Origin of the sequence: Calditerrivibrio sp. (assembly GCA_026415135.1) — a bacterium.
Taxonomy (GTDB): Bacteria; Chrysiogenota; Deferribacteres; order Deferribacterales; family Calditerrivibrionaceae; genus Calditerrivibrio.
In genome coordinates this window covers 1-103,038 of record JAOAHS010000001.1, presented here as the reverse complement: position 1 = coordinate 103,038, position 103,038 = coordinate 1, and the positions used below count along the sequence as shown (strand labels likewise).

Below are 103,038 nucleotides of genomic sequence, written 5' to 3'. Positions count from 1 at the left end.
GAAATTCATCTATCAGATAATGATAGATAGTCTCCCCCAATCTACAATAAGCCATTGTTACCCCATTTTCACTTTTTAATAATTCAGAAACCTTTTTGGCTATCTCAGATCCATCAACGATATTCTGCTCCCTCATAACCTTATTTTTAAATTCATTTATCACCTTAATAATTTGATAAGCTAACTCAGCCTCTTTAACTGCAGTAAGTATTTTATAATCCTCGAGGAGCTTCAAAATATTTGACAACATGTTGATGAAATCGTTTTTGTCTTTCTCACTCAGACTCTTGCCATTTTTAACTACATTTTCAAATCTTTTTTCTTCTAAAAAAGATCTTATTTTTTCTAATTTTTCATCATCTATTTTTATATTTATATTCTTAAATTTTTTACTATTATTCATATTGAACAAATGAGACCTACTATCTATAAAATTTTTAAGCTCCGAAGCATACTCTACCACTTTTTCTGATATCCATTGTAATAGATCTATTTCTTTTTCGGATATGTTCCACTTTGTAAAAAAAAGTTTTTCAATATCTTCAGCCGTCAAAATATCAGAAGGTACTTCTATCTGGCTATAATACTTGAGGTTTTTTTTCAGGATCTTCTCAGCATCCATTCCATTTTCACCCGCCTCCAGTAAAAATGTAAGGAAATCCATCAGTAATTCGCTATTTTGAGGCTCCAATAAAACCCTTTTAAACATCTCTTCGAATACACTATCACTATCAAATGTTATCTCATAATCTGGATATACCCCAAGATCCACCGAAAATGCCTTAAATATTCTATTCATAAATGAATCTATAGTGGTAACATTTAACTCATCATAGTTTTTAAAAAGATCGATCAAAAGCTCCTGCATTTCGACTTTATTTAAAAAACTTATGTTCTCCTCCTCTTCCAAAACAGATTTTTTCATAAAATCTATAATACGTTCTTTCATCTCAGAAGCAGCTTTATTTGTAAAAGTTAGAGCCATTATGGAGCTTATCCCCTTAGGCAGAGAGATACCTTCAAAAGATCCATTTTTTTTATAAATGTAATAAAAGGATAAAAGTAAAACAAATCTGCTTGCCAGTTCATGTGTCTTTCCAGAACCAGCAGATGCTTTCAGGACAAGATTTTTTTTAAAATCTTCCAAATCTTTCACACCACCACCTCCCAACCTCCTAAGTTGTTTAAAGCCTCTTTTTGAGGGTTAAATGATTCTAACTCAACTTTGGTTATCTTACTCCAACTGACTCTAACATTTGGGATCATTACTTCTTTCAAATCATCAGAGATATCCGCCTCTGTTTTAATTACGCAATCTATCAATCCATTGCCAATATCTCTTATATAGATCAAGGTATCACCTAACTTACTAAAATGAGTCCTGATCATTATGGAAACTGTTTTACCTTTTTTTATAATTATATCAAAATCATCAACATCCTCGTCATCACTTTTAATGGGTAGATAGGCGTCCAAACCAGACAAAAAAGTAATTAATTGTAACTTACTGATCTGTGCTGTGGACTCTGTATCCCCCTTCTGATGCCATTGATATTTTATATCATCCTGTATCTGTTCCCCCGTGTGTAGTTTATTCTCAAAAAAAATACCGCTATTTCTAATAAGATCTTTCACCTTTTCAGGGGTAATATTCTTTACATCCATACTTATACCACTTTTATATAAAATATCCCTTGTTTCTTTTTTATCAAATGAAAGAACCTCTCCTTTTACCTGTTTAATTTGTTCATCTGGGATAGCTTCTTTTTGCATCTTTAGCTCTAAAATCGGCTCTGTTTTTACAACCTCAGCTATAAATCTGCCAATCTGGGGAAGATTTTGAAAGTATGCAGTAAAGCTCCTACCCTTGATGTTTACGAGGAATAAGCCATTTTTTATCTCTTTTATTACATTAACCGGAATCTTTTCCCCTTCCTTAAGTTCAATACTATTTGGATCTAAGCTAAATTTTATTAGATCCCCAAGCCTTACACCATTTATCATCGTCCATGTTTTAATACAAGATTAACTTCTGTTACTGATATACCTAATCTTTTCGCAATTTCCATAGGCGTAACACCATTCTTTGATAAATAAACAACCTTCTCCCTCAAACTCATCCCTGAAAGATCAGCATCAGCTATCGTAGTAGTCCTTATAACTGCAGTATCTTCTACTTTATCCAAATCCGCTATTTGATTATAACCCCCTGAAACATTGATATGCTCAAGCCTCCTAAGTTTAGCATCTATTAAATCAACTAAATCCTCTAAAACAGCCTCTTTTTCTTTAATAGAACTTTCAAGCTTCTCTGAAACCTTTTCAGATTCAACTATTAAATCTTTCAGGTTTTCTGTAATAAGCTTTACATCATCATAGGAAACGTTTATAACTTTTTTGCTCAACTCTTTAATCTTTAACAAAAGATAGGCTATAATTAACAATAAAAGCAGATTTAAAACAAACAATATAATTATAAAAGGTGCAAGATTCATAAATTCTTGGCTTCCTTTAGCATCTCTCTATCCTTGTCAAAAACATACCTAACAATGTTCTCCCTTATCTCATTATCTATCTCCTCAAAAACTGTCCCACAAATAATACCTTTTTTCGTTTCATGTCTACTAACGATCCTTGAAATACTAGCAAATTTAATTTTACTAGATCCATCATCTATAATACCATCAATAAAAAGTAGCTCACCCACCTGAAAGGACTTATCAGGGGAAAAGAAACTAAACCCCCCACCGCTGATATCTATAGTCTTCACTTTTTGGAAATCTGCATAAATATCTTTTTGCTCTTTCAAAATTTCAAGTATCTCGTCAATCTTATTATCCAATTCAAAAAGATACCATAACACATACTGCATCTGAGGTATCTCTTTGCTAATAACACTCTTTATTTTATAAGAAAGGGAGTTTTTTATGCCATCATTTATTACCTTGACTTTCTCATAATATTCCGCTGTATTATCTGTAATCTTTTTCAGTCTGAAATAACCCCTATAGTCTATTCGGTAATGGGATCTATCAGATTTTGCAGGTAGCTCTTTGATAATTGTAAACTCCATAGTAGTTCCATTGTATTTCAAAGGCTTTACTTCATAAACCTTATTTTGTCCCGCTTCAAATAGATTTATCTGGGTCAATATCGCTTCATTAAATGGTAGATTCGTGGGTAGTTTCAGATTAACTTTCAGGGGATCTTTGGATATCATGTTTCCATAAGTTCTTATTACGTTGTCATCAAAAATAATTTTTACCTTTACAGTAGGCATACGCTACCCCTTAATATCTATTATTTTACCCTCTTCCTCTTCAGGGATATCTATCTTTTCCTTAACATCTTTTTTTAAACCTTTCTTTTTTCTCTTTTCCTCTTCTTGCTGTCTCCTTTTCTCTTCTATTATAATCATTTCAGTTTTTTTTGCCTCTTCAACTGTCTCCATCTTTTTATCAGCATCTTTTTGAAATTCAGCACTTACCACAACTACTTTGTTATCTATGGAGCGGTCCTGCACATCCTGAACCTTTTCCACATAGCTTATCTTCCCTATCACATTTTGTAGATCTACAGGACCTACCCCATATAAACCTCTCTATTTCACATATACTATTCCCGTACCAAAGTTCACCATTTTAAACCTTTCATCAATTTTACTTAGCGTCTCCGAATGGCCTAAGTAAAGATGCCCACCTACGTTTAATGTCTTATAAAATATATCGACCACTTTTTTCTTTGCATCAACATCAAAATAGATCAATACGTTTCTACAAAAAATAAAATCAACAGCACCAATCTTGCTTGCTGCCAAACTCTCCAAAAGATTTGCCTGAAAAAACTTAACCTTACCCTTTATCTCCGGTTTTATAACAAAATCAAGACCAGTTTTTAAAAAATACTTATCAATTATTGAAGGGGGTACACCCCTAAAGGATACAGATCTATATACCCCTTTTTCAGCTATACCTATTACCTCGGTGTTGATGTCGGTAGCAAAGATCTCAATATTGTACTTCCCATACATCCCCTCTTCATTTAGAAGCATGGCAATTGAATATGGTTCTTCTCCAGAGGAACAAGCAGCAGACCAGATTTTAAAGCTCCTCTTACCCTTCATAGTCATCTCAGGTATGGCTTTCTTTATCATATGATCCATCTGAGCCCTTTCCCTGAGAAAATAGGTCTCATTAATAGTCACAAGGTTCATCAAGACCTTCATCTCTTCCCGACGTTTTACATCATATTTTAAGAAATAGATATAATCTTTGAAAGTGGTGAAGTTTAACTCATTTAGTCTTTTCGTCAACCTGTTTTCCAACAGGTACTTCTTATTTATAGTGAATGTGATACCTGCGTTTTTGTATATGATATCCGCAAGTTCTGCAAACTCTTCATCCTTCATCTTGATAGTAGCTGAAGTAATCATAACTCACCCACAATAGCATGTATTTTTTCTTTAATGTATCTATTTCCCTCCATCTTTCCATATTCTTTGAGCTTTTCCAGATACCCATCAGGCTTTGCTTCTTCAATGATCTCTACAGCTTTAAACCTTACAACCCAACTACTGTCCCTAAGAGCGTTATAAGAAGCTTCAATAGCAATATCTTTATTCACAAGAGCAAGGGAGTTTAAAGCCTCTTTTCTTATATCTTCGTTTTCATCATCTAATAATTGGAAAAGAAAATCTGAAGAATCAAACCCCATTTTACCGAGTGCCTCTATAATTGCAATTCTAACCTGCGTATCAACTTTTGGATAAATTTTGATCAACTCATCACTGCACTTTTTATCTTTACAAAGCTCACCAACTGCTTTAACAGCAAAATAAGCCACCCAAACATCTTTATCAGAAACCAAAGACATAATTCTATCTATTTTGTCTGTCGCTTTTATCCTAATAAGCGATGATGCTGCAGCCTCCCTTATCTTTATAGAATTTTCCGAAAGCATGTTTAAAAGTATATCTGCAACATCTGGCTTGTTGAAATATGATATAGTTTTTGCAAGCTGAGCACGTAACAGATCATCCTTTTCCTTTTTAAGATGCTCGATAAGAAACTTATAAGCAAACTCATCGTTTATAAGACCCAAAGCTTGAATAGCTATTTTTCTAAGTCTTTCGTCATTACTGTTCAGATATTCTTTAATAGCAATGGAATCGTCCTCATCAGCTAATAATGCTATTGTCGCAGCAGCTGCTTCAGCCACATCAATATGTTCATCACCCAAAAAATCGTAAATCTTTTCCTTACAATCCTCCTCACCAAACCAACCCAACACCAATATAGCAGCTCTTACAACATTTGGATAAGGGCTATTTAAACACTCCTTAATCTTATCTAAAAATTCATAGCTATGAGTCTTCCCTATAATCATCACAGCAGACTCAATCAGGATTGGATCATCAGAGTTTAATAACTCTCTTACAAAATCAAGATAAACATCATTAAAATTATTTGCAACAAACTCAATAATCGAATCGTTCATCTCAGGATCTAATAAAAGGTAAGAAAGCTCATGAGGTGTGTAACTTCTAAAATCTTTCTCAAGTGTAAAGTGATCAAGAAGATTCGATATTTCAAGGACCTGTAAAACACCTTCTTGAATGTTAGTAAGGATCAGTTTAACATTTTTAGACAATGTATACTTCTTCACAGATATAAGCTCAGCTATCAATTTACTCTGTAAAAACGGAACATCTTTAAAATCAATTCGCAGTTCTTTAAGCTCTTGATATTTACTCACCTCTTCCTTTACACCCCTAAAATCGGTAACATCTGGATTGTTTGGTAATTTTACAATAAGCAAGCCCTTTTCTCTATCAAAGCTGGTATTCATAAAACTACCCTTTTAATGCCTGTGATTCATCACTATATATTTTAAAGACTTTATCAAGACCAGTGAAGGCAAACATCTCCTTTATATCATCTGTCATGTCACAAAGTCTAAGATTTTTGTTCTCCTTTTTACTCCTCTTAAGTAAATCTATAATCTCCCTCAAACCAGAACTGTTCATATACATAACACCCTTAAAAGACAACACAACTGTACTACTCTTCTTAAAAATCTCCAGAACCTTGTTTTTCATATCAAGTCCTGTCTGAGCGTTCACCTCACCTTTGAGGTACACAATTGTAGCATTACCTGTTTCTTTCACATCAAACATTTAAGCCCCCTTTTTCTTTATAACAAGTATTGTTATATCATCATTAAACTTTCTCCCTTTACAAAACTCTTTTACATCTAACATAATATTATCAATAATCTCCTGACAGGTCAACTCATTAAACATAATTATTTTAGAAATCAACCGATCATACCCATAAAGGTTATCTTCTGGATCCATAGCCTCAACCAAGCCATCTGTATACATAAATGCTATGTCACCATCCTTCAAAGTAAAACTACCTTGCTCGTACTCCACATCATCAAACACACCTAAAAACATACCATTTGCTGTCACTTTTTTTACCATCATATCCTGCTTATCAAACAATAATAACGGATTATGACCAGCACTGGCAAAATTACACTCACCATTTTCAGAATTCATCACAACATATAACATGGTAACAAAATCATTTGTATAAATGTTGCTACATAGTATCTCATTTACCATCGAGATAGCTTCGCTGGCACTGATGACATCATAGGTATAAGACCTCATAATAGCTCTGGTTATAGCCATTATTACGGCTGCAGGTGTTCCATGTCCTGAAACATCAGCAACAGTAAACCCCCAATACCCATTGCTCATCTGGATACAATCGTAGTAGTCTCCTCCAGCATGCTCTGCGGGAATATAAAGAGCTCCAAACTCAAAACCACCGATGTCCGGTAAAGAGGAGGGCAAAAGACTAGCTTGAATCTCACCTACTTGTCTTAACTCATCCTCAATAATCTTCTGGGCTTGTTTTAACTTTTCATTCATTTTCAGAAGATCATTGTTTAAGAGAGACATTTGACGCTGTTTTTCTTCCAGCTCCTTCTGTTGTTTCTTGATTTCATCTATCAAAAAAATCTCTTTTGTAACATCCCTTATGCTTTCCACCATAAAATTTTCAAATCTATTGAAACTTACGGACAAACTCTTATCTTCAATCTTCCTTGAACTCTTTACAATAGACTTATTCATGTAAGGGCAATCCCCACACTGGGCTTCAAAACCGTAAATGTTATAACACTTTTTATCTTTCAGATCCGTATCTTTTACATTAAAGATTTCCTTAACCTGATAATTTAAAAAAACTACATCCAACTCCTCATTTACAACCATTATCCCTTCATTTATACTATTTAACACTTTTTCCATGAAATACTGTTTTTTCTCTATCTCTTTTTTTTGCAACGTTAGCATAACATTCTTAGCTTTTAGTTCCTTTGTTTGATGGGTCATCGTATCGACCAATTTTTTATTCTCAGTTATATCCGTGATAATCTCAGCGAATGAACCATTTTCTAATTTTTCAAACTTAGCAGAATAAAGCCTCCTAAAACCTCGGTGTGTTATCGCATCATGAATTATATTAAGGGGGATCTTGCCATTTTTTATATTATTTATCTGACAACCGCTGCAAGGCTCCGAATAACCAAACAAAACACTAAAACATTTCTTATTGATAAGCTTATCAACAGGTTTACCAGTAAGTGTTTTAGATGCAGAATTTATATATTTTATTTTATAGTTTTCATCCACTTCCATTATGATTATGTCTATGGCATTCATCAATAAATTGCAGTCCAATATACACTCCAAACAAATTTAGTTTAAAAAAAGAACTATTAAAAATGCAATTATTGCAATTATTATAACAATAGTTGACTTTTTTTTCAATTGTAAAGTCAACTTTTCAAGCATTTTAAACTGTTCTTCTTTAATCTTTGATATAGTTTCTTCATATTTATACAGATTGTTTTTTCTTCTCTCATACTCTTCTAAATAACTATTCATATCCTCTTCAAGCTCGTATTCAACTACCGCACCCAAATAAAGAACAAGATTTTGTATCATATAAAAGAAATCCTCTTTCATCCAACCAAAAGGTTCTTCAAATTCTAACGATGCAATGTTTAACAGATCAGTCAAAAGAGCAAACTGATAAGCCTTTATTTTCTTTCTTACCTCTGCATCTATATTGTTTATATCTTCGATACTTTTTATAATCTCAAAAATAGGATCGAACTGTTTTATAAGTTTATCCCTAAATTCGGGTATTAACTTAGTAGGGACAACGGTCTTAAGATCCTTAGGCTTGTTATCTTTGAGAAAATTTTTTATCAAGACAAAACCTGAAGGTGTTTTTGGCTTTTTTCTCTTTATCTTAGGCTTTACGACTAACTCCGTCTTCTTTTTAATCGCTAATAGCGTTTCTATTATATTATCAGGCGTAAATATAAAATGCCCTTTATCATCTAAAACATCTTTGCTGGAATCTTCGATCCCTCCATTAGTAAAAAAGAATAGCTTGACCATGTTTAAATCGTTCATCGTTCTGAGTACTTCGTAGGAAACATCTCTGGTTACATCGTTACCAGGCTTTACCATCTCCACCCAGACCAACGTATAATCATCCATGTTCTTTACATGCTTCCAAACCTCTATCCTTCTGTAATCCTGAACATCTCGGATCGCTCTGTGAAAACTAAAATTTAGATCAACCATAATATGGGCGATATAATCATAAAAACGAGATATATCCATTTCAACAAAATCTTTAATACTCAGTTCTTCCAAATCTTCAAAAAGATCCTTTTTCATTTATCTTTCGCCTTTACTATTTTTACACTCAACTTTTCCTGTGGGATATTTAATTGCTCTGCAACAAAAACCCTGATGTTGTTAAGATTTTCATCTTTTAGGTTATTAGATGATACTAACTCCGGACCCACATTTATGTTTATCTGATTACAGGTTGTTTTAGATACTTTGGGATCTTTTTTCACGTTTGATAACTGTTTTTTTTTATTACTCTTTATTAACACACTCTTAGTTGTTTGTTTTTTTGATGTCTTTAAATCTGTCTGATCAGAATTTGATAGATTATCCGATTTATTCGTCGTTTTATCAGACTTTGTTAGCTTTATAGCTAAATTTTTATCATTTTCTTCAAGTTTTTTTACTTCCAAAACCTTCCACCCATTTAAGGTGACCTCATCCTTAGCATCCTCCAAAGAAGAACTAAAGACTACAAAAGTTGTTTTAATCCCAGAATCAACCTTTTGGGCAAGCACGGAATACCTATTGCGATCATAGGCAAAGATCTTATCTCCACCAAATAAAAGGATTAATAAACCTATCGTCAGGAGCTTTTTTAGGTAGCAATATCTTAGCATTATCCTCTTCCATTTTAAAATCTTTTAATGCTTTCTTAAAATCATTATCGGCATAAACTCTCACTATCTTTAGCTCCAGGATAAGATCTTTTCCCCCGTTCAGAAACAAAAAGGTGTCCGGAGATAATTTTGATGCTGTCTGAAATCTTTTTTCAGATGTTGTCACCTCATAAACATAAATATAACCAAATGAATTAATGGCAAAAAAAAGTATAGCCCAAAGAGTTAGAAAACATCTACTTCTTAGCACCAACAAGCTCATCAATCTTATTGAGCATCTCCTGTAGATTAATAGGTTTAGGCATAAACGCATTTATTCCAGAAATTTTAGCTTTTTGACCCGCAGCAGATTCACCTCTACCTGACACAGCAATTATAGGTTTTTCAAATCCTCTTTCCCTTAAAATCCTTGCAAGCTCAAATCCATCTATATCTGGCATCATAACATCCGTTATTACAAGATCAATATTGAGATCCTGAGCAGCAGTTATAGCATCATGGGGATTGGTAACCTCAATACAATTGATCCACCCAGAAGAGCTTAATAACCTTTTCATAATCTTTCTGTCAGTCGTAGAGTCATCAACAATCAAGGCATTAATAGCATTAGAATTAGTAGAAACAGCCTTTAACCCCTTAGCCCTTTTATTTTTCTTTGGCATCTTGGAGGCAATCTCCATAATACCAGAGACATCCAGTATCAACCTAACTTTACCATCACCCATTATAGTTGCACCAGCAATACCCACATTACCGCTAAGATACTCACCGAGCGACTTAATAACGATCTCCTCCTGCCCAACAAGCCTATCAACCACCAAACCGATCCTTTTTTCAGCAAGGGCAACCACAACCACATAGAGATCCTGAGAGAAAGACCCCTCAAGAGCAAACACATCATCAAGCCTCACCAAAGACAAAACAGAATCTCTAAGCTTTAAAACTTCACGACCTTCAAAATTGTGAATCTCTTTTTCATTTATTCTGACAGTCTCGATTACAGAAACAAGCGGTATTGCAAAAACCTCTCCTGAAACCTCTACAAGCAATGCCTGAATGATTGCAAGTGTCAGAGGTAATTTTAACTTAAAGGTAGAACCCTTCCCCACCTCAGAATCTATCATTATGATACCGTTCAACTTTTCTATATTGGTTTTTACTACATCCATGCCAACACCACGACCAGAAACACCAGTAACTTTTTCTGCTGTAGAAAAACCAGGTTTAAAAATAAGCCCAAAGGCCTCCTCCTTACTCATCCCTTTTGCTTCTTCCGCGGTGATTATTTTCTTTTCAATAGCTTTTTTCTTAAGCTTCTCTGGATCCATCCCTTTACCATCATCAGAGATCTCAATTACTATATGATTCCCCTCGTGATAAGCAGCTAAATGAACTTTCCCTTTAGCAGGCTTACCTTTTTTTATCCTTTCTTCTGGGCTTTCCACACCATGGTCCACCGCATTTCTTATCATATGCACCAAGGGATCACCAATCTCCTCCACCACAGATTTATCAAGCTCTGTATCTTCACCTGTAATTATTAGATCCACATCCTTTTTCAAATCCCTTGCAAGATCTCTGATCATACGGGGAAATTTATTAAATACTTTGCCAATCGGTACCATTCGAGTTTTCATAACTGCAAGCTGAAGTTCTGTGGTAATCAAGCCTATCTGGGATGTCGTCTCCAGTAGCTGCTCAACCAAATAATCACCCTCAAACTTCCTCTCCAACTCAGAGGATATCTGAGCAATCCTGTTTCTGCTAAGTACAAGCTCCCCCACTAAATTCATCAGAGAATCCAACCTTGACACATCAACTCTTATGGTCTGCTCTATCGCTTTTGTGGCTTTTTTTAGATTAGCCCCCTCACCATCATCTTTCCCCTCAACCGGAGGTTGCTTCTTCTCGGCATTTCCAGAAGCAGATGTAACATTTATTCTCCCTTCATTGGCTAGTTTTAATTTCTTTACTATACCATCTATATCTACAGAATCCCTGCCATTTCTAATATCATCCAATATTCTTTTAACCACATCAACAAACTCAAGTAAAATATCCATTATTTCAGGAACAACGATCATCTCCCCTTTTCTAAGCTTATTCAATATCTCTTCCGCATGATGAGTGACTGTACTCATTTTGTCAAAACCTAAGAAAGATGATGACCCCTTTATTGTATGCGCAGCTCTAAATATTTTGTTTAAAAGCTCAAGGTCACTTTTTCTATGCTCCAACTCCACCAGATCCTGATCCAACTGTTCAAGGATTTCGGATGACTCCAATATGAAATCTTGAATCAAATCATCCATTTCACCATGAGCCATAATAGCCTCCTATAGACCAAATTCTTTTAATAGCTGATTAACCAAATCCTGATCGCTTAATATACTATCCTTTTCTCCCAATCTATTAAGGGTATCAACATCTATCTTGTTATGTTTGAGACCAAATTTTATTATGAGATCACTTAACTTCTTCTCCAGGTCCCTCACTACCTTGATAATTTTGTCTATTTTCTGTTTATTGATATCCTGAAATTCGAGAGCAGAGATCATATCAAAGGAGATATCCTGCCCCTCCACAGCTTTGTCCAAAAGCCTATCAACAATACCTAATGCTTTTGAAAAATCCTCTTTCTTTATAGATTCCTTTAATAGCGATATATTATCCTTAATCTCACTTATATTAAAGTTTACGCTATCTGTCAAATTCAATATCTTTTCTGAGGCATTTTTGGTGTCTTTAACGATATCCCTTAAAACCCTCTCAAAAGCTGGAAGGTCTTCGTAACTGTCTTCGACAACATCCCTAGCTGTTGTTATCTTTTTTATGGATTCATTAAAAAATTGAACAACCTCAAAAAGCTCATGGTTTGGATCTATTGAAATGGCTGTGAGATCGTATTCACCACTATTTATCTTCTTTGCAATCTCTATCAATTCTGATAGATCTTTGACTTCATACATTTTAAAGCCCTAAAAGTTTAAATACTTTCTCCTGCAGTGTTTCAGGGGTAAAAGGCTTTACAATATAGTTATTAACACCACTTCTAAGCGCCGTAAGTATATCCTCCTTGGCAGCTTCTGTAGTAACCATTAAAATAGGAAGCTCTTTATATTCCGGCTTAGCCCTGATGGCTTTTACAAAAGTCAAACCATCCATTTCAGGCATATTCCAGTCTGTAATTACAAGATCTATCTTGTTCTTAGCAAGAACATCAAGCCCTTCAATCCCATTACCAGCTTCCAGAATATTGTTAAAACCCAATTTTTGCAGGGTATTTTTAATGATCCTACGCATTGTGGATGAATCATCTACAGTAATAATCACATGTTCATAAGCCATTCAATGCCTCCTGGTTTCATACATACTCACATTATAATTTATATAGCTATATTATGTCAATACTTACTTTACCAAAAATATAGACCAAAATCTAATCCCTAAGTCTCTTTATCCTCTCTTCTCTGCTTATGATCTCCTTGATTCTAACACCAAAATAACCATCCACAATAACCACTTCACCTTTTGCTATTGGCTTATTATTAACCATAACAACAACAGGCTCCTCCGCATACTCATCAAGTTCCACAATGTTTCCTGGACTAAGACTAACTATATCTTTTAAAAACATCCTTGTTGAACCTATTCTAATACTGACAGGTACCTCCACATCCATCAAAAGATCTATATTTCTACCACCTTGCTGCTTCTTTTCCTTCGGCAAAGGGTTTACCGCAGTAAGTTCCTGTGGGAAATCGAAATCATCCTCCTCTTCCTCAACCAAAAGATTTTTAAGCTTATTTGAGAAAAACACCTTAAACTTTATATTACTTCCATCAAAAACCCCAGATATATCAAAAATTATAAGATTACCAATATAACTGGATGTATCCATTAAAGGCTCAACAGAAATGACTGTAAAAGCAACCTTCTTTTTAAATTTATCATTAAAGGGGATATTTATAGCTGAAATAGATTGATTAAGTAGCTCCTTTATGGCATCTTTTAGCTCTTCGTTTAACTCACTTACCCCCTCACCTGAACCCATCATCATCAAGTCCGCAAGACCTGTAATAGCTTTTGTTTCAAACAACATACCCCCTATTATATCAAACAAACTCTCCTTAAGGTTTACTAGTGTTTGCCCCATATACTCAAGAGCTATATCGTTTAACTCACCTTCGTTTACTGCATCCACACTAAACTGGAAACTTTTACCAAGTAAAGAATTAAAACTGTTAGTTAGAACCTCTTTAAATAACTCAATAAACTCTTCTATCTCACTGCTGTGTTTCAATGGCTTCAACACTTTCTCTCTCCTCACATATTTTCTTTATCAAAGCACCTTTTTTTACTCCTACAATACCCATCTCCGTCTCAAACTTAGCAAGGTTATTCACTCTCAAAATCACATCTTTGTCAACTTTATGATCGAAAACTATCGTATCGGAAATATTAAGATCCAGCACTTCTCCCACAGTAAGACTGATCGGTTCAATTTCAAGTCTTACAGGTACAACAGCATCCATAAGAATATCGAGAATCCTATTTACAAAATCACTACTTTTTGCTTTTTTAGCTCCTACAAGCCAATCCTGAGAACTTATCTTTCCTAAAACCGGTTCTAAGACCACAGCAGGTAAGCATAGGTTTATCATACCGGAGACATCAGAAAATTTAACTTCGAATACCACCAAAATAACTACTTCATTCTGGGCTACAATCTGTACAACCTGAGGGCTATTTTCAGTTATTTCCTTTCTAAATTTTATATTGGGTAAAACCTGCTTCCAGGTATCTTCTAACTCTTTTAGAATCAAATATATAATACTTTCCATTATGTGTTGTTCAAGAGCGGTTAACTCTCTGACCTTATACATAGGTAAACCTGGACCACCCAACAGCTTATCGACTATAGGGAATACAAGGGAAGGGTTTATCTCCAACACAGCACTACCATCCAAAGGAATAAGACTAATTATGTTAAAATTTGTAGGATCAGGCAGTGACATTAAAAACTCACCGTAGGTCATCTGATCCACGCTAACGAGATTGACATCTGTGATCGTCCTTAGAAAATTTGATAGTGATGAACTGAAATTCCTTGCAAATTTATCGTGTAAGTTCCTTATGGATCTTATCTGCTCTTTTGATACTCTGTCAGGTCTCCTAAAATCATAAACAGAAATCTTCTTAGGAACAAAATCCACCTCTGGTGCAAACGCCTCATCTTTAAGACCAGTATCTGCAACCGTGGATAACAGAGCATCAATCTCTTCCTGGCTTAAAATATCAGCCATAGATACCTCTTTTATTTATTAAAATACAATCACTTACAGTATTTAACAATATAATCTGCTATATCCTCCAAAGGGACCACTTCATCTGCTATACCAGCTTCTACAACAGCTCTTGGCATACCATACACAACACAGCTATCCTTATCCTGAGCTATGATAGCACCCCCTTTTTCTTTTAACTTTTTAAGTCCTATCAAACCATCGCTTCCCATACCGGTCATAATAACCCCCAAAGCATCCCTTCCAAAGTTCTCAGCTATAGATGCAGTCATCACATCAACACTTGGAATATGCAATACATTCGACGGTTCAGAAGTAGTCTCAATATAGTAATTCGACCCAACTTTTTTAATCTTTAGATGAAATCCCCCTTTTGCAATATAAACAATATTAGGATCAAGCTTCTCTTTCCCTTCAACCTCTATAACCTCAAGTTGACTCATAGAATTTAACCTATTCGCCAGTGACTTGGTAAAATTTGGTGGCATATGTTGAACAACAAGAACTGGTCTATTAAGATCCTTTGTAAGTTTTGGGATAACCTTCTGTAGAGATTGGGGCCCACCGGTAGATGTGCCAATTGCTACAACTTTTTTACCCCCATTTATGAGACCAGGTTTCTTCTGAATTGGAGGGACCTGTGTAGGAGGAGTAACCATAGGTCTAGATATTGGCGCTCTTGCAATAATCTTCCTGCCAGCAAAAGTTTTAATCTTTTCAATCAACTGGTCCTCGATCTTCATGATACCTAAACTTGCAAAAGATTTATCCTTTGGTATAAAATCGACAGCCCCAATCTCTAAAGCTTTCAAAGTAGCTTCCGCACCTTCAGTGGTAAGGGAACTTACCATAATAACAGGAACACTGGAAATCTCCATGATTTTTCTTAGTGCAGTTAATCCATCCATCTGGGGCATTTCAACATCCAATGTAACAATATCAGGCTTAAGTTTTTGAACCATATCAATTGCTTCTAAACCATTCCTTGCAAAACCTATAACCTCTATATTTGGATCCTTCTTGATCATATTTTCTATTGCTTTCCTCATGAAAGCAGAATCATCAACAACTAAAACTTTTATACTCATACAACCCCCTTGATTTTCTTCTTAATCTTTTTTAACGCTTCAGAATGTATCTGGGATACTCTTGATTCTGAGATTTCAAGCACTGACCCAATCTCTTTCATTGTAAGATCCTCATAATAATAAAGGGTAATAACAAGTCTCTCCTTTTGGGGCAAACTCTCTATAACTTCACCCAGTTTGCTAATCAATTGTTCTCTACTCACAACATCTTCAGGACCATCGATAACGGATCTTATTGTATCCATTAAAGACAGATCACCATCTTCATCAATGGTTGAATCAAGACTTGCCATCTGCCCTGATTCCATAAGATTTAAAAAATTATAAACATCATCAAAGGATAAACCGGTAAAATTAACTAGTTCATCAGAAGTCGGTTTTCTACCGAGCTTTGTTGTTAATTCGTTTAGCTTCTCCTCAAATTGCTTCAACTTGGTCCTTACATTTCTGGGCAAAAAGTCCATTTGCCTTAGAGCATCAAGGATAGCCCCCTTAATTCTCCTTTCTGCATATGTATTAAAATCTGTATTTCTGCCTTTATCAAATTTTTGTAGTGCCTCAACCAGCCCCATACAGGCTGCAGAATAAAGATCATCATTATCCACATTTGACGGCAATCTACTACTGATCTTTACCACCCATGACTTTATCTTGGGTAAAAACTCTTTAATTATCTCTTCCTGTTCTACCTTATCCAGGCTACCATGATAGGTGGACAAGCTCATTCACCACTCACCTTTTTACTCAAAACAAATATAACCTCTACCTTTGAAAGTATACTTTTTGTAACCCAATATATCCCTAAAAACATAACAAAGTCTCTAAATATAAGCCCCACACTAATAATATCTAAAAGAAACTTAAAAGTAAAGGAAATTAAAAATATAATAGATGCAATTAGAAGAGCCAAATACTGATGAATGCCCTTCATAAGCTCCTCCTGAAGATATTTATAATATCAACATCACCGTTTCTTTCTACATTCATGTTGGTTATTTTTTTAGCTATAACCAAAAGATCCTTTATGTAAGTTGAGGCAGGATTGAGAGCTGCTATAGGTTTCTGCTCCTTTACAGATGATATAAGTTCCTGACAATCCCTTAAAACACCTAAAAGTTCAAGTTCTATATTTAAAAATTTTTTTAATACCTGTTTAAGGTTTTCGTAAATATTTTGTCCATCCTCTTTTGTTTTAGATCTATTCACAACGAGATAAGGTCTTTTTATATTAAACTCTCTATTAACCACCTTTATAAAAGCATAAGCATCGGTCACAGCTGTGGGCTCTGGCTGAGTAATTACTACAAGAATATCTGAAATTGAGGCAAATTTTATCACATTTTCACCTATTCCTGCACCCGTATCAAAAATGATATAGTCATACCTACTATCAAACTTAACAAATAGATCTGCAAGTCTATCGTAGTCACTCTCTTTAAGCTTTGTCAGGCTTACGAAGCCACTGGAAGCAGGTACCACATCAAATCCGTACCCCGATTCAACCACCAACTCATCTGCATCTATATCCCCTCCCAAAAAATCCTTTATGTTACTTTTAACATTAAGATTAAGAATTATATCAACATTTGCAAGACCTAAGTCAGCATCTAACAAAAGAACTTTTTTCCCCATTTGGGCTAAAAGGTAGGAGATATTAACCGCAAAATTGGTCTTTCCTACTCCCCCTTTACCACTTGAAATAGATATATATATCGACTTCCTTCTTAGTCCCCAAGCTATTTTTCTTAAATTTTGTGCCTGATCCATAAATTAATCTCTCCATTGAACAGGTATTTCGTTTAAAACAGACTTAGCAATCTTTTTGCCATCTGGTATCTCCATGTCATCGGGAACATTTTGCCCTGTAGAGAGCAGCATAATAGGAACCTTTTTGATCAATGGAACATTAATAAGTGGCCCGAAAAAACGGGTTTCATCTAACTTTGTGAATATTATATAGTTTGGCATAAGCTTGGCATATCTATCATAAATATCATACATCTCAACATGATTACTACTCATCGACATTACGAGCGCTACTGTTATATACGGACTCACCTCTAAAAACTTTTTCAATTCGAGAATCTGCTCACTATCAAACTGACTCCTACCCATGGAGTCGAGCAAAATGTAATCGTAATGTCTGATATCATTAACAATCTCCTCAAGGTCTGTGGGGCTAGATGCTACGAAGAGGGGAACATCGATAATCTCTGAATAAGTTTTCAACTGTTCCACAGCGCCAATTCTAAAGGTATCTATCGATATGAGGCAAACTTTTTTTTGTAGTTTCAGAGCAAGATTAGCAGCTATCTTTGCAATCGTAGTAGTTTTCCCCACCCCTGTAGGACCAACTAACGCTAACACTTTTTGCTTTATACTGGAAAAATAGTCTTTTTCAACTGGAATCAGTTCAGATAAAAGCTGGGTTATAATATTTTTAATCTGCATTTTTCCATAAGTAGCTGGAACCCTGTTTTCTACACGCTTTAAAAACTTGTAAACTATCATATCATCCACACCGTTTTTCACCAAAATCTGATAGATCTCCTTAAGGTGAGGTTCTATATCCGTAGCTACATTTTCAGATATTACAGATTTCATCTCCATAATCTGTTTTTTGATATCCAACACATCGTTAACCAAAGCTTCAAACTTATTGAGACCCAGACTATTGATTATCTCAGCTATCTTATCTGTATTATCAACAGATTTTTCCCTCTCCATCTCTGTAAATTTTGGAGGTAATTTGTACTCCTTTTTGGTATCGTAGTCTATGGCTGCTGTTACTTCAATCATAGGCTTGGAAAATATACCATACCCACTGGGCTTATTAATCTTTCTGGTAGATAATATAACAGCGTCTGGCCCTAATTCTTTCTTTATCAACGCCAAAGCATCCTTCATATCATAGACTTCGTACTTTTTTATCTTCATAATTCAATCTCCAATGAACCTAAGGATTCAATCCTGACACCATCTGCTATCTCATTATGGGAAATAACATTTATGTTTTTAACAAATTTTTCCACAAATCTTCTAAAAGCAAGCCTAATCGGAGGTGAAATCACAAGATTGGCAGGTATCCCTTTTGCAACAATCTCATCCACTTTTGATATAACAGCAGAGAGAATCTTCTGGGCAATGGATGGATCCATAACAATCTCTCTTCCATCCTCAGTCATCTGTATATTCTTAGCTAAGAACTGCTCTATACTCGAATTTAAGGTAAAAAGATACAACACACCATCAGCTGCCAAAATAGATTCTGTTATCTGTCTTCTTAAAACATATCTTACTCTTTCTGTCAGTAAGTCCACATCTTTATTTTGAACGCCATAGGTCGCTAACGTTTCTAATATAGTGGGTAAATTTCTTATAGAAACTTTTTCCTTGAGCAGATTAAGAATAACCCTATGCACAGAACCCAAATCAAGAATATTAGGAATAAGATCATCCACCAATTTCGGAGACTTTTCCTTAACCTTATCAAGTAATTCCTGCAACTCCTGTCTACCAACTATCTCATGGGCATACGATTTTATAATCTCAGTTAGATGGGTAACTATAACCGTTGTGGGATCGACCACCGTAAACCCTTCCAAAACTGCCCTTTCCTTTTCATCTTCATCAATCCATTTTGCATCTATACCAAAAGCCGGCTCCTTAGTAGGTATGCCTGTCAACTGATCCAGATTACCTCCTGACGACATAGCAAGATACTTACCCACCATTACAGAACCACTGACTACCTTTACACCCTTTATAAGAATAACATACCCATTTGAATCCAATTGAAGGTTATCTCTGATCCTAATAGGTGGAACTATAAAACCCATCTCAAGGGCCATCTGTCTTCTAACAGATTTTATTCTGTTTAGAAGGGTCCCCCCCTGTGCGGGATCTACTAAAGATATAAGATTAAACCCTATCTCAAGCTCCATCACATCCATCTCCAAGAGACTTTTAACATCCTCCTCGTCAGATGTGGTAGCAGCTTCCTCTTTCTTTTCCTCAGCCTTTTTGGTAACAACTTCCCCCCTACCGATTGAATAGCTAATGGCAATAAGAATGCCTCCAATAATAAAAAATGACAATTTTGGTAAACCTGGTATAAGCCCTAAGAAAATCAAAATATAACCTGATAATCTTAATACCTTATAGCTTCTAAACATCTGTTCAACGAGATTAAGATTTAGCTCTTTGTCTTCACCTGACCTGGTAACGATTATACCAGCTGCAGTAGAAACAATCAAAGCAGGTATCTGACTAACCAAACCATCTCCTACCGTAAGAATGGTAAACCTCTTTGCAGCCTCCGCCACCGGCATATCAAACTTTACTACCCCTATAATTAAACCAGCTATAATGTTTATAAAAGTAATGAGTAACCCTGCAACAGCATCACCCCTCACAAACTTACTGGCACCATCCATTGCTCCGTAAAAATCCGCCTTTTTCTGTAAATCAGCTCTTAATTTTCTGGCTGTTTTGTCATCAATGATACCAGCATTTAGATCTGCATCAATACTCATCTGCTTACCGGGCATTGCATCAAGGGTGAACCTTGCAGCCACCTCTGCAACTCTACCAGAACCCTTTGTAATAACAACAAAATTGATAATCACCAGGATAATAAAAATTATCATCCCCACTACAAAATCCCCACCAACAACAAATTGGCCAAAAGCCATTATAACACTACCCGCAGCATCTTCTCCCTCAGCCCCAAAGAGCAATATTCTTCTTGTGGTAGCTATGTTTAACGCAAGTCTAAACAGTGTTACTATCAGCAGAATCGATGGAAAAGTAGAAAAGTCGAGCGTATCCTCAACATAGATTGAAACAAAAAGGATAATAACAGAGATACTAATACTTATAGTGAGTAATATATCAAGAATAAAAGGATGCACCGGCAGTATCATCACAAGTAAGATACCTATGACTGCAAGCGGTACAAATATATCCATGCGCTTACTTATCTGTTCTAAGATCCCTTCGTTTGCCATCTACCCCTTACTTTTGAGTTTATTTACAATAACTATACAATATTTTGATGAATTTATCTATAAAAATTTAATGGGTAAGGACAAAACAGTTTAAATTCTTTTTAATCTTAACGAGTTTAATACAACAATAATTGAGCTCACACTCATAAATACAGCAGAGATTATAGGATGAATATAACCCGTGGCTGCCAACGGGATCATAATTATATTGTAGATAAACGCCCAAAAAAGGTTCTCTTTGATTACTTTTAATGTCTTTTTCGATATGGATATAAACTTATCAACACTAAACAGACTATTATTCAATATCACCGCATCTGAAGTCTCTATTGCCAGTTCAGACCCACTACCCATAGCAATCCCCACAGACGCTTTTTTAATAGATATAGAATCGTTTAGACCATCCCCTACAAACATAGTCTTTACACCACTTAACTCCAAAGCTTCAATCCTCTCCCCTTTTTGAAAGGGTGAAAGTTGTGCTTTTATAGTAGCATAACCTAATATAGGCTCTAAGACTTTTTTCGCTGATCTCTCATTATCTCCAGTGAGTACTTCTATGCTGAATCCATGATTTTTCCATTTCATAAAAAGGGTCGGAACTTCTTTTTTAAGATGATCCCTAAGAAAAATCATCCCCTTGAATGTCCCATCGATATATACACAGACCTGAATATCATTTTTACATTCTTCAGGTATAGCTAAAGTCAGTGATTTTAGATTAAAGTATGAAACAATTTTTTCATTCCCCACCACAACTTCAATGTCAGGAGTTATCTTGGCGTAAATCCCTATACCAGGTACCTCTTTATACTCTTTTAGCTCATATAACTCATCAAAACAGATATCCAATATGGCCTTTGCTACGGGATGTCTTGAGTTTTTCTCAACAGAAGCAACTATCCGAATGAGTTCTTTTTCTGGGATATCTATAGGATATATCATGGAAACTTTTAATACCCCTTCTGTCAGAGTTCCTGTTTTATCAAAGAATATATTTTTTACCTCTTTCATATTCTCGAGAATATCACCATTTTTTATAACAATCCCCTCTTTTAATGAAACACTTGTAGCAATCATAAGGGCTAAGGGTGTAGCAATCCCCAAGGCACATGGACATGATATCACTAAAACAGATACAGCTTTTATCAGACCATCAGTTATATCACCATTAGAAAAGAACCAGTATAGAAAAGTAGCTAAAGATATAGCTATTACAGAGGGGACAAAAATGGATATGACCTTATCTACATAGCGTTTAGTCTTAAATTCTGTATTTTGTGCTGAATCAAGGGCATCAACAATCTTAGACAAAACAGAATTCTTATAATCCCCCAAAACAGAAACAACAATTACACCAGATATAACTTTTGTTCCGGAGAAAACAATTGTACCCTTTTTCTTTTCAAAGGGCATACTCTCACCGGTTAAAGCAGACTCATCCACTTCAGCAGAACCCATCACAACTTCACCGTCAAGTGGTATAATCTCCTGTTCATAAACCACAATAAGATCACCAGCCTTTATATTTTCCACACGCTCCACTATAGGTTCTACATTATTGAGATCAGTGGGTATTTGATTCAGCTTTTTTACCTGTCTTGGTTGTAAAGATCTTAATATCAAAAGCTCTTTTGAACCTTTAAGCTTAATCGAAGATTCTATAAATCTGCCTAAAAGTATCAATGTGATAATCATAGCAACCGAGTCAAAATATATTTCTCTTTCTGTAAAAAGTGCAAAAATACTATAAAAGTAAGCCGATAAAGTCCCCAAGGAAACAAGTATATCCATACTCAAAACCCTATTTTTAAGGGATTTAATGGAATTTATTATAAAAGGTTTCCCGGAATAAAAGATCACCGGAGTAGCCAACAAAAAGCTTAAAAAAGAAAATAAAAACTTCAAACTCTTATCAATACCCTGAAAATATCCAGCATAAAGGGCTATACTGTAAAGCATCAACTGCATCGCAAAAAATGATGCTACAGCAAACCTAACAAAATATTCTTTTTTTTCCCGCTCCAAAAGATCTGAGGTGGAGGACAAAATAGTTGGTACAGGACAATAGCCCAAATTAGTAACTGTATCCAGTATCCTCTGTAATGCTATCTTTTCACTTTCATATTCAACAGTCATTTTATGGGTAGCATAATTCACCCTGACATACTTTATACCATCTAACTTTTTTAAGCTATTTTCTATCAACCATATACAAGCAGCACATCTAATATCAGATATAAAAAAACTAATTAAATACATCCCTTTTTCAATAAGCCTTAAATCATCTTTAAACAGCTCCTCTCTAACCTGTACCTTCTTTATACTTCCGGGACTATAACCCTTCCTTATAGAGTAAAACCTTTCCAGACCACCTGTCTTTACAAAATGATAAACAGAATGGCACCCTGTACAACAAAAATACCTCTCAACACCATCTTCATCTTTTTCCAAGATGGCAGTATTTCTTTTTATTTTTAAAAGACAATGACTGCATTCAATCAAAAGATCATTCTTCGTCGTCATCGTGGAGTATTCTATATTTTATCCCTTCAGTATCATCAAACTGCTTTCTTTTCAACGCCCAAAAAAAGAAATAAAGTGCCAATCCACCTAACAAAAGGCTGATTGGCACAAGAATGTACAGAGATGACATATTAAAACTTCATTGCCAAAAAGAGCGGAATAAACATCATTGTTATTATCGAAAGTATCATAATAATAGTACCTAACCTCATAGCACACCTCACATATTTTTTAAGTAAATAGGCTTTTCAAGCCTCACAGATTCGTTATCAATGAATAGTTGAGCAACTATAACATAATTACCCTCGCTAACTTTATCCAATCTGATATTAAAATTGTTATTACTAAGCTCAACTTTCTGAACAATCTCTACCTTTTTTGATGGCGAATCCACTTGTAAAGATTTAATACTAAAACCACTTTTGCCCCTAATCTCACCGGTTATATTCCATATACCATTATTATAACTGATTTTTTCCACAGATAAATCCAATTTTATATCTGAGATCAGTTTCTTATGTTTGTCATAGTTGATCGCAGCTTCATAGGTATTTTTCTCAACCTTACCATCAAAATAGATTGCACCAAAATAGAAAGTGCTATATAAAAGTAACAGCCCCACAATTATAAGAGCTACCATCAATCTCATTTCACCACTCCGTTCCTTTTTGCAAAAGGTTTTCTAAATGTTATTTTTTTTTCAATTTTACTACCTTTTTCATCTATTATAAAAACAGTTAGATTTATCAATTGATTTTTTTCTGCTATCTCTCTGGGGAATTTTATAAAAACATTTTCCACAATCTTCTCTTTAGATCCAACCACAAAAACTTTATCTGGTTCAATTTTAACAGGTAGCTGGGAAGCCAACTCTATCCTGAATGATTTTTCCTTTGCACCCAAATTCTCCAACATTAACTGAAAACCGTTTACAGCCTCATCAGCTGTGTATCTTGGATAAAATTTTGGATTGGTCATAAACTCAACGGAATAGCTTTTGATATTCAAAGCTGAGACGACTGTCACAATTAGAAAAACCAACGTCACAGCACCACTTATTAAAACTGTAGGTCTTGATAGATTTGGATTGTTATTAGGTCCAAAAAGGTATGCAAAAAGGGATCTGCCACCCCATTTCTCCATAACCTTTTGACAAGCATCTATACACTTTGCACAATTTATACAGGCTGAATTCAACCCCTTTCTTATGTCAATACCAGTTGAACAAACTTTTACACATGCCAAACAGTTGATACATTTATCCTTAGTTTCCGGTATCATATATACAGCTAACGTATGATCATCGTAGAGCACAGATTGTATCATGGAGTAGGGACATATAGTTGCACAAAACCTGTATCTAACTAAATATAGATCTAAAAAAACTAAGATAGTAAGCACAACAATGAAACCAAGGGTAACAGGATGAATATACCCTTTGAAGATCAAACTATTAAAAAATTTATATGGATCAACAAAATAAAAGACCATATCTAATGCAACCACAAAACTTATAAACCAAAGCCAGACGAGATTAATCCCCTTTTTCGCCAATTGCCCTTTTTTAAGTTTATCGACGAAAGCTGTTACCTCCATGCTCACCGACTGGGGGCACAACCATCCACACCAAATCCTTCCATAAACCAAAGTCATTGTTACAAAGAGAAATGTAACAAAAAGTGTTGCAAGCAACACAAAAAAGAAATTTTTTATTGGTATAGGATAACCAAACAGATAAAGTATAAGTTCACCAATATCAAACCTTAAGAGACTATTCCCATTGATCTTAACAAAAGGTATAATCAAACTCAAAGAAATGAGGATTATCCTTACAACTTTTCTTTTTTGTTGGTAGTTACTACTCATCCTCATCCTTTAACATATCATACTTTGCCTTTTCCACTTTTTCTTTTCTATGAGGTAGATAGTAGTAGATTATAGCACCTAACATCAAAAATACTAAAAAAAATCCAAAAATAATAAGCATTATATGATCCCATGCCATATCATCACCTTCTTAGACTAAAGGGTAGGCATCTATTGCCTACCCTTAATTAGAGTTATTTTTTCATTGTTTCCTGAAATACCTTTTCTTGGCTCCAACCCGTAAAAGCCGGAGTATAAGCATAAATATAATAGATACAAAAAATTGTTAAGATTATACTAAATATCAACCAACCAGCAGGTATCTCGTTTTTTGTATCCTCTTTCTCAAATTTTGAGAAATCATCAAACTCCTCTTTGTACTCAGCCATATTTTACCCCCTATTGCTTTTTCAAAGACTTAGCATATTCAACCATTGCCCAGATCTTCTCCCTACTAAACTGATTAGCATATCCGGGCATTGCACCTTCGACTCCGTTCGCAATTACCAGAAAGAGCTCTTTATCTGTTCTTGTTGAATCAGCGAATGCAGTACCTATATTCCCTTCTGCATTCTTCCCGTGACAACCCACACACTCGATCTTGTAAAGCCTTTGCCCTTCAGCCACTGCTTCTGCTTTACCAGCTAATGGGCTCTTTTCCTCTACTGTTTTTTCGTCTACAATGATAACCTGTTTTTTAGCTATAGAAGTACCAAGCTGCTGAAGATAAGCCACTATGGCATCCATTTCATTCTTTGTTTTTAAAGCTTCGATCTCCTCAGGTTTGTACTGAATACCCAAAACCTTTAAACCAGCTACAGTCTTATCTATATCGATCTTTTTTTTCGATAAGAAATCGTATTTTGGCATATTAGATTTTTCATAAAAAGCTTGCGGGTTAGCCATATGTTGATAATGCCAATCATCTGGGTATTTACCACCTATCCTTGCAAGATCTGGACCTGTTCTCTTAGACCCCCAAAGGTGTGGTCTATCATAGAAAAACTCACCAGCCTTGGAATAATCACCATACCTAAGTACATCCGCTTTCAATGGTCTAACTGTCTGGGTATGACAGTTCATGCAACCTTCTCTCATATACACATCTCTACCAGCAAGTTGTAGAGGGGTAAAAGGCTGTAGACTTTCCAATTTGGGGTGCATTTCATCCCTCATCATTGGATAAAACATGGTAACAAAAGTACCTATAAGTACTGTTATCGCCGCAACCACTGTAAACAATAGGGCATTGCTATATAATTTACTCTTGTTATGGGACATAAGTAGCCTCCTTAAGCATTAGCCGCAGCGAGTTTAGCTGCAAGCTCTTTCTTCCCCTTTTGAATAGTCATAAATACATTATACAGGAAGAAAAGCATTCCAATTACGAATATCACACCTGCGATTGTTCTCATTTGCCAGTAAGGATAATTTGCTACAACTGTCTCAATAAATGTATACTTAAGTGAACCATCAGGGTTTGTCATTTTCCACATAGCCCCCTGCTGAATACCAGTAATCCACATAGTAATGGAGAACATAAGCTGGCCAATCAGCACTATCCAGAAATGTATGTTGGCTATCTTTTCACTGTAAATCTCTGTTTTATAGATATGTGGAATGATATAATAAATAGAAGCACATACAACCATTGTCACCCAACCCATAGTACCCATATGAACGTGACCTGGTACCCAGTCGGTATAGTGAATTAAAGAACTTATCACTCTAATACTCTGAGATGGGCCTTGAATAGTCTGTAAGCCATAAAAAGTTATACCTGCAATAAAGAATTTAGTCAGATACTTGTTCTTCATCACAGACCAGTCACTTTCCACTGTAAAGTACCCATTAACCACAGAACCCCATGATGGAACTATTAAGAAAAGGGTGAACGCTATACCTAAGGTCTGTATCCAATCAGGAAGTGGCGTGTAAACAAGGTGGTGTGCTCCTGTCCAGAGGTAAGCAAAAATAAGTGACCAGAAAGAAATTATAGAAAGTCTATGGCTGTATATGGGTAGCCCAGTGGATTTAGGCAAGAAATAATAAAACATTGCAAGAATTGGGGTAGTAAACAAAAATCCAACCGCATTATGGCCATACCACCATTCCACATTTGCACTATTAACACCAGCAAAAAGGTGATAAGATTTGAAAAGTGTAGCTGGGATTGAAAGATTGTTTACTATATAAAGAATAGCTACTGTAACAATGGTAGCAATGATAAACCAGAGGGATATATACATCTCCTCTTCTTTTCTTTTGAAAATAGTCCCCATCACATTGATGGCAAAAATAACCCACAGAATCACTACGGCAATATCGATAGGCCATTCGAATTCAGCGTATTCAAGATTCTGGGAATACCCCATAAAAAGTGTCCATGTCGCAAGTGCTATACCGATATTGAACAGCCATAGGTGAAAACGTGCAAGCTTTGGGAAGATAAGCGGTCTTTTAGTTAGCCTAATTACTAAATAGTAAAAAATACCAAATTCAGCGCCTATACCGAGACCATAAGCCAAAACGTTAGTGTGGATCGTCCTCAATCTTCCAAACGTAAAATACTCTCCGAAGTTAAAATCAGCATTCCACATCTGGACTGAGATAAGAAGACCAATTACAAGCCCCACTACGCCCCAAAATAGGCTGGAAATTATAAAACCCTTTACCGTTTGGTAATCGTATTGGTACTCATTCATAAAAACCTCCTATTTTTTGTAGTGCTTTATCATCAAAGATGAAATCCTTAATCTTCCTGCTTTTTAATCGATCTATAAGATCATACTGAAGTTCTGCGAAAAAATGGGTAATATTACAAATTGGATTTAACTTGCATGATTCAGGTACATTAACACAAGCATTTATCTCAGAATCATAACCCATACACTTTAAAACAGAATAAATGCTCAAATCCTCAACTCCTTTACTCAACAAAACCCCACCATTTTTGCCAGTCTTAGTTTCTATTATACCACATTTTGACAATTTGTGCAAAATTTTAATAGTATTTGAAAAAGAAATATAAAGCCTCTCAGAGATCTCCTCAGTTTTTACCAAACAGTTCTTACCTAATAAATACGCAATTATTCTAATCGCGTAATCAACTTCTTTTTTTATTAAAACCATTGTTTACCTCTAAAGTAAGCAATAATATTGTTTACAAAATTTGTCAACATTTTTTTAAATGACTATTGAAAAAAAATACATTTGTAAGTATAAAAAAATATGGATATCTTTTTTGGTTTAAATGGAATAATACAAGCACTTTTTGCTGGAATCTTTACCTGGCTTTTGACAGCTGCTGGTGCATCAATGGTTTTTCTTTTTAAATCGATCAACAAAAAGATATTAAATAGTATGTTAGGCTTTGCTGCAGGCGTGATGATTGCAGCAAGCTTTTGGTCATTACTTTCACCAGCCATAGAACTCGCAGAAAAACACTCCGACAAACCATGGATACCTGCAGTTATGGGCTTTTTGGCTGGAGGTGCTTTTTTACTTGCTATAGATAACTTTATACCCCATCTGCATCAAGGGCTAAAAATAGAAAAGGCTGAAGGGATAAAGACATCCCTGCAGAGAAGTATTCTACTTGTTTTGGCTATAACAATACACAACATCCCTGAAGGATTAGCAGTAGGTGTAGCATTTGGTTCTGTTCATTCTCAAGCCAATTTCACCTCTATAGGTGGCGCCATTGCCTTAGCAGTCGGTATTGGGATACAAAACTTCCCTGAAGGTGCTGCTGTGTCCATACCCCTGATGAGAGAAGGCTTTAGCAAAAGAAAAGCTTTTTTTTATGGCCAGATCTCAGGAATAGTTGAACCGATTGCAGCTGTAATTGGTGCCTACGCTGTCAGTATTGCCGAACCCTTACTACCCTATGCGCTATCCTTTGCAGCTGGAGCCATGATCTATGTGGTTGTTGAAGAACTCATACCTGAAGCCCAACACGGAGACAGCGATACCGATTTATCCACCATTGGTGCCATGCTGGGGTTTGCTGTCATGATGTTCTTAGATGTTGCCTTTGGCTGATACTAAACAATGATCAAGCAGTTTCTCAAAAATCTTAACCCCTTTGAACTTATCATTCTTATTTCAATACTTATATTTATAATCATCAGTTCTCTGATGTATGTCGATAAAAAGAGCAACGAAAAATTCAGGTCATTTGTATATAAAACCCAAGAAAAAACGATCTTAAAACTTCTGAACAAACTTGAAGAGGAACTGGCCCAAAAAGATCTCTTCTTAAATAAGATTTCATCATCTAAATCCTTTGAAACTAAAAACGATTTGATAATTATAAGCAACGGTGGTCTCATTTTTACAAATATAACAGAACCACTAAATATTGACATAATAAACTACCAACTTAAAAATAAGGTATTTGTCACCCAAATAAACAATAAAAACTACTTAGCAATCCATATAAAGAAGGAAGATACCCATTATATCTCTTTGGTTAACTTAGATGAGATCCTATCAAACCTTCTTTTTGGTGAAAATATACTTATCTTAAACAAAGATGGTACAATATCATACTCCTCTGAGTACATCAATTTTTATCCCGAAATAATTAACAAAAAAGAAAAACAGTTTTCCATATTAAGTGGCGGTTCCGAATATTCGGTTACAGGTGCAAGCTTTTACAATAGCCTTGATATCTATATTTATGCTCCATTTAAATATTACTATTCTGGTCTAATGGATAAAGAGCTTAAGATTGGCTTTTCTGCACTGATATTTGGCACTATAATCCTAATACTACTATTTACGATAAAAATAACCGTAAACAGATTTATCTATGAAAAAGAGAAATATCAAAAACTTTTCCAATTGGAACATGAAAAATTCCAGAGAATTGTAGAGTCAATAGATGAAGGAGTTATCCTCATAGATAAAAATTACCAACTGTTATGGGCTAACAGCTATATTGTAAAAAAACTACCTGACATCCAAACAGGATATTGCTATGAAAAGATTACAGGAAGGCAACAGAAATGCCCCTTTTGTATGTTCGAACAGGTTTTTGAGTCTAAAAAAAGCTTCAGTGTATCCACCGTAGATTTTTTAAAAGGTAACAAAGGGCAATACGAAGTAATATGGGCACCCCTCTTTGATGAAAAAGGGGATGTCACAGCCTGTGTAGAACTTGTTAGAGACATAAGCAAAATAAAAGATTTAGAGGCCCAATTAATCCAGGCCGAAAAATTATCTGCTCTTGGTTTATTAGCTGGTGGCGTTGCCCATGAGATAAATAACCCCCTCGTGGGAATACTTAACATATCCCAGCTTCTTTCCAAACGGTTCGAAGAAGGATCTAAGGAAAAAGAGCTTATAAATATCATTATAGAAGCCGGCAAAGAAACCAAAAACATAGTCCAAAACCTTTTAGATTATGCAAGACAGGGGGTAGAAAAACATGAAGAGTTTGATCTCAGAGAGTCTGTAAACTTTGCAATTAAAATCTTTGGCAGCATTATAAAAAAGAAAAAAATAACTATAAATAACAATCTAAAATATCCTATATTAGTAAAGGCTAGCAAAGGGAAAATGCATCAGGTATTTCTAAACCTCATTTCAAACTCATTAGACGCCTTGAAGGAAAACGGCATTATTGAGCTTTCCTATGAAGAATCAGCCCAATATAGATCTGTTAAGATAAAAGATACAGGTTCTGGAATAAAAAAAGAACATCTAAACAAGATCTTTGATCCTTTTTTTACAACTAAGGAAGTCGGAAAGGGTACAGGATTGGGCTTATCGGTAACAAATGCCATTATAAGGGATATGGGATGGGATATTAAAGTGTCATCAGAATATGGAAAAGGCACAGAGTTTGAAATAATTATAAAAAATTAACAGCCTTGACAGTAATCTAACACTTATATAAACTAAACTAAGAGGTGAGCACATTGGATAAGATATTTATAATAGATGACGAAATATACACATTAGAGTTCTTCGGTGAATTTTTGGCTGGTGAATACGAAGTTTTCAAATTCAGATCCCCCTTAGAAGCTTTAAACAAAATAGACAAGATCTACCCAGATCTTGTGATATGTGACAATCTGATGCCTGAGCTTTCAGGTTTTGAGGTATTAAACATTATAAATAGAGACTTTTCAGACATAACATTCATTATGATGACCGCTTATGGCAGCATAGAGACAGCTGTAGATGCAGTCAAAAAAGGTGCCTTTGATTTCATAACAAAACCTTTTGATAATATAGATGAACTGATGATCAAAATCAAAAAAGGTATAGAAAATTCAAAATTAAAAACAGACCTAAAAATACTCCAGAAAAATATAAATGACCTCTACGGTATCTCAAACATCATTGCCAAAAGTAAAAAAATGGAGGATCTTCTTGGCATCATTAAAAAGATATCCACCGTAAACAGTAACATACTACTCATAGGGGAATCAGGAACTGGAAAAGAACTTATAGCAAGGGCAATACACAATTTAAGCCATAGAAATAAAAACCGTTTTTTAGCTGTAAACTGTGCAGCAATCCCAGAGACTCTTGAAGAAAGCCTTTTCTTTGGTTACGAAAAAGGTGCCTTTACCGGCGCAGACATAACCAAAAAAGGGTATTTTGAAGAAGCAAACCATGGCACAATCTTCTTGGATGAAATCGGTGAAGCCTCTTTGAGCCTCCAAACAAAGCTACTCAGGGTTATTCAGGAGAGAAATATAAAGAGATTAGGGTCATCAGATCTAATCGATATAGATATACGTATAATATCCGCCACTAATAGAGACCTTGCAAAAGAAGTTGAAGAAAAGAGATTTAGAAGTGATCTTTATTATAGAATTAATGTCATCACAATAAAAATCCCTCCTTTAAGGGAAAGAACAGAGGACATACCCTATCTTGCCGAATACTTTGTAAAAAAGTATTGCAATGCTTTTGGGAAAAAAGAGATGAGAATATCCCCTACATTTATGAAACTGCTTTTTTCACATAACTGGCCTGGCAATGTGCGAGAACTTGAAAACATGATAGAGAAAGCTGTCGCCTTATCAGATGGGGATATACTAAAGGAAGATATAATAAAAGATCATATAGTAGGTAATCCAGAGATAAACAATACACTACTAGACTACAAAACAGCAAAATTAAACTTTGAAAAAGAGTACCTCCAAAAACTCCTTACACTGACTAATAACAACATCCAGCAGGCAAGTAAAATAGCAAAAATAGACCCTGCAACTTTTCATCGAAAACTATCAAGAATAAAAAATGTTTAAGATTATATTGATATTATTGATATTTTATCAATCAATCTTTGCTGAAACAGTGATAAGATTTAGCCATGTTGTAAGCCCAGATAGTCCAAAAGGCATGGCTGTGGAATACTTTAAAAAAGATCTTGAGAAAACATCACAAGGGAAAATAAAAGTTTTAATCTACGCCAACGGAATCCTTTTTGATGATATACCGATTATAAGAGCCCTTGAAAAAAATATTGTTCAAATGGCAGCCCCAAGCTTTTCAAAATTTAGTGATAAGATAAGAGATTTTCAAGTTTTTGACATCCCATTTCTTTTTACAGATGAAGATCATTTCAGATCTTTTTGTAGATCAAGAATTACAGATATATTAGAAAAACAGGCTGAAAATCATGGAATAATAATACTTGATTTTTGGGAAAACGGGTTCAAGCAGATCACCTGCAGGGATAAACTCATCAAAACGCCCCAGGATTTAAAGGGTCTAAGGGTAAGAACGATGGGTAGCCAAATCCTCAACTCACAGTTTTCTTTAGCAGGAGCCCTGCCATTCACCTATCCTTTTAGTAGTCTAAAACATCTCCTTGCAGAAAAAATCATCGATTGTCAGGAAAATACCTTTAATAATATCTATTCCCAAAAACTTCATGAATATCAAAAATATATAACACTATCCAACCATGGTTATCTGGGGTATGCTGTTGTGATCTCAAAAAAATTTTGGAACAATTTGACGCAAAATGAGCGAACACTTATTCAGGACTCTTTGAAAAAGGCTACAGAATTCGAAAAAAGCATCACTCAGAATCTAAATTACATTGACTACTTTAGACTAAAATCAAACAACAAAGTTGTCATATACGAACTCTCCCCATCAGAAAAAAAGATTTGGGAAGATTTTTATCGTAAACATAAACAGATATTTTATAATCATTTAAGTGCAGAGATTCAAAAGGAGTTAGAAAATATGGGGCTATAATAGCTTTATTTTTTTTTACAATAACTATGTTTGGCATCAATCGATTATCAGGATATTTCACATCCTATGATATTAAATTTGTTGATTATATCTATCTTGTTGTTATATCTTTTGTCATCGTGTATTCCTACTTCATCGATAAAAGCTACAGGCTAAACGTTAATCTTATTAAAGTAGATCTAACCAAACTTGAAACCGTCATTATGGTCGTACTTTTTTTTCTAACATTGGCATATATCAAGCTTTTTTATAGTATACTCTTTTTAATATTAATAATAATACTAAGGTTCGATAAAAAATGACATTTTACTTTATATTTATTGTAGGGCTTATCATACTTTCATTATTTAGATTGAGCCTAAATACTATTCTATTATCGATCTCTATTACCTACATAGCAGTACTTCAATTCAACTACGACGAAGGTATATTTCTTTTATCAGAAAAATTACAGGAGGTTCTACTTTTACCAGAGGTTACAGCAATACCATTTTTTATAATAAGCTCAGATATCATAATCAATTCTGGACTTTTAAATCGATTTAAGAGCAGTATCTTTAGTTTATTGGGGAATAATCTCATTTCGTTTCTTGCTTTCTCCTTACCTACGATTACAGTATCCTCCACAAGTATGGTATTTTTTAGCGGTTTTGAAAAGAGTTTTTCACCTAAGGAATTTAAAACTGAAAAAGATTACATTAAGGCGATTTTTTTGCTTTCATCAGCAAACTATATCTTGCCAGTTTCAATACCAATAATCATTATAGCATCACTTTTGAAAATATCTTTGAAAACTACAATCATCTATTCCCTTTTAGTTGCTGTACCTTTCATTATCATTTCATACTATCTTTTTGTTAAAAACAAACTAAATGTTACAAAAGGGCAAGTAGATATCTTTTCTATAGTTTCCATTTACAGCAATGCGTTGTTAATATATTTTCTAATATTTATAAAATCATACCCTATAGATATAGTAGCCATCATATCCTTCTTATATTCCCTTTTTATTGCCTTTTTATATAATAAAAATAGATTTTTAAGTAACCTCATCGACTCTTTGCTTCAATCAATGCCAAGAACGGGAATAATAACTGGTATTGTCTACTTTATCTTTTTGGTTACCTTCTTCCATATCTATAATTTTGCAAATCAGGATGTGATAAACTATCTCACCTTATCCTTTTCAGAAGTATATTATATGATTATTATTTTATATATTGTGGCCTTTTTCATGAAAGAGTTAATAGACCCCTTAGGGATCATCCTCATATTGTATCCCATATATAACTCCATATTGAGTAGCTACAATATAAACAAATACAGTTTCGTTGTATCTTTTACCCTCTTTGTTTCAATGGGCATTTTCAACAATATTTCGGAATTAGCAGGACAAAAAATCACAGAAAAAATGAATATAAACTTTTGGCAACTCTACGAAACCATCATGCCCATTTATCTTATAATTTGTATACTAACCTTTTTAGTTTATTTCATTTAAAAAGCGGGGATAACCCCCGCTCAAGAGAACTACCCACCGTATATAAGTTTTGGTAAAAATAAAGATATCGAAGGAACATAAGTAACAATGATGAGACCTACAAGTAAAGCAAACATCCATGGTATTGTAGCCTTGATAACACTTTCGATACTCTGTCCTGTAATACTTGAGGCTACAAAGAGGTTCAGACCTACTGGCGGAGTAAGCATACCCACTTCCATATTAACCGTCATAATTACACCAAGATGAATAGGATCTATACCAAGGGTCATGGCTACGGGGAAAAGAAGAGGTGCCAATATCATAATAATACTGGAAGGCTCCATAAAATTTCCAGCAATAAGCAACAACACATTTACAAATACCAAAAACACATATTTATTAAAGTTCATATCAATTATCCATTGGGCGAGGTTTTGTGGGATTTGCAGATAAGTTAGGACGAAAGCAAACAGCATTGCATTTGCTATAATAAACATCACCATAGCAGATGTGGTAGCAGAGGCTCTTATGATATTTGGAACATCTTTCCATTTAATATCCTTATAAACAAACATCGATATAAAAAACGCATAGACCGCAGATGCTGCTGCTGCTTCGGTAGGTGTAAATATACCACCATAAATACCGCCAATAACAATCACAATAACCAATAAGCCCCAAAATGCATCCATAAAACTTCCAAAAATCTCCTTTAAAGATGCCATCTTTTCCCGCTTAAAACCTGATCTTACTGCAGCTATATACGTTACGAGCATCAAACCACCACCAAGAAGCAACCCTGGTATTACTCCAGCCATAAAAAGTTTACCTATAGATTGGTCAACAGTCACGCCATAGACAATCATGACTATGGACGGTGGAATGAGTATACCCAAAGATCCAGCACAGGTTATAGAGCCTATGGAGAATTTATCATTATACCCTGCCTCCTTTATAGCACCCATCATTATTGATCCAATAGCCGCAACAGTAGCAGGGGATGAACCGCTAACAGCAGCAAAAATAATACAAGCAAAAATCGCAGACATGGGAAGCCCACCTGGCAGATGTCCAACCATAGCCCTTGCAAACCTTATAATCCTCCTTGCAGCACCACCCTGGGAAAGAAAGTTACCTGCTAAAATAAAAAGTGGTATTGCCATCAAAGCAAATTTGTCTATTGAGGTAAACATCTTCTGAGGTATCACAAGGGTAGGCATCTGGGTAAAAAAAAGTATAACCAATGTACTTGAAATACCTAAAGAAATTGCTATAGGTACTCCAATAAAAAGCAATAGAAATAAAAGTCCAAACAGAACTATCGTAGCCATATCAATGCTCCTTCATTACCAAATCATAAGAGAATTCTTCTGCTGGCATTTTTATTATTTTGATTATCTTAAGAAGTATTTGATAACAAGAAATAGCCATAGTTATTGGGACACAAAGATAAATTATCCAGAATTGAATATGTAAATCCACAGAAACTTGCTCTAATTCATAGTTAAATTTTACAAAATCATAACCCCATTTTATCAAAATCAAGAGAAATATAAAAACGATAAATAGACTAAGAGTCAAAAGATTCTTAGCAGTTTTAGGTTTTAATCTTTGTATAAGTGCAGTAACCCCCAAATGCATCCCGATCTTAAATCCATAGGCTGTTCCAAACAAGACTGACCATATGAAGAGATATGATGTCAATTCACCTGCCCATGTAAGAGACATATTAAAGCCATACCTTAAAACCACATTGATAAAGGCAACAACGGTGGCAACACCCATCATCACAGACATTATAAATATATTAATCCTATCAAGCCAACTGTCTAAAAACTCAAAAAACTTAAGCATCTTTGGCTCCTTCATAAAAAGATGGGCCCCATTTAAAATAGGGCCTTTAAGAAAATTATTTAGTATTTAAAGCCGCATCTATATATTCCTTACCTATCACATCATAAAACTGAGGATATATGGCCATAAGTTTCTTTTGCCAGAGTTTCTTTTCTTCAGGGGTGAGGGTATAGATCTGTATCTTACCATAGGCTTTTACCTTAGCAAAATAATCATCATCCAATTTGGCTGCCCACTCCCTTTCCTTAATGGTAGCCTGCTTAATACCTTCCATCACAATCTTTTTGTGCTCAGGTGATAATGAATTCCAGAATATTTTATTAGTTACCACAAGATAGCCCAAGTAACCATGACCAGACACTGTGTAATACCTCTGAACTTCATGCATCTTTTGTGTGTAGAAATTTGAAACAGGATTTTCCGCACCATCCACTACCCCCTGCTGAAGAGCAGAATACACCTCACTAAATGGGAGTACTTGAGGGTTTGCTCCAAGAGCCTTAAACTGAGCCTCTAACACCTTTGAAGACATGATCCTAAACTTCAAACCAGCAGCATCTTCTGGTTTTCTTATCTCCCTTTTATTATTAGAGATATCTTTAAAACCATTATCCCAATAAGCAAGACCAATCATACCCTTAGGCTCAACAAGCTTGAGCATCTTCTGCCCCCATTCACCGTCAAGAAACTTATGAAGCTGCTTTTCATTTTCAAACAAAAATGGCAAATCAAACAACTGAAACTGGGGTACAAAACCTGTAAATTTTGAAAAACTTGGTGCAATGATCTGGACAGCATTCATCTTAAGGGCCTCCACCTCTTCTCTATCACCGTAAAGAGTTGAGTTGGGGAAAACTTCTACCTTAATCTGACCTTTAGATTCTTTTTCCACATATGATTTAAAAAAATTAGCGGCAAGCCCCTTAGGGGTATCAGGTGCAACAACGTGGGAAAATTTGATAACCACCTGATTAGCAAAAACTGTTGAAGCAAAGAGCAATGACAACCCAATTACAAATAACATTTTAAAGTATTTCATCTTTAAATACCTCCTAATGTATTTATTAGGAGATATCAGGCAAAACACATACCAAAATTATACCAACAATCAATCATTATTTTACAACAATTTTTCAAAATACAAAAAACTTTTTTATTGCAATTTTGCAACACCAAAAACAATAGCCACTTAATTATCATTCATCATCAATACCTTAACAATTGCACTTATGCAAAAAGTTTTATATTCTTTTTTTGCTTGAATTTTATAATTAAAACAATATAATTATTATATGGCTTTCTTTAAAGATAGAACAACATACTCAAATGATCTAATAGGGAGTTATGTTATATCGATCTTCGATTTAGCATACAATATCTCCAAAATAGTAGATCTTGTCAATCCCGATCTATCAAACCATCACCATAGAGTAGCCTATATATCTGCCGCCATCGCATCTGAATATGGTTTGGACAATAAAAAAATCACAGATACTATCATAGCAGCCCTAATCCATGATATAGGGGTTATGCTGGAGTCAGAGTTTAGAGAGTTAAGCAAGTTTGATAACGGGGAAGCCACGAGATATAATCACAGTAACGTTGGAGCTTTTTTAGTAAATAAACTGGACTCTTTCAAACACCTTTCTGATATAATAAGTAAACACCACTTACCCTGGAACAAATTCCCTGAGACAGAGGATGAAGCACTAATTATACATTTGGCTGATCGGATAGATATCTTGCTAAAAAGAGGAACACCCGCGTACTATCAAAGAAAGGAGGTCAAAGAGATAATAACCTCATATAAAAATAGATTTTTCAAACCTGAACATGTAGATGCTTTTCTATCTCTTTATGACAAAGAGTTCTTCTGGCTTGACCTAGAAGCACCGGATAAGGATAGGATACTTAAAAGATATTTTCTTTTTGATACCATTATACTCAGCAAGGACGAGATCCTCTCTTTTACAAACTTTTTAAGCCATATTATAGACTTCAGATGTTCCTTTACAGCAACCCATTCAGCCGGTGTTGCCTCCGTTGCCTCTAAATTAGGTGAACTTATGAATCTGCCTGAAGATATGGTAATAAACCTTAAGATCGCAGGCTATCTCCATGATCTCGGCAAATTAGCAATAAACCCCTATATCATTAATAAAAATGGTCAACTCTCTATAGATGAAAGAACAGATATAAAAAAACACACCTACTATACTTTTTATTGTTTAAACTCCATGGATATTTTTGAAAATGTTAAACAGTGGGCGGCTTTCCACCATGAGTTTTTAGATGGTAGTGGGTACCCTTTCCATCTAACTGCAGAAAGATTGGATATAGGTTGTCGTATTATGACCGTTGCTGATATCTATACAGCTCTATCGGAAGACAGACCTTATCGCCCAGGGTTACCCACATCGAAAGCCTTAGAGATCATCGAAAATTTTGCTTCAAGCGGTAAAATAGATCATTCTATCGTAAAAACCCTGAAAAACAACATAGATGAGATAGAAAATATAAGAAAGCTTAGCCAGCTTGTAGTCACCCAAAAGTATTTAGAGTTTAAAAATATATTGATGTTGAGCAATGTATCCAACTCAAGCGAAGACCATCAACAATATAAAACCTACTCAGAAATAAAAAACAATCTCGGACAAGTGATAAACATCATCCATTTTGAAGAGGTTATAAACAACATAGATGATATGATTTTAATCCTTGACACCGATAGGAGGATTATTTTTGTGAATAGAAGGGTTTTAGAATATTTCAATAAACCTTTAGATCAGATATTAAACAAAAAACCTGGGGAACTTTTCGATTGTATCCACGGTAATGATGATCAATGTGGCACCACCATCTTTTGTAAAAACTGTAAAGGGAACACTGCTATAAACAATGCAATAAAAGGGATATATTCCATATCCACCTGTGAAATTAAAACAAACAGATCTGATACAATGAAATTTAATATCTCCACGGTCCCAATAAAAACAGATAAAGGCGAATATATAATGTATATATTAAAAGGCTTTGATGAACAAAACAGAAAGATCATGGACAAAATCTTCTATCATGATCTCATAAACGTTGTAGGTACTACATACTCCCTATTAGAAGCCTATAAAAAAGGGCACTTAAAAATGAATGCTGATCTGCTTGATATCCTTAGCAATAACATAGGACTGGCTTATCAAGAGATCGAAGCCCAAAGATTTCTCACCATGGCTCAACAAAACAACATTACAACACACTTCGATGACTTCTCTACACATTTTATAATCAACAATATTAAATCGATCTTCTCTCATATCAACCACATAACCTTTGAGTTTATATGTGAAGTTGATAGAATTTTTGCTGACAAAATTCTACTAAACAGAATAGTTATGAATATGGTCAAAAATGCCATTGAGGCAAGCAATATTGAAAAAACAATCACTGTCAAGTTTTATGGTGATGATAAATTTTTCAGGGTATCTGTTCATAATCCTGAGTATATCCCTGAGGATATTCAAAAAAAGATCTTTAAAGAGGTTTTTACCACCAAAAAAGAGGGAAATGGTTTAGGTACTTTTTGTATAAAGTTACTTACAGAAAAATATCTTGGTGGTCATTGTTCTTTTATATCAACACTGGAATACGGAACAACATTTATTGTTGAGTTCCCTAACATATCAAAATTGGTATAACTACACCTTTTTAATTATCAAAAGTGATATATCATCTTTCTGCACATAATTTTTAGTAAAAGCAGAAAGTGAGGTTAGGATCGCATTTCTGATCTTCTCAGGCTCCATATAGGCGTGTTCTTTTAGTATATTAAGAAATCTTTCTTTTCCAAAAAACTCACCATTCTCATTTTCCGACTCCACTACACCATCGGTAAACAAAACCAAACAATCTCCAGTTTTAATGTTGTATTTCTCCTCCAGATATTTCATATCATCAAAAACACCGATGAGTACCCCGTCACATCTAAGCTCGATAACCTCACCATCCTTTATGAGTATTGGATTATAATGACCTGCATTGGCCATTGTAAGGTCTCCACTAAAAAGGTTTAGTCTTATGTATAACATCGTGATGATGAAATTATATCTATTTATCTGAGGGAATATCTGTTTTGTTATTAGATGTAACATATCTGAAGGTTTCAACGCTTTGTTTATACTTAAAGAAGTATGAATTATACTTCTTATCTGCGACATTATTAGAGCAGAAGATATACTGTGACCTGAAACATCCGAAATAATTATATCTACCTGTTCTTCATCTACCCTTATAATATCGTAATAATCTCCTCCAACATACACCGAAGGGGAATAGGCAGAAACCACTTTTATTCCTTCAAAGCTAAAAGGATCTACAGATACGAGGGATGCTTGTATCATCTTTGCAATCTCCAATTCTTTGGAAACCTCTTTTATTTTGATAAGCTCTTCCGCTTTATTATGATTATCCATCAAGAAAGCCATCTGGCTAACAATGCTTTCGAGGATGTTTACAAATTCCCTACTAAACAGATTTTTATATGTTTTGGAAAATAATGATAATACACCTTCCACTTTACCATCAATAACAAGGGGGATATGACAAAAAGATCTAACACCTCTATTTTTGAGTTCATTTATATACTCAGATTCCATCGCATTGTCTATATCATCAATATATACCGCCTTACCAGTAACAAATGTTCTACCGATATATGTCTTTTGGGAATCTATTCTCCTTATATTGGATATCATTTTGAATGAGTTTATATCTCCAGAATAGACAACTGTTTCCAATGTATCACCACTTCTTTTTCTAATCACTACAAGATCTATTTTGAGGTTATTACGGATGATGTCTATGGCATTTTGAAGCTTTTTAACCAAATCTGTTGTTGAAGTAAACTGTCTGGAGATCTCAAGTAGTATATTAAGCTCTGTTATACGATGTATCAATGTATCCCTCGATTCACCTACCCCCAAGCTAACAAGGTCCTTAAATACATTCATGACATCTCTACCTGTTTTCCCTGCCATTTCCAAATAAGAATTTATAATGATCTCAGAAGCGCTAGGCCCCACAGCACTTGAAAGATGAGTTTTTACCTCATCTACCAACAACTTTATATCATCCACATTGAGATCCCTTCTCTCTTTGCCAATTTGGTTTAAAAAGTTATCTATAACCTTTTTGGCATACTCATTTCCAAAAAAATTTGATAAGATATTGTTTATATCGGTTAGGCTTAAACTCCTACTAACATCTTCCTTTCCAAGAAGAAAATGTAGCTTCAAGCTATCCACACATAATGAGGCTGTCTCTTTCTCCTCTTCGTTTTGTTCGGAAACCAAAGATATAACAGTCAAAATAACAATATTTAATAACATACTCCAGAAAAGGGTATGGGACCATGAGTCAAGTCCTGTAAGTCCTAAAAGCTCAGTGGGCTTAAGGATAGCAAGACCAAACAAACCATCTGTTACAATACGATAATCAATGATACCAGCTTTAGCAAAATAAGGCACAACAAGTGTATAAAACCACACAATAGAACCTGATATAATACCCCAAAAAACCCCATCCCTACTTAGCCTCTTAACAAATAGACCCAACACCACAGCAGGAGCTATCTGGGAAATGGCTGCAAAAGATACCAACCCCAAATCCACCAAGCTAAAAAATTCCCCCACATAACGATAAAAAAAGTAACCAGCGAGGATAATAATAATAACCATTAATCTCTTTAATGATGTTATGTACTTGCCAAATCTACTAAACATCAAAAGTTTTACAAAAACATGAACTATAATATTATTTACAAACATATTTGATAAACTTACCGAAGCAACAATAATCATCCCAGTGGCAGCTGCCAAACCACCAATATATACCAATACCATAAAAAACAAAGAACCCTTATCCCTTAGAATATAAAGTATTGTGTAATCAGGATTGTAATCACCTGTGAGAAATAATTTCCCAGAGATAGCAATGGGTATCACAAACAGGTTTATCAAAAACAGATAAAGGGGGAAAAGATACATCGCCTCTTTTATATGTTTTGGGGAGTCATTCTCCACAACCGCCATCTGAAACTGTCTTGGCAAAAACATCACAGCAAACATACTCATCACCATCATAGAAAACCATTTACCGTAAGAATTATTACCTTTGTCAAGTACTATAAGTTTTGCCACAGCAGGATCATTTTGATTAGTATATAAATATCCAAATATCTGGCTAAAGCCCCCAGACAGATAAACCACATACCCTCCTGCTATTAATAAAATAATCAACTTAACAACCGATTCAAAAGCTATTACACCAACTAAAGCTGGATGCTTTCTCCCCTCAGCAATATGGTGAACTCCAAAAAGAGAAGCTAAAATACCAATAAAAAGTGACACATAAAAGGATGTATCAAAAAACAATGGTGAAGTAAAATCTGAACCAAGATCTGCAAGTATTAGTATAGTTTCATTTATAGATTTCAATTGCAGCGAAATATAGGGTATAATACCGACAACACACACAACAGCTACAACCAATCCCACTCTTTTAGATCGACCAAATCTAAAACTGACAAAATCAGCCAAGTTATTTATATTATGTCTTTCTACAATGTTTACCATTTTTCTCAATAAAAACCACCAGGAAAAAACCATCAGTGTAGGTCCAATATATATAGCAAGAAACTCAATTCCATCAACACTTGCTCTACCAACAGAACCGTAATAGGTCCATGCAGTACAATACACCCCTATACTTAACGCATAAATATAAGGATTATAAATCACCCTTCTTTTTCTTCTAACCAGAATATTAGAGATTAATGCAATAAAAAAAAGTAGAAGGATATACAAAAAACTTATGAGGAAAACGACACTCAAACTAATTTTCATGTTTTAGAAATATTTTTTTAAAGATATATACAACGAATATCGAAGAGATCCAACCCATAAAAAAATAGATGTATAAAAGAGGGATCTTAAAGAGAAATATATTTTTATCAAAGATCCTAATAAATGGGTAATTTATAAAAACAAATCCGCACGCAAAAAAGACGAGCCAAATCCAGAGCCCTTTTGACATGATTAACTAACTCTTACAAGATATCTACCTTTTACCTCGCCCTTCTTGATCTTTTCAACTGCACCTGATATATCCTCAAGCCCTATCTCAGTAGAAAATCTATCGAGATTTTCTAGTTTATAAACGTTAGATATTTTATTAAGGATATCGTTTTTCCTTATCTCAACAGAATCTATACCAAGCAAAGAAACCCCTCTCAGTATAAATGGGAAAACGGTAAGGGAAATATTAGGAGAAAAAGCCATACCACAGACAGCCACTGCCCCCCCGTAGTTAATCGATTTTATGACATTCACCAGGACCTCACCTCCTACAGTATCCACAGCTGCTATAAACTGTGGTTTTAAAAGTGCTTTAGTATTAACCTGTTCAAATTCCTTCCTATCAACTACCTCTTTTGCCCCAAAAGATTTTAGATAATCTGCCTCCTCCATCTTACCTGTGATTGCAACAACATCATAACCAAGCCCACTTAAAATAGCAATAGAAAACAGGCCAACACCACCTGTAGCTCCTGTTACAGCTATCTTACCATACCCCACCTTTATCCCATACTGGATAAGTTTATCTACAGATAAAGCTGCAGTAACACCTGCCGTACCATATATCATATATTCCCTAAGGGATAACCCACTTGGTTTTTTTACTACCCAGCTCTTTGGAACCCTAATATATTCTGCAAAACCACCGGGGGTATTCATCCCGAGATCAAAGCCTATAACTATGACCTCATCCCCTTTTCTAAACTCATCACAAGTAGACTCCTCTACTATACCAGCAGCATCTATCCCAGGTGTATGGGGGTAGCTTTTGGTAACCCCTTTATTACCACTACAGGAGAGTGCATCTTTGTAGTTGATTGAAGAATACTTAACATTTACCAAAACATCCCCAGAAGGAAGAGCATCTACTTCCTTTTCCTTCAACTTAATCTCAAACTTACCATCTATCTCTTCAACCACAACAGCCTTAAAACTCTTCATCATTAACTCCATTATAATTTTATTATATCAAAATCATTGCCTGTTATACTCACACCACCATTCCTGGTAACCACAAAAGTATTCTCAATACCCACCATACCCCAACCATCAATCCCTTTTTTAGGTTCTATAGCCAGCACCATATTCTCCTCCAACGGCTCGTCAAATCCCTTCGCAATAACAGGATACTCATCGATCACTAACCCAATCCCATGCCCCAAAAACTTGACCTTATTCGATCCATAACCCATAAAATGCACATCAAATGCACTATCTATCTTTGACATGATATCCTCATATATCTTCGATGGTATCTCCCCTGGCCTTAGTCTCTCCGCCACAAGATGCTGCACCTCAACACATCTTTTGTGATATTCATACGCTACATCGGGTATATTACCAAAAGCATAGACCGTTGTTTTATCCGTATGATAACCCTCAAAACCACAACCTATATCCAGCATCACTATAGTATCTTTTTTTAAGAACTTTTTATGACTCCCCAAAAGGGGAACAGCTGGAGAAACACCCAAAATACCTGCAGGACCATCAAAGGAGTTATAATAATTACTGCTATCCCCAAAACAGATGTTACCTGCGAAAAGCTCAGAATTAAAGCTACCCATCCTTGTTAAACCCTGCCCACCCTGCACTATGATCTCCTTAAGAGCCAAAGCCCCAAGCTCCGCCTCACTCATCCCTTCCCTAAAAACCTGAGGTAGATATTTCTGCATTACATACTCATGTATCTCCCCACTCTTTTTGATCAGCCCCAATTCGTACTGGGATTTTACAGCCCTCGTCTTATAAATAGCCAGATCAGCTGATGCAATTGTATTAAATCCAAATGTTTTATTAAACCTTTCGAAAAATCCTAAAGGTACAATATCCTTTTCCACATGAATGACATCACCTGATAAATCTGTAACTGCTAATATATCTTTGAAACTTTTAATAGGGTAAATAAAGTCAAGGGGAGATTCCAGCTTAGCTCTTTCATAACTTTTTCGAACAAAAAAATAGTTACTCCCATCCCTTTTTATGATTAAAACACCGTTCTGCATTGTGTTCGTAAAATAAAATATATTTACCTTTCCAAATATTGCAACCACTTCCCAACTATCATCCAGACAAGTTAAATTTTTCCTGAATCGCTCTATTCTCTCCAAAAGTTCCTGTTTTGAAATCATAACAGAGACTCCTTTCTGATATTTTTATTGCAAAAAAAGTTCCTTAATTTACTAAGTACTCTTTTTTCTATCTGTCTGATCCTTTCTCTTGTCAGATTTAGTTCCTTTCCCACTTCATCAAGCGTTTTTGGTTTTTTACCATCCAGACCAAATCGCATGGTGATAATCTGATTTTCCATATCTGTAAGATAGGTCATCCATTTACTCACAAGATTTTGTATATTCATCTCAAAAGCATGCTTAAAGGGGTCCTTCTGTATCTCATCAGCAATAAGGTTATGAAGGTTTTCCTGTTCATCCTCAGAGATGGGAGCATCCAAAGATACATCCTGCCTCATAGCCTCCACCGCTTTATAAAGATTTGCAATAGATATACCTGTAAAAGCTGACAACTCCATGTATGTGGGGTTCCTCCCCAATTGTTCTTTTAGTTCTGAGGTAGCCCTAAGTATCTTTTTTATATAGTCCATTATATGGATCGGTACTTTAACAATCTTTGTGTTTGTAATTATAGCTCTTTCTATAGCTTGTCTTATCCACCAAGTTGCGTAAGTGCTAAATTTAAAACCTTTTTTATAATCAAATTTCTCTACAGCTTTTATCAAACCTATATTCCCTTCTGAAATGAGATCTTCAAGGGGAACCCCTTTGTTTGCATATTTTTTAGCGATTGAAACCACAAGGCGAAGATTACAGCTTATCATCATCTCCTTTGCTTTTTCATCACCCTGCTCTATGAGCTTTGCCAGTTCAACCTCTTCCTCTTTGGATAGGACGGGACATTTGGATAGATCTTTTAGATATATGTTAAGAATATCATAGCTTGAGTCCGATCTTTTTTCATCAAGCTCCTGTTCTTCATTCTCCTCTGATTCTTCGACTTCAGAAAAATCATCGAGAGCCTCCTCTGGTTCCCCATCTATCACAGCAATATAAAACTCTGTAAAATTCCTCTCAGTAACCTGATCTTTATTGATCTTTGTAGATCTTTTTACAGAGTCCATAGCACCTATCGAATATTTCTTCGCATTAAATAAACTGAAAAAGCAAAAATTACAAGTAAAAATTTATAGAAATGTTTTAACTACCGAAATCATCAAACCTGATATTACCTTTTTCCACTCCTAAACTATCTAACATATTTAAAACTGCTTTAAGCATTAGTGGAGGGCCACATAAATAATACTCAACAGATTCCGGTTCAGGATGATACTTCAAATAATTATCATAAACCACTTGATGGATAAAACCAACAAGTCCAGTCCAGTTGTCCTCTGGAAGTGGTTCAGATAGAGCTACATACCATTTAAAATTATTGTACTCTTTTTGTAACCTCTCAAAATCCTCACTATAAAAAATCTCCTTTAAGCTTCGAGCCCCATACCAATAGGTTATCTTCCTTTTGCTTTTCAAGCGAATAAGTTGATCAAAAATAATCGAGCGTAGCGGTGCCATTCCAGCACCTCCACCTATAAAAACCATCTCAGCGTCTGTATCAGATGCCTTGAATTCACCAAAAGGACCAAGTATCGTTACCTTATCCCCAGGTTTTAAAGAAAAAATATAAGATGACCCCACACCAGGAGGTATCCCTACACTTTTTGGGGGTGGTGTAGCAATCCTCACATTCAGTTTAACAAACCCCTTTTCAAGGGGGAAATTGGCCATAGAATAAGCCCTTATAACCTCCCTATCATTTTTTGATTTGAGATGCCATAAAGAAAACCTATCCCAATCAGGCCTAAACTGTTCATCTATATCAAAATCTTTAAAGTCAACAAAATATGGAGGTATTTTAATCTGGATATATCCACCAGCCTCAAAATCAAACTCATCTGTGGGTAACTTCAATACCAGCTCTTTTATAAATGTTGCCACATTTCGATTGGAAACCACCTCACATAGGTATTCCTTTGCACTAAACACCTCAGGAGGCAGATAAATTTTTACGTCATTCTTAACAGGTAACTGGCATGAAAGCCTAAATCCCTCTCTCTCCAACTTCTTATTGATATGGGCCTTCTCAGTAGGTAAAATAGAACCACCACCCTCAATAACCTTGACTTTACATTGACCACATGATCCACCACCACCACATGCTGACGATACAAATATTTTTTCAGCAGCTAAAACGTTTAACAACTTATCCCCAGGCGATACTTCTAAAACTTTTTCATTATTTATAATCACCCTAACATTACCCTCTTTGATCAGGAACCTACGGGCTTCTACTATTAACCCCACCAACAAAAGGATAATCGCTGTAAAAAAAATAGTCCCCAAAAATACTATCATAATTGTATTCCAGAAAAGATCATGAAAGCCACGGCCATAATACCTGCAGCAATGAAAACAATCCCAAGCCCTTTTAAACCATCAGGCACATCACTATACTTCATTTTATCCCTTATACCGGCAAGCCCAACGATAGCCAATGCCCAACCAGAACCACTACCAAAACCAAACACCAGCGACTCCGTAAAAGTATACCCCCTTTGGGCCATGAACAATGTCCCACCTAAAATCGCACAATTCACAGTAATAAGTGGCAAAAATATACCTAAGGCATTGTAAAGCTTAGGAAAGAACCTATCCAAAACCATCTCCAACACCTGAACAATAGCTGCCACAACTCCAATATACACAACTAAACTCAAAAAATTCAGATTTATATCTCCCAAACCCCATTTTACGAGAACTCCATCTCTGAAAATCAATTGATACAAGATATTGTTTATAGGTACTGTAATAGATTGCACCACAACAACCGCAACACCAAGCCCCTTTGCCGTCTCCATATTATTAGACACTGCAAGAAACGTACACATCCCCAGGAAAAAAGAAAGAGCCATGTTCTCTATAAATATAGATTTGATGAGTAAACTTAGATAATGCTCCAACATCTCATCCCCTCCTTATTCTCTTTTCCCTTTCCTTAACAAACCAGATTATCGTAGCAATGATAAAAAAACCGCTTGGAGCAAGCAAAAACATCCCATTAGGCACATACCACCCACCATTTACTTGCATCTTAAAAATTTCAAAACCAAACAACCTGCCACTACCAGCAAGCTCCCTTATAGCGCCCACGATAACCAGTATCATACCATACCCCAGCCCATTACCTAAGCCATCCAGAAAGCTCAACAGAGGTGGGTTTTTAATAGCAAACGCCTCAGCTCTACCCATCAATATACAGTTTGTAATGATAAGTCCCACAAAAACTGACAACTGTTTACTTATTTCAAAAAGATAAGCCTTTAAAAACTGATCCACAATAATAACAAAGGAAGCAATAACTGTCATCTCTATAATGATCCTTACTGATGGGGGGATATGATTTCTCATCATACTAATGAGTAGATTACTCATAGCCACAACAGCTGTAACCGAGAGTCCCATCACAAGAGCTGTCTTAAGTTGAGTAGTAACAGCCAGAGAAGAACAGATCCCAAGTACCTGTATAGTAATAGGATTATTAATAAAGATCGGTCCAACAAAGGTATCCTTCTTAACACCCATTGTCTACCCCTTCAACCTTTCTAAAAATTTCTTATACCCATTATCACCAAACCAAAATTTTACAATATTATCCACACCTCTTGTGGTGAGTGTTGCCCCTGAAAGACCATCAACAGAAAACTGATCACTACCTTTTGAAACAGAAAACCTAAACCTACCATCATCATCAAAAAGCTTCTTCCCTTCCCATTTTGCTTTCCAAATAGGGTTATCCACCTCTCCCCCTAACCCCGGTGTCTCCTTCTGATCAAAAAAGGTTATACCCTGAATAGTTCTAAGATCTCCTTTAAGGCTTAAAAAACCATACATTGTAGACCATAGCCCATTCCCATAAACAAAAAAAACTGCATTTATCAATTTATCCCCATCATAAAAAAGATATACAGGCATATATCGTGGATGAGACCCCACACCTATAAAATCATCTTTTTTATTTATCTTCACGGCCCCTTCACCTGTGGCTAACAACCTGAAATTATTAAAAAAATCTACATCCGAGGTGACCTCTTTTGAGTCTCCAGTTTTTATGTCCACAAGTAATACCTTAGGCTCTATACTTCCATTTTCCACCAGAGAAAAGATATGTTTTAATCTATCAAGCCTTACATTTTCCTCCTGTTTGTCTTTGAGAAGCTGTACAGTAGCAGACACTATAAAGGAGAAAAAAAGAGCAACTCCAAGTGAAACCATAAAAATTTTAGCCTTAGTTTCTTTCATAGAGTTTTTCTCTCTTTTTTATATATCCCCTTATAAAAAAACTATCTATAAAGGGTGCAAATATATTACCAAATAATATGGCAAGCATTGTTCCCTCAGGGAAAGCAGGGTTTATAACCCTCACTAGAGCATTCATGAACCCCACTAAAAAACCATAAACCCATTTTCCTGCATCCGTCAATGCTGCGGATACAGGATCAGTAATCATAAAAGCCATACCGAAGGCAAAGCCACCAAAAACAAAATGATAGTAAAAGGGCATGTTAAACATATTGTTGGTATCACTTCCTATCAAATTAAAGAGGAAAGTTGTCAACCCCATCCCCAACACCATCCCCAACATAAGCCTAAAAGATCCTATACCAGTAACAACAAGAATAAAAGCTCCAAACAAGCACAACAAAGCAGATGTTTCTCCTATAGAACCAGGAATAAATCCTAATAAACCATCAAGAAAACTATAACCAAAGTCAAACCCTCTCTCCTTAAAAGCAGATAACGGTGTAGCCTTTGAATACCCATCCACTGGAACCCATACTGAGCTACCCGTAACTGATTGGGGATAGGAGAAAAAGAGAATTGCCCTTGAAAAAAGCGCTGGGTTTATAAAGTTTCTACCTGTACCCCCAAATACCTCTTTCCCAAACACCAAACCAATACTCAAAGCAGCAGCAGCTTGCCAAAGAGGAACAGTGGGGGGAAGGATAAGGGGATAAAGAAGACTTGTTACTAAAAACGCTTCTGCCACCTCGTGTCTTCTAACAACGGCAAATAGCACCTCCCAAAAACCACCCACAACAAGAGTAACAAAGTACAATGGTAGAAAATACAGTAGACCATGGAAAAAATTTGAAATAACACTATTTGGATCATATTTTAACCTGAAAAAATCCATACATATATCTCTAAAACCAACAGGATCGATGCCATTGCTATTTATGAATAGGTTTGCCTGATAACCAACATTGTAAATACCAAATAATGCCGCAGGGATTATGGACAAAAACACTATAATCATTGTTCTCTTAAGATCAAGCCCATCCCGTATATGGGTCTTCCCTTCAGTTTTGATCAAAGGATCATAAAGGAATGTCTCCACCATCTCGAAAATAGGAAAGAACTTTTCATACTTTCCACCTTTCTGAAAGTAAGGCGATAACCTTTCAAATAATCTTTTCAATGTTGAGCCTCCAGTTCATCAAGCATCTCCCTCAGATACAGGGCATAATCATATTTTCCTACACATACAAAAGTAAAAGGGGACATATCCTCTTCGCCAAAATCAAGCACACCCAATCGCTCTAAGATCTCCACATCTTTCGTTAAAAGTGCCCTTAAAAAATATGTAATTGGCACATCGAAGAGACTAACTCTTTCATAGGATCCTACCGGCACCATAGGTCTGTAACTACCATTTAAAGATGTGTTAAACTTTATTTTACCAGGAAAAAATTTTGAAAGAAAAACATTTTTTACAGAAAATTTATCAAAGCCTCCCCTAAGCCATCCCATAAATCTTCTCTCACTAACCTCTTCAATTCTCGATAATATATTGATATATCTATGAATATAGGGGACTTCTTGTTCCAAACGCCTACCATATAGGACAGAACCAGCAATATATCTGTTTCTACCAGAAAACTCCACTAACCCTTCACAACTAGAATAATTAAAAAGCCTCATAAGCCTTCCATCGTAGATGGATACAATTCTTCTATTGTCGACGATATTTTCAACAAACAACTTCCCAATAGCAATAAGATCCTGATAATCCAAATACCATACTTTTCTATTTCTGTTCAAAGGAAATGATCTGTTTATATGCGTTCCTACAAGACCAATGGGGTGAGCTCCAGTTACCTCCACCATTCTAACTTTTTCATGCTCCATTTCAAAATGAATACCACTCTGTTTTATCACATGAACATACCCTTTGGTAAGTGCTGTAAGCAGTTCAACACCCTTTTTAAAATAATTTTCAGATCCAGTAAAAACATCCTTCACCTCAGGAGCCTGAGGTCTTGTATCCACAAGCATAACAAAAATTCTATCAGGAACAACATCAGGATCAGCCACCCTATCATAGGGCCTTTGCCTAAATGAAACCCACAAACCACTTTCTATAATAGCATCAACTATCTCAGCCCTATTGCTCTCAATCAGTTTTATGGTGGAAACATCTCTATGAAATTCATATACCTTAGGTTCCCCCTCAAATTTAAATGCTACAAACTTCCTTTTATCCCCTCTCACGATCCTTCTTACCATGCCATCCACAAAGGAATAAAACCTTATCCCTCTATTTTTAGCATCATAGAATAGTAATTCACCAACACAGATCTCAACATTTTCTTGTTTCTCAAATTTAGGCCTTATGGATACAAAATCATCGGCTACAACCCCAAATCGTTCCGAATAAAATTCCTCTACTGAACCTGATACACTATTAAATATCGGTATTGAAAGCCCTTTTCTCTTAGTCATAATTAAATTATACCATACAAACTAAATGTGTCAAATAAAAAGCTACTAACCAGATTATTTTAAAAAACCTTATATTTTCAGAAAATCATTGACAAAAAAAATCAAGTAACTATCCTGAATATTTGTACAAAAAGGAGAAAATATGAGATACATTTTTGGTCCTGTTCCTTCCAGAAGATTGGGAAGTTCTTTAGGGATTGATGTAGTCCCACATAAAATCTGTAATTTAGACTGTATATATTGTGAAGTAGGTAAGACAACAAAACTAACAATAAAAAAAGATAGCTACATCAATATCGATATCATGTTAGAAGAATTAAAATACCAATATGAAAAATTTCACGAACATCTTGATGTAGTAACAATAACTGGTGCCGGTGAACCCACATTGAACAAAGATCTGAAAAAGATCATCTTCGAGGTAAAAAAGATCGTTCACCATCCTTTAGCACTTTTAACGAACTCCACAAATATTGATGATGAAAAAGTAAGGGATGCCCTAATGGATGTAGATATTCTTGTCCCAAGCATAGATGCAATAACAGTCGATACCTTTAATATCATAAACCGCCCCCATAAGAAATTAAACTGGCCTAAGATATTAGAAGAGCTTAGAAACTTTTCCTATATCTACAGAGGGGAATTATTTATAGAAATACTATTTGTAAAGGGTATAAACGACTCTGAGGAGGAACTAACAAAACTGGCACATTATATTCTTCAATTAAAATACGATAAGGTCCAACTAAATACAGTATTTCGCCCTCCCGCTTACCCTCAAACGTTAGGTTTAGATTACAATGAACTAATAAATATAGCAATATTCTTCAGAAGAAAAGGGATCAAGGTCGAAGCAACAGGTAATTTCGTTAAAGAGCTACCATATAAAAACGATACAGATATTAAAACAACAATCAGATCTCTTCTTCTGATGAGGCCATGTACCATAGAAGATTTAAGGCTTCTTTTCGGCCTTGAAAAGAATGAGTTATTTAGCATACTTTCTAATATTGAAAATTTACAAGAATCACAATATACTGGCGAAACATACTATAGTCTGAGGAAAATATGAATGAAGTTAAAAAGGTTGCAATAGTTGGTGCAGGTGCAATGGGAGTACTGTATGCCCACCAGTTTTTAGAAAGAGGTTTTGAGACATTTCTTGCAGCAGATGGTGAAAGATTAGCAAAACTTGTTCAAACTCAATTCATATTTAATGATAAAAAGTACAAGTTTAACACATTAGACCTCATCAATCCCCAAACATCTGTGGATTTAGTGATTGTTGCCGTAAAACACAATGTATTAGATGAAATTGTACCCAAACTTAAAAATATTATCCATGAAAACACTACAATAATTTCATTATTAAACGGCCTTGATAGTGAAAAGATTATCGCCTCCTATTATGGAGAGGAAAAAGTACTTTATACCATTACAGTAGGTATGGATGCTGTAAGAGTTGGAAATAAAATTACTTGCAAAAATTTTGGTAAACTTATAATTGGTGAGCTTAAAAACAATACATACAGCAAAAAGTTATCAAGGATCCATTCAGCTTTTCAAAAGGCAGGTATATTATACGAAACACCGATTGATATGGAAAAAGAGATCTGGTGGAAGTTTATGGTAAACGTCGGTATGAATCAGGTTTCTGCAGTATTAAGGGCAACTTACGGCGTTTTTCAAAGGGATGAAAGTGTAAGGGGATTGATGGAAAACTTGATGAAAGAGGTAATTGACATCTCAAGATTAGAATGTATCCCTTTAGACTATGAAAATGATCTCAAAGAAAGGTGGTACAGCGTCTTATACAGCTTAGACCCAAATGGTAAAACATCTATGCTACAGGATGTAGAAGCCAAAAGACCCACAGAAGTAGATATCTTTGCTGGCAAAGTAAAAGAAATTGCAAAAAAATATAACTTACAGGTACCATATAACACAATTTTTTATGATATCATAAAAGGAATAGAACAAAGTTACTGATAGGAGTTTTTGATGACAGATATGTTAAATGATTCCATGAATACCATCAAAAAAGAGATCTTTAACATGCTAATCCAGAGAGGCGATAAATTTTATATGAATATACATCCCGTCAATGATCTTATAGTAGGTAAAAGGGGATTAACAGAAAACGAGAAAGAGATGGGGCTACTACTTGTCTTCACAAGGACCTCGTATAAAAATTTGACCACAGACAAACATTACATATGCTGCCAAATGAGCTTCAATGGAATATGGGAAGACCTTAGTATCCCAATATATGCGATAAATTACATTGTCGATGATTTAAATAATCCAAACTTCGTGTTTAAATTTAAAATAGGTAAACCCAACTCCTCTACCACAAAACCAAACAAAAACCAAAATAGACCGAATCTAAAGATAGTAAAATAGCTTATCAAATAAAACTATCTAGTTCGGTTATCGCATCCACTGATCTTAACAAAATGTTATTCCTTTTAAGATAGTCCTTTAAAAACTTAAAGAAAAGTATATCATCAAATACAGCTTGTTTTAAAAGATCTTTTTTATAATATAGTGACAAAATAGTAGTTAAAGAACGATCTGATGGGCCGACACACTTTTTACAAATACAGCCTTCATATACACTCAACCCACAGAGGCAACATTCCCCATGCCTAATAAGACCAGCCTTATCCATAATAAACATTATCATAAAAAATATACCTTTTTTGTAATTTTTAGTGTTAAGACCCATGAGGTATCTCCAAAGCTCTTCCAAGACATAATCATAAGGCAAAAGATGATCTACGATTTCAAAAAAAAGGTTTAATCGAAAGTAGAGGGGAACACATTCATGGAAAAAACTATACTTATGAAGATATTCTATCTCCAGAAATCTGTGGAGATCTGTGGTCTCTTTGTAAACATAACCGATTTCAGATGGATATAATTTTTGTAATGTTCTATGTCTCCCATAGGCATTTGGTATGAATATTTTGATCTTACCTTTATCTTCGGTAAAAACATGACAAATAGCAGATTTTTCCGAGTACTTGACTATTCTGTAAATAATACCCCTTGTTTTAACAACACCCATTTAATCAAATTATAGCCACCCCTTTTTCTTAAAAATATAGACAGGCAAAACTGCCGAGGCTATCATGACCACCCATGCAAATAGATAGCCATACCTCCAATGAATCTCAGGGAAAAACTCGAAATTCATACCATAGATACTTGCCACCAATGTTGGTGGTAAAAATATTACGTTTACCACAGTAAATATCTTTATGACCTTGTTTTGTTCAATATTCAGCAAGCCCAGAAAGATATTTTGGATATAGTCCAATCTGTCAAAGTTATATCTTGTATAGTCTATAAGAGAGTTCACATCTTTAATCATGATTCTGAAGTTATTTTTAATAAGATCCGTTAATTTATGGGATTTTAAAAGTGATGATATAATCCTTTGTTTATCGATTAGACTATCCCTAATATTGGTGTTTAAGTTCTCATAATGGTAAATAGATTCCAAGATATCCTCATCAGAGATATCATTGGCGAAAAGCTTTTTCCTCAGGTTGGAAACATTTTTAGATAGATTTTCAAGAATATCAGCATCTAAATCTATTCTAGCCTCAAAAATAGCAGACAAGATATAAGAACCATCTTTAAATGTAGAAGGGTTTGCAATCATCTTTTTAAGACACTCACCAAAAGTTCTTAGCTCTCGATATCTTATCGTAACCAAGAAATTATCCTGTAAAATAAATGTCACCGTTTCATTATGACCAGCATCCCCGTCTACTACAAGAAAATAACTGTTTATTGTTATATCCTTTTCGGATTCCCAATATCGAGAACTAATCTCAATCTCCTCGGTCTCCTGCTTAGTCGGGAATTCTATCTCATAAAACTTCTCTAAAAATTTAAACTCTTCCGTTGAAGGTGAAAACATATCTACCCAGATGAGCTCTTCTTTGGAAGGAATATCATCTAAATTATCTTCACTAAGGTTGAACACCTTGAAATTGGAATTAACAAATGCGTAGATTTTAACCATATTAAACTCCTTCGACATTTATATTACACAGATTTTTCTTTGTCAATTATTAACTATCTATTGACAAATATATTACATTGTTATACAAAACTACTAATAAACATAGGAGGTTTATAATGAAAAAATTAGCTATTCTATTTTCTATTATGGCAATATCAGTAGTTGCCTTTGCAAACCCTGAAACAATCGACTTGAGCAAATCTTTCAAAGTGGACAAGCCAACCAAAAAGGCAGTAGTATTCCCCCACAAAGCTCATCAGGCAAAGAACCAGTGCACCGACTGCCACATGGATGCCAAAGGCGGTAAAGACTTAAAAGCTGCCAATGGTCAAAAGTTAGTTCCAGGTGAAGTAAAAGGTGTCAAAAATGCTATTCATGAAAACTTTTGCTTCCCATGTCATGAAAAGAAACAAGTTAAAAACGGTAAGTCTTGTACAACATGTCACAAATAAAGTTAGGGGGATCCCCCCTACTTTTAAGTCATTATTATTAATTAAGTATTTTTAGCAAAACTAATTTTTGATTTTCAACAACATCATCATATATATATTTTGAGAATTCATCCAGTAACTTGTTAGCTTCCCTTAAACAATTCAGATCCAACGTCTCTTCATACTTTTTTATCAAACTATAGCTTTTCAACAAAATATCATTACAAAAAAACCTGATCTGTCTAGCTTTATCTATTTTTAAAGAAATCCTTAGGAGAAATGCAGAAAAAATCAGCATAAAAGCCCAATACCCCAAACCAGCATTAAACCTAAACATGATCATCATAACAATGGAAACAATAGTAGCTACAATCGCCACATACAAACCTGGGGCTCCTATGAAATAAACGGGGATCTGTTTTCCATTCACATTTCTATGAAATTTAAAAGGGTTAAAACTACTACCCCTATAATTAACTTTCAAATTCTCTACTCTATTTTTAAACTCATCCATCATTATTGATTCATTTCCCATTTTCATCATACCCCCTTAGCGACTCAAGGTTATAAAACTTAATCTTTTTATGTAGGTAAGTTCTTTCGATCTCAAGCACTCTTGCAGCTTTAGATATATTCCATTCACATTTTTTTAGGATATTGAGGATATAATATTTTTCAAAATTCTCTTTAGCTGACTTCAACGAACCTTCTGTATCCGAGATAAAATTATCATAAGCAGTTCCCTTTTTCAGTAGGATTTCTGGAGCATCCGAAGAATCCAACAAATCAGAATCAGATAACACCACTATACGCTCTATTATGTTTTTTAACTGCCTTACATTACCCGGCCAATCATAGTTTATAAATATCTCCATTAAAGAATCAGAAACAGATTTAAGTGGTATACCATTGGTGGAACAGGCATTCCTAACAAAATGTTTCACAAGTATAGGGATATCTTCCCTCCTCTTTCTCAATGGTTCGACATAAATGGGAACAACGCCTATTCTATAGTAAAGGTCCTCTCTGAAATTGTTGTTTTCTATTTCCGTCTGCAGATCCCTATTTGTAGCAGAAATCAGCCTGAAATCGGATTTTATAATCTCATTACCCCCAACCCTCGAAAACTCCCCACTTTCCAACACCCTTAAGAGTTTGGCCTGAACAGTCAGGTCCATATCCCCAATTTCATCTAAAAATATAGTACCTTTATCCGCAAGCTCAAACTTCCCTATTTTTTGACTTACGGCACCTGTAAATGCCCCTTTTTCATAGCCAAAAAGCTCACTTTCTATAAGTTCTGAGGGTATAGCGGCACAGTTTACCGGCACAAATTTATGCTGAGATCTTTTACTCATAAGATGTATAAGTCGTGCAACATGCTCTTTACCTGTTCCATTCTCTCCTGTTATGAGCACCCAAGCATTAGTGGAAGCTACTTTTTCGATGGTATTCTGGAGCTCTTTTATGTATTTGCTCTCACCAATAAGCTGATACTTAGCAATTTCATTGCTCTTTAACTCTTTGATATCATTTTTAAGAGACATCTTTTCATTGAGATGCTTTAAAATTAAAATGATACGTTCAAAGGAGAGTGGTTTCTCAAGAAAATCGTATGCTCCCAACTTCACAGAATCCACTGCACTTTCTATATTCCCATGACCACTTATCATTACCACTTCAAGATCGGGATAAGCCTTTTTGATCTCCTTTAACCCTTCCATTCCATCTTTATCAGGTAGCCAAATATCTAAAAACAGCACATCAAAATCATACAACTTTAATTTCTCCATACCATCACTATAAGTCAAAGCAAATGTTGCCTCATACCCTTCATCTTCTACAATATTCTTAATAGAAGTACATATATTCTTTTCATCATCAATTATTAAGATCCTCATACATCTCACCTTTAGGTAACTCAATTATTATCTTGGTCCACTCCCCCACTTCACTTTTAGCATATATCTTACCACCATGTTCATCAACAATCTTTTTTACAATTGCAAGACCAAGCCCAGTTCCATCTGGTCTTTTACTAAAATATGGCAAAAATATTCTACCCAGTTCATCCTCTGGAATACCGTGGCCATTATCCGCCACAACTATTTCGTAATAGTTTTCGAACTCAATCACTGAGATACTGATAAGCCCCTTATTCTTAATAGCATGTAAAGCATTTGAAATCAAGTTTACCAAAACCCTTTTTATTTGCATTCTATCTGCATAAATAAAATAATGTTCATCACACATTACCGAAAATACTACATCAGGAAACCCTTCTTTGTACATACTTAAAACAGAATTAATAAGTTCAATAAATTGGAACCTCTCTTTTTTTAACGCAGGCAACCTCGCAAAATCGTTAAACTCTGCCACAAGTTTTTGCAATTCACTCACTTCGTTGATTATAGTTTGCATCCCTTCCGATATGATACCTTTTAACTTTTCATCACTTAAATCTTTGACTTTATGATAGATCCTTTCTGCGTTGAGCTTTATTGGAGTAAGTGGATTTTTTATTTCATGAGCCATCCTTGTTGCAATATCTCTCCAAATATTTACCCTCTGCACATACACCACATCAGTAATATCATCAATGACAACAATGATATTATCAAGTCTACCATCTTCGGTATATAATTTTGTCATACCTAAACTATATGTTCTTATATCATTCCTGATATTAATCTCCACCTGTATAGTTTTTTCATTTACATTAGATTTTACAAAATCTCTAATATGTGTAGCAATCTTTTCATTCAGTTTAAGCTTATCATCTATAAACACTTTTGCAGCATGGTTTATTTTTAAAGCTTTTAATCTATTGTCAAAAAGGAAAATTGCTGCACCTACATTTTTAAAAATTGTATCTATATATTGGTTATCCTTTGAAATCTGCACAAACATCTCCGAAAGAGCCTTATTTTTAGCATTGAGCTCTTCAGTGTGTTCCTTTAGCTTTAGAACCATGTGATTGAACGATTCAATAAGCATCGATACCTCATCATCCCCACTTTTCTCAAGATATATGTTTAGATTACCTTTTTCCACCTCATTGTAGGCCTTTAAAAGCTTCTCAAGGGGGGTAGTAATATTTTTAGCATATACAATACTACCCCAAATACCAGCAAAAGATACCAATAGAGTCATCAAAAAGAGAAGAATTTTATAAGAGTGTTTAATAGGCTGGGAAAAGACTTTTAGTTGTTTGTAATTTTCATAAGATGTAAGTATCCTCGAAGCTTTAGCCAACTGATTATTAGGGATCCTTTTATAGATAAACAAAGCCCCCACCACATTATTATTCACCATCAGAGGAGACCCTGATATATACACCTGTTCCGATTCTGATACGATCATCTTATTAACATCTTCACCATCTAAAACTCGAGATAGTTCTTGTTCACCGATATGTTTGTATAAGAAATCACTAACATCTTCATTTATTATAACTATTCTTAACGCCTTATATATTATCAAACCATCTGCTCTTTTACTATTTATGAGCTCCTTTGCAAAATCCTTTAACAGAGGAAAGTTTTCATTATAGATAAATCCCTTTGAAGCAATAAGCTGAGATAAAACCTTTGCCTGTTGAATAACCTCAGATTTTATCTGTTCCTGGTACTCTTGATAAAGCTCTACAGAGCTTTTAAGCGATAGCTCTATCTGTGCATCAAACCATTTATCGATACTTTTATTTATTATGCTATTAGACAACAAAAATACAACTACAACAGGTAAAATCGTTAATAGAGCAGAAAAAACAACAAGCTTTGTTTTGAGTTTTGCACCATAAATGCTACTCTTTCTTTCAAGAAACAGTTTACCAATATTTCTGAAGATAACCACCGCAAGTATCAGCAATAAAACCAGATTCACATTTATTATTAAAAATATTGCTATATTAGAGTACCATGGGAAATTACTACTTACGATATGATTGCTTACCGATATATTTGAGACCAACAGTAATAAAAAGAGAAAAATATATATAAAAAGTTTTCTACTTTTTTTAAAAAAATCGATCATTTCAACCCGAGATTTTCTATCACCTGTGCTATTATCACCTTATCGATCTGTTTTTTCTTCAAAAGATAGGCTTCAAACATAGCATTATCGCAAATAGTGTTTATCAATCTTGGGATCCCCTTTGAAAAGTCAAAAATCATGCTCATCGCATCATCTATAAAATAATTATATTTTGACCCAGCTACTTTTAACCTATGAATGATATATCTCTTCATGGTATCGAAATCAAAAGGTGTCAAAGAAAATTTTACAGCTATCCTCTGTTTAAGTGATTCATCTACAGATAAAACCTCATCAATCGTAGGCAATCCAAAAAGAACAAAGGTTATCATCTTGCCATGTTCATCTTCAAAATTAAGAACCCCCCTAATCTCCTCCATCACCTGCTTATCTTTTATCATTTGGGCTTCATCTATGATAATCACAACCTTTTTACCCTGATCGTTTAAATATGAAAGCCTTTTATATATAGCAGCAACCATTTCTGTCTTAACATTTGACAAATTGTCAATTCCCAACTGTTGACTTAATCTTTTAAGAAACCATTCAGAATTTATCTCAGAATGGACAATAACAATCAAAGCAGCTTCATACTCGTTCTCATCAAGAGATGCTAAAAAAAGTCTGGATAAGAGTGTCTTACCCATGCCAATATTTCCCTTTATTACAGCAAGACCTTTCTTCCCATGAACAGCATAATTTAGCCTCAATAGAGCTTCCTCATGCTGGGGGGACCTAAAAAAGAATTTCGAATCCGGGGTGTTAGTAAAAGGCATATGCTCCAACTCAAAAAACTCTTTTATATTCTGCATTTGACCACCTTAAACAAAAGATATTTTTTTCTTTTTCTTCTCAGTTGTATCCTGAGATTCAGGTGAAGTAGTTTCTCCTAAATCCGTTTTTGCTGATAATGCTGCTGATATCCGATCAAGCCTTTCTTTAACATCCCTAAAAGAAGCATCCAGGCTATAGATCTTTTGAAAATTTGCATAAGATGAAGAGAGATCCCCCTTAAGTTCATATACAGAAGCCAACTCATATATAGTGTTTTTAAGTATCTCATTATCCTTGCCATAATCTAAAAGAATCAGTTTCAAGATATCTATTGCATCGTTGTATCTTTTTAACCTCTTTAGGGATTCTGCAATCATCACAAAACTTTGACATCTCATCTTACCAGTGGCTGATTTTTTGAATTCTTCTATAGCTTCATCATAAAGTTCCATTTCGAAATAAGCCTGTGCAAGATCATAATGCATTTCATAATCGTCATGACTAATCAACCTTGCTATGCTGTCTTTTATATTTTTTACAATCTTTTTTGTTTCCGGATCCATATCAACAATCTGGTCTTCTCCTTGATAGTTCGTATCCAGTTGAGAATCAGAAGTAAAAGAGTACAATTTTACAGCAAGATCTTTGAGTTGCTCATTATCAGGATCTAACAACATCAGATCTTCTAACTTTACTTTTGCATATTCAATCTTACCAGCTGATATAAGATCCTCTATCTCCTCTATCTCCTTTGAAAAGTCAACTTTTATAATCTCATCTTTGGCTACCTCTATCTTTACATCTTCAAAAAAATCCAAAGATATATCATTCAAAGTACTTTCGTTTATATCTACCTGCTTATCAGCAGTACTTTCCAATGTATTACTATCCAAGGTATGTTCGGATAGATCCAACTCAAACAGTTCAACATCCTGTTTTTTATCATCCACTTCTGTAGAGGTAATTTCTAAACCGGTTTTAGCATCACGTTGATCTTGAAACTCAGACAGATCGAGATCTATATCAAAGTTGGTTTTTTCATGATCAGCAGTGAGTTCCGTTCTTTCTATCATATCAAAAAGGCTCTGTTCTGTAGCCTTTGGTGCTTCATCTAATTGATCCAGATCTAAAACAAGAGACCTCTTAGGTTCCTCCTGTTTATCCACTTTGTTCAAAACTTTGATTTTAAGACTTTCATTCGAAGCCATCTTTGCAACAACTAACAAGTTATCATACATATCACCCAAAGGTAGCTCATCTAAATATCTTTCAAAAATAGCAGCATATCTCTTATCAAAATCTTTCGGGGGTAATTCCTTTATCCTTTCCAGCATTATAAACACTTTTTCCATATCTTCCACAACAAAAAACTGTATAAGATAATCAAAGAGCACAGGATCAGTATACTTATTAAAAAGAGCGATATAAAAATCTTTATCGTTCTTGTAATCAAGATATTTTGTCACCTGATTAAAAAGCTCCGCATCAAAATCTTGTAGAAGAGCATTTGTGGCATTTTTTATAAATATTTCTCTCTTATCATTATTTTTTTCAAAATATTCAAATGTGAATTTAATGGCTTTACCAAAAATACAGTTATTTTTTAACCCATCCTCCACCAAACCAAAAACCAATTCTCTATCGTTGTTCTTTTTTGCTATCTCAAGACAATTGGATAACACCTTACATATCTCCCTATCCCTCTTATATAATTTCAACTTGTCCCTTAATAAACGAACAAATGCTAAATTATTTCTATCTAATTCAAAAATATCTAATAGAATATCTATTGCTTTTTCAACTTCTCCAGACTTTTCATACACATTTGCAAGTTCCTTAAGGGCACCTATCTGATCAGCAACCAACCCCTTTGCCCCAAAGACTCTGGCTAAGTATTTATAAAAATCACTATACTCTGGATAGTACTTAATAGACTTACGTAAGACAGCAGCTGCCCTTTCATAATACTTATATTCCTCAAGTCTACGAAGTGTATCAAGAACCAAACTTATATATTTATTTTTATCCCCTGTTTTATAATACATCTCAGTTAAGAGATTGAAGGCATCGAAATCATCAACATTTTTTTTCAAATGGGATTCACACAAGGCAATGGCTTTGCTTATTTGGCCCTTTAAATAAAGATCTTTTATTTCATTGATCGTTGTTTCTTTTTTGCCAAAAAACATCATCACCTTATCTCCAAAAATTTATGAACCTGAGGTATAAAATAAGCAAATATACCTCTTTTATAAAACTCTGTCAATATAGACATATTAATTTTATTATAATTATTAAGATTATGCAAGTATATTTCTTTCTTACCCAAAACATCCAATCCATTTATAACCTTGTCCACATCTTCCTTACTTATGTTTTCTGATACGATCAACTTGACATACACCTTTTTTCTAACATCTTCATTCATCTTCTTTAGGTCATCCAAAAAGAATTCTACGCCAAAAGTAGATTTCAATTTGAAATCTAAACTGACAATATCTAAAAATTGGGATAATCCATTTAAAATATCCACATAAAACCCAGATGTCTCTAAAAAAACCTTGTATCCTTCTCTTTTTAACAATCTACATAATTCCGTTAGAAAATCTATCTGAAGCAACGGTTCACCACCAGTGATAGCAACAGAATGAATACCAACTGGATCGATGCGATCACTCAAAAATATTACCAATTCTTTTGCTTCAACAGGGTTTACAAACTTTTCACCCTCAAAATCGAAAGTATCACAAAAGCTATAGTCAGTATCACACCCTTTACAGCCAACATCACAACCAGAAAACCTTATAAAAAGCTGTAAAGCGCCTACATACTTACCTTCACCCTGAACTGACATAAACATCTCTTTTATAAAACCTTTACTCAAAGTACTCCGCCGCAGCGTTGTGGCTCTCCCACACGACAACTTTATGGACAAGGTTCCCAAAATCTTCTTTAAGCCTATAAAAGATATACCTTGCTATATTTTCGCTCGTTGGGTTAATCTCTCTAAAGTAGGAATGTTCATTTAAGTATATATGATCCAGATCATCGAGAATTTTTTTCAAACTCTTTCTAAAAACCTTAAAATCCACCAACATTCCAATACTATCCAGATGCTCTCCCATCAGTTCTGCTTCAATCTTCCAATTATGACCATGCAACCTTTCACAATTACCCTCATAACCTCTCAAATTGTGTGCTGAAGCGAAATAATCAATTACTCTAAGTTTAAACATTTTTTTAGTTCCTCCAGTTCTCTTTTAGTTAAAAACTTAAATTCGCCTGGTTTTAGATCACCTATTTTAATATTACCTATCCTGATCCTAATAAGTCTTTCCACTTCGATTTTAAAATGCTTAAACATGATCCTAATCTGCCTTTTCTTCCCTTCTGTTATGATTACGTTATATTTGTTTCTCCCAATTTTATCCACCTTACATTCTCTAAATCTAAAACCATCTACCACCAATCCATCTTCTAAAGCATTCTTCTCATCATCTGATAATGGCCTACTTGTGTATACTATGTACTCTTTTTCCACATTATATTTAGGCGTCTGAAGTCTATTAATGATATTGCCATCATTAGAGAAAAAGATAAGACCTTCACTATCTTTGTCAAGCCTTCCTGAATAAGCAAGCTTTGTTTTTTTAAAAAATTCAAAATCATTGAGATTTTTTCTACCATGGGGATCGCCATAAGCAGTCAATATACCTCTTGGCTTATAGAATTTAACATAAAGAAAATCAGAACTTTCTATTAGTTTCCCCAAAACAGCTACTTTATCCTCTTCTTTTACTTCATAAGCAGGAATAAGCACAGGTTTTCCATTCACCGTAACGTGACCAGAAAAAATCAGCTCATCTGCTTCCCTTCTAGAATAATTAGAATTAAACGCTATATACCTATTAAGCCTCATAAATCACCCTATTAACTATTTTTAAGTTCCTGCCATTCTCTGAAGCTGGGTAGGTCTGATAGATCAACTATGCCAAAATACTCGAGAAATGTATTCGTTGTAACATAAAGCAAAGGCTTACCCGGGACATCCTTTCTCCCTGCAACTCTGATAAGATTCCTATCAAGTAACGCCTTTATGTTAAAGGAAGAATTTACTCCTCTAATCTCATCAATCTCAGCTCTTGTTATTGGCTGTTTATAAGCTATAACAGCCAGGGTTTCCAACATCGCTTTTGACAAATTTTCGGTTTTATCTCCAAAAAACTGAACTAATTCCTCATACATATCAGAATCACTTACCATCTGAAACCCTTCCCCAACTCTTCTTATCTTTAGCCCTAAATCAAGATTATTAAACTCATCCATATAGTTTAATAACCTATTTTCAAGATTTATCGGATCGAATATTTTCTGAAAAAAAGCAACCCCTATCACCTTACCTGACAAAAAGAGTGAAGAGTAGAAAAACTTTTTTTCTTTATCCATTGTAATGCACCATAAAATCATCAAAATTTTCTGCTTGAAAAATATCTACTAATTTCTGCTTAGCAAGCTCAAGAATTGCAAGAAAATACACCACCATTTCCTTGCGACTACTACACATAGCTTTCAATTGCCCCCACAACATCTCTTTTTCATTCCTAAAATGATTAAGTAATTGTTTAACTACAATATCTATATCCACATGCTCTTTTGTAATAGGAACGACAACTTCTTCCTCTTTAACCATCAAAGAAAAAAAGGAGTTCGCCAATTTGTATATATCACCACCAAGATTTTCAACAGGTAAATGTATCTCACTTTTTCGTATTAAATACCTTTGGCTAAAAAACTCTTTTTCCCTTAAAAGTAAAGCCATATCCCTATAAAAGGAGTACTCCACCAATCGTTGGGTGAACAAAAACTTTTCCTCTTCAGGATCTATACCATCTTCAATCGCAATCTGCTGAGGCAAAAGCATCTTTGACTTAAGGTAAATCAAATACGATGCCATCTGGATAAATTCTGCAGCAACCTCAATATCTATTTCATCAATACCCTTTATAGCATCCACAAACTGATCTGCAATAAGAGCAATAGGGATATCATACAAATCCAATTCATTTTTATAGATAAGATGTAATAACAAATCCAGCGGACCTTCAAAATTTGATAGTTTTACATCAAGTAGATCCGTCATAGCTTTAAAACTTGTCTTACCCTTTCCATTATGTTAGAGGCAACCTCACAGGCCTTCTTCTGTCCATCGCTTAAGAATTCATCTATATCTTGTATACTTCTATCAAGATCATACCTTTTTTTCTGAATAGGTTCTAAAAATTCCACAATATGTTTTATCAGAATCTTTTTACAATCTATACAGCCTATTTTAGCAGTAGTACAACCAATCACAATCTCACTTTTTTCATCTTCAGTAGAAAAAACCTTGTGATAATCAAAAACAGGGCAGACCTCAGGATTTCCGGGATCTGATTTTCTTTTTCTATTAGTATCTGTAATCATTTTCAATATATTAGATTCTACCACCTTAAGATCGTCTGTAAGCATTATGGCATTTCCATAGGACTTGCTCATCTTTCTACCATCTAGACCTAAAAGTTTGGGAACATCAGTCAACAAACCTTCAGGCTCCACAAAAACATCACAGTCATAGAGATGATGAAATCTTCTAACTATCTCCCTACTTATTTCAATATGTGGCAATTGGTCTACACCTACAGGAACATATTTAGCACTATACATAACAATATCTGCCGTCTGAAGCACAGGATAGCCAAGAAAACCTAAACATGAGAGATCCCTATCGGTTATTTCTGCTTTCATCTCCTTATAAGTTGGACATCTTTCAAGCCAGCTCACTGGTGTAATCATACCAAGGAGTAGGAATAACTCTGCATGGTATATATTTTTTGATTGAACAAACAAGGTAGACTTTTTAGGATCTATCCCAACAGACAACCAATCCAGAATCATCTCCCTGCGAAGTTCCTTTATATTTTCGGGGTTTTCAAAATTTGTAGTAAGAGCATGCCAATCTGCTACAAAATAGTAGCATTCATAACTATCCTGTAATTTAACCCAGTTTTTTAAAGCCCCAAAATAATGACCAATATGTAATCTTCCCGTAGGCCTCATGCCACTTAACACTTTATACATATACACCTCATAACAACAATCTTAATAAAAACTCTATTACAGGTGAAATGACTAATCTAACAACACCAGTGACTACTAAAATAAGTATTATTATAAACCCATACCTCTCTGTATGGGAAAATTTATAGGCTAAATTCAGAGGCAGAAATGATTGTAGTATCCTTCCACCATCCAAAGGTAGAATCGGTAAGAGATTAAAAATACCGAGCACAATATTTATCTGAACAGAATAAAACAACATATACCCTACAGGCTCCAAAAAAAATCTGTGCAAAGTACTAGTTTCATCTATCTTGATTAAATTCAATAGAACAGCGGAACATATAGCCAAAACAAAGTTAGAAAAGGGTCCAGCAAAGCTCACCACTGCAGGTCCATATTTTCGCCATCTTAGTCTTGACATATCCACAGGAATAGGCTTTGCCCATCCAAACAGCTGTGTTATAAGTAGAAAAAATAACCCCAACAGATCGATGTGGGCAAAAGGGTTTATTGTAAGTCTTCCAGCTCTCTTAGCTGTATCATCACCCAAATAATAAGCAGCATATCCATGGGCCACCTCATGTATGGTAACAGCGAGGAAAAAAGGTAACAATGTCACAGAAATCTGCTTTAAAATTGATTGTATATCAAAGTCCATGATGAAAAATAACAAAGAACAGCTTTTATGTCAAACGAAAAAAACTCTAACCCTTAAAGCTCCCTTTAATCCTTTTTTTATCCTGATACATCAGTTCATCAGCCTTAATGAGTGCTTGATGTATCTCATCCTTATTTGTAGCAGTATACCCCCCCAACGCAAAAGAAACCTGTGGGCCACCACTACTATTTAATTCCTTTTCCACCTGTCTAATTCTATCGATAGCATGCATCATCATAGCTTCATCTACTTTTGGTAATATAATCGCAAATTCATCACCACCAATTCTGGCGACACAATCCTCTTTACGAAATACCTTCATAAGCACCTGAGACGCCTTAATTATCAGCTCATCCCCAGCTTTGTGCCCCAGCGTGTCATTGATCTGCTTTAAACCATTGAGATCTGCCACAATTATACCAACAGGAAAGACCCTTCCATGTATCACTCTTTCCAATTCTGCATCGAAAAAAGCCCTATTGTATAATCCAGTCAAAGGATCATGGGTACTTGCATAAGTAAGTTTGTCTTCAGTATATTTCTGTATGAGGGCATTTGAAAGTATACTTGCAAATATCCTTAAAACATCTATTTCAGATACTGTCAAAAACCTATCATTTTCCAACTGTTCAAAACCGATAAACCCAATATACTCCCCCTTTATCATCATGGGGAAAATTATGCTCGATTTAGCTTCATGTTCTTTAAAGAACCTTTCAATCTTTTCTAAATGTATAGCATATTGATTATACATCAATACCCCATTATCTACAATTGTCTTTTTAAACCCTTCATAGTTAGAATAGCTAAATTCTTTACGGTACTTTTCTATATGATCCGGTTTGTTTGTCCATAAATAGCTAAGATGACAGTAATCCCTATCAAAATAATCCTCATATACGTAGATCACACTCAAGCTTGTATGATGTCCGATGATAGAAAGTACTTTGTTGACAGCTTTGGTAAAGTCTTTGGGATTAAAAAGCGATTTAAATACCTCATTTATCACATACTGTTCAGCAAGGTTCTGTTTTAATAACCGCTGTTTTTTCTTCTCCTTCGTAACATTTCTAGCAATAGCTACAGCCCCTATTATCTCATTAGAAACACTACGCAATGGGAAAAACTTTACAAGAATAGTAAAGCTTGAGTTGTTTACTCTCACACTAAATAGCCTTTTTAAGCTTAGGCCATTAAAAGCCTTAACAAAACATTTTCTCCATTTTTCCTTATCTACCCCCAAAATAATCTCATTAAGAGATACCCCCTTCTCAATATCTATACCATAAAGATATCTAATCCCTTCCACAAAAGCTTTATTGTAATGGACCACTGTAAAATTTTTATCAACAGCACAGATTCCATCTAATGAACTATCAAGAATAGTTTTTAAGATATCCTCACTTATAACCATACTCAGCCCTAAAAGAACCCTTTGGCTCTATTATAAACGTTTATATATTTAGCAGCTGCATCCTCCCACGTAAATCTCTTCTTCATCCCTCTTCTTCTCATACGTTCGAGGATATCTTGCCTGTTATAATATATATAAGTAGCCCAACCTATGGTATCAAAAAGGGTGTTAGCACTCAACTCATAAAATTTAAAGCCTGTCCCCTCACCGGTTGTTTCATCAAGATTCTCCACCGTATCGTTAAGCCCACCCACAGCGTGAACCAATGGAGGTGTTCCGTACCTTAAACTGTACATCTGATTCAATCCGCAAGGCTCAAACCTCGAAGGCATGACAAAAAAGTCAGCACCAGCCTCCACCAGATGAGCAAGAACGTTTTCATAACCGATGTAGCAACCAAACTTATCAGGATTTTCATAGGCAATTTTCCCAAAAAAGAAATGTGCCCATGGATCACCATTACCCAGCAATACAAATTGAATATCAAGGGACAATATCCTGTATATAGCTTCAGCTAATATATCTATCCCCTTTTGATGAACAAGCCTACTAACTATACCAAATAGCGGTACATCCCTAACGGGCAAACCAAATCTCTCCTGTAGTCTGGCTTTGCAGATCTTTTTTCCACTAAAATCATCCTCAGAATAGTTTGCAGGTATTAATCTGTCCGTTTCTGGATTCCACTCATCATAATCAACACCATTTAAAATACCCACAAGCTTAAAACTAATATCCCTTACCACACCTTCAAGGCCATATCCAAATGCCGGAGTTTGTATTTCACGAGCATAGCCTTCGCTAACCGTAGTCACCATATCTGATAGATAAAGTCCACCCTTCAAAAAATTCACCTGCCCCTTAAATTCATAATCAAAGAAGTACTCCCAACTTCCCAAAACATCCATCACCCCTTTATAAAATACCCCTTGATACTGCATATTATGTACAGTTAATACCGTTTTAACATTTTCAAAATGTGGATCACATTTATAAAAAGTCTTTAACATATGGGGAACCATTGCAGTGTGCCAATCGTTAATGTGAATTATATCTGGCTTGAAACCCAACATCTTTGATAGCTGTAAAGCGGCTTTTGATAAAAACATAAACCTATTATCATTATCAATGTATCCTGTACCATCTTCATAATTGTACAAGTCTTTTCTACCATAAAACTGCTCATGATCTATAAAATAGATCTCCACATCGGAGTTAGGTAAAAATCCCCTATAGACACCACACCACCACTCACCAGCAATCCCCATAGGCACCCCCAATGGTGGAATCAATTTTTCAAGTTTAAACTTTTGAATATCTATGACATAGTACCTCGGGATAACAACCTTCACATTATGACCAAATTTCCTGATATATTTAGGCAAAACACCTACAACATCACCCAATCCCCCAGTCTTTGCAAAGGGCACAGCCTCACTTGCTATAAAAAGAATATTATATTTATCCATCTTTACTCCACGATTACTTTTAATCCTGATTAGATATTAACAGAAAAATAAGACTTTTGAAATAAAAAAAACGGCCTGTTTAAGGCCGTATTCATTTTTAGGGACTTTAAAACATTATTTGCTTTTTAGAGCCAAAAGCTTCTGTCTCAATCTGGACACCCTTCTAGCAGCATTATTTTTGTGTATCACACCTTTGCTTGCAGTTTTATCAATAACAGATTGAGCCTCTTTAAAAGCAGCCTCTACCTTTTGAAGGTCAGAAGATTTGAGAGCCTCCAGAAACTTTTTGGTATAAGTTTTCATTCTTGACTTATATGACCTGTTCCTTAAATTTCTTTTTTCTGACTGCTTTATTCTTTTTCTTGCCGAAGCTGTATGAGCCATTTATCTCACCTCATAATTATTCAAAGGACTGCATATATATCTCAGACTACAAAATATGTCAACATATTTTTTATAAAACAGAAGTTAAAACCTATTTTGACTTTTCTTTGTAACCAAACTTATACGATAACTGTTTGGCAGCATTTTTCACAATAGGGGCGATATCCCTAACAAGCTTCTCTTTATCAAGCCTCATGACTGGTGCAGACACACTTAAACCAGCAATGACTTTTTTCATAAAATTAAAAACTGGTGCGGCAACACACACAACACCTTCTTCGTACTCTTCAAGATCTAACGCATAACCCACCTGCCTGATATGCTCAAGCTCTTCTTTCAGCCTCTCTGCAGAGTCTATTGTGTTTGGAGTAAGCTTTATAAAATTGTTACCAAAAAACTTCTCAACAGAAAAATCCTCTACAAAAGCGATCTGAACTTTACCTGTAGCAGTCGCATAAGCGGGCCCAACATTCCCTATTCTAGGTCTTACCCTAACAGATTTCAAGGTTTCCACAACATTAAGATAAACAACATTTGTTCCTCTAAGGACACTAATATATACAGATTCCCCAACCTTATCTCTGAGATCCGTCATAATCTTTTGGGAAGACTCTATAAGATTAAGCTTATTGAAATATGCTTGGGAGATCTGAAATGTTTTAACACCTAACTTATAGTTACCAGTATATTTATTTATATCAACATATCCAAAGTATTCAAGTGTTGTAAGGAGCTTATTTACATTGCTTTTTGTCAAATTCAAACGAGCACTTATCTCAGTAACACTAAGCTCACCATCTACTTCACCTAAAAACTCTAGAATATCAAGAGCATTATCCACAGCCTGCACAGAATATTCCGACTTATCTCTCTTCATATGTCAACCCCACTTAATTTTATAACTATATTTTATATTACAAACAATTTTACGATTTGTCAACCGCTATTTAAAGAACATAGCCAAAAATTACCTATTCTTCTTGAAAATTCTATTTAACTCTGTGACAATATAGTTCATATGAACTAACATACAATGATAAGCCTTTTCCGAATCCCTTTGGGCTATGGCATTATAAATATCTGTATGTTGTCTAAAGAGATCGGCATGACTCTCTGGATTAGTATACATTCTGGATCTAACCTCATAACTTACCTTTTCTATCCAATAAAAAAGGTTTTTCATCAGATGGATCAACATCACGTTATGGGTAGCATGGGAAATAGCAAGATGAAAGTTTGCATCAGAAATATGCCCAATTTGCCCCTTTTCTTTTGCCTCTCTCATCTCCTCCAGATATTTTCTCATATTTTCCAACTCTTCCTCTGTGGCCCTTGATGCCGCGGTATGAGCACCCCAGGTCTCCAGAATCTTCCTTATCTCCATAAGATCAAAAATTGCCTCATCCCTTTTAACAAACTCCTCTATCGCAGTATCGAGAATACCATTGGTAATGGTTTTGACAAAAGTTCCTCCCCCTTGCACCTGGTACAAAAACCCCTGGGCCTCTAACTTCTGAATTGCCTCTCTAAGAGACGTTCGACTCACTCCAAGCTCCAATGCCAGATCCCTCTCAGGAGGAAGCTTTTCCCCTGGCTTCAACTTACCAGACAATATTACACTTTTTATCTGATTATACACTTCATCGCTTATCTTTTTTGGTTTGATCTTCTGAAACATAATCCACCTTTGGTAGTATCAATTTTAATTCTCATTTTACAACTTAAATGTATATTAAACTACTTTTTTTTTCAACATATTTCTTGACTTTGAACAACAATTAAGATAATTTGGTAATACCAAAAACCTTCCGGAGGATCTCAAATGAAAAACTCCATCTTAGAGAAATTTATTCACTACTCCAACCTGGTATCAAATGAAAACATGATTTTTAATAAAGAAGACTTTTTAAATTATTTAAAAAATCAAGACTACGACTTTGCCCACTTACCAACATTCGATTTCACAAAAAAAACTGCTATAGGTAAAGATGGTATAAATACCGCCATTGTAGAAGCAGAAGCTGGTATTGCAGAAACTGGAACCGTTGTTATTCTAAGCAAAGATGAGGATCTCAGGCTTGCCACTTGCCTTACAGAGGAGCTTCATGTTGTCATCGAGGAAGATAAAATCACCGACAACCTCGAATCTTTATCAGATTTTCTTGAGAAACAAACTCAGGATGAATCCAATTTTATAGCTTTTATTACTGGTGCCAGTAGGACCGCTGATATAGAAAGGGTTCTCACTATTGGTGTTCATGGTCCAGTAAAGATGAAAGTCTTTATAATTAAAAGGGAGGTTCAGGCATGAGTACTTTGAAAGAGAAAATAAGAGCAAGCCTTCAAGATCCTATTTTGTATAGAAACCTAAAAAACTTTGCATCAGCATACAAAATCTCCCGTGAAAAAGCTTTTGAGGGGTTAGATTTTCATAAGTTGGTTACAGATCTTAGCACAAGAAAAGCAAGGGGTTTGGACCAGATTATGGAGCTTTTCTATAAATTTAAAAAAAATGTAGAGGATAAGGGAGCAACGGTTCATCAAGCAAAGGATGCTTTAGATGCCTGTAAATATATAACAGACATTTGCATAAAACATAATAGCGAATATATCGTAAAGTCAAAATCTATGACCTCAGAGGAGATAAAACTAAACCATTACTTAGAAAAAGAAGGTCTAAAACCTATCGAAACCGACTTAGGGGAATGGATCCTCCAAATAGCAAACGAGCACCCATCCCACATGGTAATGCCAGCAATACACAAATCAAGACAACAGGTAGCTGAAATCTTTAGAAAATACACAGGAGAAGATATACAAGATGATGACATAAACAAAATGGTAAAAATAGCCAGAAAATACCTAAGAGATTACTATTTCAAAGCACAAGTGGGCATAACCGGAGCAAACGTAGCAGTAGCCAGCACCGGTACTATAGGTCTTGTTACAAATGAAGGAAATGGCAGACTTACAGCCACAGTGCCCCCTGTTCATATAGTTTTGTTGGGGTATGAAAAGCTTGTATCAGATTTTGACGAGGCTTTAAAGGTTATAAAACTTTTACCTAAAGCTGCTACAGGTCAAATAATAAGCACATATGTAACCTGGATAAAAGGTCAAAACCCATCCTTTAAAAGTCAATCAGGCATCAAAGAGACCCATTATATATTTCTCGATAATGGGCGGCTAACATTCTTTAATGATCCCCTATTAAAAGAAGCTTTAAAGTGTATTAGGTGTGGTAGTTGTGCAAATATTTGTCCTGCTTATGAAATGGTTGGAGGGCACACTTTCGGTTATATCTATATTGGGGCTATAGGTACGATACTTACCAAGATGTATCACAGTGAACAGGTAGCCAAGGAGCTTTTGAGACTTTGTATAGGCTGTAAAGCCTGTTCATCATTTTGCCCAGCAGGTATCGACTTACAAAAAATAATGTCTCTCCTCACCGTGGATCTTGGTGAAAAATACGGAGTTCCCCTATCCAAAAGATTGATCTATAGAAACATAATCTCAAACCCTTCCACATTCAGAAAAACACTTAAGGTGGGATCACTACTTCAAAGACCTTTCCTGACAAACGATAAAAAACATCTAAACAACATCCCTTTACCATCAGACAAGAATTTCAGGATACTACCATCAATATCCTCTGAGACTTTCTCACAACAATTTACAAATATAAAAGGGAATAACATAACAGACAAAAAAGTCTTCTTCTATCCCGGCTGCGCTGTTGAATATTTCTACCCTGAAATGGGTACTGCTTTAGTTAAAGTATTAAACAAAATAGGTGTAGGTGTAGATATCCCGCCTATTCAGGTTTGTTGTGGTCTTCCAGCTCTTCATGCAGGAGACAAAACAGGAGGAGAAAAAACAATTAGAAAGAATTTAGAATACATGCCAGATATTACTAAATACGATGCCCTTCTCGTATTATGCCCAAGTTGTGGCATGGCTATCAAAGATGATTTCCCAACGTACTCAGACAAAAGTATTAGAGAAAAAGCTGAGTTAATAGGAGCTAAAACAATCTCTCTAAGGGAATACTTAGAAAGGCAGAAGATAAAGATCAGCACAAAATTCGATGCCAAAGTTACATATCATACACCATGCCATCAAGGTAGAGGTTTAGGTTCATCAGCGGAAGGTTTTTTGAAAATTATTCTGCCTAACAATTTCATCCCCCTTAAAGACAGTAATGTATGTTGTGGTTTTGGGGGAAGCTACTCAATAGAGTTCGCTGAAATCTCAAAAGGCATACTTGATAAAAAAATCGAACATATTGTAGAAACAGGTGCAGATATAGTACTAACGGATTGTCCAGGATGTGTTATGCAGATAGAGGGTGGGCTTCTAAAAAAACAAATAAACAAAAAAGTCTTACACTTATCTGCTTTTTTTGAGCAATATCTGGAGGTAACAAAAATATAATATAAACTTGTTGTAATTTTTTTAAAAACCTTTATAATTTTTATTATATATGAAAAGGAGGAAACCCAGATGAAAAGACTTGCCATTATACTTTCGTTGTTTCTAACATGTAATCTTGCACACGCTGAAGATTACAAATACTCCCTATCCCCATATGCCGGTTATCACTACTTCGACAACGATAGAGATAAAAAGGACCGACCAGAGTTTGGACTCAAAGTTGAAAGATTTTTACAAAACAATTTGGGCTTTGAGATAGGTGTGGGGTATGTCTCCACAGAAAGGGAAAAGAATGGTAAAAACCTTGACCTTATAAATTACCACACACATTTAAAGTATTATTTCGTTAACTACTCTGGTATCGAACCTTATGTATCATGTGGTTTGGCTGGTGACATAAATTATGGTGCCAACATCGGACCTTCCATAGCCCTCGGAGCTAAGTACAAGATAAAAGATAACATAGGTATATTTATAGAAGCAAGGGATAACTATCTCTTTGGCAACGGCAACGATGTTATCCTTACCGCAGGTTTGAATTTCTATGTGGGGAAAAAAGCCAAACCTATATTAGACTCTGATGGCGATGGAATTAACGACGACCAAGACAAATGTCCCAACACACCCAAAGGGGTAAAAGTAGACAACAATGGCTGCCCACTTGATAGCGACAAAGACGGAGTCTACGACTACTTAGACAAGTGTCCAGGTACTCCTGAAGGGGTTAAGGTAAATGCCGATGGATGCCCACTTGATTCCGATGGAGACGGTGTCTTTGATTACCTCGATAAATGCCCTAATACACCCAAAGGTGCCACAGTGAACAGTGAAGGATGTCCACTGGATACAGACAAAGATGGTGTTTTTGACGGATTAGACAAATGTCCAAACTCTCCAGCAGGTTCAAAGGTAGATGAGAACGGATGTGAAATATCTATATCCCTCAAAGTATTCTTCGATACCAATAGATCAGAAGTTAAAGAAGAATATTACGACGAAATAGAAAAAGTAGCTCAGTTCATGAAACAATATCCAGATATAAAAATAGAAATAGCAGGTCATACTGACAGTAGAGGTGATAGAGAAAAAAATATTAAGCTATCCCAAGACAGAGCAAGCGCTGTTGCAAACGTTTTAGTCACGAAGTTTGGTATTCCCCAAAATAGAGTTATAGCCAAAGGTTATGGCCCAGACAAACCGATAGCAACAAATGACACAGAAGATGGTAGACAGCAGAATAGAAGAGTAGAAGCAGTTATAATCAAATAATGAAGCCGGGGCAACCCGGCTTTTTAAGGAGATCAATATGTTTGAAGAATTCAAAAAGTTCATCCTTAAAGGAAACGTGGTAGACCTTGCAGTAGCTGTTATAATAGGTGCCGCCTTCAATCAAATCGTTAACTCAATGGTAGCAGATGTTATCACACCCATTATTGGGCTATTGGGTGGATCACCAGACTTTTCATCTATTAAATTAGGTCCTATAAATATTGGGAAATTTATTAATTCAGTTCTAAACTTCCTGATAATAGCCTCTGTAATCTTTTTTGGTATTATAAAACCGATGAAAAAACTCAACGAGATAGCAGCAAGAAAAGAATCTTTAAAAGAATCCCAAGAAAAACAAGAACCTGTTATCCCAGAGGATATAAAACTCCTCAAAGAAATACTTGATGAACTAAAAAAGAAATAACCTTAATACATAGGTCTTAATATCTTTTTCAGTAATACAATTCTTTTAAAGATCTCCAATATCTTAACACTTACAGAGTCTTTTTCTATACCAAAACCAAGTTTTTTCAGAAAATAGATCAGACCTGATCTTCCACTGGATAACCCAAAACTTATTTTTCTCTCCACACCTATTACCTCCGGAGGAAAAGGCTCATAGTTGTCCGGTGACTTCAACACACCATCTACATGCATCCCCGATTCATGACAAAAAGCATTTCTACCAACTATCGGTTTATTAAAAGCGATCTTAATTTTAAGAAGATCAGAAATATCTTTAGCAATAGATTTCAACGAAGATATGTCATATTGCAGATCAAAACCGCCTTTATACTGCAACCATATCAATATCTCTTCCAGTGGGGTATTGCCAGCTCTTTCCCCAATACCTAAAAAAGTAGTATTCACATAATCCGCACCTGCTTCTATAGCAGCTACAGCATTAGCGGTAGCCATACCAAAGTCGTTATGGGCATGTATCTCTATCGGCAGCTTAGTAATACTTTTGATCTGAGTAACTAATTCAAAGACCTTAAAAGGATCCAAAACGCCAACAGTATCACAAAACCTAAATCTATCAGCACCACATTTTTCTATATGTTTTACAAATTGTAATAAAAAGTACACATCAGCCCTCGAAGAATCCTCACCACCTACCGATACATACAACCCCTTCTCTTTGCAAAACTCAACAACTTTTTGTATTTGATATAAAACCCAATCCCTATCTTTATTTAACTTTTTTCTTATATGCAAATCTGATATGGGGATAGATATTTCAACCCGGTCAGCACCTGCCTCAATAGACTTTTTCACATCATCTACTGTTGCCCTATTCCAAGCTATGAGTTTTGCCTTTAAATTCAAGCTTTTAATATCATAAAAAGTATCCAACGCATATCTACTAGACGCCGGAAAACCTGCTTCTATCTCATCTACTCCTATTCTATCCAGCATTTTTGCGATCTTTATTTTATCCTTTTTTGCCATAACAATACCTGGGGTCTGTTCTCCATCCCTTAGTGTGGTATCGTCTAAAAAGATCTTCCTCATCATGACTACCTCCTAAATTTTTTCAAAGCACCAAAAATGCCATCTTTTTTGTCACATTTATTACAAAACTAAATGGCATTACCGTTGCACAAAGATCCTTAGGAGGTAAATATGAACGACCAAATCAGAGAAAAGATAAGAAACCACCCCTGCTATTGTGAAAAGGCACACACCAAATATGCAAGGATTCATCTACCAGTTGCACCAGAGTGTAACATAGGGTGTAATTATTGTAGTAGAAAATTTGACTGCGTAAATGAATCTAGACCAGGTGTCACAAGTAAGGTAATAAGCCCAGATGAAGCCGCAGATATATTTGTAAGATATAAGAAGATACTAAAAAATCTATCTGTCGTCGGTATAGCAGGACCAGGTGATCCCCTTGCCAATCCCTATGAAACCTTTAAAACATTTGAATTAATAAGAAACATAGACAACGAAATAAAGCTATGTATAAGTACAAATGGATTGGAACTCATTAATTTTATCTATGAAATACGCTTTTTAAAAATTGACCATGTAACTATAACAATAAATACTACCGATGAAAAAATAGGCAGTCTCATATACTCCTTTATCAGGTATAAAAACAAAGTAATGAAAGGGGAATCTGGTGCCAAGTTATTGATAGAAAACCAAATGAATGCATTAAAGTTACTCCCAGCAGAAGGTATAATCGTAAAGGTAAACACCATTTTGATCCCTGGCATAAATGATGCTAATATACCCTCAATAGCTAAAATGATAAAGAAACATGGAGGCTTTATACATAATATAATCCCCCTTATGCACCCTGCAGACAATTCTACAAAGTTTTCCAAAAAAGGTATAAGGCCTCCTACAGATGAAGAGCTAACGTTAGCCAGATTCGACTCAGCTCTTGAACTGGGTAGTATATCTAAAGTTATGAAACATTGCAAGCAATGCAGATCAGATGCGGTTGGATTGATAAGTGAAAACAAAATATTAGAGGTAGATGATGAAAAGTTATGCACTTATAAAAGTAATTGTTGATGAAATAGACAAAGGCGATATCATGACAAGCCTTACATTGAGAAGTGGCAAAAGGGTAATTTCTGTTTTATTACCCACCCACGAACTGTTCAAATGTTCTCTTGAAGTGGGAAGAGAGGCTTACTGTTTTATAAATGGGAAGGATATACTTGTGTTTAGAGATATGAAGTACCTCTTTAAACGGTTAAAATCAGATAGTTTGGTAAAAGAAATCTCGATAATGAAAAGATAGTATGCCAGAAACAGAAAAAATAAGGTTTTATAAGCTTGCTTTCGAAGCAGTATACAATATAAGTAAAATACTTTTGGAGGATGAAAAAAAATATAACCCTTTCCAAAAAGTCATAGATATACTTGTAGATCATATGAAACTAAGGAGAGGGATGATCCTAATCTACGATGAAAGCTCTGACCTGTTGTTTGTAAAAGGTGCAGTAGGGATAGATCAAGAGACACTGAAAAAGATTCACTATAAACCTGGTGAGGGCATAGTCGGTAGAGTTTTTAAACTGGGCATCTCCATGATGATACCTGATATAAGTCAGGAACCTATGTTTTTAAATAAAATCCACAGAGATTTTAATTTTGAAGACACAGCCTTTTATGCTGTCATAATTAAAGATAATGAGAATAAGAAATATGGGGTTTTGGCTGTTGACAAAGACCTTTCAGAAACCATTAACATAAAAACAGAGTTTGATCTAATGAGCATTATATCAAACATGTTAGGCAATTACCTAAAACGAACAAAGCTTCTTCAACAGGAGATAGAATCTTTAAAGCAATCCCACGATAGACTCATGACACAGGTCATCGACAAATACAACTATAAAAGTCTCGTGGGAAAAAGCAAGGTGATGAAAACGGTATTTGAACAGATTTCTATAGTAACAAAATCAAAAGCACCTGTGCTATTAATTGGGGAAAGTGGCACAGGGAAAGAGGTTGTAGCAAAGACCATTCACTATAATAGTGACAGGGCTAAAGGGCCTTTTATAGCAATAAACTGCGCAGCTATACCTGCAGAACTGATAGAAAGTGAAATTTTTGGATATGAAAAAGGTGCATTCACCGGCGCTGTAGCCCAGAAGAAAGGTAAATTTGAGTTAGCAAACGGTGGAACACTCTTCTTAGATGAAATAGGTGATATGCCTTTGGGCTTACAAAGCAAATTACTGCGAATAATTCAAGAAAAAGAGTTTGAAAGGGTTGGAGGAACCTCCACCATTAAAGCAGATGTAAGGATCATCGCGGCAACCAACAAAAACTTATCCGAAGAGGTACAAAAAGGGAACTTTAGATTAGATCTCTACTATAGATTAAATGTTTTTACCATCTACCTCCCACCTTTACGCCAGAGGAAAGAGGATATTCCAGAGTTAGCAAATTTCATCGTCACAAAGCTCAATAAAGAGTATAAATTAAACAAAAAATTAAGCACAACATTCATAAATGAACTTTTCAAATGTAACTTCCCCGGAAATATACGGGAGCTTGAAAACTGTATAGAAAGAGCCTATTTCAATTCAAAAACAAATATCATCACAGAAAATGCTCTAAAGTGTAACTCATGTAGAGTTATCATATCCCAAATTGAAGTAGATAATCAGTACCCTTCTCATACAACAGAGAGAGAGCACCAAGAAACTGAATCACAACAAGAGATCAGAGAACATAAAAGGGTCCTGACTTCTGAAAAAGATCTAATATTAGAAGCTCTTGAGAAATGCGGATGGGTACAGGCCAAAGCAGCCAGATACCTCGGCATGACCATCCGTCAACTAAACTATCGTATTTCCAAACTAAACATAGAAATAAAAAAGATCTAAGTTTCTATCCGGGCAAAGGTTAAACAACCTTTTGGACAGGCTTTATTACAAGCCATACAGCCTATACAGTTCCCATCATTTCCCAAGGTCATATAAGATCTACCTTCATCTTCATCTTCCACCAATTCAAAGACATTCTGAGGGCAGGCCTTAAAACATCTCCCACAACCAATACACTTTTGTTTGTCAAGACTGATAACATATTGGGGTATGTAAGTACCACCGCTTTTTGTCAAATACGTTCTATAGCTCATAGGACACCTCACTTTTTTTATTATCCAATCTACAAATCCTATGCCACGGTAAATCAACATCACAATGTTACAATTTGTTTATTTTCTTGTATAAAAGTCTACAAATTATCAGCGATATCATCGGCACATCCCTTGCTTAAAACACTTCGAGGTGTTATATGGGCGCAATACAAGTAGAATCAAATAAAAACTGCCATCTAAACAAAGAGAAAGACTCAAAACCCAAATGTACAAAACCGACCCCAGGCGCCGCAGTAGGAGGCTGTGCCTTTGATGGAGCCATGATTACCTTAGTCCAAATAAGCGATGCAGCCCATATTATACACTCCACATCCACATGTATCACCTGTAGCTGGAACAACAGAGGGACAAGATCATCCGTTAGAGCCTTATACCGATATGGCATCACCACTAATATAAGCGAAATTGAAATAATCTTAGGTACAGAAGAAAAACTGAAAAACACAATAATTAAAAGCTATGAAAAACTATCTCCCAAAGCGATCTTTGTATATAATACCTGTGTTACCGATATGTACGGTGAAGATCTGCAAAGGATTTGTCAGGAGATGTCAAACTTTCTAAATATTCCAGTTATACCAGTGGAAAGCCCTGGATATATCGGCAACAAAAACTATGGTAACAAAGCAGCAGGAGAAACACTTTTTAAATATGTAATAGGAACTAAAGAACCTATCAAAACGACACCCTTTGATATCTCCATCATAGCAGACTATAATATAGCTGGTGAACTCTGGAGGGTATTACCATACTTTGAAGAACTTGGCATAAATGTCCTCAGCAAGATAACAGGTGATGCCACTTACGATGAGGTGGCATACGCCCATAGAGCAAAATGTTCTGTAGTTATCTGTAGTAGAGCGCTCATGGATTTAGCAGAAAAGCTATACAAAAAATACAATATCCCATACATGGAAGGGTCTTTTTATGGCATAAGGGAAACCTCAAACACTCTAAGATCCATAGGGAAGATGTTAAATGATAATAACCTCATAGAAAGAATTGAAAGATTTATAGAAATAAAGGAAAAGGAAATAAGATCAAAACTTTCTAAATATATAAGTCTATTTCAGGATAAAAAAGTATTTATCTATTCTGGAGGAGTAAAAAGTTGGTCAATGGTATTACAGCTTGAAGAACTGGGTTTTGAGGTAATAGGTAGCGGTATCAGAAAATCCTCTAAACAGGATATAGAAAAACTAAAAAAACATTTTGAAGGAAAGCAAAAGATTCTACTAGAAAAAGGTGAAGGTGGGAAAATAATTGAGCTTCTTAAGAAAAATGATGCAGACCTTTTTATAGCTGGAAGCAGAAATATGTTTGTCTCAATGAAAGCCCGTTACCCATACGTTGATGTAAACCAGGAAAGATTGAGAGCTTACGCAGGTTACGAAGGGATGATAGACTTAGCAGAAGACATTTACAACACTATGTTTTCTCCTATCTGGAATACAATCAAACACAAACCTCTTTTTATGGAGGATATATGAACATCTCAATAAACCCATTAAAAAAGAGTCAACTTTTAGGAGCAACATTAGCAGTATTAGGTTTTGATGGTTTTTTACCGTTTCATCATGGAGCACAGGGTTGCACTGCTTTTATAAAAAACATTTTAACTCAGCATTTCAAAGAGATCATACCAGTACAGACAACAGCTGTATACAATATATCCGCAATAATGGGTTCTTATTCGGAATTGGTAGATGGGTTAAAGAATGTTGTAGAGTCATCTAAACCAAAAGGTATTTGTATACTGACCACATCCCTAACCCAATTAAGAGGTGATGATATAAACATATCCATAACTGAATTTAGAAAAAAATACCCCGAATATAACGATATTGATATCTTTATTATCCCCACCAATGATTTCAACGACGATGCCGAAAAGGGATTTGCCTTTGCAATATCAGAAATATTTGAAACAATAACCTTCAATAACCAGGAAGAAAACACCCTCATCATTATAGGTAACTTCTCCCTCACCCCCCAAGATATCGATGAAATAAAATATATCGTTGAATCCTTTGGTATTAAACCATATTTTGTGCCAGATCTCTCTGAAACATTAGGCTCTATAAACGACTCCTACTATAAACTCCCCACAGGTGGAACAAAATATTCAAGAGTTATGAACAAGCCGTTGGCTGCCATTGGGATAGGATCCTCCACCACTCCTATACTAAACAAACTAAAGAATCATGGTATACAAACAAAGGTATTCCCCTCCCTATTAGGTCTAACGCATATGGATGACTTCTTAGACTTTTTATACATCTCATCAGGTAAAAAACCATCCAAACATCTCGTAAATCAGAGAAAAAGACTTATAGATACAATGATGGATGCCCATTTCTATTTAGGACAAGTAAAGATAGCCATCGCCATAGAACCAGATATGTTATACGCCTTATACTACTTTTTAAATAAAGAACTGGGTATAAGCACTTCAAAATGTATCACCACTTACAAACGGGAAGACTTGAATAACCTATTGGGTGATAACTACGATCATGGGGATCTATATGCATTTGAAAAATATGCACTGGATGCAGATATTATTATCTCAAATTCACATGCAGAGCTGATATCAGAAAAATACAACAATCATCTTTACAAAATAGGCTTCCCTGTGAAGGACGAAATAGCGTACCATTTAAAGAAATTTGTAGGTTATGAAGGTTCAATGCACCTTCTAAGGGATATTGCAAATATATCCCTAAAGATCTTAGATGAAAAAAGCTATCACTATAAAAACTATAAAGGAGTTAAATATGAAAGTTGCATTTTGTAGTAATGATGGTATAACAATCAACGAACATTTTGGCCATGCTGAAAAGATCTATATCTATGATATCCGCGAAGATACTTACAGCTTTCTGGAGACAAGAAACACTGTCAGAGCTAATCCAAATGTGGATCACCTTGATGCCATTGATGAAAAAATAAAAAAGATATCCGATTGCAAAATTGTCTATTTCACCCAAATAGGTGGACCAGCAGCAGCAAAAGTAATCAAAAACAAAATTTTCCCCGTAAAAGTCAATGAAGGCTCTAAAATCGAGGATATCATAGATGCAATGAGAAACAATCTAAAAAATCCTCCAATATGGTTAAAAAAGATACTCCATGAAGAACAACTATCTAAATGATCTTGCTAATAAAATCAGATCCTTTGATAACTTCGGAACGTTAGCCAGATTAAGCGATGAAGATCTGCTCATAAAGTATTACCAAAAGAAAAATAGATCTCTTGAAAGATTATTCGAACCATTAGACGATAGCATAATCTTTTCGGTAAAAGTTCTACACGAAACAATAGCACAAATTATAGAAAAAGCAGTTAATGCAGAGATGAACTGCATCTTTGATATAAGTAAAGAAGGTTTTGGGAAACTGGCTATTTATAATGAAAGACGTATAATAATTTTAAGATATCTAAGATCCCTCCAACTATTCGGTTTTGAAAATATAATGGATCTATCAAAATATATGAGTGATACCGTAGAAGAAGGAATAGAAATGTATCTAAAACAAAACTAAGAAATGCTCATCAACCCAAAACCTCCTTTATTTTTAAAGCCAACATCTTAGCATCAAATGGCTTTTGGATAAAAGTAATACCTTTTTCTATATCTAAAATATCCTCCAGCATCGCGTGGGAATAACCAGATATAAAGATCACCTTTAACCCTTTAATGATTGAACTCAATAGCTTATAAAGCTGCTTACCATCGTACTTAGGCATAATTATATCAGTCACTAATATATCGCAGTTTACCCCCTCGTTTAACACTTTGTCTATAGCTTCTGCTGGATCACTAACAGCCAAAACCCTACAGCCCATCTTCTCAAGACCCTTTGAAACAGCCTCTAAAACCAGAAGATCATCTTCCACCAACAACACATTACAATTCAACCTCAGTGTATTATTGGTACCTATATTGTCACTCAACTCATCTTCAACTTTTGTCTTAACAATAGGCAAAAATATTTTAAATGTAGTTCCCACACCCTCTTCACTATAAACTTTTATATCCCCTTTATGTTGCTTTATTATACCCAAACATATAGATAGCCCGAGCCCAGATCCTCCAGATTCGAGCTTGGTAGTAAAAAAGGGCTCAAAAATATTTTTCATGTGCTCTTTAGGTATTCCACAACCTGTATCAGATACAGAAATCCTCACATAATCCCCAATTGAAAGATCTACATAATTATCAATTATATCTTCGGTAACCACAAATCTATCAACCTCTATGACTATCTTTTTCTCCTTGGCATTTTTCAGTGCATCCACAGCATTGACCAAAAGATTCACCAACACCTGGGTTATCTGCCCCACATCTATATTTACTATACTCTGCGAATCCCTTACATCCAGTACAAAATCGATATCTTCCCTTATAAGTCTTCTGAAGAGATTTGCATTTTCATCTATAAACTTTTTAATCTCTATCTTTTTAAACATCATAACCTGCTTTCTACCCAGAGCTAAGATCTGCCTTGTCAATGAAGCACCCTTTTCCGCTGCATATTTTATCTGTTTAAAATAATTATGTAATTCAGACTCTTCAGAAGTAATACTACAACCTACATCAGAATAAGCAATAATAGGAGTAAGGATATTATTAAAATCATGGGCAATGGTACCAGCAAGCCTACCCATAGACTCTATCCTATTCATCAAATGTATCCTTTCTTCCAACTGTTTTGCTTTTTCCTCAAGTCTCTTTTTTTCTGTTACATCTACTACTATAGATAGTAAGTTGACTCTATCATCAAATTTTATAGGACCAGAATAGACATTTACATACTTCATCTCACCATTTTTCAGTCTATGCTGAAAATCAAAAAAGCTTTGGGAATCATTCTTAGCTATTTTAGCTAAATCTATAACTTCCTCCTTAGGTAGAATAACTAAATCGTATATCGTTAACACCTTGAACTCATCTTTGGAATAACCATAAAAATTAACAGCAGCCTTGTTAACATCTAAAATTTTTAGACTATCATCAGGATCTATCAAGAGCATAGGTAGTCTTGAATTATCGAACATAGTCATATATCTTTCGTTACTTGCTTTGAGATTTTCCATTAGTTCAAAATTCTCCTTCCTTATCTTCTCTTTTTCAATAAGATCCTTAACAGAGAAAGGTAAGCGTTTTATTCTATCCTTTAATACATAGTCCCCTGCACCCAAACGAAGACATTCCACAGCAAGCTCTTCCCCAATACTACCAGAAACTATGATTACTGGAACAAAGGGGTTTAAATTTTTTGATAACATAATTATATCTTTACCATTTATTTCTGAGCTTATCTGGTAGTCAGTAATCACGAGATCAGGCTCAAACTTTTTAAAAAGCTCTACAAAACTATTTTTATCACAACAAACTTTATATTCATAATGATCAAAAATTTTCTTCAACTCCCTTGACATCAACTCTATATCTGCCTCATTGTCCTCAACAATAAGAAATTTAAGAACACTACCCATAAATACCTCTATATCACTTTATTAAACAATACCCAATAAAAGCCGATTTTTTGCACAGCATCGAGAAATTTCTCAAAGTCCACAGGCTTAACTATATAACTGTTTGTACCATATTCATAAGCCTTAACAAGATCGACTTCATCATCAGAAGAGGTTAAAACCACCACTGGCATAAACTTGGTTCTATTATCAGACTTTATCCTTTTTAACACCTCAAGCCCATCCACCTTTGGCATCTTGATATCCAAAAGGATGAGTTTCATAGACGTTTTTACATCATTTTCGTTGCCAAAGATATAATTTAAAGCCTCTTCACCATCCTTTACCCATTTTATATTATTTGCCACATTCGCTTTTTTGAGTGCTCTTATAGTAAGCTCTGCATCATATTCGTTGTCCTCTGCCAATAATATCTCCACAGCATTATCTGTCATACGTCACCTCTTTTTTAATTTAAAATAAAAAGTAGCACCTTTATCCTTTTCCCCTTCAGCCCAAACATCTCCACCATGCCTCTGTAAAATGTTCTTCACTATAGCAAGACCCACACCTGTCCCGGAAAATTGAGAAGATTGATGGAGTCTTTGGAAAAGTGTAAATAGCTTGTGTTTGTATTGACTGTCAAAACCTACACCGTTGTCTCTAACGTAATAAACTACCCAATCCCCTTCAACATAAGAACCTATTTCAATTTTAGGTGAATCCACCTTACTGGAGTATTTCAGGGCATTTTCTATGAGATTATAAAATACTTGTTTCAACAATATGGCGTCCCCATAACAATTTGTTAAAGGATTCACCTGAATATGATACTTACTAAAAACATAAATATTTGCCAATTGTTCTAAAATATCCCTTACCAGATGGTTTACATCTATCTCGATAAATTCCACCTTAGCCCTCTGAACCCTTGATAGAGTGAGAATGTCATTTATAAGGGTGTCCATTTTTGCCACATTATCCTTTATCACTGTCAGTACTCTCTTGCCCTCCTCATCCAGTTTATCTCCATAATCCTCTTCAAGAATCTTGGCAAAACCTGTTACAGCTCTCAGTGGTGCCTTCAAGTCATGACTTATTGAATAAGCAAAAGCCTCCAAAGTTTCATTGGATCTCTTAAGCTCATAAGTTCTTTCTTCTACCCTATTTTCGAGGTCATTTTTAAGTTTTTGCAACTCATCAAGGGCACGATCTTTTTTTATATGCTGTAGTTTAATCTCCTTTAAAAACCTTAACAAAAGAATATACAATAATAAAGACGTAACCAAAACAAACAAAATGCCCTTGTATATCGACATATAGACGAAGCCATTGGGGAATAGAAGATAAACCAAATGATCACTGAAAAAGATCCAGAAGGTAGAGCAAACAGCATAAATAATAACAATCTTTCTAACATAATTTTTATTAAACCTATCCATACTTTAATAATACATTGCAAAAAGAAATATGCAATAAAACTTTAAACCCAGGCGGAAATAAGCCGGATTCTGTTTTATGCAGTTATTTATCTTGTCTGATCATTGCTGATCAGATCCTGCTGCCTACCCACAAGCATCGGGCGGGTCACCCTCAAACGCCTGCCTATTTGGCATTACACCTGATGGGGTTTGCCATGCCTCCTATCCTCACGGAAGGAGCGGTGGGCTCTTACCCCACCTTTTCACCCTTACCCGGTCATGATATATGACCGGGCGGTCTGTTTTCTGTGGCACTTTCCCTCGCCTCACGGCGGGTCGCTGTTAGCGACCATCATACCCTATGGTGTCCGGACTTTCCTCTATGGAGTTCTCCATAGCAACTGCATTTCCGCCTGATTAACTATATTATATTTTTTTCACAAATAGTTTCAAGAGGACAATAGGTACAATCTGGCTTTACCTTGCAAAATCTCTTTACATTCTCAACAATAACAGCATGATAGTTTTTAAAAAGCTCTGTATCCTTAGGAAGATTTTCCATAAACATACGTTGAAACAATTCATACTTTTCTGTCAATACCACTCCTATTCTTTTAAACATCCTCATCGTGTATTTATCGATGACAAAAATGGGGTGCCCTACCGCATAAAGCAATATGGAATCAGCCGTCTCAAAACCGACCCCTTTTATATTTAAAAGCTGTTCCCTTGCCTCCTGTAAAGTTAAACCTAATAAATATCTAATATCCCCATAGCAAACTTCTAAAACAAACTCTGCCAACCTCTTTAGCCTCTCCGATTTCTGATTGAAAAACCCAGCAGGTTTTATTAACTCTTTTAACTTATCATTTTCTAAGCCCACCAAACATACTGGATTTAGACAATCTTCACATTTTAGGTTCGAAATAGCCTTTTCAACATTTTTCCAAGTAGTATTTTGAGTAAGAACAGCCCCAACCGCCACTTCAAAGGGTGTCTCAGCAGGCCACCATTTCATATCACCATATCTTTTATATAACAAACTGTAAATTTTTATTAAATATTCTTGATTTATTTCCATAAAAGATATATTAAACCTTCATGTTTGACTTAAATAGCTTGGATGCAGAGTTAAAACAACTCAAAGCCCAAACATTATCAGAGTACGGTAAAAAGATAGAAATTGCAATAGAGATGATAACAAAAAAAGAAAGAATATTAAATCGAGAAGAGAAGATATTGTTAAAAATAGATAATTTGATAAAAAAATCTGGTTTTTTCAAAAGAAAAAAGCTTAAAGAACTCAGGGACAGGGTCGATAGAAAGATTATTATGTTAAAATGTGAGCTTTCTAAGCTTAAAGACTTAAAAGAAAGATACATTAACGACTATAAAAACCAAAGGGAGTATCTTGGGTTATATGATCATGAGTTTGTCGATAAATTTTTTCAATAAACTACCTTCCAGGAGGATATATGAATAAAGGGAGTTTAAAAAAGAAAATTATTACATCTTTTGCCTTTCTCACAATCCTAATAGTGTTTGTACAGATATTTTCCATCTATGAGCTCTATATTGCTAAAAAAGATATAGGAGAACTCATTCAAGATCATTACTTCAAAGTTGATAGATCTGGAAAGATATTGGATAAAGTTAATGCAATAGGAATAAACCTAAGGGATGCAGTACTGGGATACAGTTTAGGAGAATCAAAAGAGCATATCAAAGAAATAGAGCAACTTAGAAACGAAATCACCCAGATCATTAAAGAGATAGAACCAAAACTTGTGACAGACAAAGAAAAACAGCTTTTAAAAAATATCATAACCGCAAGAGAAGCCTATATATCTGTCCAAAAAAGCATCATTGATAAAGTAAATTCAGGACAAATAGAGGTTGCAATGGTGGAGATGGCCACGTTAGTACCTGCAGCATATAACCCTTATGTAAAAGCAATAAAAGAATTTACCACTTATGAAGAAAAAGACATGGAAGAACACAGCAAACATACTCAAAAATCTATAAAAATGCTATCTAATGTGATCATATACTCTTCTATACTCTATCTTTTGATTATTTCATTCATAGGCTTTACCACCCTAAAAGCTGTATTTAGACCTTTAGGAGGAGAACCAGAGTTTGTAAAGGATGTGCTTAAAAAGGTATCCGATGGTGATCTCACTGTAAAAATAGAAAACCCAGCCCCAAACAGTGTAGTGGAATACACATCTAACATGATCAAAGAGTTATCCAACGTATTAAACAATATCAAATCTTCTGCTGACACTATTTCTGCTGCCTCAGAAGAACTCCACTCCACATCAGTGGAAAACAAAAACGCCATATCAGAACAAAACGATAGAGCAAACCAGATTGCCACAGCTGCAGAAGAGATGACTCAAACAGTCTCAGGAATTGCAATGAATGCCACCGAAATGTCCCAAAACGCAGACCATGCAGCCCAGATGGCAGTCAAAGGTAAAGATATAGTAAACAAAACCACCAAAGAGGTTCAATCGATAGCCAACACCGTACTCGAGACATCAAAAGTAGTCTCCTCTTTAGGGGAGAAATCCCAGCAGATAGGTGAGATAGCAAATGTTATAAGGGATATCGCTGATCAAACAAACCTCCTTGCCCTAAATGCTGCTATCGAAGCTGCAAGAGCAGGAGAGCATGGAAGAGGCTTTGCTGTAGTTGCTGATGAAGTCAGAAAATTAGCCGAGAGAACCCAATCAGCCACAGCAGAGATCGAACAGATGATAAAAGGTATCCAAAAAGAGGTACATATAGCAGTGGAAAAGATGGATGCTGGAGTTCATAAGGTAGATGAAGGTGTAGAACTTTCAAAAGAAGCAATTACAGCTTTGGAAGAAATAGTAGAAGAAGTAGCAAATCTACAAAACAAGATCATGCAGGTAGCATCCTCTGTAGAGCAGATGTCGAAAGTTTCAGATCAGGTAACAGTTGATATAAATACCCTTGCAAACAGCCTGAGCAATTCAAACCTAAGTGCTGATGAAGTGATGAACGCTGCAGACAACCTCGGCAAGTTGGCAAACGAACTGCTTACTTTAGTGAAAAAATTTAAGGTATAAAACATGGAAAAGATGGGCTATTTTTTGCTCATCTTTTCTGTTTTTTTCTTCCTGTTCAGCTCTATTGATTTATATAACCCATCTAAGTTACACATCTTTTTGTCTACCATTTTTTTTAGCCTATTCCTCATCTATTTAAACATTAAAAAGATAACTCTCCGACACAACCTTACACAAAAAGATTTATACCTCCGATTAATTTATAAAGACGTTATACTTGATCTGTGTGGAGCAACCTTAGGTTTTTATATGACTTACTACCTCTCACAGGGAATGAACATTACTTTATCAGCAGGGCTAACAGGAATGATATTTTCCTTAATATCAAATTCTTACAAAAAGGTTTACGACCTACAGTTTTCAGCTTTTTGCGGGGTATTCGCTGGAATGACATCACATATATTCCTTCATTCATCTAAAATAATACAGATACTTCCTTTTTTCGTAGGGGTTTTATTTTTCATCAGCAGAAATATCTTTTTAGGAATTGGTGGAAAACTGGGGGCTTTAGCTTACGTAGCCATAATTATCTTTATGGTGTTAAATGGTATCTTTATCTGAATTTGCAATAGGTTTGTTAGTAGCTTTTACCTCATTATCACTTACTTTCATAATACATCACAGATTGGGTCTTGGTCCAGTATTTGCGTCCTCTGTAATCATGATTATCACTGGTTCCCTTTCAAATTTCATCCATGATTTTGTAATAAACATAGCAGTTACGTCATCTTTTGCTGGGATGTCCTCTCCACAAAACATATCAAATAGTATCGACATTATTACGATATCATTTATCATTACGATCGTTTACTTCTCTTTTTTTAGTTTTTTCAGAGGGTTAGGTGGCACCCTTGGAATGATTGCCTTTGTTTCTGTAACAAGCCTTGTAGCTATAAAAACGATTTTGAAATAATAATATGCAAATAAAGGTTACTCACTACTCTTCCCACTAAAAGGGCTGTGGCTGCTACAATAATCCCTGTAACAGGCACAAAAGGTATAGTAAACAACATGCCAAAAGTAATAATAACCTCTATAAATGTAGCTATGGTCATATGAATAGTAACCCCTTTCTTAACAATAATAGCCCTTTGAAAGGAAAGTAATGCTGTAAAAGGAGGAACAAAAGTAAGGATCATTGAAGGGATTTTTGCCATCTCTGCAAGTTCTGGTGTCATCCCTGAGATATTCACAAAATACACCTCAGCCATAGGAGTAAAGCTTATCATGCCATAACCCAAAAGGTTAAACAAAAACAGACCCCTCATGAAATTTCTCACTTTCTCATAATGCCTAAAGCCACCATCTAACAAGGCAATAGCTACTTCCTGAAAAGATAACCCCACAGCCCTGAACACAAATGTCAAAGAGTTTAGGACAGGCATAATAGCAGCCGATTCTAATGGATTAGTCCCTTTTAACAAAACAAAAGTTGTCATTGGAGGAACTGCAAGAGCAATAAGAGGAGTCATGGCCATAGGGAAGTAAAATTTGGCAATCTTCCTAAAGTTTAGATCATCTTTGATCTCCATTTTCATCACCTTACTCACAGAATCCTTAGCCAATACCCTTGCAAAAATCGCCTCCACCACTACTGCACCACTCAGAGTCATTGTCCCCAGCAAGGCACTATTTATTTTTGTAAAGTTTTTTATAAAAACCGCCAAAAATATCACAGTCAACATCCTTGTGAGAGTACCATACGCAACGTATTTTGTTTTACCATCTTTAATCATAATACCTTGATAAAACCTTCTATACCCTATGGCACCAGCCCATGGCACCAATCCCCATATAGCCCAATAAACATTTGATTGCAGTTTTTCTTCGAGTTTTAACAAGTCATTAAAAATGAATATGTACACAGGTTTTATGAGAATAATAAGTATAACAGCTGTTAATACTCCAATGAGAATAAAAGAGAAATTTCTCAATTTAATATAACTTTGCTTAGATTTTACCAAAGCAGTGGAAGCACTCATAAGCATAATAATAGGAGCCTCCACCAACAGACCAACAGAATATGCTATACCATAACCTGCGAGATTCAATTTAACGTCTGGTAATCTACCTATCATAGCAGCGATGTATGGCCCTTCAAAAGCCATCATCATCCAGGCAGATAGTAAAGGAAGCCAAAAAATCAGAATTTTTTTATATGTTATATCGCTTTCATCGATTTTTAACATGTTTTTATAAATATGACTTAATCATTTCCAGCGCTTTTAACCCCGACATAGGTATTCCCACTGCTTTATCACCCAAATCCCCCACATAAGGCTCCCTTACATTTATCCTAATGAGAAAAGCATCGTACCTGTTTACAAGTCTCTCACCTGCATATCTAATGGAAGGTATTGCAGTCCCAGCACCTATCTCTATGGCCACTATCCTTTTATCACCATTTCTTCTCAAAAAATCTTCATACTTTTTTCGTTGATTGTTAGTCCTATCGGGAATCCAACTAAAATCACCAAACATCAATATATTGGGTCTTGCCACATCACCACAAAACCTACATTTAGGGATCTGTTTAGACCTCATCGTCTGAAAATCCACCTCAATAATCTCGTCATTGGACCATATCTCATCACAACAGGGCACTATACACTGTAGATGATGTATAGAACCGTGTATCTCATATATCTTATTCTCATCAAATCCTGCCTTTTGGAATTGACCATCGACATTGGATGTAACCACAAAATAATCTTCAGCTATACTTTTACACCAATCAAGCATGATGAAAAAACCTTTATGGGGCTTTGTTTCTCTATACATATTGAGTCTATGTCCATAAAAACCCCAACCAAATGACGGATCACTCCTAAAGTGAACAGGATTTGCACAATCAACAAAACTCATACCCAGCTTTTCGTACAATGGATAAGCATTCCAGAAACCTTTATCCCCTCTAAAATCTGGCAATCCCGAATCCACCCCGATACCAGCACCAGCTGTGATGATAAGAATATTACAATTCTTTATCTCTTCTGCTGCTCTTTTGATAATCTCTTCCATAAACACACCTATTTTTATCGATATTTTATCAAATTAGTTATAGCTAATCAAGCACAAAAACACTTAAGAGGGGGAGAAATAAAATCCTTGATTTTTGATGATTATTTTAATAAACTTCCATTATGGGAAAAGTAATGGTTGTAGCAAATCAGAAAGGTGGAGTGGGCAAAACAACTACAGCTGTAAATCTTGCTTCTGCTTTAGCTTTTGCTGAGGCAAAGGTATTATTGGTCGACATGGATCCCCAAGCTAATGCCACAAGTGGACTCGGTTTTAACCCATCAGAACTAAGCCAAAGTATCTATGATGTCATAATAAATAATTTAAGGATAGAAGATGTAATAATGGATACGAAAATAGACGGGCTCAGTTTAATACCCAGCAAAATTGATCTAACTGCAGCAGAAATTGAGCTTGTTACAGTCCTTTCGAGGGAAACAAGATTAAAAAGAGCCATAGATATAATAAAAGATAATTATAACATAGTGATCATAGATTGCCCACCATCTCTTGGGCTACTTACTATCAATTCTTTAACGGCGGCCGATACAGTCCTTATACCACTCCAATGTGAATACTACGCCTTAGAAGGTCTCACGCAATTACTAAACACTATTAGGCTTGTTAAAGAGGGGCTAAACCCAAGTTTAGATCTGGAAGGGATACTACTAACGATGTACGACCCGAGAAACAACCTCTCAAAAGAGGTTTATAGACAGGTAAGAGAATATTTCAGGGATAAAATGTTTAAGACCATTATCCCCAGAAACGTAAAATTAAGTGAAGCCCCCAGTTATGGGGTACCAATCATATCGTACGATATAAAATCTAAAGGTGCTGAAAGCTACATAGATCTCGCTAAGGAGATATTAAAAAAATTATGATAAAAAAAAGCCCATTAGGAAGAGGTCTCGATTCCCTTATACCTAAAAATACCGACAGTAGATCTATTTTAGAAGTTGATATCTCAGATATTATTCCAAACCAAAACCAACCAAGAACAGTTTTTGATGAAGAAAAGCTTTTAGAGCTTGCCCAATCTATAAAAGAAAAAGGTATCATCCAACCCTTGATAGTGGTTAGCACTAATGGTAAGTATCAGATAATTGCTGGTGAAAGACGTTGGCGTGCTGCAGGTTTAGCCGGCTTAAAAAAAATACCTGTAATAATAAAAAATATCAATGAAGAAAAAGAAAAATTGGAATTAGCCCTAATAGAAAATATCCAAAGAGAAGATCTAAACCCTGTTGAGTTGGCCAGAGCATATAAGTCATTGTTAGAAAAATATCACTATACCCAGGAACAGCTTGCCCAAATAGTTGGCAAAAATCGAAGTACTATAGCCAATACCCTTAGACTACTTACTCTTCATCATAAAATTTTAGAAGCATTATCTCAAAACCTAATATCGGAAGGTCATGCCAGAACACTGGTTGGTATTGAACCATCTATGGCTTTACAACTTTTACAAAAAATACTTGATAAAAACCTTTCTGTTAGAGAGTTGGAAAAATTGGTCAAACATGTCACCAAATCGCAAGAAAACACTAAAAAGAAGGAGCTTGATCTTTTTTTAGACTCCATCAAAAAAGAGATAGAGGATATATTCCAAGCAAAGGTGAATATAAAGCCTTCTCGTAAAGGTGGTAAAATTGAATTAGTCTATAGAAACGATAAAGAGCTAAATCGAATAATCTCTCTTCTAAGAGGTGAAAAATGTTAAAAGAAAAGAAAAACGATGAAGTAACCATCAATGCCTTTTTAGGTAATAAAACAAACTTCAACGGAACACTTATTTTTGATGGAATAGTAAGGATTGATGGGATATTCAAAGGTAATATCATCTCATCCGATACCCTCGTCATTGCAAATACTGGGAACGTGGAAGCAGATATAGAAACATCTGTGGTTAAGATATCTGGTACCTTCAAGGGAACAATAAAAGCGAAATCGATTGTGGAGCTACTCAAACCAGCTATAGTTAACGGCACTATAATAACACCCTCAATAAAGATAGAGGAAGGAGTAATAATAAATGGAACCATAGAGATGAACAAGTCAGGAGATACAAAATGAGAAAAGCCCTAATAGCTGCTAACTGGAAAATGAACCTCTCTTTAGAGGAGGCAATAGACTTTGTAAAATCTTTTAAACATTTTTCATACGATAATAAAACAAGGGAGGTTCTCATAGCGCCCCCTTCTGTTTACCTCTACGAATTGAAAAAAACTCTCTCAAGGATAAACAAAAAAATAAAGATCTCAGCTCAAAACATTCATTTTGAATCCAGTGGAGCATTCACAGGAGAGATCTCGGCAGACATGCTTTGTTCCATAGGTATAGACTGGACAATAATAGGGCATTCGGAAAGAAGGCAGTATTTTGGTGATACAGATATAATCATCAACAAAAAAGTCAAAAAAGCACTGGAAAAAAAACTAAATATCATCCTCTGCATAGGAGAACAGCTACCAGAGAGGGAAGCAAAAATTGAAAAGGAGCTTGTATTGAGCCAGCTTGGCATGGCCCTCTGGGGAGTAAGTGAAGAAGAACTAAAGCAGGTTGTCATCGCTTATGAACCGGTATGGGCAATAGGAACAGGGAAAACCGCAAAAGCAGAGGATGCCGAAGAGATGCACCTTGCAATAAGAAAATTTATCCAATACAAATATAGTAAAAAATCTGCAAACAGAATCCGGATTCTCTACGGTGGCAGTGTAAAACCAGAAAATATATCTGAGTTAATGAGTATGCCAAATATAGATGGTGCCCTTGTGGGAGGAGCAAGTTTAAAATTCGAAAGTTTTAGTAAAATTATAAACTTCTAAGGGCAACAATGGGATCTGTCTTGGCTGCTGTCATGGAAGGGTAGATCCCAGAGATTATTCCCACAACAAAAGACATCACAATAGAGATCACAAGCCCCATTATAGACACAACAGTGGGCAATGCTGCCAACTTAAAAGCAACTACACTTATAACTACCCCAAAAATGACCCCTAATATGCTGCCAGAAATACCAATAATACCTGATTCCAATAGAAACTGTCTAAATATATCCTTCTTTCGAGCTCCAACTGCCCTTCTAATACCCACTTCAGTCCTTCTAAGACTCACAGACAGTATCATAATAGAAAAGATACCGAGACCACCTATTAGATAAGAAATTCCAGCAGTAACAAGCCCCAAAAAAGTAACTATCCTGATGGTTTGATTTTGTATATTTAGAGCATCCACAGGATTTATAATTGTGAAATCGTCCTTTGTATCCCCATACAACCTATGATTCTCCCTTAAGATGACCGTAATATGCTCCTTGATCATCTCAAAATTCTTCCAATCATCGATCTCTATCTCCATACCATCAATATAATCCAGATTTGCCGCTCTACGCATAAATGTAGTAACAGGAATGTAAACCATATCATCAAGATTTGTTCCATTTAGATCTGAACCCTTCTCTTCTAATACTCCAACAACTGTAAAAGGTGCTCTATATATAAGAACCGTCTTACCTAATGCCGAATCATTTCCAAAAAGTTTCCTTTTCACTTCACTTCCTAAAACACACACCCTCTCCATTCTATTCAGATGATCATTGTCAAACAGTGAACCCTCTACAACGTTGAGTTTTTTAAGAAAAAAATAATTCGTATCCACACCCAGTATTGATGATGAGATATTGTTCATTTCATATCTCAATACTCCACCCCTCTTTACGTAGGGGGAAACTGTCTGGATGTGAGCTATGTTTCTCTTTATCATATCTGCATCTTTAAGGGTCATCGTTTTTGCTTTTTCGAAAAAACCACCCTTGCCATGTCTGGCTAATCTACCTGAAGCAACGTTAATTGTATTTTTACCAAACTTTTCCAATTCCAATTCCACTTTCATCTTAAGGGATTTAGATATATTATTTACCAATGTAAGAGATAATGCCCCAAGTAAAACACCAAAAACAGCAAGAGCTGTTCTAACCTTAAACGATTTGAATACTCCATAAACTATCTTCAAATACAAAAGGATCTTCCTCATTTTAACTCCGTATAGCACTTATCGGATTGATTTCAGAAGCCCTTTTAGCAGGAGCCACTCCAAAAACCAACGCCAATATAGCCGATACAACTATTGCTACAATAAATACCTGCAAAGATATCACCACATCAAACACCCTAAAGCTTGAAATAAGACCTGCTAAAAGTGAACCTAACAAAAAACCTAAAAAAGCACCTAATACTGTAATGATAAAAAATTCCAGTATAAACTGTAAAAAAATATCTTTTTTTCGAGCACCAAGAGCTCTTCTTATACCTATCTCTTTAACCCGTTCCGTTACAGAAATGAGGAATAGATTTGCCATGACAAAGCCACCTACAGATACTGTTATTATTGTGATTATTGTCAAAAATGCAATCATAGCTCCACCAATAGCCACAAAAAACTTCAAAACATCCTTAGGGCCAACTATAGAAAAATCATCCTCCTTACCATCACCTAAATTATGACGAAATCTTAGAAACTGTCTCAACTCCTCAGCCCTATTCTCAAGGTTTGAAACATCTTCAAACCTTATCCTCATCGCTGTAATATATTTATATTCCTTAGTAACAAACTTGCTAAGTACTGTAATAGGTATCACAATACGATCATTTATATTGACACCAAAGTTAGATACTCCCCTTTCCTCCAAAACCCCAGAAACCTCACAGGAGAAATCGTTTATATATATAAACTTACCGATTGGATCTTCATTACCAAAGAGCTGATCCTTGACATAACTACCCAATAGACATTTCCTCATCGCCTTATCCACATCCTCTTTAGTAAAATCAGTTCCCTCCACCACGTTCCAACTCCAAGATTTTCCATACCCTTGCGTTGACCCTACTACAAATGTCTGTATATGATTCCCCTGATAACTGACCTTTATATTAGCCCTAGCACTCATCGGTACAAGGATATAAGCAGTGGGGAAAGCATCCCTTACAGCTTCGAGATCATCAAATGTAAGGGTTTTAGTTCTGAAGCCTGTAGCTTGATTCCTTTGGGTGCCTCCAAAAACCAACAAAGAGTCTGGACCAAACATATCCAAAATCTGACCTGCTTTTTGATATGCCCCATTCACAGCACCCACAACAACAGTAACACCAATTATACCCAAAGCAATGCTCATGATGGAAAGAAAACTCCTCAAACGATATGACAAAACAGATTTTATTGCCTCTTGCAATATCAAAAGTAATCTAATCATATTTATTTTAGAATAAAATACTCCATAAAAGTTCTACCAAAATTCAATCATTTCCTCTCGAACCCAAAGGGGCACTTTGTTTCTCTGTCTCTCATAACACTTTCTCTCCTGTATAGCTACAATGTCAAAAAAGCTCTTCCAGCTTTTTCTGATCAACATCTCCTTTTCAGAAAATTCCATTTCCTCGCTATCGACCAAACTTCCATAATATAACTTACTTCCATCAAAAGCTAAAACCTCCCTCCTAAACTTGTCCACTATGGTCCATCTCTGGTTTGAAAACCTTTTTTTAAAATGCTCCCCTATCAAAGGTAAAATATTATTCTTCGGTTTGATAAAACTAACAAAACTACCATCCGAAAGCTCAGAAAACCTAATAAACCCTAACATCTTATGCCTCTCAGAAAACACCGATTTAATAGCTCGTTCCACATCACAGACCACAGGATTGCGTAAGTCCTGCCAACAATCTATATCTACAAACTCAAAAATAATCCTCTCCAAGCCCCTAGTATCAGCTAAAAACGAAAAATAGACTTTTTTAAACACATCATCACCTTTATCCTTTATATATTTCATCGCTTCAATAGATTTATGATGATCTGTGTTAATTTCGTAAGAAAATATAGTAGGCTGATAAACGGGGGTGATCTTTTTGTTAACTACACTATCAATATCAAGACCCTTTTTATATTCATAAAATACCGTCAAAAAACCATCAAAGGTACCATCGTACACAATTTGATACATCAATCGGCACCCAACAATTTAAATATGGGAGAATGCTCTTGATGGTACTTCATAATCTCCCGTTCTATTAGCTCCTCAGGCGTTTTTTTCAGCCTCTTACCATTTATCACTATAAAGTATTGGGATTTACCCATTGGGACTCCCATCTTTTTCAGATGCTCAATATTTAGGTAACCAAACTTTCGAGCTTCTATGATTTTTTTGGCTGATTTAGGCCCAATACCCGGAACCCTCAATAACTGTACATAATCAGCCTTATTTATATCAACAGGGAACTGCTCTATATTATCAAGTGCCCATCTAAGCTTGGGATCTACTACCTCATCCAGATTTTCCCTTTTAGCAAACAACTCTTTACTTGTAAATTTATAAAAACGTAGCAGAAAATCAGCCTGATACAATCTATGCTCCCTCAATAATGGTGGCTCACTAATTTTTACAGGTATAGCGTTATTAACAGGGATATACGCTGAGTAATACACCCTCGAAAGAAGCTTTTTCTTGTAATACTGTTCCGATTGAGAAACAATGATTCTATCTGATTCATCAGATACACCAACAATCAATTGGGTGGAAGTGGAGTTTTTCCTACCAATCTCTTTACCTAACTCATCAACAATCTCAAAAGACCTATCAATAACTTGACGATTTTTCTCAGGTGCAAATACCGATAAACTCTTTTCAGTAGGTAACTCTATGTTAGCACTTACCCTATCCGCAAGGGTAGCAACTTTTTTTATCAAAAGATTGGATGCTCCTGGAATTATCTTTATATGTAGATAGCCCCCATATCTATACTCATTTCTTAGTATCTCTGCTGTTCTTAGCATTAATTCCATTGTATAGTCAGGCGATCTAAACACACCAGAACTTAGAAATAAACCCTCGATATAGTTTCTTCTATAAAACTCTACTGTTAGATTCGCGATCTCTCTTGGTTCGAAAATCGCTCTTTTTATTTCATTTGATTTTCGGTTGTAGCAATAGGCACAGTCATAAATACATATATTTGTCAATAGTATTTTTAATAGTGATACACATCTACCATCTGCCGACCAGCTGTGGCATATACCTGAAAAAGCACCGTTACCTAAGCCACCAGGTGGTGTTTCCCTTCTACTTCCACTGCTGGAACAGGAAACATCATATTTGGCTGCATCGGCCAAAATCTCTATTTTTTTTATAAGATCCATAGATAAAAATTTAGTTTAAAAACTCAAAGATTTCAAGGCTGTAATCTTTTTTAAATCAGCTAATGTCAAATAATTAAACAAAATAAAAACTTAATAACATTCCATTAAACTATTATACCAAATCCATCTACTGTTTCTTATTTTTACAATCTTACCCATTCTATATTATTAACATTTCTGCTACCACTATCAAATTCTATACCCACAAGATAGACATCCTTACCCATTGAAAGATATTTCTCATAATACCTTTTACCCTTTATTTGCTCCAATGCCCCACCCTCATCAACCTTAAACTCCATCACATACACTACATCTGGAAATATCAGCGTCAGATCTATCCTACCTTTATTCGTCACATCCTCTCCTATCACCTCCACACCCATACCCTTCATGTACGCATAAAACACTGACACATAATAACCCTCCCTCTCATACATCCGGTTATGCGTAAATAAATTATACGGAATTGATGAAAACAACGATAACAAACCG

Annotated in this window: 107 protein-coding genes and 1 other RNA gene; 30 read left to right on the top strand and 78 right to left on the bottom strand. The window is 35.3% G+C overall.

Going from position 1 to position 103,038, the window contains the following annotated elements:
* The 32 genes from N3C60_00540 to N3C60_00385 form a co-directional block, all read right to left on the bottom strand.
* Window positions 1-1,156: UvrD-helicase domain-containing protein (locus tag N3C60_00540; protein ID MCX8083400.1), on the bottom strand; the 1,156-nt coding region annotated here is incomplete at its 3' end.
* Window positions 1,153-2,004: a hypothetical protein gene (locus N3C60_00535; GenBank protein ID MCX8083399.1), complete on the bottom strand. Its 852-nt coding sequence runs from the start codon at window positions 2,002-2,004 to the stop codon at window positions 1,153-1,155. The genes N3C60_00535 and N3C60_00540, both read right to left, overlap by 4 nt.
* The gene (locus N3C60_00530) at window positions 2,001-2,495 is read right to left on the bottom strand and encodes a hypothetical protein (GenBank protein ID MCX8083398.1); all 495 of its coding nucleotides are present in this window, start codon (window positions 2,493-2,495) and stop codon (window positions 2,001-2,003) included. The genes N3C60_00535 and N3C60_00530 overlap by 4 nt, the downstream gene beginning before the upstream one ends.
* Window positions 2,492-3,280, bottom strand: coding sequence for a PilZ domain-containing protein (locus N3C60_00525; GenBank protein MCX8083397.1), 789 nt, complete (start codon window positions 3,278-3,280; stop codon window positions 2,492-2,494). The genes N3C60_00530 and N3C60_00525 overlap by 4 nt, the downstream gene beginning before the upstream one ends.
* A 3-nt stretch (window positions 3,281-3,283) precedes the next feature.
* The gene (locus N3C60_00520; protein MCX8083396.1) at window positions 3,284-3,562 is read right to left on the bottom strand and encodes a hypothetical protein; all 279 of its coding nucleotides are present in this window, start codon (window positions 3,560-3,562) and stop codon (window positions 3,284-3,286) included.
* Window positions 3,563-3,601: 39 nt separating this feature from the next.
* The gene (locus tag N3C60_00515; protein MCX8083395.1) at window positions 3,602-4,432 is read right to left on the bottom strand and encodes a protein-glutamate O-methyltransferase CheR; all 831 of its coding nucleotides are present in this window, start codon (window positions 4,430-4,432) and stop codon (window positions 3,602-3,604) included.
* On the bottom strand, window positions 4,429-5,847 hold the full coding sequence (locus N3C60_00510) for a HEAT repeat domain-containing protein (GenBank protein MCX8083394.1): 1,419 nt from the start codon (window positions 5,845-5,847) through the stop codon (window positions 4,429-4,431). Before N3C60_00510 ends, N3C60_00515 begins: the two co-directional genes overlap by 4 nt.
* A 4-nt stretch (window positions 5,848-5,851) precedes the next feature.
* Window positions 5,852-6,175 carry an STAS domain-containing protein gene (locus tag N3C60_00505; GenBank protein MCX8083393.1) on the bottom strand — a complete coding sequence of 108 codons (324 nt, stop codon included), beginning with the start codon at window positions 6,173-6,175 and terminating at the stop codon, window positions 5,852-5,854.
* Entirely contained in the window at window positions 6,176-7,753 is a 1,578-nt protein-coding gene (locus N3C60_00500) for a SpoIIE family protein phosphatase (GenBank protein ID MCX8083392.1), read from the bottom strand.
* 18 nt (window positions 7,754-7,771) lie between these two features.
* Window positions 7,772-8,767 (bottom strand): hypothetical protein, encoded by a 996-nt coding sequence (locus N3C60_00495; protein ID MCX8083391.1) that lies wholly within the window; start codon window positions 8,765-8,767, stop codon window positions 7,772-7,774.
* A complete protein-coding gene (locus tag N3C60_00490; protein MCX8083390.1) occupies window positions 8,764-9,342 on the bottom strand; it encodes a hypothetical protein in 579 nt (192 codons plus the stop codon). Before N3C60_00490 ends, N3C60_00495 begins: the two co-directional genes overlap by 4 nt.
* Window positions 9,272-9,604 carry a hypothetical protein gene (locus tag N3C60_00485; GenBank protein MCX8083389.1) on the bottom strand — a complete coding sequence of 111 codons (333 nt, stop codon included), beginning with the start codon at window positions 9,602-9,604 and terminating at the stop codon, window positions 9,272-9,274. The genes N3C60_00490 and N3C60_00485 overlap by 71 nt, the downstream gene beginning before the upstream one ends.
* Window positions 9,579-11,669, bottom strand: coding sequence for a hybrid sensor histidine kinase/response regulator (locus N3C60_00480; GenBank protein MCX8083388.1), 2,091 nt, complete (start codon window positions 11,667-11,669; stop codon window positions 9,579-9,581). Before N3C60_00480 ends, N3C60_00485 begins: the two co-directional genes overlap by 26 nt.
* A 9-nt stretch (window positions 11,670-11,678) precedes the next feature.
* The gene (locus tag N3C60_00475; protein ID MCX8083387.1) at window positions 11,679-12,311 is read right to left on the bottom strand and encodes a protein phosphatase CheZ; all 633 of its coding nucleotides are present in this window, start codon (window positions 12,309-12,311) and stop codon (window positions 11,679-11,681) included.
* A gap of 1 nt (window position 12,312) precedes the next feature.
* Window positions 12,313-12,690, bottom strand: a complete 378-nt coding sequence (locus tag N3C60_00470) for a response regulator (GenBank protein MCX8083386.1) — start codon at window positions 12,688-12,690, stop codon at window positions 12,313-12,315.
* 91 nt (window positions 12,691-12,781) lie between these two features.
* On the bottom strand, window positions 12,782-13,657 hold the full coding sequence (fliN, locus tag N3C60_00465) for a flagellar motor switch protein FliN (GenBank protein ID MCX8083385.1): 876 nt from the start codon (window positions 13,655-13,657) through the stop codon (window positions 12,782-12,784).
* On the bottom strand, window positions 13,629-14,648 hold the full coding sequence (fliM, locus tag N3C60_00460; protein ID MCX8083384.1) for a flagellar motor switch protein FliM: 1,020 nt from the start codon (window positions 14,646-14,648) through the stop codon (window positions 13,629-13,631). Before fliM ends, fliN begins: the two co-directional genes overlap by 29 nt.
* A 29-nt stretch (window positions 14,649-14,677) precedes the next feature.
* On the bottom strand, window positions 14,678-15,736 hold the full coding sequence (locus N3C60_00455; protein ID MCX8083383.1) for a chemotaxis response regulator protein-glutamate methylesterase: 1,059 nt from the start codon (window positions 15,734-15,736) through the stop codon (window positions 14,678-14,680).
* Window positions 15,733-16,461 carry a FliA/WhiG family RNA polymerase sigma factor gene (locus tag N3C60_00450; protein MCX8083382.1) on the bottom strand — a complete coding sequence of 243 codons (729 nt, stop codon included), beginning with the start codon at window positions 16,459-16,461 and terminating at the stop codon, window positions 15,733-15,735. The genes N3C60_00455 and N3C60_00450 overlap by 4 nt, the downstream gene beginning before the upstream one ends.
* Entirely contained in the window at window positions 16,458-16,667 is a 210-nt protein-coding gene (locus N3C60_00445) for a hypothetical protein (protein MCX8083381.1), read from the bottom strand. Before N3C60_00445 ends, N3C60_00450 begins: the two co-directional genes overlap by 4 nt.
* On the bottom strand, window positions 16,664-17,503 hold the full coding sequence (locus tag N3C60_00440; GenBank protein MCX8083380.1) for a MinD/ParA family protein: 840 nt from the start codon (window positions 17,501-17,503) through the stop codon (window positions 16,664-16,666). Before N3C60_00440 ends, N3C60_00445 begins: the two co-directional genes overlap by 4 nt.
* 3 nt (window positions 17,504-17,506) lie before the next feature.
* The gene (gene flhF / locus N3C60_00435; protein ID MCX8083379.1) at window positions 17,507-18,673 is read right to left on the bottom strand and encodes a flagellar biosynthesis protein FlhF; all 1,167 of its coding nucleotides are present in this window, start codon (window positions 18,671-18,673) and stop codon (window positions 17,507-17,509) included.
* On the bottom strand, window positions 18,670-20,745 hold the full coding sequence (gene flhA / locus N3C60_00430) for a flagellar biosynthesis protein FlhA (GenBank protein MCX8083378.1): 2,076 nt from the start codon (window positions 20,743-20,745) through the stop codon (window positions 18,670-18,672). The genes flhF and flhA overlap by 4 nt, the downstream gene beginning before the upstream one ends.
* 90 nt (window positions 20,746-20,835) lie before the next feature.
* A complete protein-coding gene (locus tag N3C60_00425) occupies window positions 20,836-23,271 on the bottom strand; it encodes a heavy metal translocating P-type ATPase (protein ID MCX8083377.1) in 2,436 nt (811 codons plus the stop codon).
* The gene (gene ccoS / locus N3C60_00420) at window positions 23,255-23,401 is read right to left on the bottom strand and encodes a cbb3-type cytochrome oxidase assembly protein CcoS (protein ID MCX8083376.1); all 147 of its coding nucleotides are present in this window, start codon (window positions 23,399-23,401) and stop codon (window positions 23,255-23,257) included. The genes N3C60_00425 and ccoS overlap by 17 nt, the downstream gene beginning before the upstream one ends.
* A gap of 90 nt (window positions 23,402-23,491) precedes the next feature.
* Window positions 23,492-23,920, bottom strand: coding sequence for a hypothetical protein (locus N3C60_00415; protein ID MCX8083375.1), 429 nt, complete (start codon window positions 23,918-23,920; stop codon window positions 23,492-23,494).
* Window positions 23,917-25,137, bottom strand: a complete 1,221-nt coding sequence (locus N3C60_00410; protein MCX8083374.1) for a 4Fe-4S binding protein — start codon at window positions 25,135-25,137, stop codon at window positions 23,917-23,919. Before N3C60_00410 ends, N3C60_00415 begins: the two co-directional genes overlap by 4 nt.
* Entirely contained in the window at window positions 25,130-25,276 is a 147-nt protein-coding gene (locus N3C60_00405; protein MCX8083373.1) for a cbb3-type cytochrome c oxidase subunit 3, read from the bottom strand. The genes N3C60_00410 and N3C60_00405 overlap by 8 nt, the downstream gene beginning before the upstream one ends.
* A 55-nt stretch (window positions 25,277-25,331) precedes the next feature.
* Entirely contained in the window at window positions 25,332-25,526 is a 195-nt protein-coding gene (locus N3C60_00400; GenBank protein MCX8083372.1) for a hypothetical protein, read from the bottom strand.
* Between the two features lie 10 nt (window positions 25,527-25,536).
* Window positions 25,537-26,418: a cbb3-type cytochrome c oxidase subunit II gene (locus tag N3C60_00395; protein MCX8083371.1), complete on the bottom strand. Its 882-nt coding sequence runs from the start codon at window positions 26,416-26,418 to the stop codon at window positions 25,537-25,539.
* An 11-nt stretch (window positions 26,419-26,429) separates the two neighbouring features.
* Window positions 26,430-27,842 carry a cbb3-type cytochrome c oxidase subunit I gene (locus tag N3C60_00390; GenBank protein ID MCX8083370.1) on the bottom strand — a complete coding sequence of 471 codons (1,413 nt, stop codon included), beginning with the start codon at window positions 27,840-27,842 and terminating at the stop codon, window positions 26,430-26,432.
* A complete protein-coding gene (locus N3C60_00385; GenBank protein ID MCX8083369.1) occupies window positions 27,835-28,269 on the bottom strand; it encodes an Rrf2 family transcriptional regulator in 435 nt (144 codons plus the stop codon). The genes N3C60_00390 and N3C60_00385 overlap by 8 nt, the downstream gene beginning before the upstream one ends.
* A gap of 99 nt (window positions 28,270-28,368) precedes the next feature.
* On the opposite strand from N3C60_00385, the gene N3C60_00380 reads away from it, so the two are divergent.
* Genes N3C60_00380 through N3C60_00355 form a run of 6 tightly spaced genes read left to right on the top strand, consistent with a single transcriptional unit; the run spans window position 28,369 to window position 34,870 of the window.
* Entirely contained in the window at window positions 28,369-29,181 is an 813-nt protein-coding gene (locus N3C60_00380) for a ZIP family metal transporter (protein ID MCX8083368.1), read from the top strand.
* 9 nt (window positions 29,182-29,190) lie between these two features.
* On the top strand, window positions 29,191-31,011 hold the full coding sequence (locus tag N3C60_00375; GenBank protein ID MCX8083367.1) for an ATP-binding protein: 1,821 nt from the start codon (window positions 29,191-29,193) through the stop codon (window positions 31,009-31,011).
* 53 nt (window positions 31,012-31,064) lie between these two features.
* Window positions 31,065-32,408, top strand: a complete 1,344-nt coding sequence (locus tag N3C60_00370) for a sigma-54 dependent transcriptional regulator (protein MCX8083366.1) — start codon at window positions 31,065-31,067, stop codon at window positions 32,406-32,408.
* Entirely contained in the window at window positions 32,401-33,369 is a 969-nt protein-coding gene (locus tag N3C60_00365; GenBank protein ID MCX8083365.1) for a DctP family TRAP transporter solute-binding subunit, read from the top strand. Before N3C60_00370 ends, N3C60_00365 begins: the two co-directional genes overlap by 8 nt.
* 26 nt (window positions 33,370-33,395) lie before the next feature.
* Entirely contained in the window at window positions 33,396-33,671 is a 276-nt protein-coding gene (locus N3C60_00360; GenBank protein ID MCX8083364.1) for a hypothetical protein, read from the top strand.
* Window positions 33,668-34,870 (top strand): hypothetical protein, encoded by a 1,203-nt coding sequence (locus N3C60_00355; protein ID MCX8083363.1) that lies wholly within the window; start codon window positions 33,668-33,670, stop codon window positions 34,868-34,870. Before N3C60_00360 ends, N3C60_00355 begins: the two co-directional genes overlap by 4 nt.
* A gap of 29 nt (window positions 34,871-34,899) precedes the next feature.
* Here N3C60_00355 and N3C60_00350 read toward each other — a convergent pair whose 3' ends face one another.
* The 3 genes from N3C60_00350 to N3C60_00340 are packed head-to-tail and all read right to left on the bottom strand — an operon-like array spanning window position 34,900 to window position 37,745.
* Window positions 34,900-36,183, bottom strand: a complete 1,284-nt coding sequence (locus N3C60_00350) for a TRAP transporter large permease subunit (protein MCX8083362.1) — start codon at window positions 36,181-36,183, stop codon at window positions 34,900-34,902.
* A 1-nt stretch (window position 36,184) separates the two neighbouring features.
* On the bottom strand, window positions 36,185-36,706 hold the full coding sequence (locus tag N3C60_00345; GenBank protein MCX8083361.1) for a TRAP transporter small permease: 522 nt from the start codon (window positions 36,704-36,706) through the stop codon (window positions 36,185-36,187).
* Window positions 36,707-36,761: 55 nt separating this feature from the next.
* Entirely contained in the window at window positions 36,762-37,745 is a 984-nt protein-coding gene (locus tag N3C60_00340; GenBank protein MCX8083360.1) for a TRAP transporter substrate-binding protein, read from the bottom strand.
* A 253-nt stretch (window positions 37,746-37,998) separates the two neighbouring features.
* Between N3C60_00340 and N3C60_00335 the strand changes: the two genes are divergently transcribed.
* Entirely contained in the window at window positions 37,999-40,398 is a 2,400-nt protein-coding gene (locus N3C60_00335) for an HD domain-containing protein (protein MCX8083359.1), read from the top strand.
* Here the strand turns inward: N3C60_00335 and N3C60_00330 are convergent, their stop codons facing one another.
* From N3C60_00330 to nqrA, 10 genes are all read right to left on the bottom strand, one after another.
* Window positions 40,399-43,602 (bottom strand): SpoIIE family protein phosphatase, encoded by a 3,204-nt coding sequence (locus tag N3C60_00330; GenBank protein MCX8083358.1) that lies wholly within the window; start codon window positions 43,600-43,602, stop codon window positions 40,399-40,401.
* A gap of 192 nt (window positions 43,603-43,794) precedes the next feature.
* Window positions 43,795-44,775 (bottom strand): YhdH/YhfP family quinone oxidoreductase, encoded by a 981-nt coding sequence (locus N3C60_00325; protein ID MCX8083357.1) that lies wholly within the window; start codon window positions 44,773-44,775, stop codon window positions 43,795-43,797.
* Between the two features lie 11 nt (window positions 44,776-44,786).
* Window positions 44,787-45,965, bottom strand: a complete 1,179-nt coding sequence (locus N3C60_00320; protein MCX8083356.1) for a Xaa-Pro peptidase family protein — start codon at window positions 45,963-45,965, stop codon at window positions 44,787-44,789.
* Window positions 45,962-46,969, bottom strand: coding sequence for a sigma-70 family RNA polymerase sigma factor (locus N3C60_00315; GenBank protein MCX8083355.1), 1,008 nt, complete (start codon window positions 46,967-46,969; stop codon window positions 45,962-45,964). The genes N3C60_00320 and N3C60_00315 overlap by 4 nt, the downstream gene beginning before the upstream one ends.
* 76 nt (window positions 46,970-47,045) lie before the next feature.
* A complete protein-coding gene (gene nqrF, locus N3C60_00310) occupies window positions 47,046-48,260 on the bottom strand; it encodes an NADH:ubiquinone reductase (Na(+)-transporting) subunit F (GenBank protein ID MCX8083354.1) in 1,215 nt (404 codons plus the stop codon).
* Window positions 48,257-48,868 carry an NADH:ubiquinone reductase (Na(+)-transporting) subunit E gene (nqrE, locus tag N3C60_00305; protein ID MCX8083353.1) on the bottom strand — a complete coding sequence of 204 codons (612 nt, stop codon included), beginning with the start codon at window positions 48,866-48,868 and terminating at the stop codon, window positions 48,257-48,259. Before nqrE ends, nqrF begins: the two co-directional genes overlap by 4 nt.
* 1 nt (window position 48,869) lies before the next feature.
* Window positions 48,870-49,487: an NADH:ubiquinone reductase (Na(+)-transporting) subunit D gene (locus N3C60_00300; GenBank protein ID MCX8083352.1), complete on the bottom strand. Its 618-nt coding sequence runs from the start codon at window positions 49,485-49,487 to the stop codon at window positions 48,870-48,872.
* Window positions 49,488-49,490: 3 nt separating this feature from the next.
* Window positions 49,491-50,204, bottom strand: coding sequence for an NADH:ubiquinone reductase (Na(+)-transporting) subunit C (gene nqrC, locus N3C60_00295; protein ID MCX8083351.1), 714 nt, complete (start codon window positions 50,202-50,204; stop codon window positions 49,491-49,493).
* A complete protein-coding gene (locus N3C60_00290; GenBank protein ID MCX8083350.1) occupies window positions 50,191-51,384 on the bottom strand; it encodes an NADH:ubiquinone reductase (Na(+)-transporting) subunit B in 1,194 nt (397 codons plus the stop codon). The genes nqrC and N3C60_00290 overlap by 14 nt, the downstream gene beginning before the upstream one ends.
* A complete protein-coding gene (gene nqrA, locus N3C60_00285; GenBank protein ID MCX8083349.1) occupies window positions 51,381-52,688 on the bottom strand; it encodes an NADH:ubiquinone reductase (Na(+)-transporting) subunit A in 1,308 nt (435 codons plus the stop codon). The genes N3C60_00290 and nqrA overlap by 4 nt, the downstream gene beginning before the upstream one ends.
* Window positions 52,689-52,830: 142 nt before the next feature.
* On the opposite strand from nqrA, the gene N3C60_00280 reads away from it, so the two are divergent.
* The 3 genes from N3C60_00280 to N3C60_00270 are packed head-to-tail and all read left to right on the top strand — an operon-like array spanning window position 52,831 to window position 55,091.
* Window positions 52,831-53,760, top strand: coding sequence for a radical SAM protein (locus N3C60_00280; protein MCX8083348.1), 930 nt, complete (start codon window positions 52,831-52,833; stop codon window positions 53,758-53,760).
* Window positions 53,757-54,677, top strand: a complete 921-nt coding sequence (locus tag N3C60_00275) for a ketopantoate reductase family protein (GenBank protein MCX8083347.1) — start codon at window positions 53,757-53,759, stop codon at window positions 54,675-54,677. Before N3C60_00280 ends, N3C60_00275 begins: the two co-directional genes overlap by 4 nt.
* Window positions 54,678-54,689: 12 nt before the next feature.
* Window positions 54,690-55,091: a ClpXP protease specificity-enhancing factor SspB gene (locus tag N3C60_00270; protein ID MCX8083346.1), complete on the top strand. Its 402-nt coding sequence runs from the start codon at window positions 54,690-54,692 to the stop codon at window positions 55,089-55,091.
* 4 nt (window positions 55,092-55,095) lie between these two features.
* On the opposite strand, the gene N3C60_00265 is transcribed toward N3C60_00270, so the two are convergent.
* Both N3C60_00265 and corA read right to left on the bottom strand, forming a co-directional pair.
* Entirely contained in the window at window positions 55,096-55,758 is a 663-nt protein-coding gene (locus tag N3C60_00265; GenBank protein MCX8083345.1) for a DNA repair protein RecO, read from the bottom strand.
* A gap of 9 nt (window positions 55,759-55,767) precedes the next feature.
* Window positions 55,768-56,724 (bottom strand): magnesium/cobalt transporter CorA, encoded by a 957-nt coding sequence (gene corA / locus N3C60_00260; GenBank protein ID MCX8083344.1) that lies wholly within the window; start codon window positions 56,722-56,724, stop codon window positions 55,768-55,770.
* 116 nt (window positions 56,725-56,840) lie between these two features.
* Here corA and N3C60_00255 point away from each other — a divergent pair, with 116 nt between their 5' ends.
* Window positions 56,841-57,176, top strand: a complete 336-nt coding sequence (locus tag N3C60_00255; GenBank protein ID MCX8083343.1) for a cytochrome c family protein — start codon at window positions 56,841-56,843, stop codon at window positions 57,174-57,176.
* A gap of 37 nt (window positions 57,177-57,213) precedes the next feature.
* Here N3C60_00255 and N3C60_00250 read toward each other — a convergent pair whose 3' ends face one another.
* The 17 genes from N3C60_00250 to N3C60_00170 all read right to left on the bottom strand — a co-directional run bounded on the left by N3C60_00250 (window position 57,214) and on the right by N3C60_00170 (window position 73,666).
* Window positions 57,214-57,696 carry a hypothetical protein gene (locus N3C60_00250; protein ID MCX8083342.1) on the bottom strand — a complete coding sequence of 161 codons (483 nt, stop codon included), beginning with the start codon at window positions 57,694-57,696 and terminating at the stop codon, window positions 57,214-57,216.
* Window positions 57,680-59,056 (bottom strand): sigma-54 dependent transcriptional regulator, encoded by a 1,377-nt coding sequence (locus tag N3C60_00245; protein ID MCX8083341.1) that lies wholly within the window; start codon window positions 59,054-59,056, stop codon window positions 57,680-57,682. Before N3C60_00245 ends, N3C60_00250 begins: the two co-directional genes overlap by 17 nt.
* Window positions 59,037-61,127 carry an ATP-binding protein gene (locus N3C60_00240; GenBank protein MCX8083340.1) on the bottom strand — a complete coding sequence of 697 codons (2,091 nt, stop codon included), beginning with the start codon at window positions 61,125-61,127 and terminating at the stop codon, window positions 59,037-59,039. The genes N3C60_00245 and N3C60_00240 overlap by 20 nt, the downstream gene beginning before the upstream one ends.
* Window positions 61,128-61,186: 59 nt before the next feature.
* Complete coding sequence (locus N3C60_00235) at window positions 61,187-62,002, bottom strand: AAA family ATPase (GenBank protein MCX8083339.1); 816 nt, start codon at window positions 62,000-62,002, stop codon at window positions 61,187-61,189.
* Window positions 62,003-62,011: 9 nt separating this feature from the next.
* Window positions 62,012-64,156 carry a hypothetical protein gene (locus tag N3C60_00230; protein ID MCX8083338.1) on the bottom strand — a complete coding sequence of 715 codons (2,145 nt, stop codon included), beginning with the start codon at window positions 64,154-64,156 and terminating at the stop codon, window positions 62,012-62,014.
* The gene (locus N3C60_00225; GenBank protein ID MCX8083337.1) at window positions 64,156-64,848 is read right to left on the bottom strand and encodes a 7-carboxy-7-deazaguanine synthase QueE; all 693 of its coding nucleotides are present in this window, start codon (window positions 64,846-64,848) and stop codon (window positions 64,156-64,158) included. Before N3C60_00225 ends, N3C60_00230 begins: the two co-directional genes overlap by 1 nt.
* Complete coding sequence (gene queD, locus N3C60_00220; protein MCX8083336.1) at window positions 64,841-65,200, bottom strand: 6-carboxytetrahydropterin synthase QueD; 360 nt, start codon at window positions 65,198-65,200, stop codon at window positions 64,841-64,843. Before queD ends, N3C60_00225 begins: the two co-directional genes overlap by 8 nt.
* The gene (locus tag N3C60_00215; GenBank protein ID MCX8083335.1) at window positions 65,182-65,883 is read right to left on the bottom strand and encodes an rRNA pseudouridine synthase; all 702 of its coding nucleotides are present in this window, start codon (window positions 65,881-65,883) and stop codon (window positions 65,182-65,184) included. The genes queD and N3C60_00215 overlap by 19 nt, the downstream gene beginning before the upstream one ends.
* An 11-nt stretch (window positions 65,884-65,894) precedes the next feature.
* Window positions 65,895-66,410, bottom strand: coding sequence for an SMC-Scp complex subunit ScpB (gene scpB / locus N3C60_00210; GenBank protein ID MCX8083334.1), 516 nt, complete (start codon window positions 66,408-66,410; stop codon window positions 65,895-65,897).
* Window positions 66,403-67,104: a segregation/condensation protein A gene (locus N3C60_00205; GenBank protein MCX8083333.1), complete on the bottom strand. Its 702-nt coding sequence runs from the start codon at window positions 67,102-67,104 to the stop codon at window positions 66,403-66,405. Before N3C60_00205 ends, scpB begins: the two co-directional genes overlap by 8 nt.
* Complete coding sequence (gene trpS, locus N3C60_00200; GenBank protein MCX8083332.1) at window positions 67,101-68,081, bottom strand: tryptophan--tRNA ligase; 981 nt, start codon at window positions 68,079-68,081, stop codon at window positions 67,101-67,103. The genes N3C60_00205 and trpS overlap by 4 nt, the downstream gene beginning before the upstream one ends.
* Window positions 68,082-68,088: 7 nt before the next feature.
* Entirely contained in the window at window positions 68,089-68,721 is a 633-nt protein-coding gene (locus N3C60_00195; GenBank protein ID MCX8083331.1) for a site-2 protease family protein, read from the bottom strand.
* Between the two features lie 46 nt (window positions 68,722-68,767).
* A complete protein-coding gene (locus N3C60_00190; GenBank protein MCX8083330.1) occupies window positions 68,768-70,135 on the bottom strand; it encodes a diguanylate cyclase in 1,368 nt (455 codons plus the stop codon).
* An 8-nt stretch (window positions 70,136-70,143) separates the two neighbouring features.
* Window positions 70,144-71,604 carry a glycogen synthase GlgA gene (gene glgA, locus N3C60_00185; GenBank protein ID MCX8083329.1) on the bottom strand — a complete coding sequence of 487 codons (1,461 nt, stop codon included), beginning with the start codon at window positions 71,602-71,604 and terminating at the stop codon, window positions 70,144-70,146.
* A 114-nt stretch (window positions 71,605-71,718) separates the two neighbouring features.
* Window positions 71,719-71,988: a 30S ribosomal protein S20 gene (gene rpsT / locus N3C60_00180; protein ID MCX8083328.1), complete on the bottom strand. Its 270-nt coding sequence runs from the start codon at window positions 71,986-71,988 to the stop codon at window positions 71,719-71,721.
* A 91-nt stretch (window positions 71,989-72,079) separates the two neighbouring features.
* Window positions 72,080-72,865, bottom strand: a complete 786-nt coding sequence (locus tag N3C60_00175) for an IclR family transcriptional regulator (protein MCX8083327.1) — start codon at window positions 72,863-72,865, stop codon at window positions 72,080-72,082.
* A 90-nt stretch (window positions 72,866-72,955) separates the two neighbouring features.
* Window positions 72,956-73,666 (bottom strand): FadR family transcriptional regulator, encoded by a 711-nt coding sequence (locus N3C60_00170; GenBank protein ID MCX8083326.1) that lies wholly within the window; start codon window positions 73,664-73,666, stop codon window positions 72,956-72,958.
* Between the two features lie 144 nt (window positions 73,667-73,810).
* Here N3C60_00170 and N3C60_00165 point away from each other — a divergent pair, with 144 nt between their 5' ends.
* The 4 genes from N3C60_00165 (at window position 73,811) to mscL (ending at window position 78,118) form a co-directional block, all read left to right on the top strand.
* The gene (locus N3C60_00165; GenBank protein MCX8083325.1) at window positions 73,811-74,299 is read left to right on the top strand and encodes an LUD domain-containing protein; all 489 of its coding nucleotides are present in this window, start codon (window positions 73,811-73,813) and stop codon (window positions 74,297-74,299) included.
* Window positions 74,296-76,425: an LUD domain-containing protein gene (locus N3C60_00160; GenBank protein ID MCX8083324.1), complete on the top strand. Its 2,130-nt coding sequence runs from the start codon at window positions 74,296-74,298 to the stop codon at window positions 76,423-76,425. The genes N3C60_00165 and N3C60_00160 overlap by 4 nt, the downstream gene beginning before the upstream one ends.
* A gap of 69 nt (window positions 76,426-76,494) precedes the next feature.
* Window positions 76,495-77,694, top strand: a complete 1,200-nt coding sequence (locus N3C60_00155; GenBank protein MCX8083323.1) for an OmpA family protein — start codon at window positions 76,495-76,497, stop codon at window positions 77,692-77,694.
* A 37-nt stretch (window positions 77,695-77,731) separates the two neighbouring features.
* Entirely contained in the window at window positions 77,732-78,118 is a 387-nt protein-coding gene (gene mscL / locus N3C60_00150) for a large conductance mechanosensitive channel protein MscL (GenBank protein MCX8083322.1), read from the top strand.
* A gap of 2 nt (window positions 78,119-78,120) precedes the next feature.
* On the opposite strand, the gene aksA is transcribed toward mscL, so the two are convergent.
* Window positions 78,121-79,209, bottom strand: a complete 1,089-nt coding sequence (gene aksA / locus N3C60_00145) for a homoaconitate hydratase (protein ID MCX8083321.1) — start codon at window positions 79,207-79,209, stop codon at window positions 78,121-78,123.
* A gap of 111 nt (window positions 79,210-79,320) precedes the next feature.
* Between aksA and nifB the strand changes: the two genes are divergently transcribed.
* The 3 genes from nifB to nifA are packed head-to-tail and all read left to right on the top strand — an operon-like array spanning window position 79,321 to window position 82,052.
* The gene (gene nifB / locus N3C60_00140; GenBank protein MCX8083320.1) at window positions 79,321-80,223 is read left to right on the top strand and encodes a nitrogenase cofactor biosynthesis protein NifB; all 903 of its coding nucleotides are present in this window, start codon (window positions 79,321-79,323) and stop codon (window positions 80,221-80,223) included.
* The gene (locus N3C60_00135; protein MCX8083319.1) at window positions 80,189-80,455 is read left to right on the top strand and encodes a hypothetical protein; all 267 of its coding nucleotides are present in this window, start codon (window positions 80,189-80,191) and stop codon (window positions 80,453-80,455) included. The genes nifB and N3C60_00135 overlap by 35 nt, the downstream gene beginning before the upstream one ends.
* 1 nt (window position 80,456) lies before the next feature.
* Window positions 80,457-82,052 carry a nif-specific transcriptional activator NifA gene (gene nifA / locus N3C60_00130; protein MCX8083318.1) on the top strand — a complete coding sequence of 532 codons (1,596 nt, stop codon included), beginning with the start codon at window positions 80,457-80,459 and terminating at the stop codon, window positions 82,050-82,052.
* On the opposite strand, the gene fdxB is transcribed toward nifA, so the two are convergent.
* Window positions 82,049-82,306 carry a ferredoxin III, nif-specific gene (fdxB, locus tag N3C60_00125; protein ID MCX8083317.1) on the bottom strand — a complete coding sequence of 86 codons (258 nt, stop codon included), beginning with the start codon at window positions 82,304-82,306 and terminating at the stop codon, window positions 82,049-82,051. The two genes, nifA and fdxB, sit on opposite strands and share 4 nt — an antisense overlap.
* Window positions 82,307-82,464: 158 nt before the next feature.
* Here fdxB and nifE point away from each other — a divergent pair, with 158 nt between their 5' ends.
* The 4 genes from nifE to N3C60_00105 are packed head-to-tail and all read left to right on the top strand — an operon-like array spanning window position 82,465 to window position 85,873.
* Entirely contained in the window at window positions 82,465-83,817 is a 1,353-nt protein-coding gene (gene nifE, locus N3C60_00120; GenBank protein ID MCX8083316.1) for a nitrogenase iron-molybdenum cofactor biosynthesis protein NifE, read from the top strand.
* A complete protein-coding gene (gene nifN / locus N3C60_00115; protein MCX8083315.1) occupies window positions 83,814-85,124 on the top strand; it encodes a nitrogenase iron-molybdenum cofactor biosynthesis protein NifN in 1,311 nt (436 codons plus the stop codon). The genes nifE and nifN overlap by 4 nt, the downstream gene beginning before the upstream one ends.
* Complete coding sequence (gene nifX / locus N3C60_00110; protein MCX8083314.1) at window positions 85,105-85,482, top strand: nitrogen fixation protein NifX; 378 nt, start codon at window positions 85,105-85,107, stop codon at window positions 85,480-85,482. The genes nifN and nifX overlap by 20 nt, the downstream gene beginning before the upstream one ends.
* Window positions 85,460-85,873: a DUF269 domain-containing protein gene (locus N3C60_00105; GenBank protein ID MCX8083313.1), complete on the top strand. Its 414-nt coding sequence runs from the start codon at window positions 85,460-85,462 to the stop codon at window positions 85,871-85,873. The genes nifX and N3C60_00105 overlap by 23 nt, the downstream gene beginning before the upstream one ends.
* 10 nt (window positions 85,874-85,883) lie before the next feature.
* Here N3C60_00105 and N3C60_00100 read toward each other — a convergent pair whose 3' ends face one another.
* The 5 genes from N3C60_00100 to N3C60_00080 all read right to left on the bottom strand — a co-directional run bounded on the left by N3C60_00100 (window position 85,884) and on the right by N3C60_00080 (window position 90,311).
* Window positions 85,884-87,830, bottom strand: a complete 1,947-nt coding sequence (locus tag N3C60_00100; protein ID MCX8083312.1) for a response regulator — start codon at window positions 87,828-87,830, stop codon at window positions 85,884-85,886.
* A gap of 8 nt (window positions 87,831-87,838) precedes the next feature.
* A complete protein-coding gene (locus tag N3C60_00095; GenBank protein MCX8083311.1) occupies window positions 87,839-88,264 on the bottom strand; it encodes a response regulator in 426 nt (141 codons plus the stop codon).
* A 3-nt stretch (window positions 88,265-88,267) separates the two neighbouring features.
* Window positions 88,268-89,251, bottom strand: a complete 984-nt coding sequence (locus tag N3C60_00090) for an ATP-binding protein (GenBank protein MCX8083310.1) — start codon at window positions 89,249-89,251, stop codon at window positions 88,268-88,270.
* A gap of 43 nt (window positions 89,252-89,294) precedes the next feature.
* An RNA gene (gene rnpB / locus N3C60_00085) (RNase P RNA component class A) lies at window positions 89,295-89,647 on the bottom strand.
* Window positions 89,648-89,651: 4 nt separating this feature from the next.
* Window positions 89,652-90,311, bottom strand: coding sequence for an endonuclease III domain-containing protein (locus N3C60_00080; GenBank protein MCX8083309.1), 660 nt, complete (start codon window positions 90,309-90,311; stop codon window positions 89,652-89,654).
* A gap of 20 nt (window positions 90,312-90,331) precedes the next feature.
* On the opposite strand from N3C60_00080, the gene N3C60_00075 reads away from it, so the two are divergent.
* From N3C60_00075 to N3C60_00060, 4 genes are all read left to right on the top strand, one after another.
* On the top strand, window positions 90,332-90,685 hold the full coding sequence (locus tag N3C60_00075; GenBank protein ID MCX8083308.1) for a hypothetical protein: 354 nt from the start codon (window positions 90,332-90,334) through the stop codon (window positions 90,683-90,685).
* A 20-nt stretch (window positions 90,686-90,705) separates the two neighbouring features.
* Window positions 90,706-92,328, top strand: coding sequence for a methyl-accepting chemotaxis protein (locus N3C60_00070; protein ID MCX8083307.1), 1,623 nt, complete (start codon window positions 90,706-90,708; stop codon window positions 92,326-92,328).
* 273 nt (window positions 92,329-92,601) lie between these two features.
* A complete protein-coding gene (locus N3C60_00065) occupies window positions 92,602-92,889 on the top strand; it encodes a hypothetical protein (protein MCX8083306.1) in 288 nt (95 codons plus the stop codon).
* On the top strand, window positions 92,873-93,241 hold the full coding sequence (locus tag N3C60_00060) for a hypothetical protein (protein MCX8083305.1): 369 nt from the start codon (window positions 92,873-92,875) through the stop codon (window positions 93,239-93,241). The genes N3C60_00065 and N3C60_00060 overlap by 17 nt, the downstream gene beginning before the upstream one ends.
* Here the strand turns inward: N3C60_00060 and N3C60_00055 are convergent.
* Together N3C60_00055 and N3C60_00050 are read right to left on the bottom strand one after the other, a co-directional pair.
* The gene (locus N3C60_00055; protein MCX8083304.1) at window positions 93,219-94,442 is read right to left on the bottom strand and encodes a hypothetical protein; all 1,224 of its coding nucleotides are present in this window, start codon (window positions 94,440-94,442) and stop codon (window positions 93,219-93,221) included. The genes N3C60_00060 and N3C60_00055 overlap by 23 nt on opposite strands.
* Window positions 94,443-94,521: 79 nt before the next feature.
* Window positions 94,522-95,349 (bottom strand): NAD-dependent deacetylase, encoded by an 828-nt coding sequence (locus N3C60_00050; protein ID MCX8083303.1) that lies wholly within the window; start codon window positions 95,347-95,349, stop codon window positions 94,522-94,524.
* 122 nt (window positions 95,350-95,471) lie between these two features.
* Between N3C60_00050 and N3C60_00045 the strand changes: the two genes are divergently transcribed.
* From N3C60_00045 to tpiA, 4 genes are read left to right on the top strand one after another with little or no spacing between them, the layout of a single operon-like run.
* The gene (locus tag N3C60_00045) at window positions 95,472-96,233 is read left to right on the top strand and encodes an AAA family ATPase (protein MCX8083302.1); all 762 of its coding nucleotides are present in this window, start codon (window positions 95,472-95,474) and stop codon (window positions 96,231-96,233) included.
* The gene (locus tag N3C60_00040; protein MCX8083301.1) at window positions 96,230-97,072 is read left to right on the top strand and encodes a ParB/RepB/Spo0J family partition protein; all 843 of its coding nucleotides are present in this window, start codon (window positions 96,230-96,232) and stop codon (window positions 97,070-97,072) included. Before N3C60_00045 ends, N3C60_00040 begins: the two co-directional genes overlap by 4 nt.
* Window positions 97,066-97,425, top strand: coding sequence for a polymer-forming cytoskeletal protein (locus tag N3C60_00035; protein MCX8083300.1), 360 nt, complete (start codon window positions 97,066-97,068; stop codon window positions 97,423-97,425). The genes N3C60_00040 and N3C60_00035 overlap by 7 nt, the downstream gene beginning before the upstream one ends.
* Window positions 97,422-98,177: a triose-phosphate isomerase gene (gene tpiA, locus N3C60_00030; GenBank protein ID MCX8083299.1), complete on the top strand. Its 756-nt coding sequence runs from the start codon at window positions 97,422-97,424 to the stop codon at window positions 98,175-98,177. The genes N3C60_00035 and tpiA overlap by 4 nt, the downstream gene beginning before the upstream one ends.
* Here tpiA and N3C60_00025 read toward each other — a convergent pair.
* The 5 genes from N3C60_00025 to N3C60_00005 all read right to left on the bottom strand — a co-directional run.
* Window positions 98,164-99,384 (bottom strand): ABC transporter permease, encoded by a 1,221-nt coding sequence (locus N3C60_00025; protein ID MCX8083298.1) that lies wholly within the window; start codon window positions 99,382-99,384, stop codon window positions 98,164-98,166. The genes tpiA and N3C60_00025 overlap by 14 nt on opposite strands.
* Window position 99,385: 1 nt before the next feature.
* Window positions 99,386-100,600, bottom strand: coding sequence for an ABC transporter permease (locus N3C60_00020; protein MCX8083297.1), 1,215 nt, complete (start codon window positions 100,598-100,600; stop codon window positions 99,386-99,388).
* A gap of 33 nt (window positions 100,601-100,633) precedes the next feature.
* Entirely contained in the window at window positions 100,634-101,350 is a 717-nt protein-coding gene (locus N3C60_00015) for a TIGR03915 family putative DNA repair protein (GenBank protein ID MCX8083296.1), read from the bottom strand.
* Entirely contained in the window at window positions 101,350-102,543 is a 1,194-nt protein-coding gene (locus tag N3C60_00010; protein MCX8083295.1) for a putative DNA modification/repair radical SAM protein, read from the bottom strand. The genes N3C60_00015 and N3C60_00010 overlap by 1 nt, the downstream gene beginning before the upstream one ends.
* A gap of 143 nt (window positions 102,544-102,686) precedes the next feature.
* Window positions 102,687-103,038, bottom strand: a 352-nt coding sequence (locus N3C60_00005) for a PD-(D/E)XK nuclease domain-containing protein (GenBank protein ID MCX8083294.1), incomplete at its 5' end; no start/stop codon positions are given.

Bases quoted from the DNA above. Each gene is read 5' to 3' on its own strand.
- N3C60_00340 (MCX8083360.1), bottom strand. From the start codon at position 37,745: ATGAAATACTTTAAAATGTTATTTGTAATTGGGTTGTCATTGCTCTTT.
- N3C60_00065 (MCX8083306.1), top strand. From the start codon at position 92,602: ATGAACATTACTTTATCAGCAGGGCTAACAGGAATGATATTTTCCTTA.
- nifB (MCX8083320.1), top strand. From the start codon at position 79,321: ATGAACGACCAAATCAGAGAAAAGATAAGAAACCACCCCTGCTATTGT.
- N3C60_00530 (MCX8083398.1), bottom strand. From the start codon at position 2,495: ATGAATCTTGCACCTTTTATAATTATATTGTTTGTTTTAAATCTGCTT.
- N3C60_00245 (MCX8083341.1), bottom strand. From the start codon at position 59,056: ATGAGGATCTTAATAATTGATGATGAAAAGAATATATGTACTTCTATT.
- N3C60_00470 (MCX8083386.1), bottom strand. From the start codon at position 12,690: ATGGCTTATGAACATGTGATTATTACTGTAGATGATTCATCCACAATG.
- N3C60_00415 (MCX8083375.1), bottom strand. From the start codon at position 23,920: ATGAGATTGATGGTAGCTCTTATAATTGTGGGGCTGTTACTTTTATAT.
- nqrC (MCX8083351.1), bottom strand. From the start codon at position 50,204: ATGAAAGAAACTAAGGCTAAAATTTTTATGGTTTCACTTGGAGTTGCT.
- fliM (MCX8083384.1), bottom strand. From the start codon at position 14,648: ATGGCTGATATTTTAAGCCAGGAAGAGATTGATGCTCTGTTATCCACG.
- N3C60_00390 (MCX8083370.1), bottom strand. From the start codon at position 27,842: ATGAATGAGTACCAATACGATTACCAAACGGTAAAGGGTTTTATAATT.
- rpsT (MCX8083328.1), bottom strand. From the start codon at position 71,988: ATGGCTCATACAGCTTCGGCAAGAAAAAGAATAAAGCAGTCAGAAAAA.
- N3C60_00095 (MCX8083311.1), bottom strand. From the start codon at position 88,264: ATGACAGATAATGCTGTGGAGATATTATTGGCAGAGGACAACGAATAT.
- N3C60_00315 (MCX8083355.1), bottom strand. From the start codon at position 46,969: ATGGACTCTGTAAAAAGATCTACAAAGATCAATAAAGATCAGGTTACT.
- N3C60_00165 (MCX8083325.1), top strand. From the start codon at position 73,811: ATGAAAAACTCCATCTTAGAGAAATTTATTCACTACTCCAACCTGGTA.
- fdxB (MCX8083317.1), bottom strand. From the start codon at position 82,306: ATGAGCTATAGAACGTATTTGACAAAAAGCGGTGGTACTTACATACCC.
- N3C60_00105 (MCX8083313.1), top strand. From the start codon at position 85,460: ATGAAGAACAACTATCTAAATGATCTTGCTAATAAAATCAGATCCTTT.
- flhF (MCX8083379.1), bottom strand. From the start codon at position 18,673: ATGAAGATAAAAAAGTACGAAGTCTATGATATGAAGGATGCTTTGGCG.
- N3C60_00255 (MCX8083343.1), top strand. From the start codon at position 56,841: ATGAAAAAATTAGCTATTCTATTTTCTATTATGGCAATATCAGTAGTT.
- N3C60_00325 (MCX8083357.1), bottom strand. From the start codon at position 44,775: ATGAAGAGTTTTAAGGCTGTTGTGGTTGAAGAGATAGATGGTAAGTTT.
- N3C60_00515 (MCX8083395.1), bottom strand. From the start codon at position 4,432: ATGATTACTTCAGCTACTATCAAGATGAAGGATGAAGAGTTTGCAGAA.
- N3C60_00440 (MCX8083380.1), bottom strand. From the start codon at position 17,503: ATGGATCAGGCACAAAATTTAAGAAAAATAGCTTGGGGACTAAGAAGG.
- nqrE (MCX8083353.1), bottom strand. From the start codon at position 48,868: ATGTTGGAGCATTATCTAAGTTTACTCATCAAATCTATATTTATAGAG.
- glgA (MCX8083329.1), bottom strand. From the start codon at position 71,604: ATGGATAAATATAATATTCTTTTTATAGCAAGTGAGGCTGTGCCCTTT.
- N3C60_00040 (MCX8083301.1), top strand. From the start codon at position 96,230: ATGATAAAAAAAAGCCCATTAGGAAGAGGTCTCGATTCCCTTATACCT.
- N3C60_00265 (MCX8083345.1), bottom strand. From the start codon at position 55,758: ATGGGTGTTGTTAAAACAAGGGGTATTATTTACAGAATAGTCAAGTAC.
- N3C60_00155 (MCX8083323.1), top strand. From the start codon at position 76,495: ATGAAAAGACTTGCCATTATACTTTCGTTGTTTCTAACATGTAATCTT.
- N3C60_00070 (MCX8083307.1), top strand. From the start codon at position 90,706: ATGAATAAAGGGAGTTTAAAAAAGAAAATTATTACATCTTTTGCCTTT.
- N3C60_00335 (MCX8083359.1), top strand. From the start codon at position 37,999: ATGGCTTTCTTTAAAGATAGAACAACATACTCAAATGATCTAATAGGG.
- N3C60_00425 (MCX8083377.1), bottom strand. From the start codon at position 23,271: ATGACGACGAAGAATGATCTTTTGATTGAATGCAGTCATTGTCTTTTA.
- N3C60_00455 (MCX8083383.1), bottom strand. From the start codon at position 15,736: ATGAGTATAAAAGTTTTAGTTGTTGATGATTCTGCTTTCATGAGGAAA.
- N3C60_00400 (MCX8083372.1), bottom strand. From the start codon at position 25,526: ATGGCTGAGTACAAAGAGGAGTTTGATGATTTCTCAAAATTTGAGAAA.
- N3C60_00075 (MCX8083308.1), top strand. From the start codon at position 90,332: ATGTTTGACTTAAATAGCTTGGATGCAGAGTTAAAACAACTCAAAGCC.
- N3C60_00345 (MCX8083361.1), bottom strand. From the start codon at position 36,706: ATGCTTAAGTTTTTTGAGTTTTTAGACAGTTGGCTTGATAGGATTAAT.
- N3C60_00060 (MCX8083305.1), top strand. From the start codon at position 92,873: ATGGTATCTTTATCTGAATTTGCAATAGGTTTGTTAGTAGCTTTTACC.
- nqrA (MCX8083349.1), bottom strand. From the start codon at position 52,688: ATGACTAAGAGAAAAGGGCTTTCAATACCGATATTTAATAGTGTATCA.
- N3C60_00050 (MCX8083303.1), bottom strand. From the start codon at position 95,349: ATGGAAGAGATTATCAAAAGAGCAGCAGAAGAGATAAAGAATTGTAAT.
- N3C60_00090 (MCX8083310.1), bottom strand. From the start codon at position 89,251: ATGGATAGGTTTAATAAAAATTATGTTAGAAAGATTGTTATTATTTAT.
- N3C60_00045 (MCX8083302.1), top strand. From the start codon at position 95,472: ATGGGAAAAGTAATGGTTGTAGCAAATCAGAAAGGTGGAGTGGGCAAA.
- corA (MCX8083344.1), bottom strand. From the start codon at position 56,724: ATGGTTAAAATCTACGCATTTGTTAATTCCAATTTCAAGGTGTTCAAC.
- N3C60_00480 (MCX8083388.1), bottom strand. From the start codon at position 11,669: ATGGCTCATGGTGAAATGGATGATTTGATTCAAGATTTCATATTGGAG.
- N3C60_00170 (MCX8083326.1), bottom strand. From the start codon at position 73,666: ATGTTTCAGAAGATCAAACCAAAAAAGATAAGCGATGAAGTGTATAAT.
- aksA (MCX8083321.1), bottom strand. From the start codon at position 79,209: ATGAGGAAGATCTTTTTAGACGATACCACACTAAGGGATGGAGAACAG.
- flhA (MCX8083378.1), bottom strand. From the start codon at position 20,745: ATGGCAAACGAAGGGATCTTAGAACAGATAAGTAAGCGCATGGATATA.
- tpiA (MCX8083299.1), top strand. From the start codon at position 97,422: ATGAGAAAAGCCCTAATAGCTGCTAACTGGAAAATGAACCTCTCTTTA.
- N3C60_00135 (MCX8083319.1), top strand. From the start codon at position 80,189: ATGAAAAGTTATGCACTTATAAAAGTAATTGTTGATGAAATAGACAAA.
- nifN (MCX8083315.1), top strand. From the start codon at position 83,814: ATGAACATCTCAATAAACCCATTAAAAAAGAGTCAACTTTTAGGAGCA.
- N3C60_00385 (MCX8083369.1), bottom strand. From the start codon at position 28,269: ATGGTTTTAATAAAAAAAGAAGTTGATTACGCGATTAGAATAATTGCG.
- N3C60_00410 (MCX8083374.1), bottom strand. From the start codon at position 25,137: ATGAGTAGTAACTACCAACAAAAAAGAAAAGTTGTAAGGATAATCCTC.
- N3C60_00330 (MCX8083358.1), bottom strand. From the start codon at position 43,602: ATGAAAATTAGTTTGAGTGTCGTTTTCCTCATAAGTTTTTTGTATATC.
- mscL (MCX8083322.1), top strand. From the start codon at position 77,732: ATGTTTGAAGAATTCAAAAAGTTCATCCTTAAAGGAAACGTGGTAGAC.
- N3C60_00445 (MCX8083381.1), bottom strand. From the start codon at position 16,667: ATGAAGGGCATTCATCAGTATTTGGCTCTTCTAATTGCATCTATTATA.
- N3C60_00360 (MCX8083364.1), top strand. From the start codon at position 33,396: ATGTTTGGCATCAATCGATTATCAGGATATTTCACATCCTATGATATT.
- N3C60_00025 (MCX8083298.1), bottom strand. From the start codon at position 99,384: ATGAGGAAGATCCTTTTGTATTTGAAGATAGTTTATGGAGTATTCAAA.
- queD (MCX8083336.1), bottom strand. From the start codon at position 65,200: ATGTTTAAACTTAGAGTAATTGATTATTTCGCTTCAGCACACAATTTG.
- N3C60_00230 (MCX8083338.1), bottom strand. From the start codon at position 64,156: ATGATGTTTTTTGGCAAAAAAGAAACAACGATCAATGAAATAAAAGAT.
- N3C60_00235 (MCX8083339.1), bottom strand. From the start codon at position 62,002: ATGCAGAATATAAAAGAGTTTTTTGAGTTGGAGCATATGCCTTTTACT.
- N3C60_00535 (MCX8083399.1), bottom strand. From the start codon at position 2,004: ATGATAAATGGTGTAAGGCTTGGGGATCTAATAAAATTTAGCTTAGAT.
- N3C60_00195 (MCX8083331.1), bottom strand. From the start codon at position 68,721: ATGGACTTTGATATACAATCAATTTTAAAGCAGATTTCTGTGACATTG.
- N3C60_00280 (MCX8083348.1), top strand. From the start codon at position 52,831: ATGAGATACATTTTTGGTCCTGTTCCTTCCAGAAGATTGGGAAGTTCT.
- nifE (MCX8083316.1), top strand. From the start codon at position 82,465: ATGGGCGCAATACAAGTAGAATCAAATAAAAACTGCCATCTAAACAAA.
- N3C60_00100 (MCX8083312.1), bottom strand. From the start codon at position 87,830: ATGGGTAGTGTTCTTAAATTTCTTATTGTTGAGGACAATGAGGCAGAT.
- N3C60_00035 (MCX8083300.1), top strand. From the start codon at position 97,066: ATGTTAAAAGAAAAGAAAAACGATGAAGTAACCATCAATGCCTTTTTA.
- N3C60_00450 (MCX8083382.1), bottom strand. From the start codon at position 16,461: ATGAGCTTGTCCACCTATCATGGTAGCCTGGATAAGGTAGAACAGGAA.
- N3C60_00015 (MCX8083296.1), bottom strand. From the start codon at position 101,350: ATGTATCAAATTGTGTACGATGGTACCTTTGATGGTTTTTTGACGGTA.
- N3C60_00215 (MCX8083335.1), bottom strand. From the start codon at position 65,883: ATGAGGCTTAATAGGTATATAGCGTTTAATTCTAATTATTCTAGAAGG.
- N3C60_00270 (MCX8083346.1), top strand. From the start codon at position 54,690: ATGACAGATATGTTAAATGATTCCATGAATACCATCAAAAAAGAGATC.
- N3C60_00350 (MCX8083362.1), bottom strand. From the start codon at position 36,183: ATGGCTACGATAGTTCTGTTTGGACTTTTATTTCTATTGCTTTTTATT.
- N3C60_00405 (MCX8083373.1), bottom strand. From the start codon at position 25,276: ATGGCATGGGATCATATAATGCTTATTATTTTTGGATTTTTTTTAGTA.
- N3C60_00510 (MCX8083394.1), bottom strand. From the start codon at position 5,847: ATGAATACCAGCTTTGATAGAGAAAAGGGCTTGCTTATTGTAAAATTA.
- N3C60_00365 (MCX8083365.1), top strand. From the start codon at position 32,401: ATGTTTAAGATTATATTGATATTATTGATATTTTATCAATCAATCTTT.
- N3C60_00160 (MCX8083324.1), top strand. From the start codon at position 74,296: ATGAGTACTTTGAAAGAGAAAATAAGAGCAAGCCTTCAAGATCCTATT.
- N3C60_00300 (MCX8083352.1), bottom strand. From the start codon at position 49,487: ATGGGTGTTAAGAAGGATACCTTTGTTGGACCGATCTTTATTAATAAT.
- N3C60_00010 (MCX8083295.1), bottom strand. From the start codon at position 102,543: ATGGATCTTATAAAAAAAATAGAGATTTTGGCCGATGCAGCCAAATAT.
- N3C60_00190 (MCX8083330.1), bottom strand. From the start codon at position 70,135: ATGGTTATAAGTGAGGATATCTTAAAAACTATTCTTGATAGTTCATTA.
- N3C60_00375 (MCX8083367.1), top strand. From the start codon at position 29,191: ATGATCAAGCAGTTTCTCAAAAATCTTAACCCCTTTGAACTTATCATT.
- N3C60_00395 (MCX8083371.1), bottom strand. From the start codon at position 26,418: ATGTCCCATAACAAGAGTAAATTATATAGCAATGCCCTATTGTTTACA.
- ccoS (MCX8083376.1), bottom strand. From the start codon at position 23,401: ATGTCATCTCTGTACATTCTTGTGCCAATCAGCCTTTTGTTAGGTGGA.
- scpB (MCX8083334.1), bottom strand. From the start codon at position 66,410: ATGGATAAAGAAAAAAAGTTTTTCTACTCTTCACTCTTTTTGTCAGGT.
- nqrF (MCX8083354.1), bottom strand. From the start codon at position 48,260: ATGATAGTATTTTTGGGGACTATTTTTTTTACAGCGATTATCCTTTTG.
- N3C60_00495 (MCX8083391.1), bottom strand. From the start codon at position 8,767: ATGAAAAAGGATCTTTTTGAAGATTTGGAAGAACTGAGTATTAAAGAT.
- N3C60_00080 (MCX8083309.1), bottom strand. From the start codon at position 90,311: ATGGAAATAAATCAAGAATATTTAATAAAAATTTACAGTTTGTTATAT.
- N3C60_00485 (MCX8083389.1), bottom strand. From the start codon at position 9,604: ATGAGCTTGTTGGTGCTAAGAAGTAGATGTTTTCTAACTCTTTGGGCT.
- N3C60_00490 (MCX8083390.1), bottom strand. From the start codon at position 9,342: ATGCTAAGATATTGCTACCTAAAAAAGCTCCTGACGATAGGTTTATTA.
- N3C60_00250 (MCX8083342.1), bottom strand. From the start codon at position 57,696: ATGAAAATGGGAAATGAATCAATAATGATGGATGAGTTTAAAAATAGA.
- N3C60_00380 (MCX8083368.1), top strand. From the start codon at position 28,369: ATGGATATCTTTTTTGGTTTAAATGGAATAATACAAGCACTTTTTGCT.
- N3C60_00055 (MCX8083304.1), bottom strand. From the start codon at position 94,442: ATGATGATGGCTTTTGAAGGGCCATACATCGCTGCTATGATAGGTAGA.
- N3C60_00175 (MCX8083327.1), bottom strand. From the start codon at position 72,865: ATGAAGAGAGATAAGTCGGAATATTCTGTGCAGGCTGTGGATAATGCT.
- N3C60_00320 (MCX8083356.1), bottom strand. From the start codon at position 45,965: ATGATTTCAAAACAGGAACTTTTGGAGAGAATAGAGCGATTCAGGAAA.
- nifX (MCX8083314.1), top strand. From the start codon at position 85,105: ATGAAAGTTGCATTTTGTAGTAATGATGGTATAACAATCAACGAACAT.
- N3C60_00525 (MCX8083397.1), bottom strand. From the start codon at position 3,280: ATGCCTACTGTAAAGGTAAAAATTATTTTTGATGACAACGTAATAAGA.
- N3C60_00355 (MCX8083363.1), top strand. From the start codon at position 33,668: ATGACATTTTACTTTATATTTATTGTAGGGCTTATCATACTTTCATTA.
- N3C60_00505 (MCX8083393.1), bottom strand. From the start codon at position 6,175: ATGTTTGATGTGAAAGAAACAGGTAATGCTACAATTGTGTACCTCAAA.
- N3C60_00205 (MCX8083333.1), bottom strand. From the start codon at position 67,104: ATGACGGATCTACTTGATGTAAAACTATCAAATTTTGAAGGTCCGCTG.
- nifA (MCX8083318.1), top strand. From the start codon at position 80,457: ATGCCAGAAACAGAAAAAATAAGGTTTTATAAGCTTGCTTTCGAAGCA.
- N3C60_00475 (MCX8083387.1), bottom strand. From the start codon at position 12,311: ATGTATGAAGTCAAAGATCTATCAGAATTGATAGAGATTGCAAAGAAG.
- trpS (MCX8083332.1), bottom strand. From the start codon at position 68,081: ATGTATAAAGTGTTAAGTGGCATGAGGCCTACGGGAAGATTACATATT.
- N3C60_00275 (MCX8083347.1), top strand. From the start codon at position 53,757: ATGAATGAAGTTAAAAAGGTTGCAATAGTTGGTGCAGGTGCAATGGGA.
- N3C60_00020 (MCX8083297.1), bottom strand. From the start codon at position 100,600: ATGATTAGATTACTTTTGATATTGCAAGAGGCAATAAAATCTGTTTTG.